The following is a 112,789-nucleotide window of genomic DNA, read 5'->3' as shown; positions in this document are numbered from 1 at the left end:
CGTGACTGAAGTCGGAAGGGTTCAGCGACAGGCCGATCTTGCGCGCCGTTGAAATGTTGATGGCGACCAGTGTGGCGCCGGTGTCGATCATGCCGTCGATCTGACGTCCGTTGAGTTTGAAGGCCGACGAGAAGTGTCCGCGCTCGTCTGCCGCAACGACGACCTTGCGGCCCATCGGCAGCGGCGCCACCGGCTTGTCGGGGACCGATGCCAAATTGACGTCGGATTGGGCTTCGACCGCTTGTTTGCTCGTCACCGTGGATTTCAGCAGGTTTTCAACGAATTGCGGATTCGACTGATACACAATCGGTATCGATGCCGACGTGCCGGCGAAAACGCCAAGGATGAGAAGTTTGCGCAGCATGGATCGGCCTCGCCGCATGACCCCGAAAATCGGGATCGATTTTCGGAAAGGATCATGCGCAAAATCAAAGCGCTACAGCGTCCTTTGCGCGTCCGAATGGACGCGCGGCGCTGTAGTTGAGGGCCGATCCTTAAGCCCGGATGGTGTTTGCCGCTTTAACGGGCGCCAAAACCGCGCCTTTGCGTAAATATTCGGTAAATAGTACCAGGCAACTTTGCCTGGTACTATTTGGTCCCGTACATGCGGTCGCCGGCATCGCCGAGGCCGGGCATGATGTAGCCCTTCTCGTTGAGCTGGCGGTCGATGGATGCCGTGAAGACGGGAACGTCCGGATGCGCCTTGGTGAAGCGCTCGATGCCTTCGGGCGCTGCCAGCAGGCAAAGGAAACGGATGTTGGTGGCGCCGCGCTCCTTCAGCTTGTCGATCGCCGCGATCGCCGAATTGGCGGTCGCCAGCATCGGATCGACGACGATCACCAGACGGTCGGCGAGGTCGCTCGGCGCCTTGAAGAAATATTCCACCGCTTCCAGTGTTTCGTGATCGCGGTAGAGACCGACATGGGCGACGCGGGCCGCCGGCACCAGGTCGAGCAGGCCTTCCAGCAAGCCGTTGCCGGCGCGCAGCACCGAGGCGAAGACCAGCTTCTTGCCCTCCAGCGTCGGCGCCTCCATGGTTTCCATCGGCGTTTCGATCGTCGTCGTCGTCAGTTCGAGGTTGCGGGTGACCTCGTAGCCAAGCAGCAGCGATATTTCGCGCAGCAGCCGGCGGAAGCCGGCCGTCGAGGTCTCCTTCTTGCGCATGATGGTCAGCTTGTGCTGGACAAGCGGATGGTCGATGACGGTGACGCCCTTCATGGTGTTCTCCTGATGCCTGCGACCGAAAGTGCGCATGGTCCTTTCGGACGCGCCGCGCTCCAAGCTGCTTGAGCGAACCCTAGCGACAATGCGGCGGCCAAGGAACCGCCTAGCCCGACCCGACCACAGCTTTGTCGGCAGAAATCAGCGTGCCGCGCTGTTCAACCGGGCAAGAAGTGCTGACTTGGTCTTTTTGTCGACGAAAGCGGCTTCGATGGCGGTCCGGGTCACGGCGACCAGCGCCTTTTCGTTCATCGCGAAATGCTCGGCGGCGATGTCGTATTCGCGCTTCAGCGAGGTCCAGAAATAAGGCGGATCGTCGGAATTGAGCGTCACCTTGCAGCCAGCCGTCTGCAGGGCCGGAAACGGATGGTCGGCAAAACTGTCGAACACCTTGAGCGCGATGTTGGAGCCGGGGCAACATTCCAGCACGACGCCCTCGTCGGCGATGCGCCGAACAAGGTCCGGGTTCTCGATGGCACGCACGCCATGGCCGATGCGGGACGGACGGATGTGGTCGAGCGCCGCCTGGACGGTCTCCCAGCCTGTCAGTTCGCCGGCATGGATGGTGATGCCGAGCCCGGCCTCGCGGGCGATCTCGAAAGCCCTGACATAGTCTTCCATCTCGCCGATGCGCTCATCGCCGGCGACGCCGAAACCGGTGACCAGCGGGTGCCCGCAGCGCGCCGCGAAACGCGCCGCCTGCTCGATCGACTCGACGCCGACATGGCGCACGCCGGTAACGATCATGCGGCCCTCGATGCCGGTCTTGGCCTTGGCGCGCGCCATGCCTTCGCCAAGCGCATCGGTATAGGCCTTGGGCGAAAGCCCGGCCTTCCTGGCGTGGTCCGGCGAAGTGAATATCTCGGAATAGATAGCCCCGTCGCGGGCAAGGCTGGTCAGATAATGATCGGCCAGCCGCGCATAGTCCTCCTCGGTCCGGAACAGATCGGAGGAAAAGTCGTAAGCCGCGAGGAAGGACGTGAAATCGTGCCAGACGAACGAACCGTTCTGGATATAAGGCGAGGTGTCCTTGCCGTATTTCTGCGCCTGGCGGATGACGAGTTCAGGCGCCGCTGCCCCTTCGATGTGGCAGTGCAGTTCCGCTTTCAAAGGCATTCAATCATCCCGTCGGTCAGTCCAGGTCTTGAAAACCGCCACCTGGAAGCGCGGCCGAACACCGCGCCTTAAACAATAGCGCCCGCACCATCGATCGGCTATGGTCCCGCCGGTTTTATGACGGATCAAAAAAATGTCAGTTGAGAGAACCACGGCCGCGAGCGGCATGGAAACCTCTTATGGTTTCAAGCGTGTTGGGGCTGGCGACAAGCAGTCCCTGGTCAACGATGTTTTCCACAAGGTGGCCAACCGCTACGACCTGATGAACGATCTGATGTCGGCCGGCCTGCACCGGCTGTGGAAGGATGCCATGGTGACATGGCTCAATCCTCCAAAAAGGACCGGCTGGCGCGTGCTCGACGTTGCCGGCGGCACCGGCGACATCGCCTTTCGCATCGTCGATGCCAGCCACGGCAATGCCCATGCCACGGTGCTCGACATCAATGGCTCGATGCTGGCCGTCGGCCGCGAACGCGCCGAAAAGAAAGGCCTGTCCGGCAACACCGATTTCGTCGAGGCCAATGCCGAGGAACTGCCCTTCCCCGACGCCACATTCGACGCCTACACCATCGCTTTCGGCATCCGCAACGTGCCGCGCATCGATGTCGCACTCGGTGAAGCGTTCCGCGTGTTGAAGCCGGGAGGGCGCTTCCTGTGCCTTGAATTTTCCGAGGTCGAGATGCCGCTGCTCGATAAGGTCTACGAAGCCTGGTCGTTCAACGCCATTCCGAAGATAGGCAAGATGGTGACCGGCGACGGCGAGCCCTATTCCTATCTGGTCGAATCGATCGCAAGGTTTCCCAACCAGCAGAATTTCGCGACGATGATTTCCCGCGCCGGCTTCGATCGCGTTTCCTTCCGCAACTATTCCGGCGGTATTGCCGCGCTTCATTCGGGCTGGAAGCTTTGAGGCCGGGGGGCATTTTTCACGTTCGACATGCGCTATGCCGGTTCGAAGAGCCGGCAGAACGGGCGCGGCCATGAGCACCGCCAGCGCTGGATTTCGGCTTATGCGCGCCGGCTGGGTGCTTATGCGCGAGGGCGTCGTTGCCGCCTTGCCAGGCGACGAACTGTCCGGCCTGCCGAAATTTGGCTGGCGGCTGGCACGGCTGTTCACCCGCCGCCGCGCGCTTGCCTATGAGCGCAGCGACCGGCTGGCCAAGGCGGTCGTCCGGCTCGGTCCCTCCTATGTCAAGCTCGGCCAGTTCCTCGCGACGCGGCCCGACGTCGTCGGCAACGACATGGCGCTCGATCTCGCCATGTTGCAGGACAAGATGCACACCTTCCCGAAGATCGAGGCGGTTGCGGCTATCGAGGCTTCGCTCGGGCGCAAGATCGGCGATCTCTATTCGCATTTTGGCGACCCGGTCGCTGCCGCCTCCATCGCCCAGGTCCATGCCGCCGACGCGATCCACGACGGCGTTGCCACCAAAGTGGCGGTCAAGGTGATTCGGCCGGGAGTGCGCCGCCGCTTCTTCCAGGATCTCGAAAGCTATTTCCTCGCCGCTCGCCTGCAGGAAAAATACATTCCGTCGTCCCGTCGTCTGCGGCCGGTCGAGGTCACCGAGACGCTGGCGCAGACCACCAAAATCGAGATGGATCTTCGCCTCGAGGCGGCGGCGCTTTCGGAACTCGGCGAAAGCACCAAGAACGACCCCGGTTTTCGTGTGCCATCCGTCGACTGGGAGCGCACCGGCCGTGATGTGCTGACCATGGAATGGGTCGACGGCGTCAAGATGAACGACATTGCTGGCCTCGAAGCCGCCGGCCATGATCTGAAGGCGATCGCCGCGAACCTTATTCAGTCGTTCCTGCGCCACACGCTGCGTGACGGGTTCTTCCACGCCGACATGCATCCGGGCAACCTCTTCGTCGAGGCAAACGGCACCATCGTCGCCGTCGATCTCGGCATTGCCGGACGTCTCGGCAAGAAGGAGCGCCGTTTCCTCGCCGAAATCCTCTACGGCTTCATCGTGCGCGACTATCTGCGCGTCGCCGAGGTGCATTTCGAAGCCGGCTACGTGCCGCGCCAGCACAACGTCGCGGCCTTCGCGCAAGCGATCCGGGCGATCGGTGAGCCGATCCATGGCCAGCCGGCCGAGACCATTTCGATGGCCAAGCTTTTGACGCTGCTATTCGAGGTGACCGAACTCTTCGACATGGCGACGCGGCCGGAACTGATCCTGCTGCAGAAGACCATGGTGGTGGTCGAGGGCGTCGCGCGCACGCTCGACCCGGCTTTCAACATGTGGAAGACGGCCGAACCGGTGGTAAGCGGCTGGATCGCCGGCAACCTTGGGCCGCGTGGCATGATGCTCGACGCGCGCGACGGCGCCAAGGCGCTGCTGACGCTGGCCCGCCAGGCGCCCGAGCTTGCGGCGCGCACCGATCGGCTGTCGCGCGAGATCGATCTGATGGCCGAGCACGGCCTGCGCTTCGACGAGACCACCGCACGCGCCATAGGCAAGGCCGAGGCGCATTACAGCCGCTCCGGCCGCCTGGCCCTGTGGGTGATCGCACTGACGCTGGTCTATATCGCCTGGAAGATCGTCTAGCATTCCAGTCGCCTCAGACTCCGAGTCCGCAACTTGCGGCAGTCTGATTGCATTGCTATCATTGCGCTCGGCAATCCCATCCGAGTGCAATCACATGGCCAGCATCACGATCCGCAACCTTGACGATGAGGTCAAGGAGTTGCTGCGCCGATTGGCGGCGGAGAACGACCGCTCCATGGAAGAGCAGGCGCGGGTCATGATCCGGGCCGCCGTTGACGGGCAGATCGGCCCAGTGGGCCGCATCGACCAGATCGAGAAAACGCTGCGCGAGTTGACCAGCGTGCACGGCGCGGCGACCCCGGCTACCGCCCCGGCAGGCAAGAGGCTTTCGCGCGGCCTCTCCGGCAAGCGCATCCTGCTCATCATCGGTGGAGGCATTGCCGCCTACAAGGCGCTCGATCTCATCCGCCGGCTGCGCGAGCGCGGTGCTGCGGTTCGGGTGGTGATGACATCGGCCGCGCAGGAATTCGTCACCACGCTATCGGTCGGCGCGCTCTCGGCCGACCATGTCTTCACCGACCTGTTCGACCGCCAGGACGAGCACGATGTCGGTCATATCAGGTTGTCGCGCGAGGCCGACCTTCTGGTGGTGGCGCCCGCCACTGCCGACCTGATGGCCAAGCTTGCCAATGGCCACGCCAACGATCTTGCCTCCACCGTGCTCATCGCCACCGACAAGCCGGTGTTGATGGCGCCTGCCATGAACCCCAGAATGTGGGCGCATCCGGCCACCCGCCGCAACCGTGCGGCGCTACGGAAGGACGGCATTGCCTTCGTCGGCCCGGCCAAAGGCGAGATGGCCGAAAGCAACGAGGCGGGCGAAGGCCGCATGGCCGAGCCGCTGGAGATCGTCGCCGCCATCGAGGCGCTGCTCGATATCGGCCCCAAGCCGCTGTCGGGGCGCAAGATCATCGTCACCTCCGGCCCGACGCATGAGCCGATCGACCCGGTTCGCTACATCGCCAACCGTTCGTCCGGCAAGCAGGGCCATGCCATCGCCGCGGCACTGGCGAGACTCGGCGCCGATGTGCGTCTCGTCTCCGGCCCGGTCGGCATTGCCGATCCCGCCGGGGTGAAGACCATCCATGTCGAACGTGCGCAAGAGATGCGCGATGCGGTGGAACAGCTTCTGCCCGCCGACGCGGCGGTGTTCGTCGCCGCCGTTGCCGACTGGCGCAGCGAAAATTCGGCCGGTGAGAAGATCAAGAAGGTTGCGGGCGAAGGGCCGCCGGTGCTGCGCATGGTCGAGAACCCCGACATTCTCGCCGGGATTGGCCATCACAGCCAGCGACCCGGGCTTGTGATCGGCTTCGCCGCCGAGACACAGGATCTGTTGCGCAACGCCGAGGCCAAACTCAGAAAGAAGGGCGCCGATTTCATCGTTGCCAACGACGTGTCGCAGGAAAGCGGCGTCGGTCCTTCGGGCGTGATGGGCGGTGATCGCAATCGGGTGCGGATCGTATCGAAGGCCGGCGTCGAGGAATGGCCCGAGATGAGCAAGGACGAAGTGGCGGCGCGGCTCGCCGCCCTGATCGCCGAACGGTTGAAAACGATCGTCGTTTGAGCCGACGCAAAGACGTCCTGCCGCCACGTTCGCTGCGGTGACGCACCGCGTTCAAGCGCGCGCTTCAGGTCCTGCGGGTCCACATGAGCTTTGCGGTCAATTGGTCAAAAGCTCCGCGGTTCGGGCAAGCGCGCCGGCGAAGCCGTTGAGCGGAATGGAAAAGCTCACCGCTTGTCCGGTGTCGGCCGCGAAGGCATCGATCTTCAGGGTGGTACCCGACTTCAGCAGCGGCGTGACAGTCGCATCGAACGCCACCGGCACCAGACAGCCGACGACCTGGCAGGTGTTGAATGCCAGGCTGCCGTCCAGTTTCTGATCGTCGATGGTCAGGCTGACCCCTTTGGCCAACGCCAGGCCGAACGGCAGCGCAAGCGTTCCCGTGGCATCCTCGCCGGTCTTGCTCGACAACTCGATCGCCAGCAGGCGCTGGTTACTTTGCTTGTTGAATTGCTGATGCGACAGGCTGCAGGTCTTGGTCGTGCCTGATATCTGGCAATTGACCGTCCAATCGCCATGGGTTTCGGACAGTGCCGACGCGCCACCAGGTAGCTGCGGCGCATCGACGGCGGCGGGCGGCGCGGTGACCTTGTCGCCCTGCGCCGCCACGGCCGGCACGCCGATGGTGCAGGCAACACCCAGCATCGCCACGAGATACGCGTACTTCCTCATAAAGATCCCTCCCGCCCGGCTCTGCCTCGGGCCAGCTGGAAGCTGACCTTGAGAGACGCGCTGATCGCGTTCCGTTTAATGTTTCGCCGAAGGCGCCATTATACCTGATGGACATGCCGACGCCGTTGACGCCGTTCGGCTCAAGGCCGGCGCCGACCCGATAGAGCGGCGAATCGACGGCTTCCGTCAAGTTCAATGCGAGGTTGCCAGGCAGATTCTAGGCCGCCGCCATTCGGCGGTCGACAGGCCGATTTCGTCTCGATCAACGCTTGGATATGGCACGGCCGGACCGACGTCCCTATATTGAGACCAGGATTCATTACGTGGGAATGAGCGAATGTCGGCGCTTCGACCATCAACGATTTTCACATCGGCAATGGTGGCCACGGCAATGCTGGTGGGCGCTCGCCTGCCCACTTCCGCGCAAGCCCTCAATTCCGCCACCGGCGACAACGCGCTGATCCGGCAGAACGACCTGCAAATCCTGCAAAACAGGGTTCAGCGGCAGCAATACCAGCAGCAACAGCAGCAGTATCGTGCCCAGGACCGTCAGATCGTTCGGCAGCCGCCGACAGTCGTGCAGCAACTCAAGCCAGGCTGCCAGATGCAGATAATCGGCACCACCGCCGTGAGCAATTGCCGCTGACATCCAGGCGTTTTTCATTTATTTAGCCGACTTATGTATTCGGGGTGCCTTTCGGCACACGCGAAAGTTTTGGTTTTGCAACGATGCCTTGTCGCGCTATGCGGCATTGCATCGACTGGATCGACGAAATGGCAGCCACCAAGAAAAAGGCCGTACGCAAGGCAAAGAAGGGCGAGAGGATCCGCCAGGTGGCGGCTATTCCCTTTCGGCTGAACGCGCGCGGCGATATCGAGGTGATGCTGGTGACGTCGCGAACCACCAGACGTTTCATCGTCCCCAAGGGATGGCCGATGACGGGCAAGAGCGGACGCAAGGCGGCCACCATCGAGGCGCAGGAGGAAGCCGGCGTGCTCGGCAAGACACTGAAGCAGCCGGCGGGCACTTATTCCTACTGGAAACGGCTGGCCAACCGCTTTGTCCGCGTCGACGTCATCGTCTATTTGCTTGAGGTGACCGAGGAACTGGCCGACTGGCAGGAAGCCAAACGACGCCAACGGGCCTGGCTGGCGCCGGCCGACGCGGCCATGCTCATCGATGAGCCCGAACTTTCGACATTGGTGAAGACCTTGAATCTCCCCCAGCCTGCGCCGGTCACTCCAGACTAGGGTCAGGCCTCACTCGCCGGTGTCATCCCCTTCGGGAAACGGTCGCGCCGGCGTACCGGTATAGGCCCACAACCACTCGCGCGGCAGCGGCCCCTTGTTCCGCTCGGTTTGCTGCGACTGCTCCCAGGCATGCGCCAGGATGCCGACCGAGCGCGACAGAACGAAAAGCCCGCGCGTCAGCGGCGGCGGAAAGCCGAGTTCGCCATAGATGACGATGAAGGCGAGCGTCAGCAGCGTCAGCGAAAGCTTGTGGGTGTAAAACACCGACCAATCGCCATTCGAGATGGTCATCGCCCGGCGGAACTGGGTTTCGGCGAGTTGCCCCAGGATCATGCCGATGATGACGGGCGCGGTCGGAAAATCGAAGCGCCGCATCAGGGAGCCGGCGGCCCCCAGCAGATAGAGTATGACGAGGTCGATGGGCGATTGCGAAATGCCATAGGTGCCCGACCGTGGCGAACAGCAAAATGCCGGCATAGAGCTGCGGCGCCGGGATGAGCCTCGCGGCGGAGCCCTAGCACCAATCCGCCCCCTGAGTTCTGAACACAATCCGATTCAATTTGAAGCAGTTGCGTGACGCTGCGTAATATTCAGCCGTGCACTGCAAGAATCGCTCGCCAAATAGTTGAAGTCTTTATTCGCTGTTAAGTGCCCCATGATAACTGGACCGTTGTCGCCAGCTGAGCGACATGAGGGCGAACGCAGTCTCAACCGACGAATGAAACAATCGGACAGACGTGCTGACAGGGATCATGGCAAATCCATGGAAATTCGATGAAGCTGGCATCGATGTATGCAAGCCCCCGTCTTCTCGGGCTCGTCTGGCCTTTCATCGCCGTCGTTCTTGTTCAGGCCCTGGTTGCCAGCCTCAGCCTCTACACGCTGTCGGCGGTTCGCGCCTATGTCGGCGGCGAAAGCCAGTGGTCCAAGGGACAGAAACACGCCATCTATTTTCTCAGCCTCTATGCCGGCACCGGCAACGCGGAATTCCTCAGCGAGTATCTTGGAGCGATCGCCGTTCCGCTGGCCGATCGTTCGGCACGCCTGGCGCTTGAGCAGCCCGAGCCCGACACCAACGCGGCGCGCACCGGCTTCCTGCGGGGCGGAAACCATCCCGACGACGTGACGGGGATGATCTGGCTGTTCCAGAATTTCCGCGGCTTCAGCTATCTCGATGCCGCCATCCGGCACTGGACGGCTGCCGATACCATGATCCTCGCCATCCAGCGGCTCGGCGACGCTATGCACGAGACGCTGGGCAAAGGGCCGGCATCAGCGGCCGAGATCAGCGCCTGGAAGGCGGAGATCCATCAGATCGATCATCGGATCAACCCGCTTTCCAAGGCCTTCTCGGACAGCCTCGGTGAGGGGTCGCGCTTCATCAAGATGCTGCTTACCTTTGCCAATCTTGTCACCGCCACCTTGCTGATCCTGCTAGCCGTGTGGCGGACGCGCAAGCTCCTGGCGCAGCGTCAGGCGTTCCAGTTGGCGCTCAATGCCGAGCGTGAGCGCGCGCAGATCACCCTGGCTTCGATCGGACAGGCCGTGATCAGCACCGGCGCCGACGGACGGCTGGACTACATGAACGCGGTCGCCGAAAGATTGCTGGCATGTCCGCTCGGTGTCGCCAGGGGCAAGCCGATCGAGTCGTTATTTCGCCTTGTGGACAAGGACACCAGCGACGAGGATATCAGGCTGATCGAGCGCCTGCTGGCCGGTGAGCCGCGCCGTTCCAGCGCGCGTCCGCAATTGCTGCAGCGGCCGGACGGCTCGGTTGTTCCCGTCGCGGTGACCGGCGCGCCGCTGCTCGTTTCCGGTCACGTCGTCGGCGCGGTGCTCGCCTTCCACGACATGACGCGCGAAGAGGACTATATCGAACGGCTCTCATGGCAGGCATCGCATGATGCGTTGACCGGACTGGCCAACCGGCGCGACTTCGAAAGCCAGCTGGAAAGAACGATCGCGGACTTGGCTGACCAGCCCCGCCAGCACGCGCTGATGTATCTCGACCTCGACCAGTTCAAGCTGGTCAACGACACCTGCGGCCATGCCGCGGGCGACCAGCTGCTGCGCCGGATTTCAGCGCTGCTGACCAATGAATTGCGGCCAGGCGATGTGCTGGCCCGGCTGGGCGGCGACGAGTTCGGCGTGCTGCTCGTCGACTGCGATGCCGACAGTGCGGCCGACATCGCCGAACGGTTGCGCGCCGCCGTGCAAGACCTGCATTTCGCCTGGGACGGCAGACCCTTCAACACCAGCGTCAGCATCGGCATGGTGCAGATCGCCGATGCGCAAGTGACGATCGAGGAAACGCTTAGGGCCGCCGACGTCGCCTGTTACATGGCCAAGGAAAAGGGCCGCAACCGCGTCCAGATCCACAGCGATGGCGACATGGCCTTGCAGGAGCGCTTCGGCGAGATGGCCTGGGTGCAACGCCTGCACGCCGCCCTCGAAGAAAACCGCTTCAGGCTTCATGCCCAGGAAATCTGGCCACTCAACGACGACGACGCCGAGGCAGGTGCACATATCGAGATCCTGTTGCGGCTGACCGACGAAGACGGCGGCTTCGTCACTCCGCAAAGCTTCATTCCCGCGGCAGAGCGTTACGGCCTGATGCCGTCGATCGACCGCTGGGTAGTCCGCAACACGTTCGCCATCCTGGCCGCGCGGCAGGCCGATCCGCGCACGGCTCCGATCTCCACCTGCGCCATCAATCTTTCCGGTGCCACTTTCGGTGACGAGACATTCCTGTGCTTCCTGCGCGAGCAATTCCTCGCCCATCGCATTTCGCCCGCCATGATCTGCCTGGAGATCACCGAAACCAGCGCCATTGCCAATCTCAACAATGCCATGCGGTTCATCGCCGATCTGCACGGCCTGGGCTGCCGCTTCGCGCTCGACGATTTCGGCTCCGGCATGTCGTCCTTCGCCTATCTGAAGCACCTGCAGGTCGACTACCTCAAGATCGACGGCAGCTTCGTCAAGGATATGCTGGAAGACCGAATCGACCACGCCATGGTCGAGATGATCCATCACATCGGCAAGGTCACGGGCAAGCGCACCATTGCTGAGTTCGTCGAAAGCGACGGCATCATTGCCGCACTGAAAAAGATCGGCGTCGATTATGCCCAGGGCTATGCGATCGCGAAGCCTCGGCCATTTGACGCTTCAACGGTATTGCTCTGCCAAGGCGTCGCGCCGGTCGCAGACACCGTCACCGATTCATGGGGCGATCCGGCGCAGAAGCTGCGCCGCAAGGCCAGCTAGAATGCGTCCTCGTTGGGAAGGCTCGCTCAGTTCAGCTTGACCAGAACCACACGGCGGTTCTTGGCGCGGCCCGCGTCATCGTCATTGCTGGCGACAGGCGCCATCATGCCGGCGCCGGCAGCGGTCAGCCGCCCCCCGTCGATGCCGTATTTCGACACAAGTGCCGCCTTGACCGATTGCGCTCGTCGCGACGACAGGTCGAGATTGTAGTCGAAGGCGCCCCGATTGTCGGTGTGGCCGACGACGATCACCGCCATCTTCGGGTCGTTGGCCAGCAGCGTCGAAATTTCCTTCAGCGTCGGTTCCGACTCCGGCTTGATGTCGGCCTTGTCGGTGTCGAAGAAGATGCCGTAGAGCGAAATGCTGCCGGTGGCCGAGAGCGAATCCGCCATCTTGGCTGCCTCGACGACCACCATCTTCTTGTCGCGCGCCTTGGGTTCCAGCACCTGGACGATGGCAACGGTGCGGCCGTTGAGCTCCTTGCAGTAGAGATCGTCGGTCATCGAATAGGTCTGCACGGTCACATAGGCGTCGCCACCGTCCTGCGGCACCTTGGCCGAGAAATAGCGCTGGTCGTTGATGCCGGAGGTCAGCGCGCAGGCGCCATTGGAGAATGCCGCGTCCTTCAAATCGCTCTCATGGTAAGGAATACATCGTCAGGCTCATATCGCCGCCGCCACCACTCGACGAACGGTCAGCGGCACCGCCGCATTCCTCCTTCTTGCATTCGAACAAGGTTTCGCCGCCGGCCGCCGCAATCACATCCTGATAGTTGCGCAGCACTTCGAGCGGCGAGCGCTCGGCCGGCAGCACATAGGCAATGCGGGTCAAGGCGCCCTCGACCTCGGCCTTCTTGTCGGGTGCGAAGACACGGTTGTTCATAGCATCACGCGCGTCCGGGTCGGCGCTCGGCTTCAGCGGCGACAGCGGCACGCTGAAATCGGTGAAGGCCAGTTTCTCATAGGAGACGATGAATGAGCCTTCGTAGCGCTTGGCGAGATGGTTGTCGGCGGCGCCCTCGATATCGGCGGTCGGCACCGTCGCGTCGGCAGCGGCCAACCGCAATGTCAGCGCGAGAACAAACCCCGCCCAGAAAAACGCCATGGCTATCGTCTTGAATGCACGCATCGATCATCCCCCTTCGCACTATGATCGATGCTAGCAGAGCGGGTAAGTCCAGTCGATCACGCCGCCTAGAGCATGATGCCGAAAAGTGCGAAGCGGCTTTTCGGACGACATCATGGTCTATCCCTTTGATTTAGAGGCGGATTTAGATCTCAGATCGATTCGACCGGAGATCTGGATCTGGCGCTAGGGTCACCGCGCCAGCAGGATGGTCGGGGTATCATGGTAGGTGATCTGCACCACTTCCCGGTAACCGCACTTCGCCGCGACCCTCAGCGAAGCGGCGTTTTCCGGATCAATGATGCAGACGGTCTTCGCCCGCCCGAACGCCTCGTCGCTCCATGCGAGCACGCGGCCTACCACCTCGGTGGCGAAGCCTGCTCCGTGAACAGTTGGAACCAGCGCCCAGCCGGCCTCGGGAATGCCTTCGATCGACGGCTCCATATCGCGCTTCAGATCGTGAAAGCCGGCTTCGCCGATGAAACGGCCCGTAGCCTTCTCCTCGATCGCCCAGAAACCATAGCCGAGCAGCGACCACAGGCCGGCGTGACGCAGGAAGCGCATCCAGCTCTCTTCGCGCGTGCGCGGCTTGCCGCCGATGAAACGGGTGACGACCGGATCGGTCCACATCGCGGCATAGGTGTCGAAATCGCCCAGCCGGTGTGCCCGCAGGGTGGTTCGCTTCGTCTCGATGACAGGAGCGCCGGTCGTTTGTGGATTGTTCATGAGATCTGCCTCGCACGGATCGTCAGCGCTTAGCAAATCGCCGACGCGGTGCAAGGGCCAGGGCGATAGGGCCTATCATCCAGGCGCCGCTATGGGAATTTTGCGCGACGGTGTTATTTTCACGACAGGCTGATTCAGCACCTGCAACCGCACCCCCTTTTCAGGTGCGGGCCGGACCGTCAAACCCAGGGGAACGAACATGGACACCACCGACCTTGTGCTTGCCATTGTCCATCATGTGCTGGTGTTTTCACTGGCGGGGATCATCGGCGCCGAATTCGTTCTGATCCGCGGCGATCTGGCCGCTGCCACGCTCAAGCGGCTCGCCGGCATCGACCGCCACTATGGCATCATCGCCGCGCTGATCATCATCGTTGGCATCGGCCGCGTCTTCTATGGCCTCAAGGGTTGGGAATTCTACGTCTACAACTGGGTGTTCTGGGCCAAGATGGCGGCGTTTGGCATGGTCGGGCTGCTGTCGATCATCCCGACGGTGCGCTTCATTTCCTGGAAAAGGCAGGCGAGCGCCAATCCCTCGTTCCTGGTGCCGGCGACCGAGCTTGCGTCGGTGAAGACCTACAGCCGCGCCGAGGCCTTCATCTTCCTGATGATCCCAGTCTTCGCGGCGGCGATGGCGCGCGGCTACGGCTACTGATTTTTAGGCGGTGGCCGCTTCAAGCGGTGCGAGCTCGACCAGTGGTGCCGGCACATCGGTCGTCTTCACCTCTGCCTTGCAGATGTCGGCGATGACGCAGGCCGGGCAATCCGGTTTGCGCGCCTTGCAGACATAGCGGCCATGCAGGATCAGCCAGTGATGCGCGTGGCGCATATATTCATCAGGGATGATCTTGAGCAGCCCCTGCTCGACCTGTTCCGGCGTCTTGCCGGGCGCCAGCCCGAGCCGGTTGCCGATGCGCAAAATATGGGTGTCGACCGCCATCGTGTGCTGGCCGAAGGCCATGTTGAGCACGACATTGGCGGTCTTGCGCCCGACGCCCGGCAGCTTGACCAATTCATCGCGGTCGTCGGGCACCTCGCCGTCATGGTCGCGGATCAGCGCTTGCGACAGCGCAATGACATTCTTGGCCTTGTTGCGCCAAAGCCCGATGGTGCGGATGTACTCGCCGACCTTGGCTTCGCCCAGCGCCAGCATCTTGCGCGGCGTATCGGCGGCCTTGAACAGCACCCGTGTCGCTTTGTTGACACCGGCATCGGTTGCTTGCGCCGACAGCACCACCGCGACCAGCAGCGTGAAGGCGTTGACATGTTCGAGTTCACCCTTCGGTTCCGGCCTCTGGACGGAAAACCGCCGGAAGATCTCGTGCACTTCGGCCGGGCTGTAGCGCGAAGTGCGCCGCACCGGCCGCGGGCGCGGCTTGGCGTTCGATCCATCACGCCGGCCGGGCAGCAGCTCTTTTTTGGAGATGGAAGAATCTTTGGACTTGGGGCTCGTCATTTCCCTCCTATAATATCCCGCCATGAGCGACACAAACGCCTCGTTTCAGGCCGACGAACCATTCTTTCGCGCCCTGCTGACCCCGCACCGGTCGCTGGGCCGGACAGGCTTCTTCATCCTGATGAGCGCGCTGCTGTTCGGCTGGCTGGTGACAGGCGCGTTTTTCCTGTCGCGCGGTGCCTGGCCGGTGTTTGGCTTCTTCGGCCTCGACGTGGCCGCCGTCTATATCGCCTTCCGTGTCAACTATCGGGCCGCCCGTGCCCGCGAGGAAGTGTCGGTTTCGCGCACCAGCCTCGACATCCGCAAGACGGCGCCATCCGGTAAATCGGAAGCGCATCGCTTCAATCCGTTCTGGGCGCGGTTTTCGGTCGCCCGTCATGCCGAGATCGGCATCACACGGATGACGGTCGAAGGCCAGGGCCAGAACGTGCCGATCGGATCCTTCCTGGACCCAGACTCCCGAGAAAGCTTTGCCACGGCTTTTTCACGGGCGCTGGCGACCGCCAAGGCGCGCTGAAGCAATTCCAGGAAAAGGGTGAAGCGGTTTTCGCGGGAAAGCGCGCCGAACAGAGAGGACGCTTCAGAACCGATAGCGCAAAAGCCTGCCGACCTTACGCAATGCGGGAATGTATGTCCAAAGGCGAACGAACAGTTTCGCGGACCAGCCCATGCGGGCGGCGTGTTCGGGCTTGTAGGCCGAGATGTCCTCGACGAATCGCAGCTTCGGGACGGCTCGCTCCAGTTCGTGCGGATCGTCGATCGCCCAATGAACCTCGGCGCCTGTCGCCTTGATGGTCGGATTGAGACGAAGCAGCTTCAGGCCGAAATGGCTGTAGGCGTCGAACACCAGTTCGCCGCTGGCAAGATGCGAGACAAGCCGCGCAAACAGGCGTGGCCCTTCATCGGCAGGGAGATATGGCGTCAGCCCTTCCGCCACCACGATGGCCGGGCGATTGCGGGGCACTTCAGTTAGCCAGCCGGGTTCGGTCACCGACGAGGCGACCAGATGGTAATGCTGCCGGGAAGGGTAAAGCTTGCGCCTGAGCTCGATGACTTCGGGGTAGTCGACATCGAACCAGTCCACGCCTGGTGGCGGATCAACACGGAAGATGCGCGTATCGAGCCCGCAACCGAGGTGCAGCACGATGGCATCAGGATTTCTGGCGAGAAAGTCCTCGACGCGGACGTCCAGCGTCTTTGCCCTGATCGCCAGGCCGACACCGAGATTGCCGTCGACCTTGAGCCTGGAGAAATCATAGTCGATCCTGCGCACCGCCCTGTCGGCGAAACGGTCCCCGAGCAGCGAATCCGGCAACCGGCTCTCCGGTGCCTTGCCGTAGAGCGTCATCAGCAAGGTCTCCTTTGCCCCGGTGAGATCTGCTTTTTCGCAGCCATGGGCGACTCCTGGGCTCGAGATCGGAGTCTATCTGGGCATGCGCGGCCAGAAGGCAAGTTTCGGGTGGCGATCGACGCCCCAAGGGGCGATATTCCGGCTCAAGGAGACAGTTCCATGAGCACACACACAGCGATCCTCGAAAAGGACATCACGCCGCAAGGCAGCGACTATGAGATCGTGCGCCGTGCCATCGAGAAGATTAGCCTCGACTATCGCGATCAGCCTTCCCTCGAAGAACTGGCCGAGGAGGTCGGCGAGACGCCGACCGGCCTGCAAAAACTCTTCACCCGCTGGGCCGGCCTGTCGCCCAAAGCCTTCCTGCAGGCGGTAACACTGGATCATGCGCGCAGGCTGCTCGATTCGGGCATGCCGCTGCTTGAAACCTCGTTCGAACTGGGCATGTCCGGCCCCGGCCGGCTGCATGACCTTTTCGTCACCCATGAAGCGATGTCGCCGGGCGACTACAAAACACGCGGCGCCGGGCTCACCATCCGCTACGGCTATCATCCCTCGCCATTCGGCACTGCCCTGATCATGGCCACGGACCGCGGGCTTGCCGGCCTCGCCTTCAGCGACCCCGGCGAGGAACGCGCCGCCTTCGCCGACATGTCCAGCCGCTGGCCGAACGCCATCTATGTCGAGGACATGACTGCTACAGGCCCCTATGCCGCGCGCATCTTCGACCCGACGCTGTGGCGCTCCGATCAGCCACTGCATGTCGTCATGATCGGCACCGACTTCCAGGTTCGGGTCTGGGAGGCGCTGCTCAAGATCCCGATGGGCAAGGCCCGAACCTATTCGTCGATCGCCGCCAGCATCGGCGCGCCGTCCGCCAGCCGCGCGGTCGGTGCCGCCAACGGCGCCAATCCGCTCTCTTTCGTGGTGCCCTGCCACCGCGCCATCGGCAAGTCCGGCGACCTCACCGGCTATCACTGGGGCCTGACCCGCAAGCGCGCCATTCTGGGCTGGGAAGCCGGGCAGGTATCGTGAATATCGATATTATCAAGTATAATTAGGATTTCTTGTCTAATTTTGCTTGCTTGCAACCGAATGCAACCTCCGGTTATCATGTTTATTATTTTCAGTTATTATTTTAGTTAACTCTAAATTAACCACGATAAAGTGATGATGACCCATATTAATTCGGGCGATCCGGCTTGATAGGAGGTCTCGATGACGTTGTGTCGCGCCGCCTTCGGCGCAGTTCTGCTGGTTGCCTGTTTTGACCAGACCGCATTGGCCACGACGCAAAATGTCATTTTCAACGGCACGATCACGCCGACCTGCACGCTTGTCATTGCCACCAATGGCACGATGACGGTCAGCCCCGATCTGCAGTCCCTCAGTTCCCACAACAGCGGCGGTTCTGCCGGAACCGTGACGCTGACGACAACCGGAGGTGTGTCACTCAGCGTCGATCCGGTCACCACGACGACGGTGCCTTCGGCCGACGTAACGTCGACGACCTGGACACCGACCTACTCCGCCGCGGGCACGCATTCTATCGTTGAGACTGGCTCGGCCACCAGCATCGGAACCTCCGGCGCCGACCTCGTCTCGGTCAATCTCGCTGGCACCAAGGGTGGCAGCAACCGCTTCGCCTCCGGCAACTATCAGGCAACGGTAACGCTGCGCTGCGAATGACGCCGTAGCGAAGGAGGGATCCTTGAAACATGCTCGAATCCTGGCGACGGCAGTGGCCGTCGGATTGGCACCCATTGCCGTCAAGGCGCAGTCGATGTCGCCGATGCGTGGCGAGGTCAACAGCTTCACCGACGTCTTCGCTGTCCGCGTTTTCCCCGCCAATCCCTACGACCGGAAGATCCAGGTCGAAATCCACGTCTACGATCAGGATTTTCAGCCAGTAGCCGCCAGAATCTCTCCGAGTGTCTTCCAATTGGCTTCCCAGGCTTCCCGTCCTGTCCTTGTGGTCGTGCCCTTCGACGGCGCCGCCGAGCGTAAGGTGCGTATCTGTACCGAAAGCATCCCCTTTCCCAACCAACAGACGCAGATAAGGGCACAGATATGCGGAAAGTTCTTTGGGCGCCGCAAATCCTGACATTCGCGCTCGCGGCTGCGACGGCTTGTATTTCGCCGGTTCTGGCTGAGGATGTCTATAATCTCAACCAGAACGAGAGCGGCTTCAACCTGCCCGGCGTCACCTTGCCCCAAGGCCAGGACGAGGTCCATGCCGCGGACGGCACCACTTGCCGTTCCGCGGTCTCCGGCACCGGCGCCTATGTCGATCTCGGCGTCATCAGAGGCAACAGCCAGTCGGACAACAGCGTTGCCACCTATGGCCGGGTGGTGATCCCGATCGGGCGTACGCCGAAACGCATCGACTGCAGCCGCCTCTACGAGCTTGAGGTCGACCGCCTGCAGCTGGAACTGAAACTCCTCAAGATGGGCCTCGGCGCCGACGGCCAGACGGCGAGCGTGGCCGCCAGCGCTCCCGCGGCCGCATCACCCGGATGGGCCAACGAAGGCTGGAGCATCAGGACCGGAACCGGCGATGGCAAGAAAAAGAAGAAGAAATAACCGCGCGCTGCTTGCGATGGCAGCACTTGCCGGCTTCTGCTTTCCGCTGCAAGCGGCGATCATTGGCACCTGCACCATCATGGTCGGGACGTCGGGAACAATGACTGCAAATCCCACCATCGGCATACTGGGTTCCAAACAGGCAGGCGGATCGAGCGCGAGCGCCACTGTCGTGGCAAGCTCGCAGCTGTGTTCCTTGTTCAATTTGCTGGATTGCTATTCGGTTTCGGCGCCGGCGCCAGCCGCATTCTCGTCCGCGCCGAGCGGCGGCGACACCAACGTGATCTTCGCCTCGGTCTTCCGCCTCGATGGCTCGGGGGTCGACATCAACGGAAGTGTGCCGCAGCGGGTTGTCAACGGCACCCACACCGTGCAGGTCGACCTCACCGCCACCAAATCGAGCGGTATCTTTCCCGCCGGCACCTATCAGGGCACGGTCACCGTGCGCTGTGAATAAGCCACGATGCCTCAAATCGAGGCAAACCCGTCGCGCGGTCTGGCAAGCTGCCGCCTTACAGGTTAGCTTCCCGCACGACTGTAAACGACCTGCGCCCGCGCGGACCAACGAGGACGCTCCGACACTTTGAATTTGTACTGCCAGGAGGCCTTGCTTGATTATCGTCATCGGCTCGATCAACCTCGACCTTATCGCCAATGTCGACCGCCTGCCGAGCCCCGGCGAGACGGTGGCCGGCTCGGCTTTCACCACCGCGCCCGGCGGCAAGGGCGCCAACCAGGCGCTGGCCGCCGCGCGCGCCGGCGCCTTGGTGCGCATGGTGGGCGCGGTTGGCAAGGACAGCTTCGCCGCCGACGCGCTGGCGCTGCTGCGCGACGGCAAGGTCGACCTGTCCGGCGTCGCCGAGACCCACGCCTCGACTGGCACGGCGCTGATCATGGTCGGCGACGACGGCGAGAACATCATCGCCGTGATACCGGGCGCCAACGCGTCTGTGGTGCCCGGCGATCTCTCCAAGGCCTTTTTCAAACAGGGCGATGTCGTGCTGCTGCAGCATGAGATTCCGCTGGCGACCGTCGAAGCCGCCCTCGACCAGGCAAGATCGGCCGGGGCTATCACCGTGCTCAACACAGCACCCTTCCAGGGCGCAGCAGCCGGCTTTCTCGGCAAAGCGGACTATGCCGTCGCCAATGAGACTGAATTCGATCTCTATGGCGAAGCTCTGTCACTGCAAGGCCGCGATCGGGCGGCGCGCATGCGCGACTTTGCTGGGAAGACCGGCCACACCATCGTCGTCACGCTCGGCGGCGACGGCGTGGTGGCGGCGACGCCCACCGATTTCCTCACCGTTCCGGCACGGAAGATCACGCCTGTCGACACGGTCGGCGCCGGCGATACGTTCTGCGGCTATTTCGCCGCCGGTCTGTCGTCCGGCCTTACGCTCGAACAGGCGCTGGCGCGCGCCGGCGCGGCTGGTTCCCTGGCTTGCCTCAAGCCGGGCGCCCAGCCGGCGATACCGCTGGCCCGGGATGTCGACCAGGCGTTGCAGGAAACCCGTTGAGATGCTGTGCCCTCGGACAAAGCATGCCGTGACGCCGGCCGGTGACATCTGCCGCCTGTCCGCCATCGAACTCGCTGACGCGATCCGCCGGAAGACACTTTCGGTACGCGAGGTGGTCACGGCATTCCTCGACCGCATCGAGGCGGTCAACCCGCTGGTCAACGCCATCGTCTCCTTGCGCGACCGCGGCGACATCCTGCGCGAAGCCGACGCGGCCGATGCCAATCCGGTGCGAGCGGAAGCCGGCCCCCTCTTCGGCCTGCCGATCGCCATCAAGGACCTCGCCTCGACCACAGGCATCAGGACCTCCTTCGGCTCGCCGATCTTCGCCGATTTCGTGCCCCCGGAAGACGATTTCTTCGTCGAGCGCATCCGCGACGCCGGCGCCATCATTATCGGCAAGACCAACGTCCCCGAATTCGGGCTTGGCTCCAACACCTACAACACCGTTTTCGGGCCGACGCTCAACGCCTTCGATCCGGCCCTGACAGCCGGCGGCTCGAGCGGCGGCGCGGCGGTGGCGCTGGCGCTCGACATGGTGCCGGTCGCCGATGGCAGCGACTTTGGCGGCTCGCTGCGCAACCCGGCCGCTTGGAACAATGTCTATGGCTTCCGCCCGTCACAGGGGCTTGTTCCCGGCGGACCGGATCTCGAGGTCTTTCATGCGCAGATGGGCGTCGACGGGCCGATGGGTCGCAATGTCGCCGACATGGCACTCCTGCTCGATGTGCAGGCGGGTTATCATCCGTACGCGCCATTGTCCTATGAGAAACCGGGTTCGTTCCTCGAAGGGCTTGCAACAAAAGCGACTGGCGGCCGGATCGCCTGGCTCAGTGACCTCGGCGGCGAGCTGCCGGTTGAGACAGGTATTCTCGGCTTGTGCGAGGCAGCACTTGGCCGGTTCGCGGAGGCATCTTTCTTGACCGAACCCTTGCTGCCGGGTTTCGATTTCGAAGCGCTCTGGCAGGCCTTCGTGACGCTGCGGCAGGCCAGCAGCGGCTGTGCTCTCAAGACCCACTATGACGACCCCGGGAAACGCCGCCTGCTCAAGCCGGAAGCCATCTGGGAAGTGGAGAACGCGATGCGGCTGACGGCGCCGCGGATCCGCGCCGCCTCGGTCATCCGCACGTGCTGGCATCGCACGTTGCTGTCGCTCTTCGACCGCTATGATCTCATCGCGCTGCCGACCGCGCAGGTCTTCCCCTTCGACGTAAGCACGCATTGGCCTCGTGAGATCGCCGGACGCGCGATGGACAGCTACCACCGCTGGATGCAGGTTTCCGCGTTCGCCACGCTGGGCGGCTGCCCGGCGGTCAACGTGCCGGTCGGCTTCGACGACAAGGGGCGGCCGATGGGCATGCAGCTGATTGGCCGGCCGCGCGGCGACCTTGGCGTGCTGAAGGCGGCGGCTGCCTACGAGGCAACGCTGCCCTGGCCGGCGGGCGCCTGAGCCGCATGCACTGGCGTGTCGCGGCACGTCGCGCACCGGCTTGCATCGCTATCGCCGCCATGCATTGATTGTCCTCAGCTGCGCCGCATCGGCGGCATTCCCAGGGAAAAATCATGTCGCTCGAACTCTACGCCACCTATGTCCTTGCTTGCATCGTCATCATCCTGGTGCCCGGACCGACGGTCACGCTGATCATCGCCAACAGCATTCGCCATGGCTCCCGCGCCGGCCTCGCCAATGTCGCCGGCACGCAGGCCGGGCTTGCCGTGATGATCGCCATCGTCGGCATCGGCCTCAACACGCTGATTTCGGGCATGGGCCACTGGTTCGAATGGGTGCGGCTCATCGGTGCCGCCTATCTGATCTGGATGGGCGTCCAGATGTTCCGTTCCAAGGGCACGCTGAACGCCGATGGAACCGCCAGGAAGCCGCGCGGCGGCTTCTTCCTGCAGGGCCTGCTGGTGGCGCTCAGCAACCCCAAGACGCTGATTTTCTTCGGCGCGTTCTTTCCGCAGTTCATTTCGCCACAAGGCAATTACTCGCTGCAAATCGCCGTCATGGGCCTCACCGCCATGATCTTCGCTGCCATGTCGGATTCGACATACGCGCTGGCCGCCGGGCGCGCCGGGCGCCTGCTGTCCGCCAGCCGCATCAAGCTTTTGTCGAGGATCAGCGGCAGCTTCATGGTCGGTGGCGGCCTGTGGCTGGCGTTTTCACGGTCGAAGTAGTTCGCCTTTGCCTTCTCCCCTTGTGGGAGAAGGCAAAGAGGGCCCTAAAGCCGCCCCAACCTCTCCACCAGCAGAGCGAAAAACCCGTCATGGTCGATGTCGCGCATCACCATGGCGTTCTTCGGCCGCTTGGTAACGCCCCACCAGTCGATCACGGTCATGCCCATGGTCAGTTCCGAGGCGGTTTCCACGATGACGTTGCAGTTGCGACCCTTGAAGAGTTCAGGCTTCAGCAGATAAGCGATGACGCAAGGGTCGTGCAGCGGCCCGCCGTCGGTGCCGTATTTCTCCTCGTCGAAACGCTCGAAGAATTCCAGCATCTCCGCGGTTGCGGTGCCGACCTTGGTGCCGAGCGCGCGGAAAGTCTGCGTGCGCTTGGCGGTGGTCAGCGCCTTGTGGGTGACGTCGAGTGGCATCATCACGATCGGAATGCCGGATTTGAGTACGACATCGGCGGCATGCGGATCGACATAGATGTTGAATTCGGCGGTCGGCGTGACGTTGCCGCCTTCGAAGAAGCCGCCCCCCATCAGCACGATTTCCTTGATGCGCGGTGCGATGCGCGGCTCGCGGATCAGCGCCAGCGCAATGTTGGTGAGCGGCCCGAGCGGGCAAAGCGTGATGGTGCCGCTTTCTTCCGTCATCAGCGTCTCGACGATGAAATCGACCGCGTACTGCTCCTGCAGCTTCATCTTTGGTTCGGGCAATTGCGGCCCGTTGAGACCGGTCTTGCCATGCACTTCCTCGGCGGTGACCAGTTCGCGCATCAGGGGCCGGATAGCGCCGGCATAGACCTTGATGTCCGGGCGGCCAGCCAGCTCGCAGATCTTGCGGGCATTCTTTTCGGTAAGCTTCAGCGGCACGTTGCCGGCAACGGCGGTGATGCCGACGATCTCCAACTCGGAGCTGCCGAGCGCCAGCAAAATGGCGACGGCATCATCCTGGCCGGGATCCGTGTCGATGATGATCTTGCGTGTATGGGGCATTTCAATTCCTTGTTTGGCGAGGCCATGGACTTGAACGAATCTGACCGAAACATCCAAATGACGCCGAAGCGGCCGCGAGCTGCCATGTTGAACCGCTCGACCTGGGAAGACGATCCCGGCCTGCGCGCTTCTCGTTGCATCTGTTCGCCGTTTCAAGCGCCATGCCGATCATTCCTGTGAGTCCACGATCTGGTCTTTTTGGGCGGGTCTATTGACGGCTTGAACTTGGTCGCGGGGCGGACCATATCAAGACCATCGGGAAAAATGCCATCTGGGTTTTTCCACTTTATGTCGCTCTTGAGAGGACAGTGTAACATGAGCCGAATGACGCCCTTTTCCAGCCCGCTTCTCCTTGGTTTCGACGCCATGGAAAAGACCCTGGAACGCCTGGCGAAATCCGGTGACAGCTACCCTCCCTACAACATCGAACGCCTCAGCGGCGCCGACGGCAACACCGAAAGGTTGCGCATCACATTGGCGGTCGCCGGTTTCGCCGAAAGCGATCTCGATGTCACCACGGAGGAAAACCAGCTGGTCGTGCGCGGTCGTCAGACCGACGACACCGAGCGCGAATTTCTTCATCGCGGCATCGCCGCGCGCCAGTTCCAGCGCTGTTTCGTGCTGGCCGACGGCATGCGGGTGATCGCGGCGGAACTGAAGAACGGCCTTTTGTCGATCGATCTCGATCGGCCGGAGTCCGAACGGCTGGTACGGAAAATAAACATATCGGTGAAAGACTGATCTTTACCGATGGCTCTCATGCGGGATGGCCTTGAGCGGCGTCCTCGCGCCAAGGAGGCTTTGAAATGACCAGAACTGAAACTATCACCATGACCAATGGCGAATTCGCTCATCTCGGCGAGGGCTCGGTCGCTTACCTCAGAAAGGTCTCGAGCGACGAATTGCTCGGCCGTTTCCCCAACCTCGGCGAAATCGCGCCCGGCATGGAACTGTGGGCGCTGTTTGCCGCCAACGGCCAGCCGATCCTGCTTTCGGACGCGCGTGACCGCGCACTGGCTGGCGCCATGGAAAACGACCTGATCACGGTCGCCATTCACTAAGAGCAATTCCAGGAAAAGTGTGAAACGGTTTTCCGCCCGGAATTGCGTCGCTCTAAGAATAATACCCTTTTGAAACGACCAGGGCCGCCCGTGGCGGCCCTTGCGACGGTCTCGTCCTGAAAATTCAGGCCGCGTGCGAGGCCTGGGTGTCCGACAAAAGCGCGTGAATTGCCGCGGCGTCGCGCGTGCCCCTGATCTTGGCCACCGTGTCGGCATCGCGCAACACGCGCGCGATGCGCGACAGGGCCTTGAGGTGGTCGGCGCCAGCCCCTTCCGGCGCCAGCAGCAGAAACACCAGATCGACCGGCTGATCGTCCAGGGATTCGAAATCGACCGGCGTCTCCAGCCGGGCGAAAACCCCGGCGATGCGCTTCACGCCGGCCAGCTTGCCGTGCGGAATGGCGATGCCGTTGCCGACGCCGGTCGAGCCCAGCCGCTCACGCTGCAGGATGGTGTCGAACACCTCCCGTTCCGGAATGCCGGAAATCGCCGCTGCCCGTTCGGACAGCAGTTGCAGCAGCTGCTTCTTCGAGTTCGCCTTCAACGCCGGCAATATTGCCGGAACGTTGATAAGATCGCTCAGATCCATGCTTGAAATCCCTTGTTCGCCTGCCGTCACCGGTCCCCACCCCTCGTGCGGCCGGTTCTTATCCCAGTGCGACGGTGGTCGTCACGCTTGTGCGACCTTGGTCGTGAACGGGTCGATCCAGCCGATGTTTCCGTCGGGCCGGCGATAGACGATGTTGAGATGGTCGTTTCCGGCATTGCGGAAGACGAAGACCGGGCTGTCCTTGTTGTCGAGCTCGATGACCGCCGACGCCACCGACATGGTCTTCAGCGTCATGGTCGATTCGGCGACGATGGCCGGTGCGAAATTCTCCGGAATATCCTCGTCGTCGTCCGCAAGCGGCGCCATCACGGTGTAGGCAATGTCGGTCAGCTCGCCATTCGCGGCACCCGAACTGTGCGACTTCAGCCGCCGCTTGTAGCGCCTGAGGCGGGTCTCCAGACGATCCGCCGCGGCCTCGAAGGCCAATGTCGGATCCTGGGCATCGCCGGTAGCCTGCAGAGAAGCGCCGGAATCCAGCCGGATCATGCAATCCGCCGAATAGCGCGAGCCCGATTTGATGACCGTGACGTGTCCGGCAAAGCCGCGATCGAAATATTTGCCGATCGCCTCGCCGACACGGTCATTGATGCGTGTGCGAAACGCATCGCCGATATCCATGTGTTTTCCCGATATGCGCAGATTCATCTGAAAACTGACCTTCCTTGCTCAGGCTTCAAACTGGCCCGAGTTTATACTCGTGATCCGTGCGCACAAGCTTTGCGGCGTCACTTGCGCCGATTTTAAATCCGAACTTTCCGGTTGATCACAAGCCGCCTTTTGACCGTCCCGAGGCCAACGTCGTGACGGACCATCCGCATGCAGGCATCTAGCCCGTCTCATGCGGGCGGGCTTCTAGCCACTTCACCGCGGCTTGTCAATGAAGTGCTGGCCTGTGGAAAATCGAACCGCGTCAGCGCCCGGCGCTGGCCATTGCCCGTTTCTCGCGCCGGCGCTGCACCGAGGAGGGAATATTCATGCCTTCCCGGTACTTGGCGACCGTGCGCCTGGCAATGTCGACGCCACTCTCCCGCAACATGTCGACGATCGCATCGTCGGAAAGCACGTCGGCGGGTTTTTCCTCATCGATCAATTGCTTGATGCGATCGCGCACGGCTTCCGAGGAATGCGCATCGCCGCCGCCCGACGCCGCGATCGAGGCGGTGAAGAAGTAACGCAGTTCGAACACGCCGCGCGGCGTCAGCATGTATTTGTTAGCGGTCACCCGGCTGACCGTCGATTCGTGCATGCCGATGGCATCGGCCACCGTGCGCAGGTTGAGCGGCTTCAGCTGGCGCACGCCATGGACGAGGAAAGCATCCTGCTGGCGAACGATTTCCGAGGCGACCTTGAGGATCGTCTTTGCCCGCTGGTCGAGGCTGCGCGTCAACCAGTTGGCGTTTTGCAGGCATTCGGTCAGGAAATCCTTTTCCGCCTGGTTCTTCGTCTGCGGCGAGACCTGGGCGAAATAGATATGGTCGACCAGCACGCGCGGCAGCGTTTCAGCATTGAGTTCGACCGTCCAGCTGCCGTCACTGGCCGCACGCACCTCGACATCGGCAACGATCGCGTCGCTGGCGCCACCCGAAAACGCCATACCAGGCCGGGGATCGAGCGCCCGGATCTCGGCCAGCATGTCGAGCAGATCCTCCTCGTCGACGCCGCAAATCCGCTTCAGCGCGTGGAAATCACGCCGCGCCAGGAGTTCGAGATTGGCGATCAGCGCCTTCATCGCGGGATCGAGCCGGTCCCGCATGGCAAGCTGCAGCGACAGGCACTCGGCAAGGTCACGGGCAAACAAGCCGGCCGGCTCGAAGGCCTGGCACACCGCCAGCACCTTTCGTACCACGGCAATGTCGGTGCCGAGACGGGCGGCGATCTCGGCGATGTCGGCGCGCAAATAGCCGGTCTCGTCGAGGCCGTCGGCAAGGTCGGCGGCGATCAGCCTGGTGGCCGGATCGGCGAAGGCAAGCGCGACCTGTTCGCTGACATGGTCGCGCAGCGTGATCGCCGCGGCCGCCATGTCGCCCGCGTCAAAACCCTCGGATGAGGAACCGGCACCGTTGCCGGAAGCCGATTTCCATTGCGCCGTCAGGTCGGGGCCGAGCCGCTCGCTGGTGCCCGGGTCGTCGGGAAACAGGTTTTCCAGCGATGTGTCGAGCTTGTCCGAGATCGCCTCGGCGCTCCACTGCGTCTCGTTTTCGAACCAGTCGCCTTCAGCGGTGGCTTGCGGCTCCGCCTCGATCTTCTGCGCTTGGTCGCTGACGGCATCGTCCTGCGGCTCGGCGCGCTCCAGCAGCGGGTTGCGCTCGATCTCCTCGTCGATGAAATGCTCGAGCTCGAGATGGGTGAACTGCAGCAGCCGAATCGACTGCATCAGCTGCGGCGTCATCACCAGCGACTGCGATTGTCGTAGCTGTAGTTTGGCCGCCAACGCCATGGTTTGGTTTCAAACGCCTCGTCTACGCATCCGGACTTCCGGAGAACAATTTTTGCAGCCGGTCATAGAAACTGGCCCGGCTTTTGCTTGTCAAGGCAATTGCTAGCAAAACCCACTTACCGGAGCGTTATCGCGGAGCAAAATCGAGGAAAAAGAGCTCCGCGAGCGCAAAAAATCGTGTCAGGAAACAAATTTCACGCTCAGAGCGTAAAACCCTCGCCGAGGTAAAGCCGCCGCACATCGGCGTTTGCCACCACTTCGTCGGCCCGGCCATGGGTCAGCACCTGGCCGGCATGAATGATATAGGCGCGGTCGATCAGGCCAAGCGTTTCACGCACATTGTGATCGGTGATAAGCACGCCGATGCCGCGCGCCGTCAGGTGGCGTACCAATTGCTGGATATCGGCGACGGCGATCGGATCGATGCCGGCAAAAGGCTCGTCGAGCAGCATGTAGGCCGGACGGGTCGCCAGCGCACGCGCGATTTCCAGACGCCGCCGCTCGCCGCCGGAGAGCGACATGGACGGCGACTTGCGCAGATGGCTGATGTGGAATTCCTCGAGCAACTCGTCGAGATTGCGCTCGCGCACTTTGCGGTCTTTTTCGACCACTTCCAGCACGGCGCGGATGTTCTGCTCGACATTGAGGCCGCGGAAGATCGAGGCCTCTTGCGGCAGATAGCCGATGCCGAGGCGCGCACGGCGGTACATCGGCATCGAGGTCACGTCGAAGCCATCGATCTCGATCGTGCCTTCATCCACAGGCACCAGGCCCGTGACCATGTAGAAACAGGTCGTCTTGCCGGCGCCATTGGGGCCAAGCAACCCGACAGCCTCGCCGGCACGCACGCCGATGGTGACGCCGCTGACGACCTTGCGGCCCTTGTAGCTCTTGGTCAGACCCTTGGCGATCAGGGTTCCCTTGAACTTTCCCGCATCGACGGTCACCGTGGCCGGCGCCGAAAGCTTGCCGGCGGCCCGTCCCGGAAGACGCGCCGTCAGCGACGACAGGCTGGCCATCAGGGGTTCGTCGCTCCCGATTTCGGCGGCGGGGTGATCGACATCTGGACGCGTTGCCCAGCGCATGGATCAACCTGGGCCAGCCCACTTTTCATCTGCACGGTCAGCTTGCAGCCAACCAGGACGTTGTCGTTTTGCGACAGAACGACCTTTTTGCCCGAAAGCACCAGAACCTGGCTCTTCATATCGAAGCTGCCTTGATCGCCGGTCGCGATCTGCGCATCCGATTTGATGTAGACCTTGTCGGAAATCTCCAGGTGGTCGATGTTGGCCGAGCCAGTCATCGCCGCCGCGCCAGCCGCTTCCGTGCCCTTGGCGCCGGCGTTGGGATCCTTGACGTAGTAGACCATCATCTTGCCGGCCTTCATCAATGTCGGCCCCTGGACGACGCTGACATTGCCGGTGAAGATGGCGAGGCTGTCGGCCTGACGGACTTCCAGCTTGTCGCTTTCGATCTGGATCGGCTTGTCGCCGGACAATTTGAGGCCTGATTGGCTGGTGGTCTGCGCCAATGACGGCACCAGCCCGAGCAGCAGCAACGCTGAAGTTGCAGCCGCGAGCCGCGTCGAACTACTGAGCCGCATTGGTTTCTCCGCTGTTTCCCTCTGCCGTCTTCAAGGCGGCGGAATCGATGTTGACGCGCACTTTGTTCTCGAAGACCAGAATCCTGCCATTGTCCTGGACCGACATCGTATCCGCTGTGATCCGCGATCCGCCCCGGCTGACATCGACGGGATCTCCCGTCTTCATAGTGCCTTTGCCCATGTCGAGGAAGACCGATTTGAACTTGGCCTGCATGCCGTCGGTTGTGGTGATCGTCACGTCGCTGGTCAGGTTCATCGTATTGCCGTCGCGATCGTAGGTGCCACGCGAGGCCTTGATCGCCGCCACATTGTCGGACGCGACCGGCACCTTGGCGTCGATGCCTTCCAGTTCGATGATGCCTTGCGTGCCGACATCCTGGATGGCGCGCAGGGCCGTCATCGAATAGGGCTGCTTTTGCTTGGTGAACCCGTTGAGCTTGGGATTGGCCATCACCAGCTTGCCGTTGGAAAAGGCCGTGCCTTCCGCCTGGACCGAGACGGAGACGGGCGCGGCGAGATAGGAATAGACCGGGAAAGCGATGGCGATCAGTGCCGCGGCCACAGGCACGGCAAATTTGAGAACGCGCACGCGGCGCGAATGGCGCTGCGCGCGGTCGAAAGCGTCGCCACGCGTCCGGCCATCCGCCGGGGGAACCAACTCCATCTCGGCGTTGGTCGGTTCAGTCGGTCGCGCTAACATTCATTGCTTTCTTCTAAACCCCCTGCCCACCCCGGAGCACCGCCTATAGGTGGGACGCCGGCGCCTTCAAGCAAGCACAAGCCCACGAAAACCGCAAAAATGTGACAGCCGCTCTTGTACAGATGAAAACGAGATCCGCACAACCGCACGTTCTCCATAGCAGAAACAGACACTCGGCGTAAGATTTATCAGTTGTCTGTCTCGCCGCCCGACCTCGCGGTGATTGCGCAAATACGCCAGGGGAGATGTCGGATGCCCCGCCTGGCCGGCCCGGTCGATGGTGTATGCGGCGTTGCCGATCACGTCGGCGAGGCGCTTTTGCCCTTAGATCCGGTCGGCGTCAGGCCACCTTCCGCTGTATGAGACCAACCAGAACGGTGCGCATTCCCGAATATGATTGGCTGCCAATTTTCACTTCCCAATCAGTGTTGCGTTTCCGAGGGTGCTTCGCGTTACGCAACGCTTCGCGGAATGTGTTCGGGTCGACGCCGACAGTTCGAGCCATATCTTCGGCGGTTGTGTGTTTGGCGATCATGACGTCTCCTATGCCTTTTTCCGGTATATAGGGCGTTTGCACAACTCGGCCAAAGGATTAGGCGTTTCCGCAAATTTCAAACTGAGACACTGCCGGGAAAGAGAATTGCTTCCCGATAGGAGGATCATGGTCTAAAAGCGTCTCCTCCCGCCGACTGAAAGGCTGACCATGGCAATGAGAGCCGACGACCTGATCGACCGCCGCCGCTTGCGGCGCAAGCTGACATTCTGGCGCGTTGCCGCGATCGGCATCGTAGCCCTCGGGGTGATTGCGCTTTCAGCCTGGTTCTATCGCGACGATTTCGGCGGCTCGGTGGTCGACCATATCGCCAAGGTCAAGATCGAAGGCACGATCACCGAGGACGAGGAACTGATCAAGCGACTGGAAACCATTCGTCTGTCGTCGAAGGTGAAAGGCGTGATCCTGTCGATCGATTCGCCTGGCGGCACCACGGTCGGCGGTGAATCGATCTATGACGAGGTGCGCAAGCTGGCCGCCGACAAGCCTGTCGTGGCCGAGGTCGGCACGCTCGCCGCATCGGCGGGCTATATGATCGCCAGTGCCGCCGATCATATCGTTGCCCGCAAGACCTCGATCGTCGGCTCGATCGGCGTCCTGATTCAGTATCCCGACGTCAGCGGCCTGATGGACAAGCTCGGCGTCAAACTGGAGGAAGTGAAATCCTCGCCGCTGAAAGCCGCGCCCTCCCCCTTCAAGCCGACCAATGACGACGAGCGCGCCATGGTCCGCAAGCTCATCCTCGACAGCTACGACTGGTTCGTCGGCATCGTTGCCGAGCGCCGCAAGATGACCCGCGAACAAGCGCTGGCGCTTGCCGACGGCTCGATCTTCACCGGTCGCCAGGGTGTCGCCAACGGACTGATCGACGCTGTCGGCGGCGAGACCGAAGCCGTCAACTGGCTGGCGACCAAGGGCGTCGATGCCAAACTCGAGGTCGTCGAATGGAAGGACACTGAACGGCGCGGCGGCTTCCTGTTCTCCAAGGCGATGGCGCAAACGATCGGCAGCGCGCTCGGCCTGCCGGCCTCCAGCGGCGACATAATCCATGATCTCGGCGCCGACCGCTTGTTTCTTGACGGTCTCGTTTCCGTCTGGCACCCTTGAGATGCGTTTGGGGCAAGTGAAAAAAGCAAATAAAATCATCCTCATAATTTTGACCGCACTGCTTTCACGGGGATCCGTCTCATGATCAAGTCCGAACTTGTGCAGATTATTGCGACGCGCAATCCGCATCTTTTCCTGCGCGACGTCGAAAACATCGTCGGCGCGATCTTCGATGAAATCACCGACGCCCTTGCCGAAGGCAACCGGGTCGAACTGCGCGGTTTCGGCGCTTTTTCGGTGAAAAACCGTCCCGCCCGCACCGGCCGCAATCCGCGCACCGGCGAATCCGTCGAGGTCGAGGAGAAATGGGTGCCGTTCTTCAAGACCGGCAAGGAACTGCGTGAAAGGCTGAACGGCGGCAAGTAGGCGCGGGCGTCAGCGCCAGACGGCCTCTCGGAGAGGCCAGCTTCCGACGGAAAACATCATGTTCAATCGCTTCATGCTCATCGTGATCTTCGTGCCCTTGGCGATTATCCTGATCGCACTCGCCGTTGCCAACCGCGAATTGGTCGCCTTCACGCTGGATCCGTTCAACCCCGGCAATCCTAAGCTGACGCTGACTTTGCCGCTGTTCATCTTCCTGTTCCTGGCGCTCGCCATCGGCATGATCGTCGGCAGCCTGGCAACCTGGGTCAAGCAGGGCCGCTACCGCAAGCTGGCGCGCCAGCGCGGCGTCGAGGCCGAGAACCTGCGCCAGGCGGTCAGCCGCGCGCCCCCAGCACCGCAAGGCCCGGTCCAAGGATCGGCCCAAGGGTCTGCCCAGGGGTCTGCATTGCCGAAGCCGACCGCTTGAACCGCCCGTCGGCAGTTTTGTCCCCACGGAGTTTTTCATGCTGACCATTTCGGCCCCAGAGGTCGACCATGCGCTGACCTTTCCCGGACTGGTCGAGACGCTGCGCACGGCGTTTCGCGACGGCGCGGTGCAGCCGGTCAGGCACCATCATACGATCGAGCGGCCCGATGGCGCGGCCTCCACCCTGCTCTTGATGCCGGCCTGGACCGATCTCAACGCGGCAGGCACATCGGCCGGTGGTCACGTCGGCGTCAAGATCGTCACTGTCTCGCCCGACAACAACGCCATCGGCAAGCCCGCGGTGATGGGGCTCTACCTCCTGCTCAATGGCGCCACCGGTGAACCCGAAGCCTTGATCGACGGCCAGCGCCTGACCCAGTGGCGCACCGCCTGCGCTTCGGCGCTGGCAGCTTCCTATCTCGCCCGCGACGATGCCTCGCGGCTGCTGGTGGTCGGCGCCGGCGCGCTGTCGCCGTTCCTCGCCAAGGCGCACTCAGCCGTACGGCCGATCAAGTCCATCCGCATCTGGAACCGCACCCCGGCCAATGCCGAGAAGGTCGCGGCCGATCTGCGTGCCGAAGGCTTCGCGGCCAGCGCCGCGACCGACCTCGATGCCGAGCTTGGGCAGGCCGACATCGTCTCCTCGGCGACGATCACGACGACACCATTGATCAAGGGCGCCTTGTTGCGGCCGGGAACCCATGTCGACCTGGTCGGCGGCTTTACGCCCACGATGCGCGAAAGCGATGACGACGCGATCGCGATCGCCCGCGTCTATGTCGACACCCGCGCCGGCGCCACCAAGGAAGCCGGCGACATCGTCCAGCCGCTGGCCTCCGGCGTCCTGAAGCCGGAAGCCATCGTCGCCGATCTGCACGAATTGGCGCGTGGCCAAAAGAAGGGCCGCGAAAGCGCCGGTGAGATCACGCTGTTCAAGTCGGTCGGCGCCGCGCTCGAGGATCTTGCCGCCGGCATTGCGGTCTATAACGCGCTCAAGACCTAGTTCACCGGTATAGGCATTTTGGCGCCCATTGCCTCGGCGATGACACGAAAATCGTGATCCCCGATTTCGAAGAGGCCAAAGCGAAGCTGATAGCCCCAGTTCGGCTTGCCGGCCGTGAAATCCAGCCTGTCGAGCAACGGCTTGATCGGGATTTCCTCGGCCTTCGCCCATTCGACATCGCGACGGAATGGCGTGAAGCCGCCGCCCATATCACCCTGATAGGGTTCGCCTGCCCGCACCGTGCCGATGGCCGTGAAGGCCTGCAGGCCATCTTTCTCGCCCAAAATGGTGGTCGGCGAATAATAGATGATGCCATCGCCGGGCCTGACGCGGCGCAGCGGTGCTGCCTTGCCGTGGTTGACCTGCATGAAGCCGCTCTGCCGGCCGCGCCGGACATGTTCGGCCGAGGCTACCGCGATCCAGTACGCACTCATTTCTGTTCCCCATTGGCCTGTTCCCCATCGGACAGCCAGTAGACGCGCAGGCGATGATTATCGGGATCGAGCGCGACGAAGGTGCGGCCGAAATCCATGTCGGTCGGCGTCTGCAGGATTGTCATCCCGCGCCCGGACCAGTCGGCATGGGCGGCATCGACCGCATCGGGCGTATCCAGCGCAAAGACGATTTCGGCGCCGCCACCTGCCGCGGCGGCTGCCGGCTCGACCGTGTGGCGCGACCAGAGGCCGAGCTTGAAACCAGCATCCAGAACGAACAGCACGAAGGTCGGTGAGCTTTCGACCGGTTCGCGACCGAACAGCGCACTGTAGAAGGCGCCGCTCCGCCGCGGCTGGTCGACATAGAGGATAACGAAATTCGGGGTGGCCATGTCTTGCTCTCCAAGGTTCAGCGTTTCGACCTGGCGAACATAGGATAGGCTACTGTCAGATTCTGGCAGTAGCCGTCACGAACCGCGCGGCTTGTCGAACGTCGCCCGCCATTCCTTCAGCAGCGCCTGGCGTCGGCGCGGATAGCGCGCATCGGTGGCCTTGAGCTCGGCGATGCGATCGGCGCGAAAATGCCGGAAATCCTGGCGCATCTCGCACCACGCCACCACCACCCGCACCTTGTCGAAGAAGCCGAGCGCGAACGGCCAGACCACGCGCTCGGACGCGGCGCCGCCCGCGTCACGGTAGAGAAAGCCGAGCTTGCGCTCGTTGCGGATGGCCTGCCGCACCAAACCGAGATCGATGCCCTCGATGGCCGCGGCGGGCGGCCCGACCAGCAGCGTGCTCGCGTCGAGATCCTCGCGCAGATCGTCCGGCAGCACGGCGGCGATCTTGGCCAGCGCGTTGGCGGCGGCGGCCGAGAGACGCTGGTCCGGCTGCTTGGCGACCCAGCGCGAGCCAAGCACGATGGCCTCGATCTCCTCGTCGCTGAACATCAGCGGCGGCAGCATGAAGCCGGGCTTGAGCACATAGCCCAACCCCGCCTCACCCTCGATCGGCGCGCCCTGGCCCTGCAGCGTCGCGATGTCGCGGTAGAGCGTGCGGATCGAAATCCCGAGCTCATCGGCCAGAGCCTGCCCGCTCACCGGCCGGCGGTGCCGACGCAGCGTCTGGATCAGGTCGAGCAGGCGTTCGGAGCGGGACATCCAGCAGATTTGCCCGTTTCTTTGACATTGGTCCATCGCCGGCCGACATAAACCGGCAAGGCCGGCGAGTCGGACTTGGTTGCGAAGCCGGTTGCCCTATGTCAAAAGCGGCCACGCCGCTCGGAGTTGCCCCCGCTTGAAGTCTTTTCGCGACAAACGCCGCGACAACCGTCCGCATCCGTCCACGAAGGGTGCGGCGGACGTGTCACGTCCGCGTACCGGCCAGGTTCCTGCCAGACCGGAAGCGCAGCCGCGCGAGCGGCAGGAGGCGAAGCCGGACAGCCGTTCCGAGCCGAAATCCGCGCCACGCGTCCTTGCCCGCCGCGACGGCGACCTGCCCATCGAGCATCTTCCCGTGATCCTCGAAGTGGCGCCGAATGCCGATTATGCGCTGCTCGACAGCGGCGCCGGCCAGAAACTCGAACAATACGGCCCCTACCGGATCGTGCGGCCCGAAGGCCAGGCAATCTGGCAAAAGGCCTTGCCGGCAAAAGACTGGGAGCGCGCCGACGCCGTCTTTACCGGTGACACCGACGAGGAAGGCATCGGCCGCTGGCGTTTCCCTAAGGTGCCGCTCGGCGAGACCTGGCCGATGAAGCATGACGGCATCGACTATCTCGGCCGTTTCACCTCGTTTCGCCATGTCGGCGTCTTTCCCGAGCAGGCCTCCCACTGGGATCACATGGCCGTTCTGATCGCCGCGGCGAAGCGACCGGTCAAGGTGCTGAACCTGTTTGGCTATACCGGCCTCGCCTCGCTGGTCGCGGCCCGCGCCGGCGCCGAGGTCACCCATGTCGATGCCTCGAAGAAGGCGATCGGCTGGGCCCGCGAGAACCAGGAGATGGCCGGCCTTGGCAGCAAGCCGATCCGCTGGATCGTCGACGATGCGGTGAAGTTCGCCGAGCGCGAGGAGCGCCGCGGCAGCCGCTACGACATCATCCTGTTCGACCCGCCGGCCTATGGCCGTGGCCCCAAGGGCGAAGTCTGGCAATTGTTCGAGGACCTGCCTGATCTGACCGACCTTTGCCGCGCCATCCTGACGCCGAAACCGCTCGCCGTGGTGCTGACCGCCTATTCGATCCGCGCCTCCTTCTTCGCCATCCATGCCTTGATGCGCGACACCTTTGCCGGCATGGGCGGCAAGGTCGAATCGGGTGAGCTGATCATCCGCGAAAAGTCCGCCAGCCGGGCGCTTTCGACCTCGCTGTTTTCGCGTTGGGTGGCCTGAATGAACGAGCGGCACGCAGGCGCACCTGGGCAGGTGAAGGAAGTCACCAGCCTCGCCAATCCGCTGGTCAAGGACATCAAGGCGCTCGCCCAGAAGAAATTCCGCGACCAGCAGAACGCCTTCATGGCCGAGGGACTGAAGCTGGTCATCGATGCGCTCGATCTCGGCTGGCAGATCAGGACATTGGTTTTCGCCAAGGCCGGGCGTGGCAACGCGGCGGTGGAGAAGGTCGCCGCACGCACGGTTGCCGCCGGCGGCATGGTGCTCGAAGTGTCGGAAAAGGTGCTCGTCGCCATCACCCGCCGCGACAATCCGCAAATGGTGGTCGGCGTCTTTTCGCAAAAATTCCTGGCCCTGAAGGATGTCCGCGCCGACGATGGCGATGTCTGGGTGGCGCTCGACCGGGTGCGCGATCCCGGCAATCTCGGCACCGTCATCCGTACCGTCGATGCCGTCGGAGCCAAGGGCGTCATCCTGGTCGGCGACACCACAGATCCTTTTTCCGTGGAGACGGTGCGCGCCACCATGGGTTCGATCTTTGCCGTGCCGGTGGCCAAGGCAACCACCGAAGCTTTCCTCGCTTGGCGAGGTGGCTTCTCAGGCCTCGTCGCCGGCACCCACCTGAAAGGCGCCGTCGACTACCGCTCGGTCGATTTTTCCCGCGGGCCCGTGCTGCTGATGATGGGCAACGAGCAGCAGGGGCTGCCCGAAAGCCTGGCCGCGAGTTGCGACAGGCTGCTCAGGATTCCGCAAGCGGGCCGCGCCGATTCGCTCAACCTGGCCGTTGCGACCGGCATCATGCTGTTCGAGATCCGGCGCGGCGTGCTGAAGCTCGAACCAATCGTGGACCAGCAATGAAGGTTGCCCACCCGTGAGATCATGGTCTCCCTACGCGTTGCTCGTCGTCGCGGCCATAGCGCTCGACCAGTGGATAAAACACTTGGTCGAGACCGGTCTCGCCTTTCAGGAGAAGCTTGATCTGGTGCCCTTCCTGGCGCTGTTTCGCACCTACAACACCGGCATCGCCTTCTCGATGTTCTCGTCCTTCGGCGACACCGGGCTGATCGTCATTTCGCTTGCGGTCGTTGCGTTCGTGCTGTTCCTGGCGACGCGGATAGCGCCGTCCCAGATCCTTGCCCGCGCCGGCTTTGCGCTGATCGTCGGCGGCGCGCTCGGCAATCTGATCGACCGCGCCGTCTACGGCCATGTCATCGACTACATCCTCTTCCACACGCCGGTCTGGTCCTTCGCCGTCTTCAATCTTGCCGACGCCTTCATCTCTGTGGGCGCGGCATTGGTCGTCTTGGACGAACTGTTCGGCTGGCGGCGCGAGCCCAGGTCTTCAAACGCCAAGCCTTCCAAAGATTGACCCCGTGCGGCCGGCGCCGCACAGTTCATGTCGCCAAACAGATCGCGGAGAAAGAGGAGAAAGAGATGCCAGAAACCTTCAAAGCCATCCTCGTTTCGCGCGACGCCGAGAAAAAGCAGGCGGTAGCCGTGACCGATCTCACCGAAGCCGACCTGATGGAAGGCGATGTCACCATCGCGGTCGAGGCAACGACGGTGAACTACAAGGATGGCCTGGCGATCACAGGCAAGGCGCCGGTGATCCGCCGCTGGCCGCTGGTGCCGGGCATCGATTTCGCCGGCACCGTCATCTCGTCCTCCCATTCCGACTGGCGCGCCGGAGACAAGGTCATCCTGAACGGCTGGGGCGTCGGCGAAACCCATTTCGGTGCCTATGCCGGCCGCGCCCGTGTCAAGGGCGACTGGCTGGTGCCTCTGCCGCAAGGCATCAGCCCGCATGACGCGATGGCCGTCGGCACCGCCGGCTACACCGCCATGCTCTGCGTCATGGCGCTGGAGCGGCACGGCATCCTGCCCGATCGCGGCCCGGTGGTGGTGACGGGGGCGGCCGGCGGCGTCGGCTCGGTCGCGGTCTCGATCCTGTCCAGCCTCGGCTACCATGTCATTGCTTCCACCGGTCGCAACGCCGAAAGCCCCTATTTGATCAACCTTGGCGCCGCCGAAGTGATATCGCGCGACGAGCTTGCCCAGCCGGCCAAGCCGCTGGCCAAGGAGCGCTGGGCCGGTGGCGTCGACGCCGTCGGCAGCCACACGCTGGCCAATGTGCTGTCGATGACATCCTATGGCGGCGCGGTCGCCGCCTGCGGCCTGGCCGGCGGCATGGACCTGCCGGCCAGCGTCGCTCCCTTCATCCTGCGTGGTGTGTCGCTGCTCGGCATCGATTCGGTGATGGCGCCGAAGGCGGTCCGCCTCGAAGCATGGCGGCGTATCGGCACCGACCTCGATCTGAAGAAGCTCGCCAGCCTGTCCAGGACCATCGGATTCGACGGCATCATCGATGCCGCGCGCGACATCGTCGACGGCAAGATACGCGGCCGCGTCGTCGTGGACATGTGAACCCGCTCGACTGCCGGAGAAGGCGGGCGGAATTGCCGCGCACGATGGCAAATCCGTTGCGGCCACGGCAAAAGCGCCCATCCGCTAAAATTCGAACGATCCGCCGCAATTTTCCATAATCTCTGTCTGGCAAGGATTTCGCATGATCGCGGAATCGGGAAGCCAAAGGGCGGACACTGGCCACGACGTGCACGCCACGTCGGCGCGGCGCTTTGTCGCCGCGCCGCCATTGGTGCCCGAGCCCGAGCCCGCCAGGCGCGAAGGGCTTCCGTTCCTGGCCTTCGTCGCCATCATCGTGCTGGCAGGCCTGGCGCACCTGACCGGGGCACCGGTCTTCATCAGCATCGCATTGCTGGCAACCGGCCTTGCCGGCCTTGCCATGCATCTGCGCGCCATGCGGAGCGAGCACCGCACCGCGGCCCTTCTTGACGAAACCACTGCCCGCAGCCGCGCCGAGATCGAGACGCTAGCCGATCGCATGTGGGAAATGCAGGAGAGCGATGAGCGCTTTCGCGGCCTGATCGATGCGCTCGGCGACCTCGTCATTCACCGCAACCGCGACGGCTACATCGTCTATGCCAACAAGGTTTTCGCCGATCTCGTCGAAACCGATCAGCGCGACCTTGCCGGCAAGACCCTGGCGGAACTTGGCATCGAGGTCGGCATCGTTCCCGATGCCGCCTTTTCCGACCATGAATGCCTGAGTTCCACCGATGTCGCCATCAATACGCCTAGCGGCCCGCGTTGGTTCTCGTGGATCGAACTGTCGGTGCGTGACAAGGACAGCGGCGCCGTTTCGCATCGCGCCATCGCCCGCGACATCACCGCCCGCAAACGCGCCGAATCCTCGCTGATCACCGCACGCGAACGAGCCGAGTACGCCAGCCAGGCCAAATCGCGTTTCCTCGCCACCGTCAGCCATGAAATTCGCACGCCGATGAACGGCATCATGGGCATGGCCAGGCTACTGGCCGACACCAGCCTGTCGCCGGAACAGCAGACCTATGTCGGCGCCGTCTCAACCTCGGCCAGCGCATTGCTTGCCCTGATCGAGGATCTGCTCGACTACTCCAAGATCGAAGCCGGGCGCTTCGACCCGGAGCCGCAGCCGATGTCGGTGCGCGAGATCGCCGACAACATCGTCGAATTGCTGGCCGCGCGCGCCTTCGCCAAGGATATCGGGCTGGGCTGCCATGTCGAACCCGACGTGCCGCAATTGATCACCGCCGATCCGGGCAAGGTCAGGCAGGTGCTGCTCAACCTTATCGGCAACGCCATCAAGTTCACCGACAGCGGCGGCGTGCTGGTGAGCATTGCGCGAGCGCGCACCGAAACCACCGACCGCATATGCTTCACCATCGCCGATACCGGTTCGGGCCTGCATGATGAGGACCTGGACCGTATTTTCGAGGAGTTCGAGCAAGCCGACGGCACGTCGACGCGTACGCATGGCGGGGCCGGCCTCGGCCTTGCCATCTCCAAACGCCTGGTGGCCGCCATGGGCGGCACGATCTCGGTATCCAGCCGGCTCGGCCAGGGATCCGAGTTCGTCTTCGAGATCCCGGCGATAGCGGCCACAGAAGCGCCGCAGGGCCGGCAGAACGCACTCTCTGGCAGACGCGCGGTGATCCTGTCGAAAAACGCCGTCGAGGCCGACGCCATCGCCCGCACCATCCGCGCCAATGGCGGCACGGTCGACATCGCCACCACCGCCGCGCAGGCCGCGCCCTTCGCCGCTGGCTGTGATGCGCTTCTGATCGATGCGGCCATGGAAGAAAGCGACGGCAGGTTGCTCAAGCGCCTGCGCCAGAGCGGTTTTTCCGACTGCGAGGCCATCACGCTGATCGCGCCGACCGATCGCGGCATGCTTGGCGAGTTCCGCGCCGGCGGCTACGCAACCTTCCTGGCCAGGCCGGTACGTGGCGGAACGCTTCTGCGTGTGCTGTTGAGCAGCCATGCTCCCAGCCTCGTCCAGCCGCAGCCGGAAAAGCGTGGCGCGCCGGCGCTTCGCGCCGTCGGCAACCGCCAGCGCGGCCTGTCGGTGCTGATCGCCGAGGACAATGACATCAATGCCATGCTGGCCCGCGCCACGCTGCTGAAGGCCGGGCATCGCGTCAAGGTGGTCGGCAACGGCAAGGCCGCCGTCGAGGCTGTCACCGGCGCCGGGCACAACCACCGCTTCGACGTGATTTTGATGGATTTGCACATGCCGGTCATGGACGGACTGGACGCGATTGCCGCCATCCGCCGCCATGAGGAAGAAACCGCCGTGCCGCCGGTGCCGATCATGGTGCTGTCGGCCGACAGCCAGGAAAAGACCCGCCATGCGGTGTTGGCTCATGGCGCCAGCGGCTTTGTCACCAAGCCGCTCGACCCCGAGGCGCTGGTCAATGCCGTCGAGGGACAGGTCGTCGCGGCCTGAGTTTTCCACCCGCCCATTTCAGGCCGCGCGCTCACGTAAAGGAGCCGGTTGATCCTATTCGCCAGCCGACGAAGTATTGCCCACGACGTCGTATCACGGTACTGTCACAATCCTGTTGCACCTACACCGTATCCCCGTGCCAAGAGGGATGGCTCGAAGGAGAATCACTCGTGCATACAGTTATGCCGGAATGTGACACTCGGCCGAACGCCAGCAGCGCCTTGCTTGCCGGATGTAAAGTCGATTCCGTCATAAAGGGCGCGGCACTGGGCCGTATAGGCAATCTTGAAGTGCGGCTCGCTCGCAACGAGGCCGAGATCGCGGCCGCGCAGGAAGTGCGCTACCGGGTGTTCTACGACGAACTTGGCGCCAGGAAGGATCTGTTCCAGGCCCACGACCGCCGTGATGCCGACCGCTTCGACCCGCTCTGCGACCATCTGCTGGTTTTGGACACGACGCTTTCCGGCCCCGAACATCGCCGCATCGTCGGCACCTATCGGTTGCTGCGGCAAGAAATCGCGGCCACGGCCGGAGGGTTCTATTCCGAAGGTGAATTCGAGCTGACCAAGCTCATCGCCCGTCACCCCGGCCAGCGCTTTCTCGAACTGGGCCGCTCCTGCGTTTTGCCGGAATACCGCTCGAAGCGCACCATCGAGGCGCTGTGGCAAGGCATCTGGGCTTACATCAACCACTACGAAATCGGTGTGATGACCGGTTGCGCTTCCTTCCACGGCACGGTGCCGGCGGCGCATGCCGAGGCACTCACCTACCTCGCCCACCACTGCCGGACGAATTCGGCCTGGGATGTGCGCGCGGTGTCCGGGCGTTACTGCTCGATGGACCTGATGCCGATCGAGGCGGTCAACACCAAGGCGGCGATCGCGGCGATGCCGCCCTTGGTCAAGGGTTATCTGCGCGTTGGCGCGCGCATCGGCGATGGCTGCGTCATCGACCGCGAATTCTCGACGGTCGACGTCTTCGTCGTCATGCCGGTCAAGGAAATCGGCGCCCGCTACGTCAATTATTATGGCGGGGAAGCTCAACGCTTCGCTGCGTAAAGTGGTGAATGGTGAATGGTGAATGGTGAATGGTGGGAGTTACACCCCGTTCTAATTGCCATTCACTATTCACCATTCACCATTCACTTCTCTCACGGAATATCTTCCGGCCGCCGGCCGGGTCGGCTTTTGTAGGACGGAAACGACCAGCCGAATTTGAGTGCGCCGCCACGCACAAGGAACGCCGCCGCAAAACCGGCGAGGTCCGAGGCGAGCGGCGGCAGTCCGGCAAGATCGCCAAGTGTATAGAGGCCGGCACCCGCAAGGGCTGCCGTGACGTAGATTTCGGGCCTGAGCAGAACCGATGGCTCGCCGGCCAGGAGATCGCGCAGAATGCCGCCGAAAGTGGCGGTGAGCACGCCGGTGATGACGGAGACGACAGGCGAACCGGTAATCGCCAGTCCCTTGGCGGCGCCCATCACCGAAAAGGCGGCGAGCCCGATGGCGTCAAGCCAGAGCAGCCATTTCCAGCGCGATTCGACACGATGCGCGCTGAAGAAGACCAGCACCGCAACCACGGCGCAGATCAGCACATAGCTGGAGTTGGCGACCCAGAAAACTGGCAGGTTGAGGATGACGTCGCGAAGCGTGCCGCCGCCTATTCCGGTGACGCTGGCCAGGAACAGGAAACCGATAATGTCGAGTTGCTTGCGCGAAGCCGCAAGCGCCCCGGTCGCGGCGAAGACGGCGACACCGGCATAGTCGAGAAGCGCGATGAGGTTCATGGGCGTGAGGCAGTAGGAATTAGGAATTAGGCAGTATGAATAGCACGAAGCCGCTCGATTGATACGACTGCCCCAGTTTCCCTATTGCCTACTGCCTACTGCCTATTCCCTATTCCCTACCTCACGCATCCTTCTCGGCCTGTTCGTTCACCGGCCCCGGCTCGACCGGCGCTTCAGCGGCGGCTAGCTTCGGGCCGCCCTTGGCGACGCCGACCATGGCCGGTCGCAGCACCCGATCGCCGATCGAATAGCCCGGCTGCACGACCTGGACCACCGTGTTGGCCGGAACATCTGGATTGGGCACTTCGAACATCGCCTGATGGAAATTGGGATCGAACTTCTCGCCTTCAGGCGCGAGCTTCTTGACCCCGTGCCGTTCCAGCGCCGACAGCATGGCGCGCTCGGTCAAGTCGACGCCTTCGATCAACGCCTTGAAGCCGGCGTCACCCGACGCCTTGGCCTCGGCCGGAATCGCATCCAGCGCACGGCGCAGATTGTCCGACACCGACAGCATGTCGCGAGCGAAATTCGCGACCGCGTAGGTACGCGCGTCGTGCATGTCGCGCGCCGTGCGGCGACGCAGGTTCTCCATTTCGGCCGCCACGCGCAGCGCGCGGTCCTTCAATTCTTCATTTTCCTTCAGCAGCCGCACAAGGGCTTCATAGTCGCCGTTGACGCTGCCTTCCGTGCGCTCGGCATTGGCCTCGGTCGCCTCGACTTCATCGGGCGCGCGTTCGTCTTTTGCCTGGTCGCTCATCGCCGTTTCCCGTCAATCTCGAATGATGTGGATTTTGAGCCCGATATCGAGGTTTGGCGGCCAAAAATCAAGGGGTAAGCGATTGTGAAGGCTGTCGACCAACGCCGGACAACGACGGCAGGCATTTCGATTTTAATTCAAATTTTACCCTAACCGGCGGCTTTGCTTGCCACAAAGGCGTGATGCGGGAACCATTCCCTTGCTGGAGAAGTTTCGAAGCCGACACAGGATTTTGAGATGATGACCCGCAAAAGGACCGAAAAGGCAGAACGGCTGGCCACCGAGGTCAGACGCCAGCTCGGCGCGGAGGCGGTCACCCGCTTTATGCGCACCTTACCCGCCTTCCGCACGGAAGCCGACATTCCTGACCGATTCAGAAAACTGCTCGACCGCCTCGACGGAGCGGAGAAGAGTGACGTCGGCTGGCGCCGGCGGTAGAGAACGACCAATCTTGGCGGCAACCCTCGGGTTCCCGAATGATCTTGAAAGCCCGCCGCTCCGGGGGAAAACCATCAAACGGGTGAAGTGCGGTTGGCTCGACCCACAGGCCACGCGACAATTACGCGCAGTAATTTTGCGTGATCTTTGCTTGCGGTGGCGGGACACCCCGCCTATGCTTCGTGATGAACATGATTTCCCCTGAGGCGGTCGCCAACAGCAAGCGCGCCTGGCTGAAAATTCTGGCGCGCTACAAGAAGCCTGACAGGCGGCGCAGCGCCGTCGAACTCGCCATCACACTCATTCCGTTTGCCGTGCTCTGGGGACTGTCCTCGGCGTCCTATGCCTATGGCCATTGGTGGGGACTGATCCTGATCCTTCCCGCGGCCGGGTTTCTGGTGCGCATCTTCATGATCCAGCACGATTGCGGTCACGGCTCCTTCTTTGCCAATCGCTATGCGGACGACTGGATCGGCCGCGGGCTCGGCATCCTGACGCTGACACCCTACGACTGCTGGCGGCGCGCTCACGCGACGCATCATGCCAGCGCCGGCAATCTTGACGAACGCGGCATGGGCGACATCAGGACGCTGACCGTTGCCGAATACCGGCGGATGTCATGGCGAGGCCGCCTTGCCTATCGTCTCTATCGCCACCCGCTGGTGATGTTCGGGCTCGGGCCGATCTGGCTGTTTATCTTCGAGCAAAGGCTGCCCGTCGGCATGATGCGGGGCGGCCTGACGCCCTGGGTGTCGTCGATGACCACCAATCTTGGCATCGCGATTGCGGCAGCCATCCTCATCTGGTTCGTCGGCCCTGGCGCGTTCCTGGTGGTCCATCTGCCGATCGTCATCCTCGCCGGTTCGGCGGGCATCTGGCTGTTCTACGTCCAGCATCAGTTCGAGGAAACGGAATGGGCGAAGGACGCCGACTGGGAATTCCAGCACGCCGCCCTGCATGGCTCCTCCTACTACGACCTGCCGCCGGTACTGAACTGGCTCACCGGCAATATCGGCGTCCATCACGTCCACCACCTCTCGGCCAGGGTTCCGTGCTACCGGCTGCAGGAAGTTCTGCGGGACTATCCGGAACTGCGCACCATCGGTCGCGTCACGCTGCTCGAAAGCCTGCGATGCGTCAAACTGGCGCTGTGGGACGAGAATCGCCGGAAACTGGTGTCTTTCCGCGAGGCGTGGGCGGCCGCCTAAGCAATTCCAGGAAAAGTGTGAAACGGTTTTCCCAGGAAAGCGCGCAGCGCTTTCCCTAATGCATGTCGCCAAAAAGTGACCTCGATTTTGGGAGAACGACATGCATAAAAACAAAGACCTAAAGCGCGTCGCCTGAATCCGTTCAAACGCGACGCGCTTTAGAGAATTGCGTCAAAACAGGAAAATAGAAAGGCCGTCGCGCTACAGGCTCGGCGGCCTTAAAAAATCCCGGATCAGGCCGCCTGGCGCTCGTCGCGCATCAGGATCTCGCCATGGCGGATCTCCGTGCCCAGCACCTTCAAGCATTCGCGGATGAAATTGGACAGGCCCGGCCAGCCCTTGGCCGAAACGAGATTGCCGTCGACATGGGCGCCGGTCGGCGCGACATCGATATAGATACCGCCAGCGAGCGTCACCTCAGGCTCGCAATAATGCAGCGCGGCGACTTCCCGGCCCCGCACCACCCCGTCGACAGCGATCAGGATCTGCACGCCATGGCAGATGGTGAAGATCGGCTTCCCGGCCTCGTGGAAATGCCGCACCAGGGCCTGCACGCGCTTGTCGATGCGGATGTATTCCGGGCCACGCCCGCCCGCCGCATAGACGGCATCGTATCCGGCTGGGTCCACCTCGGAGAACGTCTTGTTGAGGATATAATCGTGGCCGGGCTTCTCGGTATAGGTCTGGTGACCTTCGAAGTCGTGTAGCGATGTTTTCAATATATCGCCCGCCTTCTTGTCTGGACAGACGACATGGACCGTGTGTCCAACCGCATGCATGGCCTGCTCAAAGACGAAAATCTCATATTCCTCGCTGAACTCGCCAACGAGCATCAGTATCTTCTTGCCAGCCATTCCCGGTTCCTCCCTTGTGGCTATATTTATTTCGGGTCACGAAATAATGGACCTATCCTAAGAGCAGGATGGCAAAAGGGAAAGCGTAAATCGCACAATTGGTAAGACCAGTCGATGTGGATCGTGATCAGCATCGCCGCAGTACCGTTCGCAGGAAGCGAAAACGGCACTATTGGTTCGACCAGAATTTCTATCCGTACGGATAGTCCCGGAGAAGGCCCGATCAGAGCCGATGTAAAGATGTCGGAAATTACCGCCGCGTCAGCTGTCGCGAACGCGCCGCCAGGAATATTTCGGCCCCTTGGGCTCCGATACGGCGGCCGGCTGGGAATAGAGCCCCAACCCGCCGGTACGTCCCTCCTCCAGCCGCTTCAACAGCACGGGGTTAGAAATCTCGAACTCGTCGAAGCCAAGCCGCAGCATATGCGGCAACTGGTCGACCAGAACCTGCCCGGTGGCGCGCACCGTACCTTCGAAATCGTAGCGGCTGCGCAGCAACTCACCCTTGGAGAAGGAGCGGCCATCGCTGAAGGCCGGGAAGGCCAGCGCCACCAGCGAGAGCTGGTCGAGCAGGTCGGCGATCTTCTCGAGTTGATCGCCCGGCTGCAGCACGACGCCGAGGCGTTCCTTCGCCGAGCGGCGCACCTCCGGATCGAGATCGAGGAACGCCTGCAACGGCAGGATGAAGCGGCCGTTTCCGGAAAGCGCCTCGGCGCTTTCGGCATGGGCCCACTCATCCTCGCGAAAACCCTCAGGGGTCCAGAGCCGGATCTCCGGTGTCGTCGGTTCGGTCATTAAAAATTCCTAAAAACTCAAAGAAGCCGAGGGTGCGTTGAGATTCAATCAGGCCGCGCCGAAAATGGTGGCTTCCGAGAACCGGATCGGAGCGTCCTTGAAATACGTGACCACCGAAAGCGCAGGAAACCGCCGTTTGCAGGCCGGCCTTACCTGAATATCAACATACCCTAAAGTGATGCGTCGGTCAGCGACTTCTCCAGTCCCGACAGGTGAATGCCGCACTCGGTCTTGGCGTGGCCGGCCCAGCGGCCGCTGCGCGCGTCCTCGCCCGGCTGCACCGGCTGCGTGCACGGGAAGCAGCCGATCGACAGATAGCCATAGGCGACCAGCGGATTTTCGCGCAGCGCATGCGCGCGCATATAGTCCGCCTGATCCGATGTCGTCCAGTGCGCCAGCGGGTTGATACGGATGCGCGGGCCCACCGCTTCGAACACTGGAAGTGCTGCCCGTGTCGAGGCCTGGAAGCGCTTGCGGCCGGTGAACCAGGCGCGGAAAGGTGCAACGCCACGCGCCAGCGGCTCGACCTTGCGCACGTCGCAGCAGGCGTCGGTATTGCTCTGATGCAGATTGCCCGTCGGATCGATCCGTTCGAGCGCCGCCTCCTCGGGCTTGATCACCCTTATATTGGTCAGCCCGAAATCGGCGGCAAGCGCGTCGCGATAGCCGAGCGTCTCCTCGAAATGCTTGCCGGTGTCGAGGAAGATGACCGGCAGCGTTCGGTCGATCTTGGAGATCATATGCAGCAGCACGGCCGAATCCGCGCCGAACGACGACACTGCGGATATCTCGTCGAGGAACAGTTCGCGGGCCGAGCGTTCGATGATCTCGAGCGGGTTCAGATGACCGTAAAGCGCATCGAGCCCCGCCGCCTTGGCGGCGATGCCGTCATCGACGTCGGCAATACGATCAAGCGGCCTTGGCTTCGCCAGCATAGAGCGCCTCCTTGAACGGCGCGGGACCGACTCGGCGGTAGGCGTCGATGAATTTCTCTTGTGGGTCGAGCCGAAGGCCGAGATAGGTCTCGACGATCTGCTCTATGGCATCGGTGATCTCTTCCGACGAGAAGCCGCGGCCGATGATCTCGCCGACAGAAGTGTTCTCGTCGGCCGAGCCGCCCAGCGTCACCTGATAGAGTTCGGAGCCCTTCTTCTCGACGCCGAGGATGCCGATGTGGCCGACATGGTGATGGCCGCAGGCATTGATGCAGCCGGAGATCTTCAGCTTCAGTTCGCCGATCTCGCGCTGACGCTCCAGCGAGGCGAAGCGGCGCGAGATTTCCTGCGCGATCGGGATCGAGCGCGCCGTGGCCAGCGCGCAATAGTCGAGGCCAGGGCAAGCGATGATGTCCGATATCAGGTTGGAATTGGCCGTCGCCAGGCCGATGCCGACCAGCGCGTCATAGACCGCCTTGAGATCGGCGCGCGCCACATGCGGCAGGATCAGGTTCTGCTCATGGCTGACACGAAGCTCGTCGAAAGCATATGTCTCGGCGATGTCGGCGACCGCTTCCATCTGGCTGTCCGAAGCGTCGCCGGGCACCTCGCCAATGCCCTTGAGCGAGATCGTCACCGCCGCGTAGTCCGGGTGGCGATGCGTCACGACATTCTGGTCGAGCCACTCCGAGAACCCCTTGGAATCCAGGCGCGCCAGCTTGACCGCCTGGTCGCCTTCTGGCCGCTCGGCAAGCTCCGGCGGTGCGAAATAGGCCTCGATGGCGCGGATATCGGCTTCCGGCAGCTTCAGCTCGGCATCCTTCAACTCCTGCCATTCGGCCTCGACCTGGCGGGTGATTTCCTCGACGCCGGTCTCGTGGACGAGGATCTTGATGCGGGCCTTGTACTTGTTGTCGCGGCGGCCATAGAGGTTGTAAACGCGCAGGATCGCCGTGCAGTAGGACAGAAGGTCGGCTTCCGGCAGGAAGTCGCGGATCTTGCGGGCCACCATCGGCGTGCGGCCCTGACCGCCGCCGATATAGACGGCAAAGCCGAGTTCGCCGGCGGCGTTCTTCTTCAGGTGCAGGCCGATATCGTGGGTCTGGATAGCAGCGCGGTCGCGCTCGGCACCCGTCACCGCGATCTTGAATTTGCGCGGCAGGAAGGAGAATTCCGGATGCACCGACGACCACTGGCGCAGGATTTCTGCATAGGGTCGCGGATCGGCGACCTCATCGGCGGCGGCACCGGCGAAATGATCGGCGGTGACGTTGCGGATGCAATTGCCGCTGGTCTGGATCGCATGCATCTCTACGCTTGCCAGATCGGCCAGGATCGCCGGAATATCCGACAGCGCCGGCCAGTTGAACTGAATGTTCTGGCGCGTGGTGAAATGGCCGTAGCCCTTGTCGTATTTGCGGGCGATGTGACCCAGCATGCGCAACTGCTTGCCGTTCAGCGTGCCATAGGGCACTGCGATGCGCAGCATGTAGGCGTGCAGCTGAAGATAGACGCCGTTCATCAGCCTGAGCGGCCGGAACTGGTCCTCGGTGATCTCGCCGGCAAGGCGACGCTGGACCTGGTCGCTGAACTCGGCGACACGGGCCTGGACAAAATCGTGGTCGAACTCATCGTAACGGTACATGCTTCGTCTTTCAGGGCGCGTCCGCCCATGCCTGGTGTCTTGTTAAGCTGCCCAAATCGCCTGCTTGGCAGCCTGCTTGCCGAGATCGTTGCGGATGGTCGGGCCGGCAGCGCGGATCTTCTCGCGCAACCGCACCGGCTCAACGACGCCGTTGACGACATCGGCATCGATCAAATTGACGTCGACCACTTCGTTGACGGCATAGGCCTTGGCACCGATCGCCTCGAGGCGATCCTCGGCCGCCTTGTCATGTGCGAGATCGGCATGGTCCACCGTCTCGGCCCAGCCGCCATCGGCGTACCAGACGGCAATGCCGTCGGTCAGGCGGTTGGCGGTCAGAATCTTCATGACTGAACTCCTTCGGCGACCGAACTGGACGCACCTTCATGCCTGAGTGCCGCGAGCGGCTCGGACCGTTCAAAGTTGGCGCCGGCAACCGCATCGCCGATGATGGTCATGACCGGACCGGAAAGATCGGCGCGCTCTTCCAGCGACGGCAGGTCGGCAAGCGTGCCGTGGAAGCGGCGGCGGTTGGCAAGGCTGGCATTCTCGACGACGGCCACCGCCGTATCCGGCGATAGCCCGGCCTCGATCAGCCGGCCGGCAATCTCGGCCGCCACCGAGCGGCCCATATAGACGGCGACGGTGGCGCCCGAAATAGCGAGCTTGGCCCAGTCGGGCAGCGAATTGCCCTTGAGGTCGTGGCCGGTGGTGAACACCATCGACGAAGAAACCCCGCGCAACGTCAGCGGCAGTTCGAAATCGGCGGCAGCGGCGAAGGCCGCAGTGACGCCCGGAACCACCTCGTAGGCGATGCCGGCATCACGCAGCGCCGCCATCTCTTCGCCAGCCCGGCCGAACACCAGCGGATCGCCCGACTTCAGCCGCACGACACGCTTGCCTTCACGGCCAAGTTCGACCAGCAGCGCATTGATCTGCGCCTGGCTCTTGGTGTGGCAGCCCTTGCGTTTTCCGACCGGCAGGCGTTCGGCATCGCGGCGACCCATGGCAACGACCGCCTCCGGCACCAGCGCGTCATGGACGATGACATCGGCCTCCATCAGCAGACGATGGGCGCGGAGGGTCAGAAGATCCTCGGCGCCCGGACCGGCGCCGACCAGCGCGATGTGGCCGCGAGCCGGCGTGTTCGAACGCAGAAGATCGACGGTGGCGTCATGCGCCTGCGAAAGCTGGCCGGCTTCAGCCGCGCGGGCAGGAGCACCCGTGAAGAAATCATTCCAGAAGCGGCGCCGGGCATTGCCTCTCGGCAGCAGCTTCTCGGCAGTCCCGCGAAACGAAGCGGCAAGCGTTGCCAGCGGCCCGAGCGACGGCGACAGCATGCGGTCGATGCGGCCGCGCAGCATCTGGGCAAGCACCGGCCCGGCGCCCTCGGTACCGATGGCGATGGCGACCGGCGCGCGGTTGACCAGCGCCGGGGTGAAGAAATCGCAGAGCTCAGGCCGATCGACGGCATTGACCGGAATGCCCAGCCGGCGCGCGTCCGCGGCCACGCGCCGATCGAGTGCCTCGTCGCCGCTGGCGGCAAACACCATGACCGCGCCGTCGAGCTGCGACGCGTCGTAAGCGGCGGCAAAATGGTTGGTGCCGGTCTGAGCGATGAAGGCCAAGAGGTCGGGCTCGGCATGTTCGGCGATGATGCGCAAGACCGCGCTCGACTGTCCGATCAGCCGCGCCTTGGCCAGCGCCTCTTCGCCGCCGCCGACGATGGCCACGGCTTGCCCCTCCACTCGCATGAAGACGGGGAAGGCGTTGAGTTTGGGAGCATTGTTCGACATGGGCGCGAGCAGAATCCTGAACAGGCTTGCAGTTCTACGCGCGAGCGCGAGAGATCAGAAGGAACGCACTCGCGCATCCCCTGTCGGGATGCAATCGCTTTTCTGAAAGCATTCCAGCCAAGAGAAAAATATTCCTCATCGGCGGGTGAGGCGGATTCAAGCTCCTGTCGCAGGCCTTGATTTACAGCTCTTTTAGCGCGCGGCGGGAAATGTCGCAAAACAGTTTTTTCTAAATTCTACCAATTTAGTAGATTAAAGCGCCCAGCCCGGATGCCCGAATGTCCAAGCTTATGGGATGCTGGCGGGAACATTACCGGTTCGAGACGCGTTCCCTAAAAAGTCCGTCGCGTCAGACCGAAACCCGGCCGCGGCATGTCACAAGACGCCGGAGCGGCCCAAAAAGGAGCCTTGTCATCATGAGCACAATCAACCTGAAGCATGGCATCTGGGTTTTAGTGGCCGACGGCGAGAAAGCGCTTTTCCTGAGGAATGCCGGCGACAACAAATATCCGAATCTCGAGGTCGTGCAGGAAATCGAACAGGACAACCCGCCCACCCGCGAGCAAGGCAGCGACAGCCCGGGCCGATACAATGATGGTCCCTCGGTGCACCGCAGCGCGGTCGAGGATACGGACTGGCACCGCATCGGCAAGGAGCGTTTCGCCGATGAGATTGCTGACCGGCTCTACAAGCTCGCGCATAGCGGCGAGTTCAAAGAGATCGTGCTTATCGCCCCACCGATGGTGCTTGGGACAATGCGCAAGAAGCTTCACAAGGAAGTCGAGGAGAAAGTGACCGCCGAAATTCCCAAGACACTGACCAACCACGCCCTATTCGAGATCGAGGCCCTGCTGCGGGCAGCCTGATCGTTGTGAGCAAATCGCGACGGACCGAGGCGGAATACCATCGAGAAATTCAAATCGGGGCCGGCGGCCGTCATTGGCAAGTCGTTGGCGGCATTCGTCATCGTCGTTGCCTTCGGCTATCCCCTGGCCACCGCGCTGATGATCTCGGCAAGCCTTGCCCAGATCGGTGAACACTGCTGAGGTATTTTGCCGGGGGCTTCCCGAGTGCCTTCTTGAACATGGTGATGAAGGCCGTGACGGATTCATAACCAAGATCGCCCGAGACTTGCTGCACGCTGGCGCCGGAGGCCAGCTCTCGTATTGCTACGATCAAGTGCAATTGCTGGCGCCAGCGCCCGAAGCTCAGCCCCGTCTCCTTGACCACGAGACGCGCGAGACTGCTCTCGCTCAGCGCAACGCGGTTGGCCCATTCTGACAAGGTGCTGCGGTCGGCAGGATCTTGCGCCAACGCTTCGGCGATCCGCCTCAAGCGCGGCTCGGATGAGATCGGCAGATGCAACTGCTGTACAGGCATGCGCGGCAGCTCGGTAAGCAGGGTCCTGGTCAAAAGCTCATCCCGCGCCTGATCGTCCTGCGCACCATCGGACAGCTCGATGATCAGTTCGCGCAGCAGCGGCGAGATCGAAAGCGTGCAGCACTGGTCCGGCAGATCGGCGGCTCCAGGCTCGATGTACACGAAGAAAATTCGAGCGTTGGCCGTCGCCATATTGCTGTGTTCCATGTTGCCGGGAATCCACACCCCGCAATGAGGCGGCACCATCCATAAGCCGCTGGGGACGTGGCATGTGACACCGCCTCCGAGCGCGAAGACGAGTTGGCCCTTGCGGTGCCGATGGGCGGGTACCTCCGCTCTGGTCTCGGTGACGTCAACGCGCACGGCAATGGCCGGCGCGGAAACCTCATCCACATCGAAATTGAGCCAGGGATAGCGAAGGGGCTGTCTCATGATTGACTGCTTTTAGCGATCAACTGCCTGGATATCTAAATTATTCAAAGAGGAAAATCGATAGGTCCCGCTTGTGAGTGAGCACGTCTGGAGTGCGGGGAGCTTGGTGAAAGGTTCTTCGATCAGCGGCGCCTGCGAACCAGAAGATCGAGGCGTAGCAGCCGCCTGAAGGCTATGCGCCCACCACGCGGCAGGAAGGTATGGCCCATGCTCGCCTTAGTCATCTCTCCCGAAAGTGCCACCAGACTGAGGCTCGTGGAGGTTGCCGAGCCTCAAGCTACCTCGAACGAAGCGCTCGTCTCGGTCCGCGCAACGTCGTTGAACCGCGGCGAATTGCGCCTGCTCGCCATCCGTCCGAACGGCTGGATACCGGGCCAGGACATCGTTGGGGTAGTCGAACGGGCGGCAGCCGATGGCTCCGGGCCAGCCGTGGGCGCCCGGGTTGCGGCTCTGGTCGACCAGGCCGGCTGGGCCGAACGGGTCGCCGTTCCAACCGACCGCCTCGCGATGCTGCCGGATGACGTCAGCTTCGTCTCCGCAGCCACGCTTCCGGTCGCGGGCACGACGGCGCTGCGGACATTGCGCCATGGCGGCGACCTGGCAGGGCAGCAGGTCCTGGTCACCGGCGCAAGCGGTGCGGTCGGTCGTTTCCAGATCCAGATCGCCCGCGCGCAGGGCGCCTCGGTGACCGCGATCGCCGCCGCCCGGCATGCCGAGGATCTCCGAGGTCTTGGAGCCGAGCAGGTTGTCGAGTCGATCGAGTTGGCCAGGGGGCCGTTTTCGCTGATCACCGAATCGGTCGGTGGCCAAAGCCTCGCCCATGCCATCGAACGCGTCGCGCCTGGCGGGACCATCGTCATGTTCGGTTCAAGCAGCGGCGAACTGACGCCCATTGGATTCCGCCAGTTCGTTCCTGATCATGAAGGGGCGAGGCTTCAGACTTTTGCGTACTACACGTCGGGTCCAGGCATTGGCGAGGACATCGCCTCGCTGCTCACGCTGGTCGCGGCTGGCCGGCTCGAAACGCGCGTGGCCTTGACCGTGCCGTGGACAGACATCGCGCAAGCGCTGGACGCACTGCGACAGCGCAGCTTCAGCGGCAAGGCTGTTCTCACCATAGCCGAATGAGCAGTCCACGGCCTGAAGCCGGCCGCTCACACGTGCTGGCCGCCATTGATGTGGATTTCCGAGCCCGTCACATAGGATGCCTGCTGCGAGCACAGGAAGAAGATGATGTCGGCGACTTCCGCCGTGGTGCCAAGGCGTCGCAGCGGGATCGTCTCGACGATCTTGTCCGTGCCCGGCGACAGGATCGCGGTGTCGATCTCGCCTGGCGCGATGGCGTTGACGCGGATGCCGTGCGGGCCGAAATCATGCGCCATCTCGCGCGTCAGCGAGCCAAGTGCGGCCTTCGATGTCGCATAGGCGGTTCCGGCAAAGGGATGCACGCGGGTGCCGGCGATCGAGGTGACGTTGACGATCGAGCCCTTGGCCGCCGCCAATTCCTTGAATAGCCCGCGCGCCAGCATGATCGGCGCGAAGAAATTGACCTGGAACACGTCGCGCCAGACATGCATCGGCGTGTCGATCGAGTCCATGCGGCTGTTGCCGTTCTTGAGCTTGGGCGAAATGCCGGCATTGTTGACCAGCGCATGCAGCTGGCCGCCATGTGCCTCGAGCCGGTGGCGGATTTCCGAAACGGCAATACCGACATCCTCCTGATCGGCAAGGTCGACCTTGATGTGGTCCTCAGGCCCAGCCGGCCACGGGCAATCCTCGGCAAAGGCCTGGCGCGAGCAGGTGATGACGCGCCAGCCCTCGCGCGAAAAACGCTTGACCGTGGCGTGGCCGATTCCGCGGCTGGCGCCGGTCAGCACGATGGTCTTTCTGGTGTCGAGTTCGGTCATTTCAGGGTCTCCGGCCGGCAGATGTAGCCGAACGCCGCCGAGGTGGCGAGAGCCGAAATGTCACCATTCGCCTCATCGCCGGAACCGGGAAGCCAACTCGCCGTTGGTTCGAGAGTTGCGGGTAAGGGGCGTGGGGTTTCAGATCGATCAATCGGGATAGAGCCATGACACAGACAGCACCCCTCGACATCGCCACCGCCTTTACCAAGGCGTGGACAAGCCACGACCTTGAAAAGGCAGCATCCTTTGTCGCCGACGACGTCGTCTTTGATGGGCCGATGCAGCAATCGACCGGTAAGAAATCCTATCTCGAGGGCCTGACCAAACTTTCGCACGACGTTACCGGAGTGCGCATTATCGCCGCCTTTGGTGATGATCGCCAGGCGCTGCTCATGTATGACTTGATGACAAGGTCGTCCGGCGCGCTGTCCTGTGCCAAGCATCTCACCGTCAGAGGCGGCAAGATTCACAGCGACAAACTGACCTTTGACAGCAAGAAGCTGGGTAGCGCCAAGCCACGGGCGAATTAGCCGGCTGGTTCAGCCGCCAAGGAGATCGAGAATCGAGGTCTGCCGCTTCTTGCGCGGACCGCCGACGTCGCCTGGCGGCACCGGGTGCTTGATCGACGCGGTGGCGCCGTCGTCCTCCGGCATGGAAGGGCCATCGGCATCGACGGTCTGGGCGGGACGCACCGCGCGGACCGGTGCCGGCGTCTGGGTGACCGGCGCGGTTGGCCGCGCCTGCTGACCGACGGACGCGGACGGAACCGGCGCCGGCGGCGTGTTGCTTGCCGACGGTATCTCATCGGGCACGACGGTGTCGGCCGGCGTCGATTTCCAGGTGCCGGGCAGCGGCCGCACCGGCACGCCCTCGTGGGCTGCGACCATGAATTCGTGCCAGGCCTGCGCCGGCAGTGCGCCGCCGGTGACCTTCTTCATCGGGCTGCCGTCATCGTTGCCGAACCACACACCGGTGGTGAGGTTGGCGGTGTAGCCGACGAACCAGGCGTCGCGCGAATTCTGGCTGGTGCCGGTCTTGCCGGCGGACGGCCAGGCGAAAGCCGCTTTCCGGGCGGTGCCGATCTCGACCGTGCCGGTCATCATCGAGTTCATCATGCCGACGATCTCGGGCTTGACGACACGCGGCGCGCTGACGCCACCGCTGTCGTAGAGCACCTTGCCCTCGGCGGTCGTCACGCGGCGGATGAAATGGATGTCCGGCTTGTAGCCGCCATTGGCGAAGGGCACATAGGCCGATGTCAGTTCCAGCGGCGTCACTTCCGAAGTGCCGAGCGCGATCGAGGTGTTGGACTGCAGGTCGGACTGGATGCCCATGCGGTGCGCCGCCTCGACAACCGCGTTCGGCCCGACCTCCATGGTCAATTGGGCGGCGACCGAATTCAGCGATTTGGCCAATGCGGTGGCCAGCGTCACCTTGCCAAAATACTTGCCGTGGTAATTGTCGGGCGTCCAGTTGCCGATCTTGATCGGCGCGTCGTTGCGCACGCTGTCGGGTGTGCGGCCGGCTTCAAGGGCTGCCATATAGACGAACGGCTTGAATGCCGAGCCCGGCTGGCGGCGTGCTTCGGATGCGCGATCGAACTGGCTGGTCGAATAGTCGTAGCCGCCGACCATGGCGCGCACCGCGCCGGAATCGTCGATGGACACCAGGACGCCCTGGCTGACGTTGAGCTTCTTGCCGCTTTCGTCGATCAGCCTGCGTATAGACTGTTCGGCGAGCTTCTGCAGGTTCAGGTCGACGGTGCTGTCGACGACGATGTCGCCGCGCACGTCACCGATCAGGTCGGGCAGTTCCTCCATGATGGTGTCGGCGACGTAGTTCTCGGAGCCGGTCCAGTAGGATGGCGCGCGCGTTGCCGGCGCGCTCATCGCCGAGGTCAGTTCCTTGGCGCTGATCTTGCCCTCGTCGCGCATGGCGGCAAGCACCAGTTGCGAGCGTTCCTCGGCGGCCCTGGGGTCACGTGCCGGCGACAACCGCGATGGCGCCTTCAACAGGCCGGCCAGCAATGCGGCCTCCGACAGGGTGACCTCGCGTGCGCTCTTGCCGAAATAGCGGCGCGAGGCCGCTTCGACGCCATAGGCGCCGGAACCGAAATAGACCCGGTTGAGGTACATTTCGAGGATCTGGTCCTTGGTGTGCTTGTGCTCCAGCCACAGCGCCAGCAGCACCTCCTGCACCTTGCGCTCCAGCGTGCGGTCGGGCGTCAGGAACAGGTTCTTGGCCAATTGCTGGGTCAGCGTCGAGCCGCCCTGCGAGAAATGCCCGCCAAGCACGTTGGTCACCATGGCGCGCGACAGACCGATCGGGTCGATGCCGAAATGCGAGTAGAAGCGGCGGTCCTCTATGGCGATGACCGCCTCTGGGATATAGGGCGACATTTCATGCAAGCCGACCGCCTCGCCGCCGCTCATGCCGCGATTGGCGAGCAATTGGCTATCGGCCGAGACGATCTTGATGTTGGGCGCGCGGTCGGGGATCGACCAGGTCGTCGCCGCCGGCATCTTGGCGCCGTAATAGACGACGATGCCGGCCACCGCGATGCCGCCCCAGATGGCGAACACGAAGCACCAGTAGAACAGCCGGCCGAGCGCGCCGAACAGGCCGCGCCGGCTTCCGCCGCGCTTGGCCCGCGATGATTTTCCTTTGGTCGGCTTGCGTTTGGCGGAGGCTTTGCGGTTGCTCGGCACGACGCGATCCTCCTCATTCACCGAAAGGCCCGCCGAGGATCGCGCCTGCGGCGGTCCGTCGAAACTGGGTTCGATGCGGTTGTCTCTGCGGTACGCCATGCGCTGTGCTTGATATCCCCGATGCCTATGGCGCTCCGGTTGAAGAGTAGATGCGGCGATTTAAGGGCGGGTTAAGTCGTGTCCGAATGCCGGCACCTGGGGATTGATCAGCGACGCCAGTGCGAAAAAGGCCAGCGTCTGCTCTTCACAGGTCACAGCCACGACGTTGTTGGACCGATCGATATCGAGACCTTTCGGCCCGCCCTCCTCCGGGCTGGCTCTGCCACGTAGAAAGGTTTCCTCGTCGAGGACGGCAATCGAGCGCGTTGGCGCCCGATTCCCGGTCCAGTCACCGCTGCCGGCATAGACATGTACCATCCGGCTGCCCGCGTCGGCGACGAGGATGTGCCGATCGTCAGCGGTAAAGCGCACGCCGTGCGGATAGCCGGCGTTCCGCAGGACGCCGGCCGGCTCACTGTCCGGTCCAAGCGACGCGGACATCCTGTAGATCTTCACATCCTTGGTGCCGTGGCTGCTGACGGCGATCCACTGGCCATCATGGCTGAGCGCAATGCCGTCCGGTATATCAAGACCGCGCTTCAGAAGCGGCTGATTGCTTGTGGCGCGATAGCCAAGCCAGCGGTTGACCACGTGCCGGGTGACCAGATGCGTGTAGTTGTTGCAGACCAGCAAGGTGACCCGGCCGTGCGACTCGAGCCTGACCGCAATCGAGCCCGGCGAATTCAGTTTGGAAGACCGCCGGCCCTTGACCCGGCGAATGGCCGCAATCTCACGACTTTGGCCAGCCGGTTCTTCACGTGGCAGAGCAAACAGCGCAACCAGCCCATCGCGATTGGCGATCGCCAGGGTGCGGTCATCGACGAAATCGAGGCCATGGATTTCGCCCATGCTGTCGGACGTCAACTCCATGAAATCGTGAAGTGTAACTGCTGGCCCATCAACTCCCGTCTCGACGTCGATGCGCAGGATCAGGCAGCGTCTGCGCGCATATCCCGCGATTGCCAGAAGCCGGTTGTCCGGCGAAAAGCGCAAGTCCTCGGTGCGCCCAATCGCCGAAAGGGCCGGCCGTACCGCTCCGCTGGCTTTGTAAGCGATCCTGGATATCATCGGAAATGCCTGAATCGCGGACCGAAATCCACGTTTTCAATTCTGTTGGATCGAAATACCCTTGTCGTCGATCTTGAGCTCGACGCCCTTCGGCTTGGTCTGCTCGCGGTAGACATAAATGCCGAGCGCGATAACCACGACGACGAGCGCGCCAATGACGAGATAGAGCGTATTCTGTTTCATGGCGCGCTCTTTGCGTTGTCGAGCCTCAGGCTCGTTTCAGGACCTTGACCAGCACCAGCAGGATGATGGCGCCGATGGTGGCGTGGATGATGGAAGCGAGAATGCCGCCGCCGATGGAGAAGCCGAGCCGCGGGAACAGCCAACCGGCGATAAACGCGCCGACGATGCCGACAATGATGTTGCCGATCAGGCCGAAGCCGAAGCCGGAAACGATGAGACCGGCAAGCCAGCCGGCGATGGCACCGATGATGATGAAGACGAGCAGGCTTTCGACACCCATAGAGATTTCCTCCGAGCAAGAGGACGACGGCGGAACGGAAGGCTCCGAATCGCCTCGATTAACGGCTTCAGGCTATTCGAAAGCAGCCGGCCTCGCCAGCGGCCGCTCACCAGAGCAATTCTAGGAAAAGTGTGAAGCGGTTTCCCGGGAAAGGCGCGTAGCGCTTTCCCTGGAGGATTGCGTCAAACAAGGAGTTAGAGCAGCACGCCGTTTCCGTGAAACGGTGAACTGCTCTAATCGTCGTCGTCGCTGGCAGTGGGTCGCCAGCTGGTCGGTTCGACCTTCTTTTGTGTGTCACTGTCTGTGTAGACCCACCAGCCACCGTCGCGATATTGCGCGATGGATTCATTGATGACGCCGTCGCTGTCTTTCCAGGTGACGGAGACCTTGGAGCCGTCGGTCGGCGCGGTCGCTATCGGCTTTCTGTCCGTCATGTCATCCCCTTTGAACCGACGAAGCTGAGCCGACAGAACGCGGCTGCCCGCATCCGGTTCCAAACCCGGCCATTGGAAGGAAACCGCCGCGACGACGGTCAGCTATGGGCGAAGATATCCTCTTCGTCCCAGCCCATCAGATCGAGTTTGGCACGCGTCGGCAGGAAGCGAAAGCAGGCATCGGCCTCCTTTGTCCGCCCATCTCGTGCCAGCCGCCCGGCCAACACATCGCGCAAGCGGTGCAGATAGAGCACGTCGGAAGCCGCATATTCGAGCTGTTCGGGCGACAGGGTTTCGACCGCCCAGTCCGACGATTGCTGCGCCTTGGACAGGCCGACACCGAGAAGCTCGAAGCATATGTCCTTCAGCCCGTGCCGGTCGGTGTAGGTGCGGGTCAGCCGCGAGGCGATCTTGGTGCAAAACACCGGCTCCGGCATCACGCCGAACGCATTGTAGAGCACCGCAAGGTCGAAGCGTCCGTAATGGAACAGCTTGGTCACGCCGCGGTTTCTCAACAGGCTGACGAGGTTCGGCGCTTTTTTTTGCCCCGGCGCGATCTGGATGACATCGGCCGTACCGTCGCCAGGCGAGATCTGCACCACGCACAGCCGGTCACGATGCGGGTTCAGCCCCAGCGTCTCGGTGTCGATGGCCACTGCCCCGACATTGTAATGCGAAAGATCGGGCAGATCATGCTTGTGGAAACGGATGTCGGCCATTGTCTTCTCCGGTCGCGCGTCCCTTGACCCGCAAGGGACGCTGTAGAGCTTTTTGTCTTGTGACCCGTCCTCGCCGCGATCCGCTGAAAAATCAACAGGAAAACTAGAGTCCCGCCGCTCAGCGCGTCAGCGCATCGAGAATCCGCGCCCACGAGCGCTGGCCCTTGTGGAAGGAGCTGAGCTCGTATTTCTCGTTGGGCGAGTGGATGCGGTCGTCGTCGAGGCCGAACCCGACCAACAGCGATTCCATGCCGAGATAGGTCTGGAAATCGCCGACCACAGGGATCGACCCGCCGCTGCCCGTCGTCACCGCCGGCTTCGGCCATTCGTCGGACAGCGCATTCTTGGCCTTGGCCAGGAATGGCGAATCATAGGAAAGCTGGATTGCCGGCGAGCCGCCATGCGGGTGGAATTCGACCGAACAGTCGGCCGGGATGCGCTCCTTGACGAATTTCTGGAACGCGTCGCGGATTTTCTTCGGGTCCTGTTTATGGACGAGGCGAAACGACACCTTCGCCGAGGCTTCCGCCGCGATCACCGTCTTGAAGCCCTTGCCGGTGTAGCCGCCGATAATGCCGTTGAACTCGGCCGTCGGCCGCGCCCAGGTCAATTCCAGCACCGAGCGGCCCTTTTCCCCCGACGGGATCGACAGGCCGACAGGACCGAGGAAAGTCTCGGCCGTCTCGCCAAGCGTTTCCCATGATTTCAGGATTTGCGACGGCGTTTCCTCGACGCCGTCATAGAAGCCGGGAATGGCAATATGGCCATCCTTGTCATGGATATCGGCCAGCACCTTGGCCAATATGCGGATCGGATTGGCGGCAGCGCCGCCATAGAGGCCGGAATGCAGGTCGCGATCGGCGGCCTTTACCGTGATCTCCTCACCGACCAGGCCGCGCAACCCGACGCAGATCGACGGTGTGTCGCGGTCCCACATGCCGGTATCGCAGACCAGCGCGAAATCGGCCTTGAGCTCGTCGGCATTGGCCTCGAGGAACGGCTTCAGCGACGGCGAGCCGGATTCCTCCTCGCCTTCGAACAGGATGGTGATGCGGCAGGGCAAATTGCCGTGCACCTGCTTCCAGGCGCGGCAAGCCTCGACAAAGGTCATCAGCTGGCCCTTGTCGTCGGCCGAGCCGCGTCCGGTGATCACCTTGTGATCCGGGCCGACCTCCTTGACCGCGGGGGCGAACGGGTCGCTTTCCCACAATTCGATCGGGTCTACCGGCTGCACGTCGTAGTGGCCGTAAAACAGCACATGCGGCGAACCGGCCGGACCGTCGTGATGCGCAACCACCATCGGGTGTCCGCGCGTGTCGCGAACGCTGGCATCGAAGCCGATCAGCTTGAGCTCCGCCACCAGCCATTCCGCCGCCTCGCGGCAGTCGGCGGCATAGGCCGGATCGGTGGAGATCGACCTGATCCTGAGCAGGCCGAACAGGCGTTCGAGGCTCTGGTCGAGATTCTTGTCGAGACGGTCGAGAACGGGTGAAACTGCGGACATGTGTGAAGCCTTTCGATTCAGAACCGGAACCGTAAAGGCAGGACAGGAAAACGAAAAGCCCGCGATCATTGGACCACGGGCTGCAGACGTCCGTCCGAGATAAAAAAGACCGCCGTGGTGGAGGGGGAACCGCGGCGGCCTTCTACTCGAAACGATGCGGCAGCCCGGAGAGGGGGGATAGGCTGCCGCAGGTGTCCGGGATAGGCGGGGGACGGGCCTTGCTCCGGACTCGGCGAAAATTGCCGATGCCATGTATTTGTGTCTTTGAACGTGGCGATTCAAGGGCACGAAGATTACACTTTTGTAACATGACCGTGAGCGGGTCGGTGCCGGTCTGTCAGGGTGTCGCCGGAACCGATATTTGAGGCCGCCTTTGGCATGGACCAAGCCGCCGCGCCGCGCTATCCCTGCCGACATGAAAAAAGGCGATCATCTCTTCCTTGTCGACGGCTCCGGCTATATCTTTCGTGCCTATCACGCGCTGCCGCCGCTGACCCGCAAATCCGATGGCCTGCCGGTCGGCGCCGTTTCCGGTTTCTGCAACATGCTGTGGAAGCTGGTGCTCGACGCCCGCAACACCGATGTAGGCATTGTGCCGACGCATTTCGCCGTCATTTTCGACTATTCGTCGAAAACCTTTCGCAACGACCTCTACCCGGAATACAAGGCCAACCGCTCGGCGCCTCCAGAAGACCTGATCCCACAATTCGGCTTGATCCGCCAGGCAACCAGGGCGTTCAACCTGCCTTGCATAGAAGTCGAAGGCTATGAGGCCGACGATCTGATCGCCACCTATGCCAGGCTCGCCTGCGAGGCCGGCGGCGACACCACCATCATCTCCTCCGACAAGGACCTGATGCAGCTGGTCGGCGACACGGTCGGCATGTACGACCCGATGAAGGACCGCCAGATCGGCATTCCCGAGGTCATCGAGAAATGGGGCGTGCCGCCAGAGAAAATGGTCGACTTGCAGGCGCTGACCGGTGACTCGGTCGACAATGTGCCTGGGGTGCCCGGCATCGGGCCGAAGACGGCGGCACAACTGCTCGAGCAGTTCGGCGACCTCGACACGCTGCTGGCCCGCGCCGGCGAGATCAGGCAGGACAAGAGGCGCGAATCGATCATCGCCAACGCCGACAAGGCGCGCGTTTCGCGTCAGTTGGTGACGCTGATGAACGACGTGCCGGTGGCCGAGGGGCTGGATGACTTCGTGCTGCACCCGCCGGACGGCCCAAAACTGATCGGCTTCCTCAAGACCATGGAATTCACCTCGCTCACCCGCCGCGTGGCGGAAGCGACCGGCACCGAGGCAGGTGATGTCCAGGCCGTCGCGGTGACGGTCGAACGCGCCGATCATGCCCATGGCCCGGATGTCGGGGCCGGAGTGCCAGCTGTTGCCCGAGCCGAGTCCGGCGCCGAGCCTGGCCAGGCCAGCGGAGCGGCAACGACGGAAACGTCAAAACAAGGCGACACCCCTTCCCTGCTCGCCGCGCTGAGGCTGGAGAGTGCGGCCACCCGCAAGATCGATACATCTGCCTATCACTGCGTCCGCGATATCGCGACCTTGAAAGCCTGGGTCGCCGAGGCAACCGGGACCGGCCTTGCCGCTTTCGACGTCAGGGCGACGTCGGCCGATCCGATGCAAGCCGAGTTGATCGGCATATCCATCGCCACGGCGCCCGGCCGCGCCGCCTACATTCCTTTTACCCACAAAAGCGGCAACGGTGACCTGCTCGGCGGCGGCGTGGTTGAAAACCAGATTCCTCTGCGCGAGGCGCTGGCCTTGCTGAAACCGCTGCTGGAAGACAAGTCGGTTCTCAAGATCGCGCAGAACCTGAAATACGATCTCGTCGTCATGAGCCGTTACGGCATCGATGTCGCGCCCTTTGACGACACCATGCTGATCTCCTATGTGCTCGACGCCGGTACCCCCCATGGTCACGGCCTAGACTCGCTTGCCGAGAAATGGCTGGGTCATACCCCTCTCTCGCTCAAGGACGTGACCGGCTCCGGCAAAAGCTCCGTCGGTTTCGATCAGGTCGGCATCGACAAGGCGACCGCTCATGCCGCCGAAGACGCCGATATGACGCTGCGGCTCTGGTTGGTGCTGAAACCGCGCCTTGCCGCCAAGGGTCTGGTGTCGGTCTATGAGCGGCTGGAACGGCCGCTGGTGCCGGTGCTGGCGCGCATGGAACAGCGCGGCATCTCTGTCGATCGGCAGATCCTGTCGCGGCTGTCGGGCGAACTGGCGCAGGGCGCCGCCCGGCTGGAAGAAGAAATCTATCAGCTCATCGGCGAACGCATCAACATCGGCTCGCCAAAACAGCTCGGCGACATCCTGTTCGGGCGCATGGGTCTGCCCGGCGGGTCCAAGACCAAGACCGGCCAGTGGTCGACCTCGGCGCAGCTTCTCGAAGACCTTGCCGCCGAGGGACATGAACTGCCGCGCAAGATCGTCGACTGGCGACAGCTGACCAAGCTGAAATCGACCTATACCGATGCGCTGCCCGGCTTCATCCACCCCGAAACCAAGCGCGTCCACACCTCCTACGCGCTGGCCGCGACAACGACGGGGCGCCTGTCATCATCCGACCCGAACCTGCAGAACATCCCGGTGCGCACCGCCGAAGGCCGCAAGATCAGGACCGCCTTCATCACCGACAAGAGCCATCGGCTGGTCTCGGCCGACTACAGCCAGATCGAGCTGCGGGTGCTCGCCCATGTCGCTGAGATCCCACAGCTCAAGCAGGCCTTCGCTGATGGCGCCGATATCCACGCCATCACGGCGTCGGAAATGTTCAACGTGCCTGTCGAGGGCATGCCTTCGGAAGTCCGCCGCCGCGCCAAGGCGATCAATTTCGGCATCATCTACGGCATTTCGGCCTTCGGCCTCGCCAACCAGCTGTCGATCCCGCGCGAGGAGGCAAGCAACTACATCAAGAAATATTTCGAGCGCTTCCCCGGCATTCGCGACTACATCGAAGAGACCAAGGCCTATGCCCGCGAGCACGGCTTTGTCGAAACGATCTTCGGCCGCCGCATCCACTATCCGGACATCCGATCCTCGAACCCGTCGCTGCGCGCCTTCAACGAGCGCGCCTCGATCAACGCCCGCCTGCAAGGCACCGCAGCCGACATCATCCGCCGTGCCATGATCCGCATGGAGGAGGCGCTGGAAAAAGCTGGTCTTTCAGCACGCATGCTGCTGCAGGTGCATGACGAATTGATCTTCGAGACCGTCGAGGCCGAAGTCGAGGCGACGATCCCGGTCGTGCGTCACGTCATGGAGAACGCGGCGATGCCGGCGGTATCGATGTCGGTGCCGCTGCATGTCGACGCCCGCGCCGCCAACAACTGGGACGAGGCGCATTGACGCTCCGCCACTTCGTCATCCTAGGGCGAAGCAAGGAGCGAAGCGACGCGGCGCAGACCCGAGGATCCTGCCGTGACGCCAGAGCGCTGCGGCTGTGGAGATTTGATTTATTCTGCACCGCTGCAATCGTCGGAAATGTAACGGAATGGATCACTCCGCCCTAGGATGACGAAGATAAGGTCTTAGGCCGCTTCCGCCAGGCACTTGGCACACGTCCCGCGAAATTCGATCACCGCCTTCTTGGCGGCGAAGCCTGTCGAGCGCACCCATTCGTCCAGCCGGTGGTCGACATCGTGGTCGGACATCTCGGTCACTTGCCCGCAAGTGTCGCAGATCGCGAAGGCGGTCATCGAGTGACTGTGATCGTGTGGCTCGACGCAAGCGACGAAGGAGTTGATGCTTTCGAGCCGATGCACGAAACCGGACTTCACCAGCGTGTCGAGCGCCCGATAGACCTGCAGTGGCGCGCGGAAACCACGCTCGCGCAGCTGGTCAAGCAAGGTGTAGGCGCTGAGCGGGCCGCTGGCGGCCTCAAGCTTCTCAAGCACGCACAGCTGGTTCTTCGTCAGCACATCCCTTGCCGCCATGGTCCTTGATCCAACTCGCCTTGTGTCGCTCGCGCATCATTGCCGCGCACAAACGATCCCTGTCACTCCAGATAGCGACGAACCGGCATTTTTGCTACTGTTTCCACCATCTCTGCCGGGAAGGCTATCGAGAACGTCGGCCGGAGCGGGTAACAGGCAGATTGCTCTCCGGTGCAACATTCAAAATACTGACAAAATCTTCGGCAAGAGTTGCCGCGCTTGGAAATTCGATCGGGCTTGGGGAAGCAATCATGATCAAATTGACGCGGCGGACGCTGCTGGTCGGCACGTCCGCGCTGACGATGGCCGGCATGGTGCCGATCCGGACCATGGCCGCGTCGCGCACCTACCATGCGCTGCTGGTCGCCTGCACCGAATATCCTGCTCTGCCGCAGAAGAACTGGCTGATCGGTCCGAAGAACGACGCCGGCCTCGTCCACGAATATCTCCTGAAGAACGTGCCCGACCCGGTGCGGTTCGCGCCGGAGAACGTCACGCTGCTCGCCAAGGATGTCCCCGGCGCCAGTGGCCTGCCGACCCATGCGGCGATCAAGGCCGCACTGGCCAACCTCGCCGCCAAGGTTCAGCGCGACGATTTCGTCTATCTGCACCTGTCCGGGCATGGCGCCCAGCAGCCGCAGATGGTCAAGGGCGACGAGACCGACGGGGTCGACGAGATCTTCCTGCCCGTCGACATCGACAAATGGATCAACCGCGATGCCGGCGTGCCGAACGCGCTGATCGACAACGAGATCGGCGCGGCGCTCGACGCTATCCGCGACAAGGGCGCCTTCGTCTGGGTGGTGTTCGACTGCTGCCATTCCGGCACGGCGACACGTGCCGTCGAGGTCGACGACGAGCTGGAGCGCAAGGTCGAGTTCGCCGACCTGGTCGGCGGCAGCGAGGCCGAGCGGGCCGCTGCCATCAAGGCCTATGATAAGGTGACATCGGCCGCCGGCTCGCGCGGCATCGACAACAACGGCGCGCGCAAGCCCGCCTTCAGCCTGACCCCGGCCGGCGGCGAACCGATCGCCAAGGGCAAGCTGGTCGCGTTCTATGCCGCACAGACGGTGGAGACGACGCCGGAAATGCCGCTGCCGAAGGGCACGACGGACGCCCCGCGCTTCGGCCTGTTCACCTTCACCATCCTGTCGAAGCTGGCCGAGAATCCCAACGTCACCTACCGCCAGCTTGGTCAGGCCGTGCTGCAGCAATATTCGGCCGACAGCCGCACCCGGCCGACGCCGCTGTTCGAGGGCGAACTGGATGCCCGTGTGTTCGGCACCGACAAGACAGACGCGGTCATGCAGTGGCCCGTCGTCATCAAGGACGGCGAAGCGACGATCGGTGCCGGTCTGCTGCACCGCCTCACTCCCGGCAGCAAGCTCGCCATCCTGCCTTCGGCGCTATCGCCGCTTTCCGACGCGGTCGGATTTTTGGAAGTGCAGTCGGCAAGGAACCTGGAAAGCCGCGTCAAGCCGGTCGAGTTCGACAAGAAGCAGGCACTCAAAGTAGCCGACATTCCGGCCAATGCCTATGCGCGGGTGGCGGAGATCGCCGTCGACTACAAGCTCATCGTTGCGCGGCCGGCCGCCGCCAAGGGATTTGAGAAGGAAACCGCTCTGGTTAATTCGGTTCTCGATGAACTGGCGACGGCCAAGGAGACCGGCTTCAACATCGAGCTGGTCGAGCCCGGCAAGAGCGCTGAGCTCCGCTTCGCGGTGATGCACGAGAATGCCATTGCCGGCGCGGCCGAGGATGCGACCGACAAGCCGGCGCTATGGTTCCTGCCGGCATCGGGCGACGTGACCCTGAAGGACCGCAGCAGGCCGCCTCTGATCATCATCCACATGGATGACCGGCACAAACTGGTCGATGCAACGACCAGGAACCTGCGCACCATCTTCCGCGCCACCGGGCTTTCGCGGCTGGCGGCGGCCTCCGACTACAAGCCCGAGGACGTCGACGTCCAGTTCCAGGTCAAACGCAGTGACAAGGACGGCCTCGAACCCTTGCAGGCTTCCGTGGTGCCGCGCGTTTCACCGGGCGACGAGGTGCATGTCCTGGCCAAGAACGGTTCGGACCTTCTGGTAGACATCAACGTGCTCTATGTCGGCAGCGACTATTCGATCACCCACATCGTTGCCGAGCGCCTCGCCCCTCAGGCCACGCTGGAGGAGGGGCTGCTGGCCTTCACCGACACCAGCTTCGGCATGGAAAGGATGATCGCGGTTCTGACCGAGGCGCCGCCCGAGAGCGAGAAGCAGGACCTGAGTTTCCTGGCGCAGGACGGCGTTGCCTCGGCGACACGCGGTGTGGGCTCCGCCAGCTTCTCCGACATGCTGACCGATCTCGGCATGGCGACGGCAACCCGCTCGGTGATGCGGCTTGCCGACAAAAGTGGGCCGAAGGGCGCGGTGTTGATCTTCCCGATGGAGACGGTGCCGCGCGCCTGAGCGGATACCGGCGCCAAAGCCTCACGCCTCTGTTGCGCCGGCTCTTGCGCGATCGGCGCGATAGGAGAACATTCCCGGCCGCGGCCTTGGCGCATGACGGCCGGATGAAACTGATAGGATCGACTGTGAAGAACTCTGTGTTTTCCTGGCGTGGAACGGTGGCCGGCTTTGCCGGCGGCCTGTTGCTGATCGCCAATGCTTCGGCGGACGAGGCCTGCGGCCTGTGCGTCAAGCAGATCGTCACCAATTCGGAGCTGGCGACGTGTTTTCTCGATCAGTATGACCAGATCGCCAAAAGCGCCGCCGGTGCCATTGTCGTCGATCTCAGCAACTGCGCCTCGCGCGGTGTCGTCGAAGCTTTGCCCTCACCGAACAAGGGAGCGGTGGAGCCCGACTTGCAGTTCATGATTTCGCGCCTGCAGCTGGAATGCCTGAAAACGAAGCTGGAGGCGCCAGGCATCGTGCTGGATCCCTCCGCCACCATCGAACTGGACAGCTGCGGATGAAGAAACCGGCGGGCAACACCAGGCAAACAGCAGCGCCCGCAAAGGCGCCGCCCGCGAAACCGCCTCTGCCGGAAACCACAGAAGGTTTCCCGTGGCCGAGCAGCCATGAGATCAAGAAGGAGAGCAACCCCTTCACCGACCGCGACTGGCGCATGCTGGCCTATGCCTGGTCGGGCATGGCGGTGCGTCTCGCCATCATCTTCACCTTGATGTTCTCGGTCTATCAGTTCCTGGCCAACCAGGAGCAGAAGCGCGTCGAGCAGACCATGTCGCTGGTCGAACTTTGGGAAAACAAGGACTACCAGCAGGCGCAGCGCGCCCTGAAAGATCGTCTGACGGCCCTCAACGCCAAATATGACAATCTGCTCAGCGCCAATCCCTCGCCTACCGAGGAGCAGGTGTTCCGGCAGCGGATCGGCATCGAGGCCATGACCGCCGGTGGTGGCGACATGCCGCTCGCCGATTTCAACGAGAATTTCGACCGGATCGTCTATTTTCTCAATCGCCTGTCCTTCTGCGTCGATGGCGACCTGTGTTCGCGCAAAGTCACCGATGCCTATTTCCACGACTACGCCGTGTCCTTCTGGAGTTATTTTGCCGGCTACATAGACAAGCAGCGCAAGGCGGGTTCACCCACTTTCGCCTCGGCGATCGAGACCTATGTGCGCAATGCGCCGCCTGCGGCCGAAGCCAAATAGCAATGGGAAAATCCAGTCTCCGTATCATGCGCGCCTGCCGCTGGCTGGCTCTGGGCGGAGCATTGATCGGGACTTCGGTTGCCCGTGCTGAGGACGCACTGGATTTCCACCTCGACCTGGACACTGGCGGCCATAGTGCACAGGTCACCGATCTCGCCTTCACACCCGATGGCGAAGACATCGTCTCGGCATCGAACGACAAGACCATCCGCATCTGGGACTGGCAGAGCGGGGCGACGCTGCGCACCATCCGCGGCTATCTCGGCAATGGCAGCGACGGCAAGATCTTCGCGGTCTCGATCTCGCCCGACGGCAAGACGATCGCCGCCGGCGGCTATTTCGGCGCCAGTCTTGGCGACAAGCCGCCCTATGGCGACATCAGGCTGTTCGACTTTGCCACCGGCAAGATCAGGGCTGTGCTCAAGGCCGCCGATTACGCGACCTACGATCTGGCCTTCTCTCCCGATGGCAAGACACTGGCTGCCGGTGGCGCCGACGGCGTCGTCTATCTCTGGCGGCTGGACGACAAATCCGCGATCGGCTGGACACTAGACAAGAAGCTCGACGCCGATTCCTGGCACATCGACAAGCTCGCCTTCGCCGCCGGTGGCACCCGTCTGGCCGCGACGACCACCGACAACGGTATCCGGCTGTGGGACGTCGTGAAGGGGGAGGAGATCGCCTTGCCTGACGAAGCCGAGCCGCTGCGGGACATCAGTGTCATCGCACTGGCCGTGTCGCAGGACGGCAGCCTGTTTGCCACCGGCAGCAAGGACGGGCAGGTGCAGCTCTGGCGCGCGGCCGACGGCACACTGGCACGCGCCATGCCGACGCAGGACTTCCTCATCGGCTCGCTGACCTTTGCCAAGGATGCGCGGCTCATCGCCTCCTGCGGCTACCGCTGCGCCGACATGCACCGCTCCATCGTCTGGAACACCGACACCGGCGAAAAGACGCTCGACTACACCGGCCATGATGGCACGGTCCATGCCAGCACTGCCAGTGCCGGTGGCGCGCTGGTGGCGACCGCCGGCGGCACGCGCAACGCCATCGAGGTCTGGGACCCCGCGACCGGCGAACGCAAGGCGCTGCTGCAGGGCGCGGGCGAACCCGTGACCGCCGTCGGTATCGATGCGGCGAACGAGGTCATCGCCTGGGGCAACGCGAATCCTTGCCCCGAGCGCGTCTCCTGCCCTGAAGAACAAGGCGTGTTGGATAATAGTTTGGACCTGCCCACCGCCGGGCGTTTCTTCGAGGGCCCGCAACCGCTGATCGAGCCGAGCTCGTTCGCCCGTGCCGCGCTGGCCGATGGCCAGTGGTCGCTGCACGCCGCGCCTGGAGGCAAGGACGCACAGGAAAATGCCGTGCTGGAGATCGCCAATGGCGGCAAAATGGTAGGCGGCATCGAGAACGATGCCACCAACGGTTTTGTCCATTCAGCCTACACACTGATCGACAAGGGCCTTGGCCTGATCACCGGCGGCAATGATGGCACGCTGATCGAATACAGAACCGCGACCGCGAAAGTGTCGGGCGAATTCACCGGTCATGCCGGGGAGATCAACGCCATGGTCGCCTCGGAGGAGGCCGGCCTGCTGGTCACCGGCAGTGCCGACCAGACGCTGAAACTGTGGAACCTGAAGACGCACGAGCTGATCGTGTCGATGTTCTTTGCCGGCTCGCAATGGATCGTCTGGATGCCGCAGGGCTACTATTATTCCTCCGACGACGGCGACAAGCTGATCGGCTGGCAGGTCAACGAGGGCCGCGACCATGAAGGTCGCTTTATCCGCGCCGGCCAGTTGAAGAAATATCTCTGGAGCCCGGAAATGGTTCGCCGGGCAATCATCCTGCGCAGCGCCAAACAGGCGGTCGAGGAGATGCGGCCCGGCGTCGACAACGAGTTGCAGAAGCTTTTGCAGCGCAAGCCGCCGGAGTTCGGCATCCGCGTCGCCGAAGACCAGAGCAAGGTCCGCGACGGTTATGTCGCCGTCGAGATATCAGGCGCCAAGGAAGCCGGAACGGATGTCGCCGGCTTTTCGATCCTGTCGAACAGCCGCAATGTCGGCGATGTCACGGCCCACTCGGTGGACGGCGACAGCACCATAGTGGAGATACCGGTCGAGAATGGCGAGAACACCATCCGCGTCACCGGCACCAACGAATATGGTTATCTGACCGAGCGCAGCGTGACGGCGCTGGCGAGAAAGACCGAGAAGGCCGAGGCCAAGGGCAAGCTCTATGTCGCGGTCATTGGCGTCGACAAATATCCGTTCCTGACCGACGCCTGTTCGGGCCGCGCCTGCGACCTTCGCTACCCCGTCGATGACGCCACCGAGTTCCTTAAGGTGATCTCGCAGAAATCGGCACCGCTGTTCTCGTCGATGGAGACGCTGGTGCTGGTCAACCGCGAAGCGCTCGACGAGAGCCCCGACAAGGCCAAGCAAACCTACGCCGTCGCCAGCGCCGACACAATCTTGGAGCCCGACTCCGACACGATCGACGACCAGCTCGCCGATTTCCTCGACAGGCCGGTCGAGCGCGACACCACCATCATCTTCGTCGCGGGCCACGGCATCAATATCGACGAGGACTATTATTTCATCCCGACCGACGGCCGCAAACAGGGTGCCGAACGCTGGAAACGCTCTTCGCTTGTCGACTGGTCGGACATCCAGAAATCGGTCGAGCGTGCCAAGGGCATGCGCTTCATGCTGCTCGACACCTGCCATGCCGCCAATGCCTTCAACCCGCGCCTGGAAAAGGACGCGCAGGACGCGCGCATCGTCGTGTTCTCGGCCACCGCCGCCAACAACACCGCCGCCGAACTGCCCGAACTCGGCCACGGCGTCTTCACCTATTCGATCCTCGAAGGCCTGCGCGGCAAAGCCAGGACGTCGGACGGCGGCGTGACACTGTTCGGCCTTGCCGACTATATTTCGCGCGAAGTGGTGCGGCTGACGTCGTCGAAGCAGAAGCCGTTCTACTATGTCGGCGGCGTGGAAAACATCGTGCTCGCCGAGCCATGAGGAAGCGAGGTTCGCGCCCAGGCACCCCCCTCTGTCCTGCCGGACATCTCCCCCGCAAGGGGGGAGATCGGCTGTCATGGCTGCTTACGCTCATCTGCAGGGCTGCAAGAAAACTCGCGAGGCAGAAGCTGCCAATCTCCCCCCTTGCGGGGGAGATGTCCGGTAGGACAGAGGGGGGTGCCTGGGCGCAGACCAGCATCCTGCTGATCTTCGCCATCACTCTCCTGCCCCTCCCCACCTTCGCCGCCCCCATAGTCTGCCCGCCCGGCACCGACAACTTCCCGCCCTTCTACGACGACGCCACTTTGTTCAAGGATGCCATCGCCAACGTTGCCGATGTCCCACCATCCAACCAGCGGCTGACCGGCATCACCGTGCCACATCATCTGCTGGCGGCCGACCTGGTGGCGCTGGGGTTCCGGGCGGCGTCCGGTTTCCGCTACAAACGGATCATCATCCTGTCGCCGGACCATTTTCACAAGACGCACAAGCTCTACGCCACCACGCTGCGCGGCTTCGACACCGTGCTTGGCCCGATCGCGGCCGACACCGATGCCGTACGCCGTCTCGAGACGAACGGCGATATGGTCGAGGAGTCGTGCCTGTTCGACAAGGAGCATGGCGTGCGCGCCATGCTGCCGTTCCTGCATCACTATTTCCCGGAGGCGAGAATCGTGCCCGTGGCAATGTCGGTGAAGGCACGCCGCGGCGACTGGGACCGGCTGGCCGAGGCGCTGAAGCCGATCGTCGACCAGGACACGCTGATCGTCGAATCCACCGACTTCTCGCACTATCTGCCGCAGCACGACGCGCTACGATTCGACCAGCAGTCGCTGAACATGCTGGCCGCCGGGTCGCTCGACGGCATAGCAGCACTTCACCAGCCCGATCATGCCGATTCCGTCGGCGCGCTCTATATTCAGACGAGGCTGCAGCGCGAGCTGTTCGGCGCCCAACCGCTGGTCGTCGCCAACGAAAACTCGCAGGAACACACGTCGGACTATGTCGAGCGGACCACCAGCTATGTCGTTGCGCTGTTCGGCGCCTTCGGCCCCGGCTTCAACAACCCGGCACGGCCAAAGGACAGGATCTATTACCTCGCCGGCGACGTGAATTTCGGCCGCGCCATGAAGAAGATCCTTGTTCGTGACGGCGTTGCCGACCGGATCGTCGGCAGCGTTCTGGCCCTGACCGGATCGCGGCCGCTGATCATCAACCTCGAAGGCGTCATCCTGCCCAACGTGCCGGAAGCGATCGACGACATGACGCTGGCGATGCCGGAGGATCTAGGGGTCGACATGCTGAAGAGGCTGCATGTCGCCGGCGTCGGCCTCGCCAACAATCACGCCTATGATCTCGGCCCGTCAGGCTACGCCGAGACGCTGCGCGCCCTGGATGACGCCGGCATCCCGCATTTCGGCCAGGGCGAGACGCTGGCGCTTGCCGATCTCGACCTTGTCGGCCTGACCGACATCGACACCAACGGTTCGAAGAACACCGACCTGCTCATCCCTGCCCTGCTCGACCGGCTGCTGCACGAGGATGCCGGGCGGCCAGTGGTCGCCTTCGTCCACTGGGGCCGCGAATACAAGACAGCACCATCGGCGCGGGAAGACATGCTTGCCGACCAGATGCGCCTGCGCGGTGTCTCGGCCATCGTCGGCGGTCACCCACATGTATCGAGTGAGGCGATCGTCCCGCTTGCCGGCGGCGATGTGGCGGAGGTCTATTCGCTCGGCAATTTCCTGTTCGATCAGAGCGCCGAGCGCTCGTCCGGTTCTTTGCTGGAACTGCGCGTCTTCGCCCAGGGCACGATCTTCACCCGGCTCATCCCGCTGCCCAACTATTTCGAGATGGGCCGCAAATAGCTAACCGCAGCCGACCATATCGCGCGGCAGATAGCATGCCGCCGGCTCGGTCTTGGTCTCGAACAGCGACTGTTTCGGCCGGAAATAGAAGAAGGTTACCGGCTTGCTCTCGCGCACGCTGCCGTCGGCGAAGTGCGCGGCGATGCTGAAACTATGGATCGACGACATCGACGACCACATCTTCAGCCGCGCCGTGTAGGCGCTGATCTTCTTGTTGCCGCGCACCGGCATGGCAATGGTGTAGTCATGCTTGCCGATCGGGAACTCGATGTTCTGGTAGCGCATCGCTTCCGGCGTGCCGCCGCCGCCATCGCCGCATTCGGCCATCGCTTCCGGCGTCTCCAGGACCGCCATGGTGATGGAGGTGCGGAACGGCTCGCTCTGCTGGTAGAGATGACCCTCGTCATCCGACCAGGAATAGTCGAACTTGCCGATCGCATTCAGCGTCATCGCCTGTTGCATGGTGCCGAGATAATCGGCGACCTCGCCGAACTTGATCTTGTTGGTCAGCTGGCTGCGGCAGACATTGAGACCGTCCACCGAGGGACAGGGAAAGCGCCCCGTCTCCAGGCTGGCCGTATCGACGCCGGCTTCCGAGAGCACGCTCTTGACCGACACGTCGACGCCGTCGCCGAAACTGCCGACGTCCTTTGTGAACCTGCGGCTGGGATCACCGGTCGGATTGCCTTCATCATCGACCGCGGTGAACTGGATCGAGATCTTCATGTCCTTGGCGTCGCCCCAGCCATTGTTGACGATCGAGAAATCCGGCCTGAAGCCGACGCAGCCGAAATGCTCCGATATCGACAGCATCGGCTTGCGATAGGCATCGCTGGCGGCGACCTTCATCTCCAGGCTGTCGAGCTTGACCTTGGACTGGTCCGACGTCTTGAGCTCTACTTCGGCAAAGGCCGGCGAGTCCTCCCAGTCCATGCCTTCATAGACATTGCCGGTGGCGACCTGGCCGGTGCCGTTCCAGCTGTCATTGTACTGATCGGACTGCGGATAGATCGCGATGTCTTCGTCGCGCACCAGATGCTGATACTGCATGTCGGACTGCTGGGTCATGCGCTGGTCGACCGCGACGCCGATCTCGATCTTGTCGGCGTCACCACCGCCGGTCTGTGCCTTGATGAGCCCACCGACCCTGGCATCGGCCAGCACGTCGGGGCGCGAGCCGCCGACCTCCTCGCCCATCGCCCATTGCGACGTGTAGACCGTGCCGCCGGCCAGCCGCGTGCGGCCCTTGCCGTTCTTCAACCCGTCGACGAATGAGCCGGCAAAAATCTCCCCGGTCTTTGACAGCAGCCGCCCCTCGCCATTCGGCACGCCGGCAACGAACCGACCCTCGTAGCGGTTGCCGTCGGCGTCGACATGGATGCCCTTTCCGCTGAGTTCTCCGGCAAGCCAATGCCCGTCGAAAACCTCGCCCGAACGCAGCTCGAGCCGGCCTTGCCCGTCGGGGCGGCCTTCCCTGATGTCACCGAAATAGCTGGAATAGATGGTTTTGGGATCATAGCTTGCCGAGCCGCGCACCCGCCACGCCAGCCTGCCCTTGCCGTTGATGGTGCCGTCTTCGCCAATCGTCCGGTCAGGCGCCTGGCCCGCCGCCGGCTCCCACACGAAGTCGAGGCCCTTTTCCGGATGGAAGTCCCACACCCGGACCGTCCTGCGCAGCACCGAGCGGGTGTCTGCCCGGTAGAGGATCTGCACCCGTTCCGCCCAGGCACCATCAGTGGGTGCGGCGGCCGTATCGGCGAAGGCCGGCGAAAACATCAGCGCGGCCAGCATCGATGCGGCCGCGATCCCGAACATTGCCCCTGCCCGCGCCATCCCAAAACCCCTTTGGATGCCCAACCCCTTGGCCGTTCAAGCGTAGTCGGCGAGTCGGCCTCGTGCAAGAGAAGCAGCACTGCAAGCATCGGTACGAAAAAGGCGGCGGGATTGCCCGCCGCCTTCGTCTTCGCCGCGAATACGCAGCGATTATTTATACAGGCTGTTGATCCACTGGACGTTGGCAGCGTTCAAGCGCACGGCGGTGTTCGCGTCGGGGCTTTCCGCCACGTTGACGCCGGTGATGATGCGCTGCTTGGAGTTGTTGTCATAGGCATAGACCGAGCTGCCGCTCGATCCCGGGAACGTATCGCAGTCATACTGGAAATATTCCGGGGCGATGTTCTCGGCGTGCACTTCGCAGTTTGCCTTCCACATCGTGCCCATCGGCTTGTCACCGGGATAGCCGACGAGGTTGGCGGTGAAGTCGCCGAGATCGTCATAGTTGGCGTAGCCCAACCAGCCGAGGTTGGTGCCGACGTCCTGCTTCAGCGTGACGATGCCGAGATCCCACAGGAGGACCGAACCATAATAGCCCTGGTAGTTGTCGATGAAGCCTTGCAGCACATAGGCGCTTTCAAAGGTGAAGGCGCCGAACGGTGCGTCATCGGCGGTGCTGCCATTGAGACCCGGCACGAACAGATAGTCGGAGAGCCAGTCCTTGTCCTCATGGCTGTAGAGGCAGTGCGCCGCGGTGAGCACCGTGCGCGGACCGATCAGCGTTGCCGAACAGCTGCCAAAGCTGCCCGTCTTCGCCGACTTGGCTTCGAGATAGCCTATTGCAGAGAACGGATAGGTCTTGGTGTTCTTGACCTGCTCGCGATCGTCGGCGCCGAAAACCTGGCGGCCGGCTTCGCCTTCGCCGAGGTCCGGATCCTCGGTCTTCCGCTCAGCCCCGTCTTTTCCATTGGCCGGAGCATTCAGTTCCTTGATGATAAGGTCCCGCAGCGCTTCGCTGGGCTCGATCTTGATTTCCTTGCCATCGGCGGACCGTCCGACGATGCCGTAGGATTTGACAGCCGTTGCCTCGTCGGCAAGCGGCGCGGCGCGGCTGTCTTCGTCGGTTAGCTTCGGCGGCGCGATTGGCTTTGCCCGCCCTGGCTTGTAGTCGCCTGCAGTCACGTCCCGCATGCTTTCGCCATTGCCGGGACTGGCGGAGCCAGGGTCGGCGGCGAAAACCGGGACCGCCCACATTGCAGTGGAAAGCAATGCGGACGCAATAAGTGCGTTTGTCAGTTTTATCATGGTGAGACTCTCCCAAAAGTCAGCAAGGACTGGATCAAGATATAGAAATATTGTCGAGATCGTGGTGAAGCCGAAAAATGAGTTTGGTTACCGGCGCCTGAACCTGCTCATCACCCCATACGGTCTATCGAAGGCCCCGCCAAAGACACCCGCACACATATATTGCCTAAATTAATACAACATTGGAATGACAAATCGCTTTCACGTAGCCCGTGGGGGGCTATAGGGTTTTGATTGGGTTCCGCGCGGGAACGCGATCCGCGAAGCAACGCCTGCTTGCCGGGACTGTTTCGTTGACCACGCACCGGGGCTGGCTCGTTCGGGAACGTTTCTCAGGAGGATTTCAGGTGCATATCATCCATCGGTTCAAGCCGATCGTCGCCGCGTCGTTGCTCGGCATCGCTGCCGCGCTTGCGGCCGCCAACTCCACCCATGCGGACGAAGCTGCCGCCAAGCCCGAAGCGGCGGTTTCGCCGATGAAGCGGGTGACCGATGCAAGAGCGAAGGCCGCCACGGAGAACCCCGACGGCGCCGACCGCGTCTATGGCGGCAACCAGGCCGAAAAGGGCGCCTATCCGTTCCAGGTGGCGCTGCTCACCACCGACAGGCTGGACGAGAACCCGGCCTCGCAGGCCAATGCCCAATTCTGCGGCGGCAGCCTGATCGCACCGCAATGGGTGCTGACGGCGGCACACTGTCTCAACGACGAGGGCCGGCCGATTTCGCCCGGCAGCGTCACCGTGCTGACCGGCGCCACCGACCTCAGCGAGGGTAAACGCCACAAGGTGGTGGAGGTTATCGTCAACGAAGGCTACAGCGAGCAGACCCTCGACAACGACCTCGGCCTGCTCCGGCTTGCCGAACCGGCCGATGCGCCGACCATCAAGGTCACCCATGACTCAACGCCCGATACCGGCAAGACGACGGTCACCGGTTGGGGCAAGATGCAGGATGGCACCTTCCCGACGACGCTGATGGTTGCCGACCTCGACCTGGAGCCGAACACTGCCTGCAACAGCGGCATCAAGGCCATCTATGCGCATGACCTGAAGGCAGCACTTGGCGATTTGTCCCGCCGTATGCGCTATTCGGAAAAAGGCATCGACGCGGCCGCCAATGCGATTGCCGCCGACATGGCCGATCCGCTGACCGGCAACATGATCTGCGCCGGCACCACCAGCGGCGTGCGCGATGCCTGCAACGGCGACAGCGGCGGCCCCCTGTTCATGACCGGCACCGGCGGCCCGGTCCAGGTCGGCGTCGTCAGCTGGGGCGAAGGCCCGGCGGACGGCAGTGCGGCCTGCGGCCACAAGGACGCTTATGGCATCTACACCCGGCTGGCCAATTACACCGGCTGGATCGAGGCGAAGATGAAAACTTCCGCTCCGGCGCCTGCAAAACCTAAGGCGGGACTGGGCACGGCTCAGAAGCCGAAGACGCCCTGAAAACGGCTACCTCGCCTTCACATGAAAAACGGCGGGAGTTCCCGCCGTTTTTGTTTTGCCGGCTTATCGAGCGGGCCTATTTCCTCGGCGGACCTTTGCGCTCGGCCGAAGCCGCCCACAGATTGATGTCGGACTCGCGCGCATAGGTATCGATCTCGGCGAGTTCGGCATCGCTGAAGTCGAGCACCTTAAGTGCGCCGACACAGTCCTCAACCTGCTCCGGCCGGCTGGCGCCGATCAGCGCCGATGTCACTTTGCCCTTGCGCAACACCCAGGCCAGCGCCATCTGCGCCAGCGTCTGCCCGCGCTTGCCGGCGATGGCGTCGAGCGCTTTGATATTGGCGATGGTCTTGTCGTTGATGAAGGCAGTCTTCAGCGACTTGCCCTGGGAAGCGCGGCTGCCGTCGGGGATGCCGCCGAGATACTTGTCGGTCAGCATGCCTTGCGCCAGCGGCGAGAACACGATGGAGCCAACGCCGAGCCCTTCGAGCGTGTCGAGCAGGCCGTCTTCCTCCACCCAGCGATTCAGCATCGAATAGCTCGGCTGGTGGATGACGCAAGGCGTGCCAAGCTGCTTCAAGATATCGGCGGCCTCGCGCGTGCGCTGCGAATTGTAGGACGAGACACCGGCATAGAGCGCCTTGCCCGAGCGCACGGCATGGTCGAGCGCGCCCATCGTTTCTTCCAGCGGCGTATCGGGGTCGAAGCGATGCGAATAGAAGATGTCGACATAATCGAGCCCCATCCGCTTCAGGCTCTGGTCGAGGCTGGCCAGCACATATTTGCGCCCGCCCCATTCGCCGTAAGGGCCGGCCCACATCTCGTAGCCGGCCTTGGTCGAGATGATCAGCTCGTCGCGGTAAGCGGCGAAGTCGGTGCGCAGTATCTCGCCGAAAGCGGTCTCGGCCGAGCCGGGCGGCGGGCCGTAATTGTTAGCCAGGTCGAAATGCGTGATGCCGAGGTCGAAGGCCTTGCGCGCGATCGCCTGCTTCGTCCGGTGCGGCGTGTCATTGCCGAAATTGTGCCATAGCCCCAGCGAGATCGCCGGCAGCTTCAGGCCGGAACGGCCACAGCGATTGTAGATCATTTTTTCATAGCGGTTTTCGGCGGGCGTGTAGGGCATGGGGAAATCCTCAATGGAAGCGAGCCAGGCATCGCGGCATCGCGGCGAGTCGGCTGTGCCCCCCACCCTTACCCTCTCCCCGTCGCAACGGGGAGAGGGTCGAGGTATGCTGCCTATTTCTTCTTCGCCAGAAGCTCCTTGGCTTGCTTGACGCCAAGTGCCGCCGGCCGCTGGCATGTCGTCTGCATGGCGACGAATTTGCCGGTCTCGCCGGAACGCAGCAGGCCGGTCATGACGTCGACGGCATGCAGTGCCAGTTCCATCGAGCAGCGATGCGGCCGGCCTTCCGCGATCGCCACCGCCATGTCGGCGAGGCCTGATGTGCGGTAATTGGCCATCATCCCTTGCGAATGCATTTCATTGGGAACACCGAACGGATGCCGCCATTTCGGCAGCTTCTTGACCGGCTTGGCCGAGTCCGTGAAGCGCACGTCGCCCCCGAAGAAATTCGGATCAGGCACGAACACCGTACCCGCCTCACCATAGAGCTCCATCGGCGCATGGCCGTGGGCCCAGACGTCCCAGCTGGTGTTGAGCGTCACCACGGCACCGTTCTCGAACTCCAGCAGGCCGTGGATGGTCGTCGGCGTATTGACCGGAATCTTTTCGCCAGCGCGCGGCTTTGAACTGATCGTGCGTTCCTTGGCCGGCGTCGTCGCGAAGGCAGCAACCTGTTTTACCGGTCCGATCAGCTGGATCAGATTGGTGATGTAATACGGTCCGATGTCGAGCACCGGACCCGCGCCTGGCTGGAAGAAAAAGTCGGGATTGGGGTGCCAGTGCTCCATGCCATGGCCCATGACGTGGCAGGTGCCGCTCGTGATCTTGCCCAGCTTGCCGGTATCGATCAGGTCGCGGACCAGCTGATGCGCACCGCCCAGGAACGTGTCGGGAGCCGAGCCGATGCGCAGGCCTTTCACCTCGGCGCGTTTCTTCAGGTCGAGCCCTTCCTTGACCGACAGCACGAAAGGCTTTTCCGAATAGACGTGCTTGCCGGCGTCGAGAATCTGCTTCGACACCTCGTAGTGCACCGCCGGAATGGTCAGGTTGACGATGATGTCGATGTCGTCGGCCTTCAGCAGCCCGTCGACGGTCTCGGCGCGCAGCTTGAACTCCTTCGCCCGCGCCTTGGCAGCCTCCATGTTGATGTCGGCGCATGCACGCATCTCGATGCCGCGAAACAGCGGCGCCAGTGAAAAATATGCCTTCGAGATGTTACCGCAGCCGATGACGCCGATCCCAAGTTTCTTTGCCATGCTGATTGCTCCTAATAGGTCTTGACGGCTGCGATGGAGCGGCGGGCGAAGCGCTCGATGTCGTTGGGGTTGTCCTGTTCCATGACGTAGTATTGGGCAGCACTCTTGGCGCGCAGCACCTTTATCAGGCCGGCCCAGTCGATGGTGCCATGGCCGACATCCGACCAGCCATCCTCATCCAGCCCCTCGCCCGGCTTGGCCATGTCCTTGACATGGACGGCGCTGATGCGCTTGCCGTGCTTCTCGATCCAGGGCAGCGGATCATCGCCGCCGCGCACCACCCAGGCGACGTCAATCTCCCAGCCGATATCAGGCGCGGAGGACAGGATGTGATCCTGCGGCACTGAGCCGTCGGCGAGCTTCTTGAACTCGAAATCATGGTTGTGCCAGGCAAAGCCGTAGCCGGCCCTCTTCGCAGCGTCGCCGACCTTGGCCAGCCGCTCGCCGAAGCCGCGCCAGCCGGCCGCATCGGATGGCCGCTGGTCGGGCATCAGGAAAGGACAGATGAGCAGCGTGATGCCGAGTGCGTCGGCGGTTCTGCGCACGCCGTCGAAATCGTTCTCGAGCGCGTCGATCGAGAAATGTCCCGTCGGCATGGCGAGCCCGTTCTTGTCGAGCTCAGCGCGAAAGGCCTTGGGATCATCATAGACGCCACCAAAACCTTCGACTTGGGTGTAGCCGAGCTTGCCGAGCGTGGCGAGCACGCCTTCCCAGGGCTGGAAATTGCGGGCGCTGTAAAGTTGGAATGACCAGTTCATCGTCTCTGTCCGTTTTGCTTGGGATTGTCGCTAGAAGGATGGTTGTCGAGAGCTAGATGCGGTTGCCGGTTGCGGCGTCGAAAAGCGAAGCGCGCATCGGATCGAAGCCGACCGTCACCGCCTCATCGTTGTTAGGCGTGCGTTCCGAGGTCACCCGGACGCTGAAATTCTGATGGGCAAGCTTCAGCCAGACCAGCGTGTCGGAGCCCATCGGTTCGACCACCTCGACATTGGCGGCGGTCGAGAACGGCCAGCCCGTGCCGCTGTTCAGGCTGACATGCTCGGGCCTGATACCGAATACGGCGGGGCCGACGGTTGGAGGACCGGCAAAGTCATAAGTGCCAAGTGGAATCTCGAGTGAGTCGGCCACGAACCGCCAACCGCCGTCAGCGTTTTCAAGGCGGCCGTCGATGAAATTCATCGCGGGCGAGCCGAGGAAGCCGGCGACGAAGCGGTTGACCGGCCTGTTGTAGATGGTCTGCGGCGCATCGAGCTGCTGGATGACACCGCCCTTCATCACCGCGATACGATCGGCCAGCGTCATCGCCTCGATCTGGTCGTGGGTGACGTAGATCATGGTGTTCTGCAACTTGCGATGCAGCAGCTTGATCTCGACGCGCAGCTCGGCGCGCAGCTTGGCATCGAGATTGGACAGCGGCTCGTCGAACAGGAAAACATCGACATCGCGCACCAGCGCCCGTCCGATCGCCACGCGCTGGCGCTGGCCGCCGGAGAGCGCCGCCGGCTTGCGCTGCAGCAGCGGCTCGATCTGCAGGATTTCGGCCGCCCGTGCAATGCGCTTGGCGATCTCGTCTTTCGGCGTGCCGGCGACACGCAGGCCGAAGGACAGGTTCTTCTCCACTGTCATCTGCGGGTAGAGCGCATAGGACTGGAAGACCATGCCGATGCCGCGGTCCTTGGGCTCCTCCCAGGTGACGTTCTTGCCCTTGATGAAGATGCGCCCTTCGGAAACGTCGAGCAGGCCGGCAATGCAGTTGAGCAAGGTCGACTTGCCGCAGCCGGACGGCCCGAGCAGCACGATGAACTCGCCCTCGGCAACATCGAGATTGAGCGTCTCCAAGACGGTCACCACACCGAAATTGAGCGACAGGTCCTGGATAGAAACGCTGGTGCCGTTGGCTGTCATCGCCGTCATCCCTTCACCGCGCCGGCGGCGATGCCCCGCACGAAAAGCTTGCCGGAAATGAAGTAGACGACGAGAGGCACAAGCCCGGTAAGAATGGTGGCGGCCATGTTGACATTGTACTCCTTCACGCCTTGCACCGAGTTGACGATGTTGTTGAGCTGCACCGTCATCGGATAGGTATCGGGGCGGGTGTAGACGACGCCAAACAGGAAGTCGTTCCAGATGCCGGTCACCTGCAGGATGATGGCCACGACGAAGATCGGCAGCGACATCGGCAGCATGATCCGCAGGAAGATGCCCCAGAAGCCTGCGCCGTCGACGCGCGCCGCCCTGAACAGCTCTTCCGGCATCGAGGCAAAATAATTGCGGAATAGCAGCGTCAGGATCGGCATGCCGAAAATGGAATGGACGATCACCAGCCCGCTGAGACTCCCATAAAGGCCGATCTCGCGCAGGATGATGACGATCGGATAGATCATCACCTGGTAAGGAATGAAGGCGCCGACGATCAGGATGACGAAAAACGTGTCAGCGCCCTTGAAGCGCCAGTTGGCCAGCGCGTAACCGTTCACCGAGGCGATGGCGATCGACAGCAGCACCGACGGCACGGTGATGCGCACCGAATTCCAGAAGCCGCGCGAAAGCCCGTCGCAGTTGAGGCCGGTGCAGGCGGTCGCCCACGCCTTGACCCAGGGCTCGAAGGTGATCTCGAGTGGCGGCGAAAAGATGTTGCCGAGCCGGATCTCCGGCATGCCCTTGAGCGAGGTGACGACCATCACATAGAGCGGCAACAGGTAGTAGGCCGCCATGACAAACAAAGTGCCGTAGAGGAAGATGTTACGGCGCGAAATCATGCGGCGGGGCTTCGGGCCGTAGGGGCCGATAGTGTCCTGGCGCGCGCCGGCGGCAACGCTTGTTTCAGCGGCGGTGGTGTTTGCCATGTTCATTTGCGCCGCCCAAATTCGAGATAGGCCCAAGGCACGATGACGATCACCACCGAAAGCAACATCATGGTCGAGGCGGCAAAACCCTGGCCGAGGTTCTGGGCGAAGAACATATAGTCATACACGTACTTGGCGGGCACTTCGGAGGCGATGCCCGGGCCGCCGCTGGTCTGGGCCACGACGAGGTCATAGACCTTCACGATGCCGGAGGCGATGATGACGAGCGTGGTGATGAAGACCGGCCGCATCATCGGGATGACGATGAACAGATAGGTTTTCCACATCGGTATCCCATCCACCCGCGCGGCTTTCCAGATGTCCTCGTCGATGCCACGCAGTCCGGCCAGCATCAGGCACATGATGAGCCCGGTGCCTTGCCACAGTGCCGCGATCGATATGCCGTAGATGACGATGCTGGAATTGTAGAGCGGGTCGAAGCTGAAGCTCTCCCAGCCAAGCCCCCGCACCACATGCTGGATGCCGAAGTCGGGGTTGAGCAGCCACTGCCAGACAAGGCCGGTGACGATGAACGAGAGCGCGAAGGGATAGAGGAAGATGGTCCGGAACGTGTCCTCGAAGCGTATCTTCTGGTCGAGAAGCGCGGCAAGGAGGAAGCCGATTACTAGCGAGAACACCAGTGAGATCGCGCCGTAGATCAACAGATTCTCGATCGAGATCAGCCAGCGCGGCGTCGCCCACAGCCGGTAATATTGGTCAAGCCCGACGAAATGCAGCCGCGGCAAGAGCTTCGAATTGGTGAAGGAGTAGAGCACCGTCCAAACGGTGCCGCCGACGAAAACCACCATCGCGGTTAGGATCATCGGGATCGAGGCGATCTTCGCATTAAGGTTGCGGAACAGCGGGTTGGGGCGTTCGCTTTTGCTCATCTCGTCAGCCGGCTGGGTAAGGACGGTCCGCTCCCGGCCCGTCGGGGCCGGGAGCGAGGTGAGTAGACTCCAACGTCAGTCCGCCGAAGCGATGAGGGCGGCGAAGCGTTTCTGCGCCTCTTCCACGGTCAGGTCCGGCTTGGCGAAAAATTCGGCGAAGAGATCTTCCTTCTGCTTCTGGGTGTCTTGTGAAAGCAGCTGGTCCGTCCATGGGATGACGGCGCCCTTGGCGAGGATTGCGAGGCCTTTCTTCATGCAGTCGTTCGCCGCATTGAGATCGACATCGCCGCGCACCGGCAGCGAACCCTTCTTGAGATTGAAGGCAACCTGCGTCTTGGGATCGAGCAGCGTTTCGGCCAGCACCTCCTGCGCCTTGGACTTGTCGGCATCCTTCAGCAGCGGGAAGTAGAACGCGTCGCCGCCTGTGGCGATGACTTCATTCAGCCCCAAGCCTGGCAGGCACGTATAGTCCTTGCCTGCGGTCTTGCCGGCAACCTGGAACTCACCTTGTGCCCAGTCGCCCATGATCTGGCCGCCGGCCTTGCCGGTGATGACGAGGTTAGTCGCCTGGTTCCAGTCCTGCACATTGGTGTTCTTCGCCATCTTGCGGGCGTCGTCCGCAGCCTTGAAGACCTTGGCTACTTCGGGCCCGGCGGCAAATGTCGCGTCCTTGTCCTTGTAGACCTTGAGGAAGGTGTCCGTGCCACCGACCGCTGCCAGGAGCACGTCGAAGGCGCCGGAGGACTGCCAGGCCTGTCCGCCGACGGCGAGCGGGATGATGCCGGCCTTTTCCAGCGCGGGTGCTGCCGCGACGAATTCATTCCAGTCCTTCGGCAATGGCACACCGGCCTTCTCGAAGGCCTCGTTCGATAGCCACAGCCACTGCCAGGAGTGGATGTTGACCGGCACGCAATAAATCTTGCCGTCGATGGTGCAGCTGTCGAGCAGGCTTTTCGGCCGCACGACTTCCGTCCACTTGCCCTTGGTGGCGACATCGGTGAGGTCGCGCATCAGGCCGGCCTGCACCAACTCTTCCGCCTGCCGGCCATGATTGAACTGGGTGGCCCCCATCGGATCGCCGCCGGTGATGCGGCTGATCATGATCGGCCGCGCCGTGCCGCCGGAGCCGGCGATGGCGCCGTCGACCCAGTGATTGCCGGTAGCGTCGAAAGCCTTCGCGAACTCGGCAACCGCTGCTGCCTCACCGCCTGACGTCCACCAATGGGTGACTTCCAGGTCCGTCGCGGCCGCCGGACCGGCGAACTGCAGTGCGGCTGTCGCGGCCAGCGCAGCGGTCAAAAGTTTATAGCGCATTTCGGTTCCTCCCAGAATCTGAAACGTTACAGATTTTCGATACGGGAATTGCGCGGACTGCGCAACCCCATGAACGAAGCGCGTTCGAGATTTTTTCGAGCTGCGAACAAATTCGTATGAACAGCCGCCCTTATGTGCACTGCAACATCGTCGCTGCAGTGCAAAACACCGAAATGGCGCGTGAAAGCCGACAAAAGGCGATGGCAAGGGCGATTTCTTATTGAATCCCAATGGGTTTCGCAAAAGACCCGTCCACCTCGCCACGAGCGGCCGGCATCTCGACATTGGCAATCTGTAACGTTTCAGTATATTGAGGCTTCGTCGGGCTGGAACGCATATCGGTATGGCAATGGCGGCGATTGCCGACCCGGCCTGCGGCTGCTATGCGCCTGACGGGCGGGACGAATGGACAGACGGCGTACGGAAAAGAACGAGGAAGCGTCGGCGCAGGGGCGACCGACGCTGAAGACGCTTGCCTTCATGACTGGCCTCGGCGTCACCACGGTTTCGCGTGCCCTGAAGGATGCCCCGGAAATCGGCGCCGAAACCAGGCGCCGTGTCCAGCTCGTCGCCAAGCAGATCGGCTACCGGCCGAACCGCGCCGGCGTGCGCCTGCGCACCGGCAGGACCAATGTCATCAGCCTCGTGCTCAATACCGATCGCGAGATCATGAGCTTCGTCTCCGACATCATCTACGGCGTTTCGGAAGTGCTCGCCGAAACGCCCTATCACCTGATCGTCACGCCCTATTCCCGGTCGCAGGATCCGATGGAGCCGATCCGCTATCTGGTCGAGACCGGCTCGGCCGACGGCGTCATCATCTCACGCACCCAGCCCAACGATCCGCGCGCCCGCTATATGCTGGAGCACGGCATGCCCTTTGCTACGCATGGCCGCACCGACATGGGCCTTGTCCACCCCTACCATGACTTCGACAACCATGCGTTCGCGAGTGCAGCCGTGCGCCGGTTGGCGAGCATGGGCCGACGCAGGCTGGCACTTCTGTCGCCGCCGCCCGGGCTGACCTACTACAGCCATACGCTGAACGGTTTTGCCGATGCGCTGAGCGAGGTCGGCGCGAGCGAAATCCCGTTCAACACCGTTTCCATCGATCATACGATCGAGCAGATCAGGATGAGGACGGCTCAGGTGATGCGCCGTGATGTCAGGCCGGACGGCTTCGTCAGCAGCGCCGCCGCGGCGACGCTGGCCATCGTCGCCGGCATCGAGGATGCCGGTCTCAAGCTCGGCCGCGATGTCGATGTCGTATCGAAGCAGTCGTCGGACCTGCTGCACCTGTTCCGAAGGGAGTTGCTGGTCGTCAACGAGAATTTCCGGCTGGCTGGCTCCGAGCTTGCCCGCTCGGTGCTCGGCTTGATTGGCGGCGCCGCACCAGGCTCTTTGCAGAGCCTTGTCGTCGCCGGCGACGTCCAGGCGTTCAGCCCGCCAGTGCTCGTCTAGATGGCTTATTGAACCGGCCTTGCTAGCCAGCCGCTCCGCTGCCCCACGGCCCGTGGAACGCGCCCGCATCGTCGATGCGTTCAAAACCATGCGCGCCGAAGAAGTCGCGCTGCGCCTGGATCAGGTTCGAGGTGCCGCGGCCTTGGCGGTAGCTGTCGAAATAGGCGAGCGCCGAAGACAGCGCCGGCACCGGCGACCCGGCTTCCGATGCCCTTGCCACGATGCGCCGCAGCGACGGGTGTGCCTCCTGCATCAACGAGATAAAGGCCGGCGCCATCAGAAGATTGGTCGAGGCGCCGCCCTTGCTGAAGGCTTCCGCCATGGTGTCGAGCATCTGCGAGCGGATGATGCAGCCGGCGCGCCAGATCCGGGCGATGGTCGGCATCGGCAGGTTCCAGTTGAACTCCTTGGAGGCGCCGCTCATCACCGCAAAACCTTGGGCGTAGGCGGCGATCTTGCCGGCGAACAGCGCCAACTCCAAATCTTTCAGAAAGGTGTCTTTGTCACCGGAAATCTTTGTCACGCCGGCGTTGCCATAGGCCTTTTCCGCCGCCAGCCGCTCGTCCTTGATCGACGACAGAACGCGCGCGGCCACCGCCGCCTCGATCGCCGTCGCCGGAATGCCGAGTTGCTGGGCTTCGATGACCGACCATTTGCCGGTGCCCTTCTGGCCGGCGCGGTCGAGGATGATGTCTACCACCGGCTTGCCGGTCTTCGGATCGTCGGCGGCCAGCACCTTGGCGGTGATCTCGATCAGGTAAGAGTTGAGCCGGCCCTTGTTCCAGTTGGAAAACACCGTACCGATGTCCTTCGGCCCCATACCGAGGCCGTCGCGCAGGATGCCATAGATTTCGGCGATCATCTGCATGTCGGCATATTCGATGCCGTTATGGATGGTCTTGACGAAATGGCCAGCGCCGTCGGTGCCGAGCCACGCCGCGCAGGGTTCGTCCTTGAACTTGGCGGAAATAGCGGTCAGCACCTTCTCGACGCGCTTCCAGGAGTCCTCCGTGCCGCCGACCATGATCGACGGTCCGTGGCGCGCACCCTCCTCGCCGCCGGACACGCCCATGCCGATGAAGGTGAGACCCGAGCCGGAAAGCTCGGAGAAGCGCCGCATCGTGTCGCGGAAATTAGCGTTGCCGGCGTCGATGACGATGTCGTTGGCCGACAGCACGCCGCGCAAGGCGGCGATCTGTTCGTCGACCGGCTTGCCGGCCAGCACCATGATGATGATCGGACGCGGAGGACGGATGGCGGCGGCAAGCTCTTCCAGGCTGAAGCAAGGCACGACCATATCCCTGAGCGCGCCGGCATTTTCGACGAAAGCGTCAGTGCGCGCTTTGGTGCGGTTGAAGACGGCGATGCGATGCCCGTGCTCGGCGATGTTGAGCGCCAGGCTGGAGCCCATCGTGCCAAGGCCGATCAGGCCGATTTCGGCTTTTTCCATCGTTTCTTCCCTGCTTTCGGATCGTTTGTTGAGACCGCGATTTGCGGGCGATGATTGACGGGCCTTGACGCCTGCGTCAACCGCCTCGCCGAATTGTGTTACCCGGATTGTCGGCCGTGCCCGTGTCGAGCTACCTGGCAGTCCAGCATTACGGTCTGATGTCGACAGGTGCCTCGATCTTCACCATCTCGAAGTCCGAGACCAGGATGTCGATGCGCACCGTCCACCGGCCGGGAACCGGGATGACGAGGTTGTCGACACGCCAGCTGCCGTCGCCAGGCTTGGTCGCCGCACGCTTCAGCGGCTCAATGCCGGAATCGGGCTTCGACAGCACCAACGTCACCTCCTTGGCGTCGAGCGGTCCGAAATCGCCGGTCATGATGATCATCGAGGCGGTAACCGGCCCGGCATGGCCGGGCGTGATGCTGAGATCGGCCATCGCTTGCAGTGCATGGACGTGGACCGAGGCCGGTTGCGCCGCGGCGATCGCCAGGGCTCGTGGCGGCGGCGTGAAGCGCCAGCCCGCGGCAACGCCGAAGATCGCCAGCACGATCACCAGTTCGACGCCGATCGAGCGGGAGAGCCTGCGTCGCACTTCCGTTGCTCCGGCCTCGGCCGACGCTGTGAGTTTCCATCGGTTGACGGCGGCGAGCGTGAACAGGAAGACCAGCAGCCCGAGCTTGATCAACAGCAGCCGTCCATAGGCGGTGTTGACCAGCGCCGCCGGTGTCTGAATCTGGATGACCGCAAGAACGATGCCGGCAGCGGCAAACACGGCCACCACGGGCAGGATCAGGCGAGAAAACCGCCGCAGGAATGGCGCGGCCTCCGCCGATTGCACCTTCAGCGCCAGACCGAGCGGGACCAACGCGCCGGCCCAGAAGGCGATGCCGACGCCGTGCAGGAACACCATTGGCCGTGTCAGCCATTGCGGCTCGGCGGCACCGGCATGGCCGCTGGCGGCAAGTGCGACACCCACCCCGGCCAGGCCGGCCAGCGCGAATGGTTTGGCGATGGCGCGGGGGCCGGCCAGCGACAGCATGCCGAGCCCCAGCGCGATCAGTGCGACCAGCACCGTCCAGCCGAAACTGGTGTCGAGCCCGGTCCGCCAGATAACCGGCTGCGCCAGATACGAGAGCGGCGCCCCGAGCGCGTCCAGCCCCTGCAAGCCGAGCGACAAAGGCGCCGCGACCAACCCGCACAGGATTGCGGCCGCAACGAAGCGCTGTCCGGCGCGGGCACCTCGGGCCAGCCAGGCAAGGGCGAAGGCGCCGCCGACGCCGAGGAAAAGGCCGATGTAGAGAAAGACCTTGCCGACCCAGATCGCTGACCGCAACGGCCGGTCGACGGCTTCGGACATCGCCGGCGGCGCACTTGGCGCGCCAACGGAAAACAACAGGGCACCACCAACCGGATGGCCGTCGGCGGAAATGACGCGCCAACTCAGCACATGCGTGCCGGGCGCGAGTGTCCGTGGATTGTCGATTTCGACCGTCTGGTCGCTGAGACGGAAGGCGGTCAGCGGAACCGGCGTGCCGTCGGGCCGCACCAGGGTCAGCACCAGCGGCGAGACCGGCTCGCTGAAGGTCAGCGAGAACTGCGCCGGCCCCTGTTCCAGCACCGCGCCGTCGCCCGGATCGGTCTTGATCAGCGCGGCATGGGCGAAGGCCTGATTTGGCATGGCCATGATGGCAAGAAACACGATCATGGCCAGCAGGCCGACGACAAGCCGGCCGGCGCGATTGCCGGTCATGGAAGCCGTTTGCGGGAAGGACGTCGTGCTCATGTCACCGCCAGGGAGAATAGCGGCGCGCTGGTCTGAGCGCGCCGACCGAAAGATCATTTCTTGGGCAGCAGTTTGATGCCGGGCGCCGGGTTTTCGAGCGCGTCTTCATCCTGGCCGGCCGCCGGGATCTCAATCCAGCGGTCGGCGGCGCCGTCGCATTCCTGCGCCACCGGGAAGTAAAGCTTCTGGCCAATCGGGAGGTCCGCCGTCAGCATCCCGCGAAAGACGAACTCGTCATAGAATTCATCCGGCAGGCTGCCGTCGCTCCAGTCGACTTCCTTGACCCCGTCGGTCACCGCCTGGCCGTAGAGCTGGTAGGATTTGTCGTACTTGCCCTTCTTGGTCCGCAGCGTCCAGCCTGGCTTCGGCATCGGCTTCACCGCTATCACCCCTTCCGGGATCTGCACACGTACGGCGTACGGCGGTCGTCGCCTTGCCGTCGCAACCATGCGGCACGCGCAGGACAGCCTTGTAGGTCGAGCCGACGGCCGCTTCCTGGGTTTCTAGCGGATATGCGCGAAAGCGGCATTTGCCCCGAGCACGAAAAATGCCGCGGCCGCCAAAAGATACTTGTTCATGATGGTCCCTCAGATCTTCAAAATTTGTCTAACGGATCAATTGGCGTGATCATCCATGGCGCCACCACCCATGCCTTCGACGGCGAAATCGACGCTGACGGAGCCGGCCTTCTCGAAGGTCAGCGTGGCGGAAAACTTTTCGCCCTGCTTGGGTTGCCGCTTCAGGCCGACGAACATCAGGTGATAGCCGCCAGGGGCCAACGCCACCTTGCCGCCGGCCGGAATTTCCAGCCCGCCGGCAACCGGCCGCATGGTCATCACGCCGTCCTTGACGCCCATCTCATGCATCTCGGCCTTTTCAGAAACATCGGAGGAAATCGACAGCAGCCGGTCCGGCGCGCTGCCATTGTTGGTGATGGAGAAATAGCCGCCGGCGACCTTGGCGCCCGCCGGCGTTGCGCGCGACCAGGGGTGGCCGATATCGAGATCGCCGACCTTGAACTCATGCGCGAACACGGTCTGGACGCCGACGAACAGCAGCGCAAAAGCCAGCACGGCAATGCCGAGACGCCCTTCGACGCTGCGTAAAATGCTGCCGAGCACAGGACGCGCGGCGATGCGGAAAAAGTGGGACATGGTTGCTCCATGAAGTGATGGTCGCGCCGTTGCCGGTCGCGGACAGTATGATTTTTGGATGGGTACGCCCACGAAAGGTTCCGTTGGGCAAAGCGTGATCACGCCGTCAGCGGCGGCGCGCGCGGGTTCGACGGCGAACGCTCACGCGCGAAGTCGAGATGGATGGCAGCCGGGAAGACAAAGGCGACCGTTTCAAAGGAAAGGCCACCCAGCGCCAGGCCGGCATCGGGCGGCGGCGCAAAGGCCGGCGAAAACATACCGCAGCCGAGCACGCAGCATGCAGGCAGATGAGACGGCGGCGGGTTGCCGCCGGGAAGCTGGGTTGCGCCCTCTCGGGTACAGATGACGTTGCCGAAAGCATCGAGTTGCGATGCATTGGTACCGGCACCGAAGGCGAATGCGCCAAGCGTCGACTGGAGCAACAGCAGGTAGGCCGCGACAAGCGCGACCGACATGCTCCATCGTCTCCTCGATACGCCCAAAGCCCTGCCTCTTCGCAGCAACGCAACATTCCTAGCATGAGGCCGGCGGGTGGAAAATCTCCAAATCGCTGCTGCGGCAACGCGGCATATCAAGGTTTTTGTGTAGACCGGCTTTCCGGGATCGAAGTCAGCAAGGTCTGGCGCGCTGACTTCAGATGCTTGCGGCAAGCGGCGTCGACCTTGCCGAGGTCGCGCGATTTCAGCGCCTCGATATAGGCCAGATGCTCACCGATCGCGACTTCGTTGCGTTCGCGCTCCTGCGCCTTGTTCCACTGGTAGTGGTAGTGGAAGATCATGGCGATGACGTCGTAGAAATCGACAATGAAGCGGTTGCGCGATGCGCGGTGGATGAGCCGGTGGAAGCGCTCGTCAAGCTCGGAGAATTCGTTGAAACGGGTGACGATCTCGCTTGCCAGCCGGCGATGGTCGTCTTCCAGACGCTCGAGATCGCTCCAGACCGCGCTGTCCTGCGGCAGAGCGGCGAAGGCCGCCGCCGAGCGCAGTTCGAACATCTCGCGGATTTCGGTCAGTTCCAGCGCGAAGGCGCGCGTAAACCCCTTAAGTACCCAATGGCTGTTGCGGCGCTTCTCGATCAGGCCGAAGCGGGAGAAGCGGATCAGGAATTCGCGCACGCTGGTGGTGCCGACGCCGATCTCGCGCGCCAGTTCAAGTTCGTTGATCTGCATGCCGGCCTCGGCGCCGCCGGCGAGCAGCCTGCGCATGAACGATCGCTCGATGATCTCGGCCAGCGTGTCGGTTTCTTCCTCGGGGAAGAAATCATCGGGACGCGGTTCGCGCAGCACCGTCTTGGCGCGCTTGTTCCAGGCGATCAGCCCGGTCTCTTCCATGCGCGCAAGGATCGTCCGCACCGTGGTACGGCTGACGCCAAGCAAGGTGCCCAGTTCCGGCTCCGAAGGCAAGCTGCGCGTTTCGTCGAGCAGCCGCAGGCAGCGGTTGTAGGCATCCTTGTAGACGTTGTTGCTCTTCGACATCCTTGACCCGTTGCACGCCGTCGCTTGCGGCGGCCGGTTTGAAGCGCGATATGACGTTCCCGTGACCCTGAAAAGCGAAATCGCTGTCCGGAACACCCAAGGACATGCGGAACTCCCCAGCGAAAAAACAATTGACGCAAAACTGTTTTTTCACGATAAAAGACATTATCTCTAAACAGGCGCGTGTCAATCCGTCCGCGCATCCCAGGATCACCCAGGAAACCGCCCGTGAACGCCTCCAACTGCATCCTCCTGTCCCCCGCCGACAATGTCGCCGTCGCCAACGGCCGCATCGAGATCGGCACCGTGCTGCCGGGCGGCGCCGTCGCCGCCGCTCTGATCGAACCTGGCCACAAGGTGGCGATCAAGCCGATCGCCGCCGGCGAGGCCGTGATCAAATACGCGCAGGCGATCGGCCGCGCGACACAGGATATTGCAGCGGGCGAGCACGTTCATTCGCATAATCTGGTTTTCGAATCCGGCCGCTTGCCGGTCGTGCCGCCGAGCGAGGCCGAGCACGCGACGGAAGCGGACCGCGCCCGCACCTTCATGGGGTATCGCCGCGCCGATGGCCGCGCCGGCACACGCAACTTCATCGGCATCGTCGCCAGCGTCAATTGCTCGGCCACCGTCTGCCATTCGATCGCCGATACCGCCAACCGAACCCTGCTGCCGAAATATCCCGGCATTGACGGCTTCGTGCCCATCGTTCACGGCCAAGGCTGCGGCATGAGCGCCACCGGCGACGGCATGATGGTGCTGCACCGCACGCTTGCCGGTTATGCCCGCCACCCGAATTTCGGCGGCGTGCTGATGGTCGGCCTCGGCTGCGAGGTCAATCAGCTCACCCTCTATGGCCAGAAGGGCGTCGCTGCCGGCAAACGCCATTTCAACATCCAGGACGCAGGCGGTTCGCGCAAATCGGTCGAAAAGGCGATGGGCGTGTTGGCCGAGATTGCCGAGGAAGTCGGCCAGCTGAAGCGTGAGCCGATCCCGGTCAGCGAGATCGTCGTCGGCCTGCAATGCGGCGGCTCCGACGGCATGTCGGGCATTACAGCCAATCCGGCGCTGGGTGCTGCCGTCGACATCCTGGCCGGCGTCGGCGGCATCGGCATCCTCTCCGAGACGACGGAGATCTACGGCGCCGAACATCTGCTCGCCTACCGCGCGGCAACGCCGGAGATCGCGCAGAAGCTCGATGGCTTCGTGAAGTGGTGGGAAGATCACGTCGCCAAGCACGGCGCCTCGATCGACAACAACCCCTCGCCCGGCAACAAGCGCGGCGGCCTCACCACCATCCTGGAGAAGTCGCTCGGCGCGGTCGCCAAGGGCGGCCAGACACCGCTCAACGGCGTCTTCGGCTATGCCGAAAAGGTCACCGGCAGTGGCTTGGTGTTCATGGACACCCCCGGCTACGACCCAGTCTCGGCGACCGGCCAGGTGGCGGGCGGCGCCAACATCATCGTCTTCACCACCGGCCGCGGCTCCTGCTTCGGCTGCCGGCCGACACCGTCGATCAAGGTCGCCACCAACTCGACCATGTACCATCAGATGGAAGAGGACATGGACGTCAACTGCGGCGTCATCGCCTCCGGAGAAAAGACAATCGCCGGCATGGGCCGCGAGATATTCGAACTGATCGTCGAGACGGCTTCCGGCCGCAAGACCAAGAGCGAGGATTTCGGCTATGGCGACAACGAGTTCGTGCCCTGGCACCTAGGTGCGACGCTTTAGTTTCCACTGATATCTGAAGATGGCCAGGCCGGACAATGGTCGGGAACGGGGGAGGTTTTCGCATGAACAAGCGCCGCATCGGTCGCACCGCACTGGAGGTCACCGAGGTCAGCTTTGGCGGCGCAGCGCTCGGCGGCCTCTACCGCGCCTGTCCTCGCGAAGCCGCGATGGAGACGCTGCAAGGCGCCTGGGAAGCCGGCCTGCGCTATTTCGACACCGCACCTTTCTACGGTTTCGGCCTGTCGGAACGACGCTTCGGGGACTTCCTGCGCTATAAGCCGCGCGATTCCTACGTGTTGTCCACCAAGGTCGGCCGCCTGTTCCGCCCGGTGCCGGATGATCATGTTCCCGATCACTCCTATGTCGATCCGCTGCCCTTCGCGCTCGACTATGACTATTCCTATGACGGCATCATGCGCTCGGTCGAGTTCAGCTATGCCCGGCTTGGCCTGAACAAGATCGACATCCTGTTCGTCCACGATATCGGCGCTTACACGCACGGCGTCGAGAAGACCAAGCTGCACTTTCGCGATCTGATGGATGGCGGCCTCAAGGCGCTCGAAGAGCTGAAGCGATCCGGCGTCATTTCCGCCTATGGGCTCGGCGTCAACGAGGTGCGGATCTGTCTCGACGTGATGCGCCGGGCACCGCTCGACTGCATCCTGCTCGCCAGCCGCTATTCCCTGCTCGATCGCAGTGCCGAACCGGAGTTGCTGCCGCTGTGCCGGGCGCAACAAACGTCCTTGGTCATCGGCGGCGTCTTCAACTCCGGCATCCTTGCGACCGGGCCGGTGCAGGGCGCGCATTTCGATTACCGCCCTGCCAGCCATGACGTGCTCGACCGCGTCGGCGCGATGGAAAGGATCGCCGCCGAGGGCGGTTATCCGCTGGCCGCCGCCGCGTTCCAGTTCCCGCTGCGTGAACCAGCGGTCGCCACCGTGCTGACCGGCACCGCCAAGCTGGCAAACCTGACGCGCAACCTCGAACTGCTCGACATCGACGTGCCGGAGGCGGAATACGCCAGATATCGCCCCTATACGCTGGTGCAGGAGCTGGCGTGAAATTCGCATCCACCCAGTGAACAATGCCCAGGGCTCACATTCTTGCGGTCCCAGGAAAGAATGAACATTCCATATTGACGAAGATGTGGAATTAATATTCCATGCATTCGCGGAACGGAAACGGAAGCGCTTGACGACGGCAAGGGAGCGCGATGGATTTGCCTCTGCCAGCCTTCGCGATGACTCGTCAAACACCGCTTGCATCGGCTGGTTCGATGCACTATCAAAACATCGCAACTGTTTTTTATTGATAAAGTTCTGTTTGGGCCACGCCTATCCGGACGGAGCTTCCGTGACGTTCACCGGGCGACTTAGGGAGGAACCACATGAAATTCGTGACCAGCATTCTCAACCGCCGCGCCGTCATGGCGCTGGCAGCAGCTTCGATGCTCGCCGGCGTCATGCATTCGGCGCCGGTTTCGGCGGCGGACGTGACCATTCCGATCATCGTCAAGGACACCACGTCCTTCTATTGGCAGATCGTTCTGGCCGGCGCCCGCAAGGCCGGCAAGGATCTCGGCGTCAATGTGCCGGAGCTCGGCGCCCAGGCTGAAACCGACGTCAACGGCCAGATCTCGATCCTCGAGAACGCCGTCGCCGGCAATCCGGCGGCCGTCGTCATCGCGCCGACCGAAGCCAAGGCGCTCGGCAAGCCGATTGACGAGGCCGCCACCAAGGTCAAGGTCATCGGCATCGACTCCGGCGCCGACTCCAAGGCCTTCACCTCGTTCCTGACCACCGACAATGTCCAGGGCGGCCGCGTCGCTGCTGACGGTCTGGCCGCAGCCATCGGCGAAGCCAATGGCGGCAAGATTGAAGGCAAGGTCGCCTTGATCACCGCACTTCCCGGCGCCGGCTCGCTCGAACAGCGCGCCCAGGGCTTCAAGGAACAGCTCAAGGCAAAATATCCTGGCCTCGAGTTGGTCGCCGACAAATATGCCGACGGCCAGGCCACGACCGGCCTCAACATCGCGACCGACCTGATCACCGCCAATCCGGATCTGAAAGGCATCTTCGCTTCCAACCTGATCATGGCGCAGGGCGTTGGACAGGCGATTGCCGAGAACAACCTTTCCGGCAAGGTCGGGTTGGTCGGCTTCGACAGTGACGAGAAGCTGATCAAGTTCCTCAATGACGGCGTCATCTCGGCTCTCGTCGTGCAGGATCCCTACCGGATGGGCTACGACGGCATCAAGACCGCGCTCGCCGCCTCGAAGGGGGAAAAGGTCGAGGCCAATGTCGACACCGGCGCCAATCTGGTGACCAAGGCCAACATGAAGGACCCGAAGATCGACGCGCTGCTCAATCCGAAGCTCTAAGCCGTCGCATTCAAATCATCTCCGGGGCGCAGGCCCCGGAGACTTCCGCTGCCGGCACAAACGGCTTGGCAATCCACAAGCCTGGGCTAGGCTGTTTTCGGGGCGTATCCTTGCCTCGCCGCGTGCCAATCGTGAGGCCGATCTGGGAGGCCAATCTGGGAGGATTGTCATGACATCGACGGCGCAGGAACTGCATCCGGCACCCGTGCTGGAACCGGGGCGGACCATCCTCGAATTGCGCGGGCTGGAGAAGCGTTATCCCGGCACCCACGCACTGAAGCCGGTCAATCTCGCCTTCAAATCCGGCGAAATCCACGCCATCGTCGGCGAGAACGGCGCCGGCAAATCCACGCTCATCAAGCTTTTGACCGGCGTCATGCCGCGCACCTCCGGAGAGGTCATCTGGGAGGGCCAGCCGGCTGCTCTGGCGACGCCGCATGAGGCCATGGCGCTCGGCATCAACGCCGTGCACCAGGAAGTCGTGCTCTGCCGGCACCTAACCGTCGCCGCCAACATGTTCCTCGGCGAGGAGAATTCCCGCTTCGGCATCCTGCAGCAACGCGCCATGGTCAAGGAAGCGCAGAAGATCATCGACGATCTCGGCTTCGACCTGCCGGCACACGTCACGCTCGGCGACCTGACCATCGGCCAGCAGCAGCTGATCGCCGCCGCCCGCGCCACAGTGCGCGGCACCAAATTCCTGATCTTCGACGAGCCTACCGCCTACCTCACCCGCAAGGAGACTGATCAGCTCTTCACCCTGATCCGTCGGCTGAAGGGCGAGGGCGTGACGATCATCTACATCAGCCACCGTATGGAAGAGGTGTTCGAACTCGCCGACCGTGTCTCGGTACTGCGCGACGGCACGCTGGTCGGCACCCGCAACATCACCGAGACCAACGACGCCGAGCTGGTCAAGATGATGATCAATCGCTCGATCGAGCAGATCTATCACAAGGAACATTTTACGCCCGGCGCGGCGATCCTCCAAGCCACGAACCTCTCCGGCAAGGGGTTCGAAAATGTGTCGATGACGGTCCGCGCCGGCGAGATCGTCGGGCTCTACGGCCTGATCGGCGCCGGGCGCAGCGAGTTCGTCACCACGCTTTACGGCCGCCACCGTAAATCGGCCGGCCAGATTCTCTGGGAAGGCAAGGGGGTTCAGGTCAATTCCGAGCATGACGCGATCAAGCTCGGCATGGCGCTGGCGCCGGAAAGCCGCCGCGACCAGGGCCTCTGCCTCAACCTGCCGGTCGGACTCAATCTCAACCTGCCGATCTACAAGCGCATTTCGAACAACCTGCTGATTTCGAGCGCGCAGGAAAAGACGCAGGCCGATCGCCAGATCGCCGATCTGCGCATCAAGACACCGACGCGCGGCGCGCTGGCGTCCAGCCTGTCGGGCGGCAACCAGCAGAAGATCGTCATCGGCAAATGGCTGGCCCACGGCGCCAAGCTGTTCATCTTCGACGAGCCGACGGTCGGCGTCGATGTCGGAACCAAGGCCGAGATCTACCGTCTGTTCGGTGCGCTGCTGTCGAAGGGCGCAGGCATCATCCTGATCTCGTCCTATCTGCCGGAAGTCTACGAACTCGCCGACACGCTGCATGTGTTCCGGCGCGGCAAACTCGTGGCGACACACGGTTTTCGCGCCGCCAGCCACGAGGACATTCTCACGCAGGCGCTCGCCGAGAAACAAGAAAAGCAGGGAGGACAGATATGAGCACCGAGGCGATTGCTGTCGAAAAGCCGAAGCGCAACTATAACGTCCTGTTTGGGCTGACGCTTTTGGCGCTGCTGGTGCTGCTGTGGATCGTGCTTTCAGTGGCGACGCCGAGCTTCGCCTCCGGCAACAACATCGCCAATCTTTTGCGCCAAGGCTCGATGATCGCCATCATGGCGGTCGGCCAGACCTTCGTCATCATCACCGGCGGCATCGACCTGTCCGTTGGCGCCGTTGTCGGCTTCGCCACCGTGGTCGTCGCCATGATGATCAACGCCGGCTTCCCGATCTGGCTCGCAATTCTGGTGACATTGCTGGTCGGTGTCGCCATCGGCATGTTTCACGGCTTCGGCATAGTCAAGATGGGCCTGCCGCCCTTCATCATCACGCTGGCGACGCTGACCTCGCTGCGCGGCATCGGCCTATTGATGACCAACGGCAATTCGATCAACATCAACAGCGACACCTTCACCGCGTTCTCGCGCAGTTCCTTCATCGGCATCCCCAACCTGTTCTGGATGGTGATCCTGGTCGGCATTCCGGCGTATATCTTCCTGCATCACAGCCGCTGGGGCCGGTACCTGTTTTCGGTCGGCTCCAACGCCGAGGCCTCGCGCCTGTCCGGCGTCAATGTCCAGCGCACCATCTACATGGCCTACACGCTGTCCGGCCTCTGCGCGGCCTTCGTCGGCGTGCTGCTTGCCGCCCGCATCGGCATTGGCAACCCGACCCAGGCCGAAGGTTGGGAGTTGCAGGCGATCGCTTCGTCGGTGATCGGCGGCACCTCGCTGTTCGGTGCCGTCGGCTCGGTTCATGGGCCGCTGCTTGGTGCCTTTATCCTGGCCACCATCAACAACGGCGCCAATCTGCTCAACGTCAACTCGTTCTGGCAGCGCATCATCACCGGCGCGCTTATCATCATCATCGTCTACTTCGACGGGCTGCGCCGTCGCGGTAAGTAGGCCGAACCCAAATCGGTCGCCGGCCCGACATGACTGCCGGGCCGGCGATTTCACTACAGACTGGAATTGCGCATGAAAGCCGTCGTCTGCCGCTCGCCCGGTGACCTTGTCCTGGAAGACCGTCCAGCGCCCGGCGCGCCACCTGCCGGCTGGGCACTGGTGGCCGTCAGCCATGTCGGCATCTGCGGCACCGACTACCATATCTTCGAGGGCAAGCACCCGTTCCTCGCCTATCCCCGCATCATGGGCCATGAAGTGGCGGGAACAATCGTCGAGACCGGTGAAGGTGTCGATCTTGCCGTTGGCGAACCGGTCGTCATCAACCCCTATCTTTCCTGCGGCAAGTGCATCGCCTGCCGGCACGGCAAGCCGAATTGCTGCGTCAGGATCGAGGTGCTCGGCGTGCATCGCGACGGCGCCATGTGCGAACGCATCCTGGTGCCGGCGCAAAATCTCTATCCCACCAATGGCCTGTCGCTGGCGGACGCCGCCGCCGTCGAGTTCCTGGCCATCGGCGCGCATGCCGTGCGGCGTGCACGCGCCGATTCCGGCGCACGCACGCTGGTCATCGGCGCCGGCCCGATTGGGCTCGGCACCGCCATCTTCGCCCGCATCGCCGGTCTCGATGCGACGCTGCTCGACATGAGCAGCGAAAGGCTCGCCTTCGCCGCGAACGAGCTTGGCTTCCAGACCCTCGACGGCTCGCGCGGCGCGGTGCCCGATCTGGTCAAGGAGGCGACATCAGGCGAAGGTTTCGATGTGGTCTTCGATGCCACCGGCAACACCCAGTCCGTGCAGTCGGCCTTCGCCCATGTCGCGCATGGCGGAACATTGGTGCTGGTCAGCGTCGTCAAGGACGACATCAGCTTTTCCGATCCGGAATTCCACAAACGCGAGATGACGCTCATCGGCAGCCGCAACGCGTTGCGCGCCGACTTCGATCACGTCGCCGCCTCGATCCGCAACGGCGCCGTGCCGCTGGCCAAGCTCGTCACCCACCGCACCACGCTGGCCGGCACGCCGCACGATCTCGCCCGCTGGGCGCACGAGAAATCCGGCCTGATCAAGGCCGTGATCGAGGTGGGGTCATAACATGGCAGGCGGTGAACCCGGTCCGAATTGACGACGCCCCGCGCAGATCGAAGCCGGTTCTCAAATGCGCCGACGCTGACAGGTGAGCGCGACCGAACTGGCCTGATATCAGCGTGAGTCAGATAAATCACAGTCTCGTATAAGGTCGGCACTCCCTACAGAGCTGACAATTTGAGTTCGATGCGCTCGGCCGGGAAGCGCGACTCGGAAAACTGGATCGGCTGGCCGTCCGGCGTGACATTGACAGCGACCGTGACCAGCACGATGGCGCCCGGCTGCAGGTCGAGGTCGGCAAGGTCCGCCGCATCGGCATGGCGCGCCGACAGCACGGTCGATTGCCTGAGATAATCGTCGATGCCGAAACGGGCCAGCGACGCGGTGATCGAACCGGTCTCGGCCATGGCGGCATCGATGCCGGCAAAGCGCCTGGCATCGAACCAGCCGGCAGCGCGCGACACCGGCCGCCCATCGGCTTCGCCGCGCGTTTCCAGGCGGATCACGTCGGCCCCCTTGGCGAGCCCCAGCCCCTCGGCAACGCGCTGGCTGGCCGGCTCGACCGAGGAGGCAAGCAGGACGATGTGCCGTTCCGACGTCTGCCCTTGCAGGCCTGTCGAAAAGCGTGTGCGCGCGCCGATCGGATAGGACAGCCGCTTGCGCGACCGCACGAAGGTGCCACGCCCCTGCTCGGCCCGCAGCACCCCTTCCTGCACAAGGGCTGATATGGCGCTGCGCACCGTGTGGCGGTTGACGCCATAGCGCTCGGCCAGTGCCACCTCCGGCGGCAGCGCTGCGTTTTCGGCGAAATCGCCGATGGCGATCGCCTGTAGGATCTTGTCGGCGATCTGCCGCCACAGCGAAACGCCGCTGCGTCGCTCGATGCTGTCCGCTGCCAGCCGCCCGACCATTGATTGCCCCCAGTCTTTTAGCCCTGTCATCCACCCGTCATGGACTCGCGCTAGATAATGGGTATAATTTGTATAGTTGTCTATATCAATAGACAAATTTAGCCACAAGGACTATTGCTCATGCGAGGACAGGAAGCCCGCGACCAGGCCGAGCGTAAGGCCGCCATGGCAACACTGGCGCAATCCAGCGGCGATGACATCGTGCGGCTCTGGAACGAGGCCGGACTGCCTTCGGAAGCAGAACTGCTGCGCGGCCCCGAAACCGGCCTGGTCACCGTGCGCGGCCGCATCGGCGGTGGCGGCGCGCCCTTCAATGTCGGCGAGGCGACCGTCACCCGCGCCACCGTCCGGCTGCCGTCCGGGCAGGTCGGCCATTGCTATGCGCTTGGCCGCGACAAGCAGAAGACAAGGCTTGCGGCCATCGCCGACGCATTGTGGCAGGACCCGGCCCGCCGCAACGAGGTCGAAACCAGGCTGATTGCCCCTCTCAGGTCGGCCCTGACCACCGCCCATGAAAAACGCCGCGCCGAGACGGCGGCAACGAAGGTGGATTTCTTCACCATGGTTCGCGGAGAAGACTGATGGACATCGCAGCGCAATCGATAGACGGCGGTTTCGCCGATCCGGTCTTCAACGCACAGACCGTGTTCCGCGCCGTCATGGACGCAATGGCGCGGCCGGGCAGCGTGCAGCCGCTGCCGGTCTTAGCCCGCCCGCCGGCGCCGCTATCGGCAACCGCCGGCGCCATCGCGCTAGCGCTTTGCGACAACGACACCCCGCTCTGGCTCGATCCGGCTTTGCAGGCTTCCACTGCCATCAAATCCTGGCTCGGTTTCCACACCGGCGCGCCGCTGGCCAACACACCGGCCGATGCGCATTTCGCGTTTGTTGCAACGCCAGCCGAGATGATGGCGCTCGACGGCTTTTCGCAAGGCACCCAGGACTATCCCGACCGCTCGGCCACGCTGATCCTGCAGATCAGCGATCTCGTCTCCGGCACGCCGCTGTTGCTCGAAGGGCCCGGCATCGAAACCAGCGCCACGATCGCGCCGGCACAGATGCCGCGCCATTTCGTCGAACAGTGGAAGCAGAATATCAAGCGCTTTCCGCGCGGCGTCGACATCATCCTCGCCACATCGGACGGCATTGCCTGCCTGCCGCGCACCACACGCATCAAGACGATGGAGGCGTAATATGTATGTCGCGGTAAAAGGCGGCGAGGCCGCAATCGCCAACGCCCACAGCCTGCTTGCCGACCGCCGCCGTGGCGACCGTTCGGTGCCGGCCCTTCGCCTCGACCAGATCGTCGAGCAACTGGCGCTCGGCGTCGACCGGGTGATGAGCGAAGGCTCGCTCTATGACCGCGAACTGGCGGCACTCGCCATCGTCCAGGCGCGCGGCGACATGATCGAAGCGATCTTCCTGGTGCGCGCCTATCGCACCACGCTGCCGCGCTTTGGCTACTCCAAGGCGATCGACACCGCCAACATGCTGGTCGAGCGGCGCGTGTCGGCGACCTACAAGGACCTGCCCGGCGGCCAGCTGCTCGGCCCGACCTTCGACTATACCCACCGGCTGCTCGATCCCGAGCTTGCCACCGGAGGTGACGTCGCCGAACCGCTGCAGCGCGAGACGGAAGCGCAAGCCATGCCGCGCGTCTCGGCGATCCTCGCCCGCGAGGGCCTGATCGAGCCGGATGGAGAGATGCCGCAGGATCACGTCCCCGGCGACATCACCCGCGAGCCGCTGGAATTCCCGATGGCCCGCGACATCCGCCTGCAGGCGCTGTCGCGCGGCGATGAGGGATTCCTTCTGGCGCTCGGCTATTCCACCCAGCGCGGCTATGCCCGCAACCATCCCTTTGTCGGCGAGATCCGCATCGGCGAGGTCGAGCTGGAGCTCGACGTGCCCGAACTGCCCTTCGCGGTGCCGCTCGGCATTGTCCGCGTTACCGAATGCCAGATGGTCAACCAGTTCAAGGGGTCGGCCAAGGCGCCGCCGCAATTCACCCGCGGCTACGGCCTCGTCTTTGGCCAGAGCGAGCGCAAGGCGATGGCGATGGCGCTGTGCGACCGCGCTCTTCGTGCGACAGAACTCGGCGAGGATGTCGTCGCGGCCGCCCAGGACGAGGAGTTCGTCATCTCGCATTCCGACAACGTCCAGGCGACCGGCTTCGTCGAACATCTGAAGCTGCCGCACTATGTCGACTTCCAGGCCGAGCTCGACCTCGTGCGCCGCATGCGCGCCGAATACGACGCCCGCGAAAACCCGGCGAAGGTCGAAGAGAAGCGGGAGGCCGCGGAATGACCGCTCAACCGACAGACATCGCCACCTACAACTTCGCCTATCTCGACGAACAGACCAAAAGGATGATCCGCCGGGCGATCCTCAAGGGCATTGCCATTCCCGGATATCAGGTGCCGTTCGCCTCGCGCGAAATGCCGATGCCCTATGGCTGGGGCACCGGCGGTGTCCAGGTCACCGCCTCGATCATCGGCCCCGACGATGTGCTGAAGGTCATCGACCAGGGCGCCGACGACACCACCAATGCGGTGTCGATCCGTGCCTTCTTCAAGAAGGTCGCCAATGTCGCGGTGACGACCGAGACGGCGAAGGCGACCATCATCCAGACCCGCCACCGCATCCCGGAACATCCGCTCACCGCGGGCCAGGTGCTTGTCTACCAGGTGCCGATCCCCGAACCCCTGCGCTTCCTCGAACCGCGCGAGACCGAAACGCGCAAGATGCATGCGCTGGAGGAATATGGCCTGATGCATGTCAAGCTCTACGAGGACATCGCAAAGCACGGCCGTATCGCCACCACCTATGCCTACCCGGTCAAGGTCGAGGGCCGCTACGTGATGGACCCGTCGCCGACGCCGAAATTCGACAATCCCAAGATGCACCGCTCGCCGGCACTGCAGCTGTTCGGCGCCGGCCGCGAAAAGCGCATCTATGCGGTGCCGCCCTTCACCGCTGTGGTCAGCCTCGACTTCGAGGATCATCCGTTCGAAGTGCAGACCTTCGACCAGCCCTGCGCGCTGTGCGCGGCCGAGAATGTCTATCTCGACGAGGTCATCCTCGACGATCACGGCGGCCACATGTTCGTCTGCTCCGATACCGATCACTGTGAGAAGCGGCGGGCGGACGGCCATCGCGGCCATCTTGCCCCTGAAACCCATCTTGCCCCAGGGAATATGGAGCCGGCGCAATGACCGACGAACCGCTGCTGCGCGTCTCGGCGCTCTCCAAATTCTACGGCTCGCGTGTCGGCTGCGACAACGTCTCCTTCGATCTGTGGCCGGGCGAAGTCCTGGCTGTCGTCGGCGAGTCCGGCTCCGGCAAGACGACATTGCTCAACTGCCTGTCGACACGGCTGCTGCCGAGCTCCGGCACCGCCAGCTATCGCATGCGTGGTGGCCAGTTCCGCGAGCTCTACCGCATGAGCGAGGCCGAGCGCCGCTTCCTGATGCGCACCGACTGGGGTTTCGTCCACCAGAACCCCGCCGACGGCCTGCGCACGGTGTCGGCGGGCGCCAATGTCGGCGAGCGGCTGATGGCTGTCGGCGACCGCCACTACGGCAAGATCCGGGCCACCGCCGTCGACTGGCTGTCGCGCGTCGAGATCGACGAGGACCGCATCGACGACGAGCCGCGCGCCTTTTCCGGTGGCATGCGCCAGCGCCTGCAGATCGCCCGCAACCTCGTTACCGGGCCACGGCTGGTGTTCATGGATGAGCCGACAGGCGGCCTCGACGTCTCGGTGCAGGCACGCCTGCTCGATTTGTTGCGCGGTCTGGTCACCGATCTTGGTCTGGCGGCCATCGTCGTCACCCACGACCTCGCCGTGGCACGGCTCTTGTCGCAGCGCATGATGGTGATGAAGGACGGCCGCGTCGTCGAAAGCGGTCTCACCGACCGCGTGCTCGACGATCCGCGCGCGCCCTACACCCAGTTGCTCGTTTCCTCGATCTTGCAGGTGTAAATCATGCCAACGCCGCTTGTTGTCTCAGACGTCGCCAAGAGCTTCACCATGCATCTGCGCGACGGCATCAAACTGCCCGTCGTCGCCGGTGTCTCGTTCTCGATCAGGGCCGGCGAATGCACCGTGCTCGGCGGCCCGTCCGGCGCCGGCAAGAGCTCGATCCTGAAGATGCTCTACGGCAACTATGCCGTTGACGAAGGCCAGATCATCGTCAGCCATGATGACGGGCTGATCGACCTTGCCACCGCCAGCCCGCGCACCGTGCTTGCCATACGCCGGCAAACGATCGGCTATGTCAGTCAGTTCCTGCGCACCGTGCCGCGGGTCTCGGCGCTCGATGTCGTCGCCGAACCGCTGGTCGAGCGTGGCGAGGACCGCGAGATTGCCCGCGGCAAGGCACGCGCTTTGCTGGCGCAGCTCAACCTGCCGGAGAAACTCTGGGCATTGCCGCCTGCGACCTTCTCCGGCGGCGAGCAGCAGCGCGTCAACATCGCACGCGGCTTCATCACCGAGCACCCGATCCTGCTGCTCGACGAACCGACCGCTTCGCTCGATGCCAGGAACCGCGACGTGGTGATCGAACTCATCGCCGCCAAGAAGGCGGCGGGTGTCGCCCTGCTCGGCATCTTCCATGACCACGACGTGCGCGAGGCGGTTGCCGACCGCATCATCGACGTCACCGCTTTCGCTCCCGGAAAAATCGCCGCATGACCAAGAAGCTCTCGGAAGCGCCGCTGGTCCACCCGACGGCGGACGTGCAGAACTCGACCCTCGGCCGCTGGACCGAGATCGCCGACCGCAGCCGGGTTTCTGAGAGCGAACTCGGCGACTATTCCTACATGATGCAGGACTGCGCCGTCTGGTGCGCCACGATCGGCAAGTTTTCCAACATCGCGGCAAGCGTACGCATCAACGCCACCAACCACCCGACCTGGCGGCCGACGCTACACCATTTCACATATCGCGCCTCGGATTATTAGGACGACGCCGAGCACGAGAGCGAGTTCTTCGCCCAGCGCCGCTCCAGGCGCGTCACCATCGGCCATGACACCTGGCTCGGCCATGGCTCGACCATCTTGCCCGGCGTCACCGTCGGCGATGGCGCCGCGGTCGGCGCCGGCGCCGTCGTCTCGAAGGATGTCGCCCCCTACACCATCGTCGCAGGCGTGCCGGCCAAGCCGATCCGAGAGCGCTTCGACCGCCGCACGGCCGAACGCTACCAGGCGCTTGCCTGGTGGGACTGGGACCATGCCAGGCTACGTGCCTGCCTAGAGGATTTTCGGGAATTGTCCGCCGAGGCGTTTTTGGAAAAATACGAAGGATAGTTCTTCACATCATCGTCATGGCAGCCGCATGGGAGGACCTGTTCGATGACTCTCTCAAGCTCTTCGAGCAGCAGGCTCCCGTGATCGAAAGCAAGGCTCCGGCCTTCTGCAACTTCAGGGACATGAAGCGCCTCGAGGGACTGCTGGTCCTGGGCCGACCGTAACTCCACACCTGTGGAGCGTAACAAAACTGACATCACCGCGACACGGCAGGTTCATGTGGCTGCGTTAGGCGAGAGCCTGACGATCAATATGATCCGGACTGGAACCTGCCCATGCCAGCAATTTCTGCCACGCTCGAAATCCGCGGTGTCACCCGACGATTTGGCAAGAACACTGCCGTCAACGACATCAACATCGCGATCCCGCAGGGTCAGATGGTTGGCATTATCGGCCGTTCGGGCGCCGGCAAATCAACCCTTCTTCGCATGATCAACCGTCTCATCGATCCCAGCCAGGGGTCGATTTTTTTTGACGGCGCCGAGGTCTCCCAGTTGCGCGGCTCGCCGCTGCGGCGCTGGCAGCGCGACTGCGCCATGATCTTCCAGCAGTTCAACCTGGTACCACGCCTCGACGTGCTGACCAATGTGCTGCTCGGCAAGCTGAACCACCGTTCGACCATCACCAACCTGTTCGGCATGTTCTCCCGCGCCGAATGCGCCGAGGCGGTCGCGGCACTCGAGCGGCTCGACATCGCCCGCACCGCGCTGCAGCCCGCCGGCACCTTGTCGGGCGGGCAGCAGCAGCGCGTCGCCATCGCCCGGGCCATGATGCAGCAGCCCAGGGTTATCCTCGCCGACGAGCCGATCGCCTCGCTCGATCCTCTCAACGCCAAGGTGGTGATGGATTCGCTGCAGGACATCAATTTGCGCGAAGGCATCACCGTCGTCACCAATCTGCATACGCTGGATACCGCCCGCACCTACTGCAACCGCATCATCGGCATGGCCGCCGGCAAGGTCGTCTTCGACGGCCCACCGGAAGAGCTCAACCGCGAGGCCGTGCGCCTCGTCTATGGCGCCGACAGCAATGGCCAGGAAATCTCAGAGGCCATCACCTCGACCAGCGTTGCCTTCAGCCGAAAGATCGCCGCATCCGCCGGACCGCTCGAACCCGCATTTCCGGGATATTGAGTCCATGATCCCGAAAAGTGGAATCCGGTTTTCTCGGACAAACGGGAACCCGTTTTGTCCGGAGATCATGGACAAACAAGAGAGCGGTCGGGATCGCCAGCCCACGTCAAGGGCAGAGTCAAACTCAAGAACGCTGCCGGCGCGGGGCCGGAACCTACAGGAGAGATATCAGATGTTCAGGAAGATGGTTTTTGGCGCCGTTTCGGTGCTCGCCATGGCGACCAGCATGGCCCACGCGGCCGATATGAAGGAATTTCGCGTCGGCATTCTCGGCGGCGAAAACGAAACCGACCGGCTGCGCAACTACCAGTGCCTCGCCGACCATTTGAAGACCGAATTCGGCTTCGAAAAGGTCTCGCTGTTCCCCGCCGCCGACTATGACGGCGTCATCCAGGGCCTGCTCGGCGGCACGCTCGACTTCGCCGAACTCGGCGCTTCCGGCTACGCCAGCGTAGTTCTCAAGGATCCGAAGGCGGTCACCCCGATCCTCACCACCCAGCAGACCGACGGCGCCACCGGCTACTATTCGATCGGCCTGGCGCTGAAATCCTCCGGCATCACCGACATCAAGTCGGCCAAGGGCAAGAAGCTCGGCTACGCCGATCCGGATTCGACCTCCGGCTATCTGATCCCGCTGACCCAGATCCCGAAGGACACCGGCGCTTCGAACGAAACCTTCTTCGCCTCGACCCAGTTCAACGGCGGTCACGAGAACAACGTGCTAGCCGTGCGCGACGGCAAGGTCGACGTGGCGGTGGATGATTCCTCCGGCATCGGCGACTTCAAGGACGGCTACACCTCCGGCACCTTCCACAAGGAAGTCGCCAAGGGCGCCGTCGACCCCAACGACTTCGTCGAAGTCTGGCGCTCGGGCCTGATCCCGAACGGCCCGCTGGTCGTGCGCACCGCGCTCGGCGACGACATGACCGCCAAGCTCGCCGACTTCTTCACGCAGTTGCCCAAGAAGGACAAGGCTTGCTTCGAAGGCGTCGAAGGCGGCGATTTTACCGGCTACGTCCCAGTGAAGGCAGACTTCTACAACGTCATCGTCGAAGCTCGTAAGGCAGCCATCGGCGGCTAACGGCAAAAATCAGGAAAGGCGGCCTCGAGAAAACGCCGCCCTTCTTGCATGTCCGATCATGACCCTTTCCGTGACAGCCCCTTCCGGCACCACTCACCAGATGGCCGACGCCTGGCGTCGCCAGACGTCCTTGCGCCGGCTCTACACCGCCATCGGTGTCGGCTTGCTCATTGTCGCGCTCGGCGGCACCATGTGGTTCGCCGACGAGGCCAATGCCGGGCATTTCTTCGACCGGCTGCCGCATTTGCTGGATTTCCTGAGCTGGCTCGTCCCCAAGGACTGGAACGATGTCTGGCGGGCGATGTTCGACATCGCTTCTCCGCATGACACCGGCACCCAGGAATTCAACTTTCCGCTTGGCCGCGCCTATGTCTGGGGCAGCTTCTACATCCCCGAATATTTCGAATTGATGCTGACCACGCTCAACGTGGCGCTGGTCTCGACCTTCATCGGCTTCATCTTTGCCGTGCCGTTTTCCTTCATCGCGGCGCGCAACCTGACGCCGCATCCGGTGCTGCGGCTGATCGTCAAGCGCTTCATGGAATTGCTGCGCGCCTTTCCCGAGATCGTCATCGCCGGCCTGTTCGCGGCCATCGTGTCGATCGGACCGATCGCCGCCATCATCGCCATCGGCCTGCATTCGATCGGCGCCCTGGGCAAGCTGTTCTACGAGATCAACGAGAACATCGACATGCGCGCCGAGGAAGGCTTGAGGGCGGTCGGCGCCAACTGGTTCGAGCGGGTGCGCTTTGCCGGCCTGCCGCAGGTGCTGCCCAACTTCATGTCCTACACGCTGCTGCGTGTTGAGATAAACGTCCGCATTTCCACCATCATGGGCGCGGTCGGCGGCGGCGGCATCGGTGAGGAACTGAAGCTGTCGATATCGCGCGGCTTCGGCGCCAAGACGATAGCCCTGGTGCTGCTCCTGTTCACGACGATCTTCATCGTCGACCAGTTCTCCGCCTGGTTGCGCCGCAAGCTAATCGGCGAGCAGGCTTTTGCTGTGAGTCCCTGAATGACGACGATGACCGCCGATGAAATCCAGTCGATCGAGGAGCGCTTTCCGCAGGTGTTCAAGCGGCCGTTCCAGAAACGCTTCGGGCCGCTGCTGTTGCTCGGCGGGATCTTTTTCTACCTTCTCTACGCACTGTGGTTCTTCAATCTGCCGCAGGTGATGCGGGAATCGCACTGGGAGCGCCTGCCGTTGTTCCTGACCCAGTGGATCAGCTACGACGTGCAGCCGATCTTCCGCCTCGATGAGCCGCAGATCACCGCCAAATACCCACGCTTCTCGGTGCTCGGCCCGAATCCAAATCCGGACTGGGTCAAGACCAATCCGAATGGTTCGGTGACGATCCTGATCGACGGCACCACCAAGTCGATCACCTTCAACAAGACTCAAGCGACGATAATTGCCAACGGTGAGACCGTTGCGGTCGGGCTAGGCACCGGCAAGCCGCTGATCTCCGGACCGGTTCCCGGCTGGATCACGGCGCATGAGGACGAGGTCGTCGCCGACATGGGCTTTGCCGGCGAGGCCCGCGTCGCCGTTGATCGCGTCAGGGTACGCAAGCGCTTTCTCGGCTGGCCGAATTTCATCTTCGACACGCGATCGCCCTTTTTCGGCAAGTCGCCAGGCGAAGTCGCTTCGCTGATCGTCTCAGGGCCCGAACTCAAACCCGGCATCTCCAACCTGGCGCTGGCCGGCGACAACATCTGGAACAACGCCCAGTGGCAGCATGGCGATGTCTGGACCAAGCTCGTGCAGACCATCGTCATGGCCTTTCTCGGCACCTTGCTTGGCGGCATCGTCGCCTTCCCGCTCGCCTTCTTCGCCGCCCGCAACATCACACCCAGCCGGCTGGTCAACCAGGTGCTCAAGCGCTTCTTCGACTTCATGCGTTCCATCGACATGCTGATCTGGGCGCTGTTCTTCACCCGTGCCTTCGGGCCGGGACCACTGGCGGGCAGTGCGGCTATCTTCTTCACCGAGATCGGCACGCTCGGCAAAACCTATTCCGAGGCGCTGGAGAACATCGACGACAAGCCGCGCGAGGGCATCATCTCGACCGGCGCCAACGGCCTTCTGGTGCAGCGCTACGGCGTGCTGCCGGAAGTGGTGCCGGTGTTCATCAGCCAGACGCTCTACCAGTGGGAATCCAACACCCGCGGCGCGACCATCATCGGCGCCGTCGGAGCCGGCGGCATCGGCCTGAAGCTATGGGAAGCGATGCGCACCAACTCCAACTGGGCCAACGTCTTCTACATGGTGCTGCTGACCCTGGTCGTAGTGTTCGTCTTCGACAACATTTCCAATTTCCTGCGCCGCCGGCTGAGCCAGACCATCCACGACTACAACAGGATCCAGGCCGAGCAGGGGTGATCAGCGGCTGCCGTCTCATGAGAAGTCGGCGGGACAGCACCCCCCTCTGTCCTGCCGGACATCTCCCCCGCAAGGGGGGAGATCAGATGTCCGTCGGCCTTCGCTAGTCTCCAGCGTTGGAAGGAAGGCGCCGACAGCGGAACTGCCAATCTCCCCCCTTGCGGGCAGGGCTGTCCGGGGAAATCTATTCATATATGAAGGCCATCTGATTGAGGGAGGATCGGTCTCTTGGTCGGCTCGGATTGACCGGCGGCGGCTTGTCGATGGCGT

Annotated in this window: 110 protein-coding genes and 3 pseudogenes (1 of these 113 cut by a window edge); 58 read left to right on the top strand and 55 right to left on the bottom strand. The window is 63.0% G+C overall.

All coding sequences use genetic code 11. The features are described 5' to 3' along the window. The 3 genes from NKH19_RS00565 to NKH19_RS00555 all read right to left on the bottom strand — a co-directional run. Positions 1-364, bottom strand: partial view of a TIGR02281 family clan AA aspartic protease gene (locus tag NKH19_RS00565; protein ID WP_352863056.1) — the 5' portion only. It extends 200 nt beyond the left edge of the window; 364 of the gene's 564 nt are visible here — the first part of the coding sequence; its start codon is at positions 362-364; the stop codon falls past the left edge of the window. Between the two features lie 224 nt (positions 365-588). Then, the gene (gene upp / locus NKH19_RS00560; RefSeq protein WP_352863054.1) at positions 589-1,218 is read right to left on the bottom strand and encodes a uracil phosphoribosyltransferase; all 630 of its coding nucleotides are present in this window, start codon (positions 1,216-1,218) and stop codon (positions 589-591) included. Between the two features lie 144 nt (positions 1,219-1,362). Then, entirely contained in the window at positions 1,363-2,337 is a 975-nt protein-coding gene (locus NKH19_RS00555; protein ID WP_352863052.1) for an adenosine deaminase, read from the bottom strand. Between the two features lie 133 nt (positions 2,338-2,470). On the opposite strand from NKH19_RS00555, the gene ubiE reads away from it, so the two are divergent. The 3 genes from ubiE (at position 2,471) to coaBC (ending at position 6,456) form a co-directional block, all read left to right on the top strand. Continuing rightward, positions 2,471-3,247, top strand: coding sequence for a bifunctional demethylmenaquinone methyltransferase/2-methoxy-6-polyprenyl-1,4-benzoquinol methylase UbiE (gene ubiE, locus NKH19_RS00550; protein WP_352863050.1), 777 nt, complete (start codon positions 2,471-2,473; stop codon positions 3,245-3,247). Positions 3,248-3,317: 70 nt separating this feature from the next. After that, positions 3,318-4,892, top strand: coding sequence for a 2-polyprenylphenol 6-hydroxylase (gene ubiB / locus NKH19_RS00545; protein ID WP_352863048.1), 1,575 nt, complete (start codon positions 3,318-3,320; stop codon positions 4,890-4,892). A gap of 94 nt (positions 4,893-4,986) precedes the next feature. After that, the gene (gene coaBC, locus NKH19_RS00540; RefSeq protein WP_352863046.1) at positions 4,987-6,456 is read left to right on the top strand and encodes a bifunctional phosphopantothenoylcysteine decarboxylase/phosphopantothenate--cysteine ligase CoaBC; all 1,470 of its coding nucleotides are present in this window, start codon (positions 4,987-4,989) and stop codon (positions 6,454-6,456) included. Between the two features lie 96 nt (positions 6,457-6,552). Here the strand turns inward: coaBC and NKH19_RS00535 are convergent, their stop codons facing one another. Continuing rightward, on the bottom strand, positions 6,553-7,125 hold the full coding sequence (locus NKH19_RS00535; RefSeq protein WP_352863044.1) for an invasion associated locus B family protein: 573 nt from the start codon (positions 7,123-7,125) through the stop codon (positions 6,553-6,555). Between the two features lie 337 nt (positions 7,126-7,462). Between NKH19_RS00535 and NKH19_RS00530 the strand changes: the two genes are divergently transcribed. Together NKH19_RS00530 and NKH19_RS00525 are read left to right on the top strand one after the other, a co-directional pair. After that, positions 7,463-7,771, top strand: a complete 309-nt coding sequence (locus NKH19_RS00530) for a hypothetical protein (RefSeq protein WP_352863042.1) — start codon at positions 7,463-7,465, stop codon at positions 7,769-7,771. 128 nt (positions 7,772-7,899) lie between these two features. Then, the gene (locus NKH19_RS00525) at positions 7,900-8,376 is read left to right on the top strand and encodes an NUDIX hydrolase (protein WP_352863040.1); all 477 of its coding nucleotides are present in this window, start codon (positions 7,900-7,902) and stop codon (positions 8,374-8,376) included. Positions 8,377-8,385: 9 nt separating this feature from the next. Here the strand turns inward: NKH19_RS00525 and NKH19_RS00520 are convergent. Further along, a pseudogene (locus NKH19_RS00520) lies at positions 8,386-8,598 on the bottom strand (citryl-CoA lyase); the annotation flags it as partial. A gap of 552 nt (positions 8,599-9,150) precedes the next feature. Here NKH19_RS00520 and NKH19_RS00515 point away from each other — a divergent pair. Beyond that, positions 9,151-11,643, top strand: coding sequence for an EAL domain-containing protein (locus tag NKH19_RS00515; RefSeq protein ID WP_352863038.1), 2,493 nt, complete (start codon positions 9,151-9,153; stop codon positions 11,641-11,643). A 26-nt stretch (positions 11,644-11,669) separates the two neighbouring features. Here the strand turns inward: NKH19_RS00515 and NKH19_RS00510 are convergent, their stop codons facing one another. From NKH19_RS00510 to NKH19_RS00500, 3 genes are all read right to left on the bottom strand, one after another. Continuing rightward, positions 11,670-12,272, bottom strand: a complete 603-nt coding sequence (locus NKH19_RS00510) for an OmpA family protein (protein WP_352863036.1) — start codon at positions 12,270-12,272, stop codon at positions 11,670-11,672. Between the two features lie 7 nt (positions 12,273-12,279). Then, positions 12,280-12,771, bottom strand: coding sequence for a hypothetical protein (locus NKH19_RS00505; protein WP_352863034.1), 492 nt, complete (start codon positions 12,769-12,771; stop codon positions 12,280-12,282). Between the two features lie 189 nt (positions 12,772-12,960). Further along, the gene (locus NKH19_RS00500) at positions 12,961-13,494 is read right to left on the bottom strand and encodes a GNAT family N-acetyltransferase (protein WP_352869877.1); all 534 of its coding nucleotides are present in this window, start codon (positions 13,492-13,494) and stop codon (positions 12,961-12,963) included. A 199-nt stretch (positions 13,495-13,693) separates the two neighbouring features. Between NKH19_RS00500 and NKH19_RS00495 the strand changes: the two genes are divergently transcribed. Continuing rightward, positions 13,694-14,149: a DUF2214 family protein gene (locus tag NKH19_RS00495; RefSeq protein WP_352869879.1), complete on the top strand. Its 456-nt coding sequence runs from the start codon at positions 13,694-13,696 to the stop codon at positions 14,147-14,149. A 3-nt stretch (positions 14,150-14,152) separates the two neighbouring features. Here the strand turns inward: NKH19_RS00495 and nth are convergent, their stop codons facing one another. Further along, entirely contained in the window at positions 14,153-14,950 is a 798-nt protein-coding gene (gene nth / locus NKH19_RS00490; RefSeq protein ID WP_352869881.1) for an endonuclease III, read from the bottom strand. Positions 14,951-14,972: 22 nt separating this feature from the next. On the opposite strand from nth, the gene NKH19_RS00485 reads away from it, so the two are divergent. After that, positions 14,973-15,467, top strand: coding sequence for a DUF2244 domain-containing protein (locus NKH19_RS00485; protein WP_352869882.1), 495 nt, complete (start codon positions 14,973-14,975; stop codon positions 15,465-15,467). 63 nt (positions 15,468-15,530) lie between these two features. On the opposite strand, the gene NKH19_RS00480 is transcribed toward NKH19_RS00485, so the two are convergent. Continuing rightward, positions 15,531-16,298, bottom strand: coding sequence for a class I SAM-dependent methyltransferase (locus NKH19_RS00480; RefSeq protein WP_352869884.1), 768 nt, complete (start codon positions 16,296-16,298; stop codon positions 15,531-15,533). Between the two features lie 162 nt (positions 16,299-16,460). Between NKH19_RS00480 and NKH19_RS00475 the strand changes: the two genes are divergently transcribed. The 8 genes from NKH19_RS00475 to NKH19_RS00440 all read left to right on the top strand — a co-directional run bounded on the left by NKH19_RS00475 (position 16,461) and on the right by NKH19_RS00440 (position 22,579). Next, positions 16,461-17,336, top strand: coding sequence for a methylated-DNA--[protein]-cysteine S-methyltransferase (locus NKH19_RS00475; protein WP_352869885.1), 876 nt, complete (start codon positions 16,461-16,463; stop codon positions 17,334-17,336). 183 nt (positions 17,337-17,519) lie between these two features. Beyond that, positions 17,520-17,990, top strand: coding sequence for a hypothetical protein (locus NKH19_RS00470; protein ID WP_352869887.1), 471 nt, complete (start codon positions 17,520-17,522; stop codon positions 17,988-17,990). A 22-nt stretch (positions 17,991-18,012) separates the two neighbouring features. Further along, positions 18,013-18,405 (top strand): hypothetical protein, encoded by a 393-nt coding sequence (locus NKH19_RS00465; RefSeq protein ID WP_352869889.1) that lies wholly within the window; start codon positions 18,013-18,015, stop codon positions 18,403-18,405. Continuing rightward, complete coding sequence (locus NKH19_RS00460; protein WP_352869891.1) at positions 18,372-18,884, top strand: hypothetical protein; 513 nt, start codon at positions 18,372-18,374, stop codon at positions 18,882-18,884. Before NKH19_RS00465 ends, NKH19_RS00460 begins: the two co-directional genes overlap by 34 nt. After that, positions 18,859-19,341, top strand: a complete 483-nt coding sequence (locus NKH19_RS00455; protein WP_352869893.1) for a hypothetical protein — start codon at positions 18,859-18,861, stop codon at positions 19,339-19,341. Before NKH19_RS00460 ends, NKH19_RS00455 begins: the two co-directional genes overlap by 26 nt. Positions 19,342-19,495: 154 nt before the next feature. Next, the gene (locus tag NKH19_RS00450) at positions 19,496-20,401 is read left to right on the top strand and encodes a ribokinase (RefSeq protein ID WP_352981550.1); all 906 of its coding nucleotides are present in this window, start codon (positions 19,496-19,498) and stop codon (positions 20,399-20,401) included. A 1-nt stretch (position 20,402) separates the two neighbouring features. Further along, complete coding sequence (locus tag NKH19_RS00445; protein ID WP_352869896.1) at positions 20,403-21,851, top strand: amidase; 1,449 nt, start codon at positions 20,403-20,405, stop codon at positions 21,849-21,851. Between the two features lie 113 nt (positions 21,852-21,964). Further along, positions 21,965-22,579, top strand: coding sequence for a LysE family translocator (locus NKH19_RS00440; RefSeq protein WP_352869897.1), 615 nt, complete (start codon positions 21,965-21,967; stop codon positions 22,577-22,579). Between the two features lie 44 nt (positions 22,580-22,623). Here the strand turns inward: NKH19_RS00440 and NKH19_RS00435 are convergent, their stop codons facing one another. After that, complete coding sequence (locus NKH19_RS00435) at positions 22,624-23,565, bottom strand: nucleoside hydrolase (protein WP_352869898.1); 942 nt, start codon at positions 23,563-23,565, stop codon at positions 22,624-22,626. 315 nt (positions 23,566-23,880) lie between these two features. On the opposite strand from NKH19_RS00435, the gene NKH19_RS00430 reads away from it, so the two are divergent. After that, positions 23,881-24,306, top strand: a complete 426-nt coding sequence (locus NKH19_RS00430) for an Hsp20 family protein (RefSeq protein ID WP_352869900.1) — start codon at positions 23,881-23,883, stop codon at positions 24,304-24,306. A gap of 65 nt (positions 24,307-24,371) precedes the next feature. Beyond that, a complete protein-coding gene (locus tag NKH19_RS00425; RefSeq protein WP_352869902.1) occupies positions 24,372-24,626 on the top strand; it encodes a BQ00720 family protein in 255 nt (84 codons plus the stop codon). Between the two features lie 124 nt (positions 24,627-24,750). Here NKH19_RS00425 and ptsN read toward each other — a convergent pair whose 3' ends face one another. From ptsN to NKH19_RS00390, 7 genes are all read right to left on the bottom strand, one after another. Next, entirely contained in the window at positions 24,751-25,215 is a 465-nt protein-coding gene (ptsN, locus tag NKH19_RS00420; RefSeq protein ID WP_013529589.1) for a PTS IIA-like nitrogen regulatory protein PtsN, read from the bottom strand. Between the two features lie 81 nt (positions 25,216-25,296). Further along, on the bottom strand, positions 25,297-25,881 hold the full coding sequence (hpf, locus tag NKH19_RS00415; protein ID WP_352869904.1) for a ribosome hibernation-promoting factor, HPF/YfiA family: 585 nt from the start codon (positions 25,879-25,881) through the stop codon (positions 25,297-25,299). A gap of 265 nt (positions 25,882-26,146) precedes the next feature. After that, entirely contained in the window at positions 26,147-27,673 is a 1,527-nt protein-coding gene (gene rpoN / locus NKH19_RS00410) for an RNA polymerase factor sigma-54 (protein ID WP_352869906.1), read from the bottom strand. A 200-nt stretch (positions 27,674-27,873) separates the two neighbouring features. Beyond that, positions 27,874-28,692, bottom strand: coding sequence for an LPS export ABC transporter ATP-binding protein (gene lptB, locus NKH19_RS00405; RefSeq protein WP_352869908.1), 819 nt, complete (start codon positions 28,690-28,692; stop codon positions 27,874-27,876). Beyond that, the gene (locus NKH19_RS00400) at positions 28,692-29,276 is read right to left on the bottom strand and encodes an LptA/OstA family protein (RefSeq protein WP_352869910.1); all 585 of its coding nucleotides are present in this window, start codon (positions 29,274-29,276) and stop codon (positions 28,692-28,694) included. Before NKH19_RS00400 ends, lptB begins: the two co-directional genes overlap by 1 nt. Next, the gene (gene lptC, locus NKH19_RS00395; protein WP_352869912.1) at positions 29,263-29,976 is read right to left on the bottom strand and encodes an LPS export ABC transporter periplasmic protein LptC; all 714 of its coding nucleotides are present in this window, start codon (positions 29,974-29,976) and stop codon (positions 29,263-29,265) included. Before lptC ends, NKH19_RS00400 begins: the two co-directional genes overlap by 14 nt. Before the next feature lie 340 nt (positions 29,977-30,316). After that, a complete protein-coding gene (locus tag NKH19_RS00390; protein ID WP_352869914.1) occupies positions 30,317-30,511 on the bottom strand; it encodes a hypothetical protein in 195 nt (64 codons plus the stop codon). A gap of 168 nt (positions 30,512-30,679) precedes the next feature. Here NKH19_RS00390 and sppA point away from each other — a divergent pair, with 168 nt between their 5' ends. From sppA to lhpI, 4 genes are all read left to right on the top strand, one after another. Further along, positions 30,680-31,636: a signal peptide peptidase SppA gene (gene sppA, locus NKH19_RS00385; RefSeq protein ID WP_352869916.1), complete on the top strand. Its 957-nt coding sequence runs from the start codon at positions 30,680-30,682 to the stop codon at positions 31,634-31,636. A gap of 81 nt (positions 31,637-31,717) precedes the next feature. Beyond that, positions 31,718-32,002, top strand: a complete 285-nt coding sequence (locus NKH19_RS00380) for an integration host factor subunit beta (protein WP_006200394.1) — start codon at positions 31,718-31,720, stop codon at positions 32,000-32,002. 58 nt (positions 32,003-32,060) lie between these two features. After that, complete coding sequence (locus NKH19_RS00375) at positions 32,061-32,429, top strand: DUF1049 domain-containing protein (RefSeq protein WP_352869918.1); 369 nt, start codon at positions 32,061-32,063, stop codon at positions 32,427-32,429. 37 nt (positions 32,430-32,466) lie between these two features. Next, positions 32,467-33,432, top strand: coding sequence for a bifunctional Delta(1)-pyrroline-2-carboxylate/Delta(1)-piperideine-2-carboxylate reductase (gene lhpI / locus NKH19_RS00370; protein WP_352869920.1), 966 nt, complete (start codon positions 32,467-32,469; stop codon positions 33,430-33,432). Here the strand turns inward: lhpI and NKH19_RS00365 are convergent. The 3 genes from NKH19_RS00365 to NKH19_RS00355 all read right to left on the bottom strand — a co-directional run bounded on the left by NKH19_RS00365 (position 33,429) and on the right by NKH19_RS00355 (position 35,023). Next, complete coding sequence (locus NKH19_RS00365; RefSeq protein WP_352869922.1) at positions 33,429-33,866, bottom strand: EVE domain-containing protein; 438 nt, start codon at positions 33,864-33,866, stop codon at positions 33,429-33,431. The genes lhpI and NKH19_RS00365 overlap by 4 nt on opposite strands. Continuing rightward, on the bottom strand, positions 33,863-34,258 hold the full coding sequence (locus NKH19_RS00360) for a VOC family protein (RefSeq protein WP_352869924.1): 396 nt from the start codon (positions 34,256-34,258) through the stop codon (positions 33,863-33,865). The genes NKH19_RS00365 and NKH19_RS00360 overlap by 4 nt, the downstream gene beginning before the upstream one ends. Positions 34,259-34,333: 75 nt before the next feature. Further along, on the bottom strand, positions 34,334-35,023 hold the full coding sequence (locus NKH19_RS00355) for a helix-turn-helix transcriptional regulator (RefSeq protein WP_352869926.1): 690 nt from the start codon (positions 35,021-35,023) through the stop codon (positions 34,334-34,336). A gap of 136 nt (positions 35,024-35,159) precedes the next feature. Between NKH19_RS00355 and NKH19_RS00350 the strand changes: the two genes are divergently transcribed. The 6 genes from NKH19_RS00350 (at position 35,160) to olsB (ending at position 42,155) form a co-directional block, all read left to right on the top strand. Further along, complete coding sequence (locus NKH19_RS00350; RefSeq protein ID WP_352869928.1) at positions 35,160-36,251, top strand: RsmD family RNA methyltransferase; 1,092 nt, start codon at positions 35,160-35,162, stop codon at positions 36,249-36,251. Further along, positions 36,252-37,109 carry a TrmH family RNA methyltransferase gene (locus NKH19_RS00345; RefSeq protein WP_352869930.1) on the top strand — a complete coding sequence of 286 codons (858 nt, stop codon included), beginning with the start codon at positions 36,252-36,254 and terminating at the stop codon, positions 37,107-37,109. It abuts the gene before it with no gap. Positions 37,110-37,122: 13 nt separating this feature from the next. Then, positions 37,123-37,620, top strand: a complete 498-nt coding sequence (gene lspA / locus NKH19_RS00340; RefSeq protein WP_352869932.1) for a signal peptidase II — start codon at positions 37,123-37,125, stop codon at positions 37,618-37,620. 65 nt (positions 37,621-37,685) lie between these two features. Then, entirely contained in the window at positions 37,686-38,675 is a 990-nt protein-coding gene (gene acuI / locus NKH19_RS00335; protein ID WP_352869934.1) for an acrylyl-CoA reductase (NADPH), read from the top strand. 142 nt (positions 38,676-38,817) lie between these two features. After that, entirely contained in the window at positions 38,818-41,097 is a 2,280-nt protein-coding gene (locus NKH19_RS00330) for a response regulator (RefSeq protein WP_352981548.1), read from the top strand. A gap of 182 nt (positions 41,098-41,279) precedes the next feature. Next, entirely contained in the window at positions 41,280-42,155 is an 876-nt protein-coding gene (olsB, locus tag NKH19_RS00325) for a l-ornithine N(alpha)-acyltransferase (protein WP_352870044.1), read from the top strand. A 92-nt stretch (positions 42,156-42,247) separates the two neighbouring features. Here olsB and NKH19_RS00320 read toward each other — a convergent pair whose 3' ends face one another. Both NKH19_RS00320 and grpE read right to left on the bottom strand, forming a co-directional pair. Next, positions 42,248-42,880 carry a trimeric intracellular cation channel family protein gene (locus NKH19_RS00320; RefSeq protein WP_352869938.1) on the bottom strand — a complete coding sequence of 211 codons (633 nt, stop codon included), beginning with the start codon at positions 42,878-42,880 and terminating at the stop codon, positions 42,248-42,250. 121 nt (positions 42,881-43,001) lie between these two features. Beyond that, positions 43,002-43,637: a nucleotide exchange factor GrpE gene (gene grpE / locus NKH19_RS00315; RefSeq protein WP_352869940.1), complete on the bottom strand. Its 636-nt coding sequence runs from the start codon at positions 43,635-43,637 to the stop codon at positions 43,002-43,004. Between the two features lie 237 nt (positions 43,638-43,874). On the opposite strand from grpE, the gene NKH19_RS00310 reads away from it, so the two are divergent. Both NKH19_RS00310 and NKH19_RS00305 read left to right on the top strand, forming a co-directional pair. Next, a complete protein-coding gene (locus tag NKH19_RS00310; RefSeq protein ID WP_352869942.1) occupies positions 43,875-44,075 on the top strand; it encodes a hypothetical protein in 201 nt (66 codons plus the stop codon). A 185-nt stretch (positions 44,076-44,260) separates the two neighbouring features. Beyond that, positions 44,261-45,283, top strand: coding sequence for a fatty acid desaturase (locus NKH19_RS00305; RefSeq protein ID WP_352869944.1), 1,023 nt, complete (start codon positions 44,261-44,263; stop codon positions 45,281-45,283). 233 nt (positions 45,284-45,516) lie between these two features. On the opposite strand, the gene NKH19_RS00300 is transcribed toward NKH19_RS00305, so the two are convergent. From NKH19_RS00300 to cysG, 6 genes are all read right to left on the bottom strand, one after another. Beyond that, the gene (locus tag NKH19_RS00300) at positions 45,517-46,137 is read right to left on the bottom strand and encodes a DJ-1/PfpI family protein (protein WP_352869945.1); all 621 of its coding nucleotides are present in this window, start codon (positions 46,135-46,137) and stop codon (positions 45,517-45,519) included. Positions 46,138-46,398: 261 nt separating this feature from the next. Further along, a complete protein-coding gene (locus NKH19_RS00295) occupies positions 46,399-46,932 on the bottom strand; it encodes a DUF934 domain-containing protein (RefSeq protein WP_352869947.1) in 534 nt (177 codons plus the stop codon). Between the two features lie 170 nt (positions 46,933-47,102). Then, positions 47,103-47,867: a phosphoadenylyl-sulfate reductase gene (locus tag NKH19_RS00290; RefSeq protein ID WP_352869948.1), complete on the bottom strand. Its 765-nt coding sequence runs from the start codon at positions 47,865-47,867 to the stop codon at positions 47,103-47,105. After that, the gene (locus NKH19_RS00285) at positions 47,842-49,512 is read right to left on the bottom strand and encodes a nitrite/sulfite reductase (RefSeq protein ID WP_352869950.1); all 1,671 of its coding nucleotides are present in this window, start codon (positions 49,510-49,512) and stop codon (positions 47,842-47,844) included. The genes NKH19_RS00290 and NKH19_RS00285 overlap by 26 nt, the downstream gene beginning before the upstream one ends. 42 nt (positions 49,513-49,554) lie before the next feature. Further along, on the bottom strand, positions 49,555-49,860 hold the full coding sequence (locus tag NKH19_RS00280; protein ID WP_352869952.1) for a DUF2849 domain-containing protein: 306 nt from the start codon (positions 49,858-49,860) through the stop codon (positions 49,555-49,557). Continuing rightward, a complete protein-coding gene (cysG, locus tag NKH19_RS00275; RefSeq protein ID WP_352869954.1) occupies positions 49,857-51,308 on the bottom strand; it encodes a siroheme synthase CysG in 1,452 nt (483 codons plus the stop codon). The genes NKH19_RS00280 and cysG overlap by 4 nt, the downstream gene beginning before the upstream one ends. A gap of 416 nt (positions 51,309-51,724) precedes the next feature. Between cysG and NKH19_RS00270 the strand changes: the two genes are divergently transcribed. Next, positions 51,725-52,174 carry a baeRF12 domain-containing protein gene (locus tag NKH19_RS00270; RefSeq protein WP_352869956.1) on the top strand — a complete coding sequence of 150 codons (450 nt, stop codon included), beginning with the start codon at positions 51,725-51,727 and terminating at the stop codon, positions 52,172-52,174. 97 nt (positions 52,175-52,271) lie between these two features. On the opposite strand, the gene NKH19_RS00265 is transcribed toward NKH19_RS00270, so the two are convergent. Continuing rightward, positions 52,272-53,120, bottom strand: a complete 849-nt coding sequence (locus tag NKH19_RS00265; RefSeq protein ID WP_352869958.1) for an AraC family transcriptional regulator — start codon at positions 53,118-53,120, stop codon at positions 52,272-52,274. A gap of 207 nt (positions 53,121-53,327) precedes the next feature. On the opposite strand from NKH19_RS00265, the gene NKH19_RS00260 reads away from it, so the two are divergent. Beyond that, entirely contained in the window at positions 53,328-54,248 is a 921-nt protein-coding gene (locus tag NKH19_RS00260) for a zinc-binding dehydrogenase (protein WP_352869960.1), read from the top strand. Positions 54,249-54,274: 26 nt separating this feature from the next. Here NKH19_RS00260 and NKH19_RS00255 read toward each other — a convergent pair whose 3' ends face one another. Next, positions 54,275-55,027: an SDR family NAD(P)-dependent oxidoreductase gene (locus NKH19_RS00255; protein ID WP_352869962.1), complete on the bottom strand. Its 753-nt coding sequence runs from the start codon at positions 55,025-55,027 to the stop codon at positions 54,275-54,277. Between the two features lie 164 nt (positions 55,028-55,191). Between NKH19_RS00255 and NKH19_RS00250 the strand changes: the two genes are divergently transcribed. Then, the gene (locus NKH19_RS00250) at positions 55,192-55,557 is read left to right on the top strand and encodes a nuclear transport factor 2 family protein (RefSeq protein ID WP_352869964.1); all 366 of its coding nucleotides are present in this window, start codon (positions 55,192-55,194) and stop codon (positions 55,555-55,557) included. A 9-nt stretch (positions 55,558-55,566) separates the two neighbouring features. Here the strand turns inward: NKH19_RS00250 and NKH19_RS00245 are convergent, their stop codons facing one another. The 7 genes from NKH19_RS00245 to NKH19_RS00215 all read right to left on the bottom strand — a co-directional run bounded on the left by NKH19_RS00245 (position 55,567) and on the right by NKH19_RS00215 (position 62,022). Then, a complete protein-coding gene (locus NKH19_RS00245) occupies positions 55,567-57,834 on the bottom strand; it encodes a PBP1A family penicillin-binding protein (protein ID WP_352869966.1) in 2,268 nt (755 codons plus the stop codon). 60 nt (positions 57,835-57,894) lie between these two features. Beyond that, positions 57,895-58,902, bottom strand: coding sequence for a hypothetical protein (locus NKH19_RS00240; protein ID WP_352981547.1), 1,008 nt, complete (start codon positions 58,900-58,902; stop codon positions 57,895-57,897). A 36-nt stretch (positions 58,903-58,938) separates the two neighbouring features. After that, positions 58,939-59,085: a hypothetical protein gene (locus NKH19_RS00235; RefSeq protein WP_013529552.1), complete on the bottom strand. Its 147-nt coding sequence runs from the start codon at positions 59,083-59,085 to the stop codon at positions 58,939-58,941. 25 nt (positions 59,086-59,110) lie between these two features. Continuing rightward, entirely contained in the window at positions 59,111-59,365 is a 255-nt protein-coding gene (locus NKH19_RS00230) for a GlsB/YeaQ/YmgE family stress response membrane protein (protein ID WP_352869970.1), read from the bottom strand. A 233-nt stretch (positions 59,366-59,598) separates the two neighbouring features. Beyond that, positions 59,599-59,799, bottom strand: a complete 201-nt coding sequence (locus tag NKH19_RS00225; RefSeq protein WP_352869972.1) for a hypothetical protein — start codon at positions 59,797-59,799, stop codon at positions 59,599-59,601. 98 nt (positions 59,800-59,897) lie between these two features. Continuing rightward, positions 59,898-60,518, bottom strand: a complete 621-nt coding sequence (locus NKH19_RS00220) for a ribonuclease D (protein WP_352869974.1) — start codon at positions 60,516-60,518, stop codon at positions 59,898-59,900. A gap of 118 nt (positions 60,519-60,636) precedes the next feature. Further along, the gene (locus NKH19_RS00215; protein WP_352869976.1) at positions 60,637-62,022 is read right to left on the bottom strand and encodes a M20/M25/M40 family metallo-hydrolase; all 1,386 of its coding nucleotides are present in this window, start codon (positions 62,020-62,022) and stop codon (positions 60,637-60,639) included. A gap of 415 nt (positions 62,023-62,437) precedes the next feature. On the opposite strand from NKH19_RS00215, the gene polA reads away from it, so the two are divergent. After that, positions 62,438-65,395: a DNA polymerase I gene (polA, locus tag NKH19_RS00210; RefSeq protein WP_352870045.1), complete on the top strand. Its 2,958-nt coding sequence runs from the start codon at positions 62,438-62,440 to the stop codon at positions 65,393-65,395. Between the two features lie 182 nt (positions 65,396-65,577). Here the strand turns inward: polA and NKH19_RS00205 are convergent, their stop codons facing one another. Beyond that, positions 65,578-65,982 carry a transcriptional repressor gene (locus NKH19_RS00205; RefSeq protein ID WP_352869978.1) on the bottom strand — a complete coding sequence of 135 codons (405 nt, stop codon included), beginning with the start codon at positions 65,980-65,982 and terminating at the stop codon, positions 65,578-65,580. Between the two features lie 251 nt (positions 65,983-66,233). Between NKH19_RS00205 and NKH19_RS00200 the strand changes: the two genes are divergently transcribed. From NKH19_RS00200 to amrB, 5 genes are all read left to right on the top strand, one after another. Next, positions 66,234-68,438: a caspase family protein gene (locus NKH19_RS00200; RefSeq protein WP_352981546.1), complete on the top strand. Its 2,205-nt coding sequence runs from the start codon at positions 66,234-66,236 to the stop codon at positions 68,436-68,438. Positions 68,439-68,542: 104 nt separating this feature from the next. Then, a complete protein-coding gene (locus NKH19_RS00195; protein ID WP_352869982.1) occupies positions 68,543-68,944 on the top strand; it encodes a hypothetical protein in 402 nt (133 codons plus the stop codon). Further along, a complete protein-coding gene (locus NKH19_RS00190; protein ID WP_352869984.1) occupies positions 68,941-69,642 on the top strand; it encodes a DUF4760 domain-containing protein in 702 nt (233 codons plus the stop codon). The genes NKH19_RS00195 and NKH19_RS00190 overlap by 4 nt, the downstream gene beginning before the upstream one ends. A gap of 2 nt (positions 69,643-69,644) precedes the next feature. Beyond that, positions 69,645-72,671: a hypothetical protein gene (locus NKH19_RS00185; protein ID WP_352981545.1), complete on the top strand. Its 3,027-nt coding sequence runs from the start codon at positions 69,645-69,647 to the stop codon at positions 72,669-72,671. 155 nt (positions 72,672-72,826) lie between these two features. Further along, the gene (gene amrB, locus NKH19_RS00180; RefSeq protein WP_352869988.1) at positions 72,827-74,539 is read left to right on the top strand and encodes an AmmeMemoRadiSam system protein B; all 1,713 of its coding nucleotides are present in this window, start codon (positions 72,827-72,829) and stop codon (positions 74,537-74,539) included. Here the strand turns inward: amrB and NKH19_RS00175 are convergent, their stop codons facing one another. Next, positions 74,540-76,354: an MORN repeat-containing protein gene (locus tag NKH19_RS00175; protein ID WP_352869990.1), complete on the bottom strand. Its 1,815-nt coding sequence runs from the start codon at positions 76,352-76,354 to the stop codon at positions 74,540-74,542. It lies immediately after the preceding gene. A 168-nt stretch (positions 76,355-76,522) separates the two neighbouring features. Beyond that, positions 76,523-77,617 (bottom strand): trypsin-like serine peptidase, encoded by a 1,095-nt coding sequence (locus NKH19_RS00170; RefSeq protein ID WP_352869991.1) that lies wholly within the window; start codon positions 77,615-77,617, stop codon positions 76,523-76,525. A 347-nt stretch (positions 77,618-77,964) separates the two neighbouring features. Here NKH19_RS00170 and NKH19_RS00165 point away from each other — a divergent pair, with 347 nt between their 5' ends. After that, positions 77,965-79,062: a S1 family serine peptidase gene (locus NKH19_RS00165; RefSeq protein ID WP_352869992.1), complete on the top strand. Its 1,098-nt coding sequence runs from the start codon at positions 77,965-77,967 to the stop codon at positions 79,060-79,062. A gap of 76 nt (positions 79,063-79,138) precedes the next feature. On the opposite strand, the gene mgrA is transcribed toward NKH19_RS00165, so the two are convergent. The 7 genes from mgrA to NKH19_RS00130 all read right to left on the bottom strand — a co-directional run bounded on the left by mgrA (position 79,139) and on the right by NKH19_RS00130 (position 86,491). Next, the gene (mgrA, locus tag NKH19_RS00160) at positions 79,139-80,185 is read right to left on the bottom strand and encodes an L-glyceraldehyde 3-phosphate reductase (RefSeq protein ID WP_352869994.1); all 1,047 of its coding nucleotides are present in this window, start codon (positions 80,183-80,185) and stop codon (positions 79,139-79,141) included. A gap of 113 nt (positions 80,186-80,298) precedes the next feature. Next, positions 80,299-81,441, bottom strand: a complete 1,143-nt coding sequence (locus tag NKH19_RS00155) for a Gfo/Idh/MocA family protein (RefSeq protein WP_352869996.1) — start codon at positions 81,439-81,441, stop codon at positions 80,299-80,301. An 11-nt stretch (positions 81,442-81,452) separates the two neighbouring features. Beyond that, complete coding sequence (locus NKH19_RS00150) at positions 81,453-82,199, bottom strand: sugar phosphate isomerase/epimerase family protein (RefSeq protein WP_352869998.1); 747 nt, start codon at positions 82,197-82,199, stop codon at positions 81,453-81,455. Positions 82,200-82,251: 52 nt separating this feature from the next. Further along, on the bottom strand, positions 82,252-83,355 hold the full coding sequence (locus NKH19_RS00145; RefSeq protein WP_352981542.1) for an ABC transporter ATP-binding protein: 1,104 nt from the start codon (positions 83,353-83,355) through the stop codon (positions 82,252-82,254). Beyond that, complete coding sequence (locus tag NKH19_RS00140; RefSeq protein ID WP_352870046.1) at positions 83,352-84,287, bottom strand: carbohydrate ABC transporter permease; 936 nt, start codon at positions 84,285-84,287, stop codon at positions 83,352-83,354. The genes NKH19_RS00145 and NKH19_RS00140 overlap by 4 nt, the downstream gene beginning before the upstream one ends. A gap of 2 nt (positions 84,288-84,289) precedes the next feature. After that, positions 84,290-85,177, bottom strand: coding sequence for a carbohydrate ABC transporter permease (locus tag NKH19_RS00135; RefSeq protein WP_352870002.1), 888 nt, complete (start codon positions 85,175-85,177; stop codon positions 84,290-84,292). Between the two features lie 75 nt (positions 85,178-85,252). Beyond that, positions 85,253-86,491 carry an ABC transporter substrate-binding protein gene (locus NKH19_RS00130; protein ID WP_352870004.1) on the bottom strand — a complete coding sequence of 413 codons (1,239 nt, stop codon included), beginning with the start codon at positions 86,489-86,491 and terminating at the stop codon, positions 85,253-85,255. 405 nt (positions 86,492-86,896) lie between these two features. On the opposite strand from NKH19_RS00130, the gene NKH19_RS00125 reads away from it, so the two are divergent. Beyond that, entirely contained in the window at positions 86,897-87,952 is a 1,056-nt protein-coding gene (locus NKH19_RS00125) for a LacI family transcriptional regulator (protein WP_352870006.1), read from the top strand. A 22-nt stretch (positions 87,953-87,974) separates the two neighbouring features. Here the strand turns inward: NKH19_RS00125 and gnd are convergent, their stop codons facing one another. The 6 genes and pseudogenes from gnd to NKH19_RS00095 all read right to left on the bottom strand — a co-directional run bounded on the left by gnd (position 87,975) and on the right by NKH19_RS00095 (position 93,816). Next, complete coding sequence (gene gnd, locus NKH19_RS00120; protein WP_352870007.1) at positions 87,975-89,402, bottom strand: NADP-dependent phosphogluconate dehydrogenase; 1,428 nt, start codon at positions 89,400-89,402, stop codon at positions 87,975-87,977. Positions 89,403-89,550: 148 nt separating this feature from the next. Next, entirely contained in the window at positions 89,551-91,188 is a 1,638-nt protein-coding gene (locus NKH19_RS00115) for a copper resistance CopC/CopD family protein (protein ID WP_352870009.1), read from the bottom strand. A gap of 53 nt (positions 91,189-91,241) precedes the next feature. Beyond that, positions 91,242-91,766, bottom strand: a pseudogene (locus NKH19_RS00110) (YcnI family copper-binding membrane protein). Between the two features lie 36 nt (positions 91,767-91,802). Next, positions 91,803-92,342, bottom strand: coding sequence for a copper chaperone PCu(A)C (locus NKH19_RS00105; protein ID WP_352870011.1), 540 nt, complete (start codon positions 92,340-92,342; stop codon positions 91,803-91,805). Positions 92,343-92,440: 98 nt separating this feature from the next. Continuing rightward, positions 92,441-92,797: a DUF2946 family protein gene (locus NKH19_RS00100; protein WP_352870013.1), complete on the bottom strand. Its 357-nt coding sequence runs from the start codon at positions 92,795-92,797 to the stop codon at positions 92,441-92,443. Positions 92,798-92,913: 116 nt separating this feature from the next. Then, complete coding sequence (locus NKH19_RS00095; protein WP_352870015.1) at positions 92,914-93,816, bottom strand: GntR family transcriptional regulator; 903 nt, start codon at positions 93,814-93,816, stop codon at positions 92,914-92,916. A gap of 228 nt (positions 93,817-94,044) precedes the next feature. Between NKH19_RS00095 and NKH19_RS00090 the strand changes: the two genes are divergently transcribed. The 6 genes from NKH19_RS00090 (at position 94,045) to NKH19_RS00065 (ending at position 101,707) form a co-directional block, all read left to right on the top strand. After that, the gene (locus NKH19_RS00090; protein ID WP_352870016.1) at positions 94,045-95,550 is read left to right on the top strand and encodes a UxaA family hydrolase; all 1,506 of its coding nucleotides are present in this window, start codon (positions 94,045-94,047) and stop codon (positions 95,548-95,550) included. A gap of 62 nt (positions 95,551-95,612) precedes the next feature. Next, on the top strand, positions 95,613-96,611 hold the full coding sequence (locus NKH19_RS00085; protein ID WP_352870018.1) for an aldo/keto reductase: 999 nt from the start codon (positions 95,613-95,615) through the stop codon (positions 96,609-96,611). Positions 96,612-96,937: 326 nt separating this feature from the next. Further along, positions 96,938-97,930: an ABC transporter substrate-binding protein gene (locus NKH19_RS00080; RefSeq protein ID WP_352870020.1), complete on the top strand. Its 993-nt coding sequence runs from the start codon at positions 96,938-96,940 to the stop codon at positions 97,928-97,930. A gap of 169 nt (positions 97,931-98,099) precedes the next feature. Beyond that, positions 98,100-99,653 (top strand): sugar ABC transporter ATP-binding protein, encoded by a 1,554-nt coding sequence (locus NKH19_RS00075; protein ID WP_352870022.1) that lies wholly within the window; start codon positions 98,100-98,102, stop codon positions 99,651-99,653. Then, a complete protein-coding gene (locus NKH19_RS00070) occupies positions 99,650-100,615 on the top strand; it encodes an ABC transporter permease (protein WP_352870024.1) in 966 nt (321 codons plus the stop codon). Before NKH19_RS00075 ends, NKH19_RS00070 begins: the two co-directional genes overlap by 4 nt. 72 nt (positions 100,616-100,687) lie before the next feature. Further along, positions 100,688-101,707 (top strand): zinc-binding alcohol dehydrogenase family protein, encoded by a 1,020-nt coding sequence (locus NKH19_RS00065; RefSeq protein ID WP_352870026.1) that lies wholly within the window; start codon positions 100,688-100,690, stop codon positions 101,705-101,707. A 155-nt stretch (positions 101,708-101,862) separates the two neighbouring features. Here NKH19_RS00065 and phnF read toward each other — a convergent pair whose 3' ends face one another. Then, positions 101,863-102,612: a phosphonate metabolism transcriptional regulator PhnF gene (phnF, locus tag NKH19_RS00060; protein WP_352870047.1), complete on the bottom strand. Its 750-nt coding sequence runs from the start codon at positions 102,610-102,612 to the stop codon at positions 101,863-101,865. Between the two features lie 120 nt (positions 102,613-102,732). Here phnF and phnG point away from each other — a divergent pair, with 120 nt between their 5' ends. From phnG to phnE (NKH19_RS00005), 11 genes and pseudogenes are all read left to right on the top strand, one after another. Then, entirely contained in the window at positions 102,733-103,194 is a 462-nt protein-coding gene (gene phnG, locus NKH19_RS00055) for a phosphonate C-P lyase system protein PhnG (RefSeq protein ID WP_352870028.1), read from the top strand. Beyond that, a complete protein-coding gene (phnH, locus tag NKH19_RS00050) occupies positions 103,194-103,805 on the top strand; it encodes a phosphonate C-P lyase system protein PhnH (protein WP_352870030.1) in 612 nt (203 codons plus the stop codon). Before phnG ends, phnH begins: the two co-directional genes overlap by 1 nt. Position 103,806: 1 nt before the next feature. After that, positions 103,807-104,919, top strand: a complete 1,113-nt coding sequence (locus NKH19_RS00045) for a carbon-phosphorus lyase complex subunit (protein ID WP_352870032.1) — start codon at positions 103,807-103,809, stop codon at positions 104,917-104,919. After that, positions 104,916-105,827 (top strand): alpha-D-ribose 1-methylphosphonate 5-phosphate C-P-lyase PhnJ, encoded by a 912-nt coding sequence (locus NKH19_RS00040; RefSeq protein ID WP_352870034.1) that lies wholly within the window; start codon positions 104,916-104,918, stop codon positions 105,825-105,827. Before NKH19_RS00045 ends, NKH19_RS00040 begins: the two co-directional genes overlap by 4 nt. Next, positions 105,824-106,597: a phosphonate C-P lyase system protein PhnK gene (gene phnK, locus NKH19_RS00035; protein WP_352981541.1), complete on the top strand. Its 774-nt coding sequence runs from the start codon at positions 105,824-105,826 to the stop codon at positions 106,595-106,597. Before NKH19_RS00040 ends, phnK begins: the two co-directional genes overlap by 4 nt. 3 nt (positions 106,598-106,600) lie before the next feature. After that, positions 106,601-107,308, top strand: coding sequence for a phosphonate C-P lyase system protein PhnL (gene phnL, locus NKH19_RS00030; RefSeq protein ID WP_352870037.1), 708 nt, complete (start codon positions 106,601-106,603; stop codon positions 107,306-107,308). Beyond that, a pseudogene (locus NKH19_RS00025) lies at positions 107,305-107,922 on the top strand (DapH/DapD/GlmU-related protein). Before phnL ends, NKH19_RS00025 begins: the two are co-directional and overlap by 4 nt. Before the next feature lie 275 nt (positions 107,923-108,197). Continuing rightward, on the top strand, positions 108,198-109,055 hold the full coding sequence (phnC, locus tag NKH19_RS00020) for a phosphonate ABC transporter ATP-binding protein (protein WP_352870039.1): 858 nt from the start codon (positions 108,198-108,200) through the stop codon (positions 109,053-109,055). Positions 109,056-109,227: 172 nt separating this feature from the next. Beyond that, positions 109,228-110,136, top strand: a complete 909-nt coding sequence (phnD, locus tag NKH19_RS00015; protein ID WP_352870041.1) for a phosphonate ABC transporter substrate-binding protein — start codon at positions 109,228-109,230, stop codon at positions 110,134-110,136. Between the two features lie 58 nt (positions 110,137-110,194). Then, positions 110,195-111,151 (top strand): phosphonate ABC transporter, permease protein PhnE, encoded by a 957-nt coding sequence (gene phnE, locus NKH19_RS00010; protein WP_352870042.1) that lies wholly within the window; start codon positions 110,195-110,197, stop codon positions 111,149-111,151. After that, on the top strand, positions 111,152-112,519 hold the full coding sequence (gene phnE, locus NKH19_RS00005; protein WP_352870043.1) for a phosphonate ABC transporter, permease protein PhnE: 1,368 nt from the start codon (positions 111,152-111,154) through the stop codon (positions 112,517-112,519). It begins immediately after the preceding gene. The last annotated feature ends 270 nt before the right edge of the window (positions 112,520-112,789 follow it).

Source organism: Mesorhizobium sp. M1338 (genome assembly GCF_040318045.1).
GTDB lineage: Bacteria > Pseudomonadota > Alphaproteobacteria > Rhizobiales > Rhizobiaceae > Mesorhizobium.
Note: the sequence above shows the minus strand (reverse complement) of the source record. Positions and strands in the feature narration are given on the sequence as shown.

Coding starts and splice junctions, on each gene's coding strand:
- upp (WP_352863054.1), bottom strand. CDS start 1,218: ATGAAGGGCGTCACCGTCATCGACCATCCGCTTGTCCAGCACAAGCTG.
- NKH19_RS00555 (WP_352863052.1), bottom strand. CDS start 2,337: ATGCCTTTGAAAGCGGAACTGCACTGCCACATCGAAGGGGCAGCGGCG.
- ubiE (WP_352863050.1), top strand. CDS start 2,471: ATGTCAGTTGAGAGAACCACGGCCGCGAGCGGCATGGAAACCTCTTAT.
- ubiB (WP_352863048.1), top strand. CDS start 3,318: ATGAGCACCGCCAGCGCTGGATTTCGGCTTATGCGCGCCGGCTGGGTG.
- coaBC (WP_352863046.1), top strand. CDS start 4,987: ATGGCCAGCATCACGATCCGCAACCTTGACGATGAGGTCAAGGAGTTG.
- NKH19_RS00535 (WP_352863044.1), bottom strand. CDS start 7,125: ATGAGGAAGTACGCGTATCTCGTGGCGATGCTGGGTGTTGCCTGCACC.
- NKH19_RS00530 (WP_352863042.1), top strand. CDS start 7,463: ATGTCGGCGCTTCGACCATCAACGATTTTCACATCGGCAATGGTGGCC.
- NKH19_RS00525 (WP_352863040.1), top strand. CDS start 7,900: ATGGCAGCCACCAAGAAAAAGGCCGTACGCAAGGCAAAGAAGGGCGAG.
- NKH19_RS00515 (WP_352863038.1), top strand. CDS start 9,151: ATGAAGCTGGCATCGATGTATGCAAGCCCCCGTCTTCTCGGGCTCGTC.
- NKH19_RS00505 (WP_352863034.1), bottom strand. CDS start 12,771: ATGCGTGCATTCAAGACGATAGCCATGGCGTTTTTCTGGGCGGGGTTT.
- NKH19_RS00500 (WP_352869877.1), bottom strand. CDS start 13,494: ATGAACAATCCACAAACGACCGGCGCTCCTGTCATCGAGACGAAGCGA.
- NKH19_RS00495 (WP_352869879.1), top strand. CDS start 13,694: ATGGACACCACCGACCTTGTGCTTGCCATTGTCCATCATGTGCTGGTG.
- nth (WP_352869881.1), bottom strand. CDS start 14,950: ATGACGAGCCCCAAGTCCAAAGATTCTTCCATCTCCAAAAAAGAGCTG.
- NKH19_RS00485 (WP_352869882.1), top strand. CDS start 14,973: ATGAGCGACACAAACGCCTCGTTTCAGGCCGACGAACCATTCTTTCGC.
- NKH19_RS00480 (WP_352869884.1), bottom strand. CDS start 16,298: ATGACGCTCTACGGCAAGGCACCGGAGAGCCGGTTGCCGGATTCGCTG.
- NKH19_RS00475 (WP_352869885.1), top strand. CDS start 16,461: ATGAGCACACACACAGCGATCCTCGAAAAGGACATCACGCCGCAAGGC.
- NKH19_RS00470 (WP_352869887.1), top strand. CDS start 17,520: ATGACGTTGTGTCGCGCCGCCTTCGGCGCAGTTCTGCTGGTTGCCTGT.
- NKH19_RS00460 (WP_352869891.1), top strand. CDS start 18,372: ATGCGGAAAGTTCTTTGGGCGCCGCAAATCCTGACATTCGCGCTCGCG.
- NKH19_RS00455 (WP_352869893.1), top strand. CDS start 18,859: ATGGCAAGAAAAAGAAGAAGAAATAACCGCGCGCTGCTTGCGATGGCA.
- NKH19_RS00445 (WP_352869896.1), top strand. CDS start 20,403: ATGCTGTGCCCTCGGACAAAGCATGCCGTGACGCCGGCCGGTGACATC.
- NKH19_RS00440 (WP_352869897.1), top strand. CDS start 21,965: ATGTCGCTCGAACTCTACGCCACCTATGTCCTTGCTTGCATCGTCATC.
- NKH19_RS00435 (WP_352869898.1), bottom strand. CDS start 23,565: ATGCCCCATACACGCAAGATCATCATCGACACGGATCCCGGCCAGGAT.
- NKH19_RS00430 (WP_352869900.1), top strand. CDS start 23,881: ATGAGCCGAATGACGCCCTTTTCCAGCCCGCTTCTCCTTGGTTTCGAC.
- NKH19_RS00425 (WP_352869902.1), top strand. CDS start 24,372: ATGACCAGAACTGAAACTATCACCATGACCAATGGCGAATTCGCTCAT.
- ptsN (WP_013529589.1), bottom strand. CDS start 25,215: ATGGATCTGAGCGATCTTATCAACGTTCCGGCAATATTGCCGGCGTTG.
- hpf (WP_352869904.1), bottom strand. CDS start 25,881: ATGAATCTGCGCATATCGGGAAAACACATGGATATCGGCGATGCGTTT.
- rpoN (WP_352869906.1), bottom strand. CDS start 27,673: ATGGCGTTGGCGGCCAAACTACAGCTACGACAATCGCAGTCGCTGGTG.
- lptB (WP_352869908.1), bottom strand. CDS start 28,692: ATGGCCAGCCTGTCGTCGCTGACGGCGCGTCTTCCGGGACGGGCCGCC.
- NKH19_RS00400 (WP_352869910.1), bottom strand. CDS start 29,276: ATGCGGCTCAGTAGTTCGACGCGGCTCGCGGCTGCAACTTCAGCGTTG.
- lptC (WP_352869912.1), bottom strand. CDS start 29,976: ATGTTAGCGCGACCGACTGAACCGACCAACGCCGAGATGGAGTTGGTT.
- NKH19_RS00390 (WP_352869914.1), bottom strand. CDS start 30,511: ATGATCGCCAAACACACAACCGCCGAAGATATGGCTCGAACTGTCGGC.
- sppA (WP_352869916.1), top strand. CDS start 30,680: ATGGCAATGAGAGCCGACGACCTGATCGACCGCCGCCGCTTGCGGCGC.
- NKH19_RS00380 (WP_006200394.1), top strand. CDS start 31,718: ATGATCAAGTCCGAACTTGTGCAGATTATTGCGACGCGCAATCCGCAT.
- NKH19_RS00375 (WP_352869918.1), top strand. CDS start 32,061: ATGTTCAATCGCTTCATGCTCATCGTGATCTTCGTGCCCTTGGCGATT.
- lhpI (WP_352869920.1), top strand. CDS start 32,467: ATGCTGACCATTTCGGCCCCAGAGGTCGACCATGCGCTGACCTTTCCC.
- NKH19_RS00365 (WP_352869922.1), bottom strand. CDS start 33,866: ATGAGTGCGTACTGGATCGCGGTAGCCTCGGCCGAACATGTCCGGCGC.
- NKH19_RS00360 (WP_352869924.1), bottom strand. CDS start 34,258: ATGGCCACCCCGAATTTCGTTATCCTCTATGTCGACCAGCCGCGGCGG.
- NKH19_RS00355 (WP_352869926.1), bottom strand. CDS start 35,023: ATGTCCCGCTCCGAACGCCTGCTCGACCTGATCCAGACGCTGCGTCGG.
- NKH19_RS00345 (WP_352869930.1), top strand. CDS start 36,252: ATGAACGAGCGGCACGCAGGCGCACCTGGGCAGGTGAAGGAAGTCACC.
- acuI (WP_352869934.1), top strand. CDS start 37,686: ATGCCAGAAACCTTCAAAGCCATCCTCGTTTCGCGCGACGCCGAGAAA.
- NKH19_RS00330 (WP_352981548.1), top strand. CDS start 38,818: ATGATCGCGGAATCGGGAAGCCAAAGGGCGGACACTGGCCACGACGTG.
- olsB (WP_352870044.1), top strand. CDS start 41,280: ATGCCGGAATGTGACACTCGGCCGAACGCCAGCAGCGCCTTGCTTGCC.
- NKH19_RS00320 (WP_352869938.1), bottom strand. CDS start 42,880: ATGAACCTCATCGCGCTTCTCGACTATGCCGGTGTCGCCGTCTTCGCC.
- grpE (WP_352869940.1), bottom strand. CDS start 43,637: ATGAGCGACCAGGCAAAAGACGAACGCGCGCCCGATGAAGTCGAGGCG.
- NKH19_RS00310 (WP_352869942.1), top strand. CDS start 43,875: ATGATGACCCGCAAAAGGACCGAAAAGGCAGAACGGCTGGCCACCGAG.
- NKH19_RS00305 (WP_352869944.1), top strand. CDS start 44,261: ATGAACATGATTTCCCCTGAGGCGGTCGCCAACAGCAAGCGCGCCTGG.
- NKH19_RS00300 (WP_352869945.1), bottom strand. CDS start 46,137: ATGGCTGGCAAGAAGATACTGATGCTCGTTGGCGAGTTCAGCGAGGAA.
- NKH19_RS00295 (WP_352869947.1), bottom strand. CDS start 46,932: ATGACCGAACCGACGACACCGGAGATCCGGCTCTGGACCCCTGAGGGT.
- NKH19_RS00290 (WP_352869948.1), bottom strand. CDS start 47,867: ATGCTGGCGAAGCCAAGGCCGCTTGATCGTATTGCCGACGTCGATGAC.
- NKH19_RS00285 (WP_352869950.1), bottom strand. CDS start 49,512: ATGTACCGTTACGATGAGTTCGACCACGATTTTGTCCAGGCCCGTGTC.
- NKH19_RS00280 (WP_352869952.1), bottom strand. CDS start 49,860: ATGAAGATTCTGACCGCCAACCGCCTGACCGACGGCATTGCCGTCTGG.
- cysG (WP_352869954.1), bottom strand. CDS start 51,308: ATGTCGAACAATGCTCCCAAACTCAACGCCTTCCCCGTCTTCATGCGA.
- NKH19_RS00270 (WP_352869956.1), top strand. CDS start 51,725: ATGAGCACAATCAACCTGAAGCATGGCATCTGGGTTTTAGTGGCCGAC.
- NKH19_RS00265 (WP_352869958.1), bottom strand. CDS start 53,120: ATGAGACAGCCCCTTCGCTATCCCTGGCTCAATTTCGATGTGGATGAG.
- NKH19_RS00260 (WP_352869960.1), top strand. CDS start 53,328: ATGCTCGCCTTAGTCATCTCTCCCGAAAGTGCCACCAGACTGAGGCTC.
- NKH19_RS00255 (WP_352869962.1), bottom strand. CDS start 55,027: ATGACCGAACTCGACACCAGAAAGACCATCGTGCTGACCGGCGCCAGC.
- NKH19_RS00250 (WP_352869964.1), top strand. CDS start 55,192: ATGACACAGACAGCACCCCTCGACATCGCCACCGCCTTTACCAAGGCG.
- NKH19_RS00245 (WP_352869966.1), bottom strand. CDS start 57,834: ATGGCGTACCGCAGAGACAACCGCATCGAACCCAGTTTCGACGGACCG.
- NKH19_RS00240 (WP_352981547.1), bottom strand. CDS start 58,902: ATGATATCCAGGATCGCTTACAAAGCCAGCGGAGCGGTACGGCCGGCC.
- NKH19_RS00235 (WP_013529552.1), bottom strand. CDS start 59,085: ATGAAACAGAATACGCTCTATCTCGTCATTGGCGCGCTCGTCGTCGTG.
- NKH19_RS00230 (WP_352869970.1), bottom strand. CDS start 59,365: ATGGGTGTCGAAAGCCTGCTCGTCTTCATCATCATCGGTGCCATCGCC.
- NKH19_RS00225 (WP_352869972.1), bottom strand. CDS start 59,799: ATGACGGACAGAAAGCCGATAGCGACCGCGCCGACCGACGGCTCCAAG.
- NKH19_RS00220 (WP_352869974.1), bottom strand. CDS start 60,518: ATGGCCGACATCCGTTTCCACAAGCATGATCTGCCCGATCTTTCGCAT.
- NKH19_RS00215 (WP_352869976.1), bottom strand. CDS start 62,022: ATGTCCGCAGTTTCACCCGTTCTCGACCGTCTCGACAAGAATCTCGAC.
- polA (WP_352870045.1), top strand. CDS start 62,438: ATGAAAAAAGGCGATCATCTCTTCCTTGTCGACGGCTCCGGCTATATC.
- NKH19_RS00205 (WP_352869978.1), bottom strand. CDS start 65,982: ATGGCGGCAAGGGATGTGCTGACGAAGAACCAGCTGTGCGTGCTTGAG.
- NKH19_RS00200 (WP_352981546.1), top strand. CDS start 66,234: ATGATCAAATTGACGCGGCGGACGCTGCTGGTCGGCACGTCCGCGCTG.
- NKH19_RS00195 (WP_352869982.1), top strand. CDS start 68,543: ATGAAACTGATAGGATCGACTGTGAAGAACTCTGTGTTTTCCTGGCGT.
- NKH19_RS00190 (WP_352869984.1), top strand. CDS start 68,941: ATGAAGAAACCGGCGGGCAACACCAGGCAAACAGCAGCGCCCGCAAAG.
- NKH19_RS00185 (WP_352981545.1), top strand. CDS start 69,645: ATGGGAAAATCCAGTCTCCGTATCATGCGCGCCTGCCGCTGGCTGGCT.
- amrB (WP_352869988.1), top strand. CDS start 72,827: ATGTCCGGTAGGACAGAGGGGGGTGCCTGGGCGCAGACCAGCATCCTG.
- NKH19_RS00175 (WP_352869990.1), bottom strand. CDS start 76,354: ATGTTCGGGATCGCGGCCGCATCGATGCTGGCCGCGCTGATGTTTTCG.
- NKH19_RS00170 (WP_352869991.1), bottom strand. CDS start 77,617: ATGATAAAACTGACAAACGCACTTATTGCGTCCGCATTGCTTTCCACT.
- mgrA (WP_352869994.1), bottom strand. CDS start 80,185: ATGCCCTACACGCCCGCCGAAAACCGCTATGAAAAAATGATCTACAAT.
- NKH19_RS00155 (WP_352869996.1), bottom strand. CDS start 81,441: ATGGCAAAGAAACTTGGGATCGGCGTCATCGGCTGCGGTAACATCTCG.
- NKH19_RS00150 (WP_352869998.1), bottom strand. CDS start 82,199: ATGAACTGGTCATTCCAACTTTACAGCGCCCGCAATTTCCAGCCCTGG.
- NKH19_RS00145 (WP_352981542.1), bottom strand. CDS start 83,355: ATGACGGCGATGACAGCCAACGGCACCAGCGTTTCTATCCAGGACCTG.
- NKH19_RS00140 (WP_352870046.1), bottom strand. CDS start 84,287: ATGGCAAACACCACCGCCGCTGAAACAAGCGTTGCCGCCGGCGCGCGC.
- NKH19_RS00135 (WP_352870002.1), bottom strand. CDS start 85,177: ATGAGCAAAAGCGAACGCCCCAACCCGCTGTTCCGCAACCTTAATGCG.
- NKH19_RS00130 (WP_352870004.1), bottom strand. CDS start 86,491: ATGCGCTATAAACTTTTGACCGCTGCGCTGGCCGCGACAGCCGCACTG.
- NKH19_RS00125 (WP_352870006.1), top strand. CDS start 86,897: ATGGACAGACGGCGTACGGAAAAGAACGAGGAAGCGTCGGCGCAGGGG.
- gnd (WP_352870007.1), bottom strand. CDS start 89,402: ATGGAAAAAGCCGAAATCGGCCTGATCGGCCTTGGCACGATGGGCTCC.
- NKH19_RS00115 (WP_352870009.1), bottom strand. CDS start 91,188: ATGAGCACGACGTCCTTCCCGCAAACGGCTTCCATGACCGGCAATCGC.
- NKH19_RS00105 (WP_352870011.1), bottom strand. CDS start 92,342: ATGTCCCACTTTTTCCGCATCGCCGCGCGTCCTGTGCTCGGCAGCATT.
- NKH19_RS00100 (WP_352870013.1), bottom strand. CDS start 92,797: ATGTCGGTCGCGCTTGTCGCGGCCTACCTGCTGTTGCTCCAGTCGACG.
- NKH19_RS00095 (WP_352870015.1), bottom strand. CDS start 93,816: ATGTCGAAGAGCAACAACGTCTACAAGGATGCCTACAACCGCTGCCTG.
- NKH19_RS00085 (WP_352870018.1), top strand. CDS start 95,613: ATGAACAAGCGCCGCATCGGTCGCACCGCACTGGAGGTCACCGAGGTC.
- NKH19_RS00080 (WP_352870020.1), top strand. CDS start 96,938: ATGAAATTCGTGACCAGCATTCTCAACCGCCGCGCCGTCATGGCGCTG.
- NKH19_RS00075 (WP_352870022.1), top strand. CDS start 98,100: ATGACATCGACGGCGCAGGAACTGCATCCGGCACCCGTGCTGGAACCG.
- NKH19_RS00070 (WP_352870024.1), top strand. CDS start 99,650: ATGAGCACCGAGGCGATTGCTGTCGAAAAGCCGAAGCGCAACTATAAC.
- NKH19_RS00065 (WP_352870026.1), top strand. CDS start 100,688: ATGAAAGCCGTCGTCTGCCGCTCGCCCGGTGACCTTGTCCTGGAAGAC.
- phnF (WP_352870047.1), bottom strand. CDS start 102,612: ATGGTCGGGCGGCTGGCAGCGGACAGCATCGAGCGACGCAGCGGCGTT.
- phnG (WP_352870028.1), top strand. CDS start 102,733: ATGCGAGGACAGGAAGCCCGCGACCAGGCCGAGCGTAAGGCCGCCATG.
- phnH (WP_352870030.1), top strand. CDS start 103,194: ATGGACATCGCAGCGCAATCGATAGACGGCGGTTTCGCCGATCCGGTC.
- NKH19_RS00045 (WP_352870032.1), top strand. CDS start 103,807: ATGTATGTCGCGGTAAAAGGCGGCGAGGCCGCAATCGCCAACGCCCAC.
- NKH19_RS00040 (WP_352870034.1), top strand. CDS start 104,916: ATGACCGCTCAACCGACAGACATCGCCACCTACAACTTCGCCTATCTC.
- phnK (WP_352981541.1), top strand. CDS start 105,824: ATGACCGACGAACCGCTGCTGCGCGTCTCGGCGCTCTCCAAATTCTAC.
- phnL (WP_352870037.1), top strand. CDS start 106,601: ATGCCAACGCCGCTTGTTGTCTCAGACGTCGCCAAGAGCTTCACCATG.
- phnC (WP_352870039.1), top strand. CDS start 108,198: ATGCCAGCAATTTCTGCCACGCTCGAAATCCGCGGTGTCACCCGACGA.
- phnD (WP_352870041.1), top strand. CDS start 109,228: ATGTTCAGGAAGATGGTTTTTGGCGCCGTTTCGGTGCTCGCCATGGCG.
- phnE (WP_352870042.1), top strand. CDS start 110,195: ATGACCCTTTCCGTGACAGCCCCTTCCGGCACCACTCACCAGATGGCC.
- phnE (WP_352870043.1), top strand. CDS start 111,152: ATGACGACGATGACCGCCGATGAAATCCAGTCGATCGAGGAGCGCTTT.